Source organism: Brachybacterium massiliense, from assembly GCF_900184245.1.
Taxonomy (GTDB): Bacteria; Actinomycetota; Actinomycetes; order Actinomycetales; family Dermabacteraceae; genus Brachybacterium; species Brachybacterium massiliense.
The window spans coordinates 1590069-1703935 of sequence record NZ_FXXB01000008.1; the positions used below are offsets into that span (position 1 = coordinate 1590069).

The 113867-nt window shown below is 70.8% G+C and carries 98 protein-coding genes and 5 pseudogenes (2 of these 103 cut by a window edge); 63 read left to right on the forward strand and 40 right to left on the reverse strand.

Annotation, left to right across the window (positions count from 1 at the left end; genetic code table 11):
• Positions 1 to 417, forward strand: the 3' end of a protein-coding gene (locus BN4251_RS17170; RefSeq protein WP_087486203.1) for a transketolase family protein. The gene continues 576 nt to the left of window position 1, outside the view; only the last 417 of its 993 coding nucleotides appear in the window; the start codon falls outside the window, past its left edge; it ends in the stop codon at positions 415 to 417.
• Here BN4251_RS17170 and BN4251_RS17175 read toward each other — a convergent pair.
• Complete coding sequence (locus BN4251_RS17175; protein WP_087486204.1) at positions 405 to 1556, reverse strand: sialidase family protein; 1152 nt, start codon at positions 1554 to 1556, stop codon at positions 405 to 407. The two genes, BN4251_RS17170 and BN4251_RS17175, sit on opposite strands and share 13 nt — an antisense overlap.
• Positions 1557 to 1572: 16 nt before the next feature.
• Positions 1573 to 3093 carry an arabinosylfuranosidase ArfA gene (gene arfA, locus BN4251_RS17180; protein ID WP_087486205.1) on the reverse strand — a complete coding sequence of 507 codons (1521 nt, stop codon included), beginning with the start codon at positions 3091 to 3093 and terminating at the stop codon, positions 1573 to 1575.
• 188 nt (positions 3094 to 3281) lie between these two features.
• Between arfA and BN4251_RS17185 the strand changes: the two genes are divergently transcribed.
• The 8 genes from BN4251_RS17185 (at position 3282) to BN4251_RS17220 (ending at position 11292) form a co-directional block, all read left to right on the forward strand.
• A complete protein-coding gene (locus BN4251_RS17185) occupies positions 3282 to 4619 on the forward strand; it encodes an ABC transporter substrate-binding protein (protein ID WP_087486206.1) in 1338 nt (445 codons plus the stop codon).
• Positions 4619 to 5587: a carbohydrate ABC transporter permease gene (locus BN4251_RS17190; protein WP_087486207.1), complete on the forward strand. Its 969-nt coding sequence runs from the start codon at positions 4619 to 4621 to the stop codon at positions 5585 to 5587. Before BN4251_RS17185 ends, BN4251_RS17190 begins: the two co-directional genes overlap by 1 nt.
• 12 nt (positions 5588 to 5599) lie before the next feature.
• Complete coding sequence (locus BN4251_RS17195; protein ID WP_087486208.1) at positions 5600 to 6529, forward strand: carbohydrate ABC transporter permease; 930 nt, start codon at positions 5600 to 5602, stop codon at positions 6527 to 6529.
• Between the two features lie 3 nt (positions 6530 to 6532).
• Positions 6533 to 7243, forward strand: a complete 711-nt coding sequence (locus tag BN4251_RS17200) for a YesL family protein (protein ID WP_140398469.1) — start codon at positions 6533 to 6535, stop codon at positions 7241 to 7243.
• Positions 7244 to 7302: 59 nt separating this feature from the next.
• Positions 7303 to 8313, forward strand: coding sequence for a LacI family DNA-binding transcriptional regulator (locus BN4251_RS17205; RefSeq protein WP_087486210.1), 1011 nt, complete (start codon positions 7303 to 7305; stop codon positions 8311 to 8313).
• Between the two features lie 185 nt (positions 8314 to 8498).
• Positions 8499 to 9518 carry a Gfo/Idh/MocA family protein gene (locus tag BN4251_RS17210; protein WP_087486211.1) on the forward strand — a complete coding sequence of 340 codons (1020 nt, stop codon included), beginning with the start codon at positions 8499 to 8501 and terminating at the stop codon, positions 9516 to 9518.
• The gene (locus BN4251_RS17215; RefSeq protein ID WP_087486212.1) at positions 9512 to 10519 is read left to right on the forward strand and encodes a Gfo/Idh/MocA family protein; all 1008 of its coding nucleotides are present in this window, start codon (positions 9512 to 9514) and stop codon (positions 10517 to 10519) included. The genes BN4251_RS17210 and BN4251_RS17215 overlap by 7 nt, the downstream gene beginning before the upstream one ends.
• Positions 10520 to 10617: 98 nt before the next feature.
• Positions 10618 to 11292 carry a GntR family transcriptional regulator gene (locus BN4251_RS17220; protein ID WP_087486213.1) on the forward strand — a complete coding sequence of 225 codons (675 nt, stop codon included), beginning with the start codon at positions 10618 to 10620 and terminating at the stop codon, positions 11290 to 11292.
• 19 nt (positions 11293 to 11311) lie between these two features.
• On the opposite strand, the gene BN4251_RS17225 is transcribed toward BN4251_RS17220, so the two are convergent.
• The 4 genes from BN4251_RS17225 to BN4251_RS17240 all read right to left on the reverse strand — a co-directional run bounded on the left by BN4251_RS17225 (position 11312) and on the right by BN4251_RS17240 (position 15588).
• Positions 11312 to 12118, reverse strand: coding sequence for a hypothetical protein (locus BN4251_RS17225; RefSeq protein WP_245810405.1), 807 nt, complete (start codon positions 12116 to 12118; stop codon positions 11312 to 11314).
• 144 nt (positions 12119 to 12262) lie between these two features.
• Positions 12263 to 13024 (reverse strand): triose-phosphate isomerase, encoded by a 762-nt coding sequence (locus BN4251_RS17230; protein WP_087486214.1) that lies wholly within the window; start codon positions 13022 to 13024, stop codon positions 12263 to 12265.
• A 337-nt stretch (positions 13025 to 13361) separates the two neighbouring features.
• Positions 13362 to 13832 carry a ribose-5-phosphate isomerase gene (locus BN4251_RS17235; RefSeq protein ID WP_087486215.1) on the reverse strand — a complete coding sequence of 157 codons (471 nt, stop codon included), beginning with the start codon at positions 13830 to 13832 and terminating at the stop codon, positions 13362 to 13364.
• Positions 13833 to 13872: 40 nt separating this feature from the next.
• Positions 13873 to 15588, reverse strand: coding sequence for a dihydroxyacetone kinase family protein (locus tag BN4251_RS17240; protein ID WP_087486216.1), 1716 nt, complete (start codon positions 15586 to 15588; stop codon positions 13873 to 13875).
• Positions 15589 to 15869: 281 nt separating this feature from the next.
• Between BN4251_RS17240 and BN4251_RS17245 the strand changes: the two genes are divergently transcribed.
• The 3 genes from BN4251_RS17245 (at position 15870) to BN4251_RS17255 (ending at position 19067) form a co-directional block, all read left to right on the forward strand.
• Positions 15870 to 16802, forward strand: a complete 933-nt coding sequence (locus tag BN4251_RS17245; protein WP_087486217.1) for a sugar phosphate isomerase/epimerase family protein — start codon at positions 15870 to 15872, stop codon at positions 16800 to 16802.
• Positions 16803 to 16833: 31 nt separating this feature from the next.
• Positions 16834 to 17637 carry an SDR family NAD(P)-dependent oxidoreductase gene (locus tag BN4251_RS17250; RefSeq protein WP_087486218.1) on the forward strand — a complete coding sequence of 268 codons (804 nt, stop codon included), beginning with the start codon at positions 16834 to 16836 and terminating at the stop codon, positions 17635 to 17637.
• 137 nt (positions 17638 to 17774) lie between these two features.
• Positions 17775 to 19067, forward strand: a complete 1293-nt coding sequence (locus BN4251_RS17255; protein WP_087486219.1) for an alpha-hydroxy acid oxidase — start codon at positions 17775 to 17777, stop codon at positions 19065 to 19067.
• Here BN4251_RS17255 and BN4251_RS17260 read toward each other — a convergent pair.
• Entirely contained in the window at positions 19057 to 20292 is a 1236-nt protein-coding gene (locus tag BN4251_RS17260) for an MFS transporter (RefSeq protein ID WP_087486220.1), read from the reverse strand. The two genes, BN4251_RS17255 and BN4251_RS17260, sit on opposite strands and share 11 nt — an antisense overlap.
• Positions 20293 to 20713: 421 nt before the next feature.
• Here BN4251_RS17260 and BN4251_RS17265 point away from each other — a divergent pair.
• The 5 genes and pseudogenes from BN4251_RS17265 to BN4251_RS18510 all read left to right on the forward strand — a co-directional run.
• Positions 20714 to 21670 (forward strand): annotated as a pseudogene (locus tag BN4251_RS17265) (3-hydroxyacyl-CoA dehydrogenase family protein); the annotation flags it as partial.
• Between the two features lie 160 nt (positions 21671 to 21830).
• Positions 21831 to 23231 carry a GntP family permease gene (locus tag BN4251_RS17270; RefSeq protein WP_087486221.1) on the forward strand — a complete coding sequence of 467 codons (1401 nt, stop codon included), beginning with the start codon at positions 21831 to 21833 and terminating at the stop codon, positions 23229 to 23231.
• 91 nt (positions 23232 to 23322) lie between these two features.
• Positions 23323 to 24678, forward strand: a complete 1356-nt coding sequence (locus BN4251_RS17275; RefSeq protein ID WP_087486222.1) for a four-carbon acid sugar kinase family protein — start codon at positions 23323 to 23325, stop codon at positions 24676 to 24678.
• 37 nt (positions 24679 to 24715) lie between these two features.
• Positions 24716 to 25603 carry an NAD(P)-dependent oxidoreductase gene (locus BN4251_RS17280; protein WP_087486223.1) on the forward strand — a complete coding sequence of 296 codons (888 nt, stop codon included), beginning with the start codon at positions 24716 to 24718 and terminating at the stop codon, positions 25601 to 25603.
• A gap of 138 nt (positions 25604 to 25741) precedes the next feature.
• Positions 25742 to 26047 (forward strand): glycine zipper domain-containing protein, encoded by a 306-nt coding sequence (locus tag BN4251_RS18510; protein ID WP_087486224.1) that lies wholly within the window; start codon positions 25742 to 25744, stop codon positions 26045 to 26047.
• A gap of 3 nt (positions 26048 to 26050) precedes the next feature.
• On the opposite strand, the gene BN4251_RS17290 is transcribed toward BN4251_RS18510, so the two are convergent.
• The gene (locus BN4251_RS17290; RefSeq protein WP_087486225.1) at positions 26051 to 26845 is read right to left on the reverse strand and encodes an SDR family NAD(P)-dependent oxidoreductase; all 795 of its coding nucleotides are present in this window, start codon (positions 26843 to 26845) and stop codon (positions 26051 to 26053) included.
• A 217-nt stretch (positions 26846 to 27062) separates the two neighbouring features.
• Between BN4251_RS17290 and BN4251_RS17295 the strand changes: the two genes are divergently transcribed.
• Genes BN4251_RS17295 through BN4251_RS17315 form a run of 5 tightly spaced genes read left to right on the forward strand, consistent with a single transcriptional unit; the run spans position 27063 to position 31525 of the window.
• Positions 27063 to 27941 carry a fumarylacetoacetate hydrolase family protein gene (locus BN4251_RS17295; protein ID WP_170932016.1) on the forward strand — a complete coding sequence of 293 codons (879 nt, stop codon included), beginning with the start codon at positions 27063 to 27065 and terminating at the stop codon, positions 27939 to 27941.
• Positions 27938 to 29263, forward strand: a complete 1326-nt coding sequence (locus BN4251_RS17300) for an enolase C-terminal domain-like protein (RefSeq protein WP_087486227.1) — start codon at positions 27938 to 27940, stop codon at positions 29261 to 29263. The genes BN4251_RS17295 and BN4251_RS17300 overlap by 4 nt, the downstream gene beginning before the upstream one ends.
• 11 nt (positions 29264 to 29274) lie before the next feature.
• Positions 29275 to 29613: an L-rhamnose mutarotase gene (locus tag BN4251_RS17305; RefSeq protein ID WP_087486228.1), complete on the forward strand. Its 339-nt coding sequence runs from the start codon at positions 29275 to 29277 to the stop codon at positions 29611 to 29613.
• Entirely contained in the window at positions 29610 to 30566 is a 957-nt protein-coding gene (locus BN4251_RS17310) for an aldo/keto reductase (RefSeq protein ID WP_087486229.1), read from the forward strand. The genes BN4251_RS17305 and BN4251_RS17310 overlap by 4 nt, the downstream gene beginning before the upstream one ends.
• On the forward strand, positions 30563 to 31525 hold the full coding sequence (locus BN4251_RS17315; RefSeq protein ID WP_245810406.1) for an amidohydrolase family protein: 963 nt from the start codon (positions 30563 to 30565) through the stop codon (positions 31523 to 31525). The genes BN4251_RS17310 and BN4251_RS17315 overlap by 4 nt, the downstream gene beginning before the upstream one ends.
• Positions 31526 to 31591: 66 nt before the next feature.
• Here BN4251_RS17315 and BN4251_RS17320 read toward each other — a convergent pair whose 3' ends face one another.
• The 6 genes from BN4251_RS17320 to iolD form a co-directional block, all read right to left on the reverse strand.
• Positions 31592 to 32809 (reverse strand): toxic anion resistance protein, encoded by a 1218-nt coding sequence (locus BN4251_RS17320; protein WP_087486230.1) that lies wholly within the window; start codon positions 32807 to 32809, stop codon positions 31592 to 31594.
• Between the two features lie 61 nt (positions 32810 to 32870).
• The gene (locus tag BN4251_RS17325; protein ID WP_087486231.1) at positions 32871 to 33797 is read right to left on the reverse strand and encodes a hypothetical protein; all 927 of its coding nucleotides are present in this window, start codon (positions 33795 to 33797) and stop codon (positions 32871 to 32873) included.
• 161 nt (positions 33798 to 33958) lie between these two features.
• Positions 33959 to 35134, reverse strand: a complete 1176-nt coding sequence (locus BN4251_RS17330) for a Gfo/Idh/MocA family protein (RefSeq protein ID WP_087486232.1) — start codon at positions 35132 to 35134, stop codon at positions 33959 to 33961.
• A gap of 42 nt (positions 35135 to 35176) precedes the next feature.
• Positions 35177 to 36136, reverse strand: coding sequence for a TIM barrel protein (locus BN4251_RS17335; RefSeq protein WP_170932017.1), 960 nt, complete (start codon positions 36134 to 36136; stop codon positions 35177 to 35179).
• A gap of 140 nt (positions 36137 to 36276) precedes the next feature.
• Positions 36277 to 37776, reverse strand: coding sequence for a CoA-acylating methylmalonate-semialdehyde dehydrogenase (locus BN4251_RS17340; RefSeq protein ID WP_087486233.1), 1500 nt, complete (start codon positions 37774 to 37776; stop codon positions 36277 to 36279).
• Between the two features lie 84 nt (positions 37777 to 37860).
• The gene (gene iolD / locus BN4251_RS17345; protein ID WP_087486234.1) at positions 37861 to 39771 is read right to left on the reverse strand and encodes a 3D-(3,5/4)-trihydroxycyclohexane-1,2-dione acylhydrolase (decyclizing); all 1911 of its coding nucleotides are present in this window, start codon (positions 39769 to 39771) and stop codon (positions 37861 to 37863) included.
• A 396-nt stretch (positions 39772 to 40167) separates the two neighbouring features.
• Between iolD and iolC the strand changes: the two genes are divergently transcribed.
• The 5 genes from iolC to BN4251_RS17370 all read left to right on the forward strand — a co-directional run bounded on the left by iolC (position 40168) and on the right by BN4251_RS17370 (position 44966).
• A complete protein-coding gene (iolC, locus tag BN4251_RS17350) occupies positions 40168 to 41205 on the forward strand; it encodes a 5-dehydro-2-deoxygluconokinase (RefSeq protein WP_087486235.1) in 1038 nt (345 codons plus the stop codon).
• The gene (locus BN4251_RS17355) at positions 41202 to 42113 is read left to right on the forward strand and encodes a Cgl0159 family (beta/alpha)8-fold protein (RefSeq protein WP_087486236.1); all 912 of its coding nucleotides are present in this window, start codon (positions 41202 to 41204) and stop codon (positions 42111 to 42113) included. Before iolC ends, BN4251_RS17355 begins: the two co-directional genes overlap by 4 nt.
• Positions 42114 to 42138: 25 nt before the next feature.
• Complete coding sequence (gene iolB, locus BN4251_RS17360; protein ID WP_087486237.1) at positions 42139 to 43035, forward strand: 5-deoxy-glucuronate isomerase; 897 nt, start codon at positions 42139 to 42141, stop codon at positions 43033 to 43035.
• Positions 43032 to 44093 (forward strand): Gfo/Idh/MocA family protein, encoded by a 1062-nt coding sequence (locus BN4251_RS17365; protein WP_087486238.1) that lies wholly within the window; start codon positions 43032 to 43034, stop codon positions 44091 to 44093. Before iolB ends, BN4251_RS17365 begins: the two co-directional genes overlap by 4 nt.
• 105 nt (positions 44094 to 44198) lie before the next feature.
• Entirely contained in the window at positions 44199 to 44966 is a 768-nt protein-coding gene (locus BN4251_RS17370) for a GntR family transcriptional regulator (RefSeq protein ID WP_087486452.1), read from the forward strand.
• Positions 44967 to 45002: 36 nt separating this feature from the next.
• Here the strand turns inward: BN4251_RS17370 and BN4251_RS17375 are convergent, their stop codons facing one another.
• The 4 genes from BN4251_RS17375 to BN4251_RS17390 all read right to left on the reverse strand — a co-directional run bounded on the left by BN4251_RS17375 (position 45003) and on the right by BN4251_RS17390 (position 50035).
• Positions 45003 to 45695, reverse strand: coding sequence for a FadR/GntR family transcriptional regulator (locus BN4251_RS17375; RefSeq protein WP_087486239.1), 693 nt, complete (start codon positions 45693 to 45695; stop codon positions 45003 to 45005).
• Between the two features lie 161 nt (positions 45696 to 45856).
• A complete protein-coding gene (locus BN4251_RS17380) occupies positions 45857 to 47134 on the reverse strand; it encodes an alpha-L-fucosidase (RefSeq protein WP_170932018.1) in 1278 nt (425 codons plus the stop codon).
• Between the two features lie 118 nt (positions 47135 to 47252).
• Positions 47253 to 48839: a M81 family metallopeptidase gene (locus BN4251_RS17385; protein ID WP_087486241.1), complete on the reverse strand. Its 1587-nt coding sequence runs from the start codon at positions 48837 to 48839 to the stop codon at positions 47253 to 47255.
• Positions 48836 to 50035 (reverse strand): ROK family transcriptional regulator, encoded by a 1200-nt coding sequence (locus BN4251_RS17390; protein ID WP_087486242.1) that lies wholly within the window; start codon positions 50033 to 50035, stop codon positions 48836 to 48838. The genes BN4251_RS17385 and BN4251_RS17390 overlap by 4 nt, the downstream gene beginning before the upstream one ends.
• A gap of 493 nt (positions 50036 to 50528) precedes the next feature.
• Here BN4251_RS17390 and BN4251_RS17395 point away from each other — a divergent pair, with 493 nt between their 5' ends.
• The 7 genes from BN4251_RS17395 to BN4251_RS17425 all read left to right on the forward strand — a co-directional run bounded on the left by BN4251_RS17395 (position 50529) and on the right by BN4251_RS17425 (position 60111).
• Positions 50529 to 52181, forward strand: a complete 1653-nt coding sequence (locus BN4251_RS17395; protein WP_212647631.1) for a peptide ABC transporter substrate-binding protein — start codon at positions 50529 to 50531, stop codon at positions 52179 to 52181.
• A gap of 101 nt (positions 52182 to 52282) precedes the next feature.
• Positions 52283 to 53242 carry an ABC transporter permease gene (locus BN4251_RS17400; protein ID WP_087486244.1) on the forward strand — a complete coding sequence of 320 codons (960 nt, stop codon included), beginning with the start codon at positions 52283 to 52285 and terminating at the stop codon, positions 53240 to 53242.
• Positions 53239 to 54216 (forward strand): ABC transporter permease, encoded by a 978-nt coding sequence (locus tag BN4251_RS17405; protein WP_087486245.1) that lies wholly within the window; start codon positions 53239 to 53241, stop codon positions 54214 to 54216. The genes BN4251_RS17400 and BN4251_RS17405 overlap by 4 nt, the downstream gene beginning before the upstream one ends.
• A gap of 3 nt (positions 54217 to 54219) precedes the next feature.
• The gene (locus BN4251_RS17410; RefSeq protein ID WP_087486246.1) at positions 54220 to 56340 is read left to right on the forward strand and encodes an ABC transporter ATP-binding protein; all 2121 of its coding nucleotides are present in this window, start codon (positions 54220 to 54222) and stop codon (positions 56338 to 56340) included.
• Positions 56337 to 57335: an ROK family protein gene (locus BN4251_RS17415; RefSeq protein WP_087486247.1), complete on the forward strand. Its 999-nt coding sequence runs from the start codon at positions 56337 to 56339 to the stop codon at positions 57333 to 57335. Before BN4251_RS17410 ends, BN4251_RS17415 begins: the two co-directional genes overlap by 4 nt.
• Complete coding sequence (locus BN4251_RS17420) at positions 57332 to 58762, forward strand: sulfatase-like hydrolase/transferase (RefSeq protein ID WP_087486248.1); 1431 nt, start codon at positions 57332 to 57334, stop codon at positions 58760 to 58762. Before BN4251_RS17415 ends, BN4251_RS17420 begins: the two co-directional genes overlap by 4 nt.
• The gene (locus BN4251_RS17425) at positions 58759 to 60111 is read left to right on the forward strand and encodes an alpha-L-fucosidase (RefSeq protein WP_087486249.1); all 1353 of its coding nucleotides are present in this window, start codon (positions 58759 to 58761) and stop codon (positions 60109 to 60111) included. The genes BN4251_RS17420 and BN4251_RS17425 overlap by 4 nt, the downstream gene beginning before the upstream one ends.
• A gap of 27 nt (positions 60112 to 60138) precedes the next feature.
• Here BN4251_RS17425 and BN4251_RS17430 read toward each other — a convergent pair whose 3' ends face one another.
• Entirely contained in the window at positions 60139 to 60891 is a 753-nt protein-coding gene (locus BN4251_RS17430) for a TSUP family transporter (protein WP_087486250.1), read from the reverse strand.
• Positions 60892 to 61007: 116 nt separating this feature from the next.
• On the opposite strand from BN4251_RS17430, the gene BN4251_RS17435 reads away from it, so the two are divergent.
• Complete coding sequence (locus tag BN4251_RS17435) at positions 61008 to 61841, forward strand: aldo/keto reductase (protein WP_087486251.1); 834 nt, start codon at positions 61008 to 61010, stop codon at positions 61839 to 61841.
• 96 nt (positions 61842 to 61937) lie between these two features.
• Here BN4251_RS17435 and BN4251_RS17440 read toward each other — a convergent pair whose 3' ends face one another.
• On the reverse strand, positions 61938 to 63419 hold the full coding sequence (locus BN4251_RS17440; protein WP_087486252.1) for a family 4 glycosyl hydrolase: 1482 nt from the start codon (positions 63417 to 63419) through the stop codon (positions 61938 to 61940).
• A 102-nt stretch (positions 63420 to 63521) separates the two neighbouring features.
• Between BN4251_RS17440 and BN4251_RS17445 the strand changes: the two genes are divergently transcribed.
• Together BN4251_RS17445 and BN4251_RS18520 are read left to right on the forward strand one after the other, a co-directional pair.
• Complete coding sequence (locus BN4251_RS17445) at positions 63522 to 64673, forward strand: carbohydrate kinase family protein (protein ID WP_245810407.1); 1152 nt, start codon at positions 63522 to 63524, stop codon at positions 64671 to 64673.
• A gap of 73 nt (positions 64674 to 64746) precedes the next feature.
• Positions 64747 to 64923 (forward strand): annotated as a pseudogene (locus BN4251_RS18520) (metal ABC transporter permease); the annotation flags it as partial.
• A gap of 68 nt (positions 64924 to 64991) precedes the next feature.
• Here the strand turns inward: BN4251_RS18520 and BN4251_RS18390 are convergent.
• Positions 64992 to 65088 (reverse strand): annotated as a pseudogene (locus BN4251_RS18390) (iron dependent repressor, metal binding and dimerization domain protein); the annotation flags it as partial.
• Positions 65089 to 65202: 114 nt separating this feature from the next.
• On the opposite strand from BN4251_RS18390, the gene BN4251_RS17455 reads away from it, so the two are divergent.
• A complete protein-coding gene (locus tag BN4251_RS17455) occupies positions 65203 to 66411 on the forward strand; it encodes a cation:proton antiporter (RefSeq protein ID WP_087486253.1) in 1209 nt (402 codons plus the stop codon).
• A 658-nt stretch (positions 66412 to 67069) separates the two neighbouring features.
• Here the strand turns inward: BN4251_RS17455 and BN4251_RS17465 are convergent.
• Entirely contained in the window at positions 67070 to 67807 is a 738-nt protein-coding gene (locus tag BN4251_RS17465) for a sulfite exporter TauE/SafE family protein (RefSeq protein ID WP_087486254.1), read from the reverse strand.
• A 114-nt stretch (positions 67808 to 67921) separates the two neighbouring features.
• Between BN4251_RS17465 and BN4251_RS17470 the strand changes: the two genes are divergently transcribed.
• The 4 genes from BN4251_RS17470 to BN4251_RS17485 all read left to right on the forward strand — a co-directional run bounded on the left by BN4251_RS17470 (position 67922) and on the right by BN4251_RS17485 (position 71246).
• A complete protein-coding gene (locus BN4251_RS17470; protein ID WP_087486255.1) occupies positions 67922 to 68749 on the forward strand; it encodes an SDR family oxidoreductase in 828 nt (275 codons plus the stop codon).
• Positions 68750 to 69188: 439 nt separating this feature from the next.
• Entirely contained in the window at positions 69189 to 69371 is a 183-nt protein-coding gene (locus BN4251_RS17475) for a hypothetical protein (RefSeq protein ID WP_087486256.1), read from the forward strand.
• 151 nt (positions 69372 to 69522) lie between these two features.
• The gene (locus BN4251_RS17480; protein WP_087486257.1) at positions 69523 to 70230 is read left to right on the forward strand and encodes a GNAT family N-acetyltransferase; all 708 of its coding nucleotides are present in this window, start codon (positions 69523 to 69525) and stop codon (positions 70228 to 70230) included.
• A gap of 209 nt (positions 70231 to 70439) precedes the next feature.
• Entirely contained in the window at positions 70440 to 71246 is an 807-nt protein-coding gene (locus tag BN4251_RS17485) for a GmrSD restriction endonuclease domain-containing protein (protein ID WP_087486258.1), read from the forward strand.
• A gap of 143 nt (positions 71247 to 71389) precedes the next feature.
• Here the strand turns inward: BN4251_RS17485 and BN4251_RS17490 are convergent, their stop codons facing one another.
• On the reverse strand, positions 71390 to 72055 hold the full coding sequence (locus tag BN4251_RS17490) for a class I SAM-dependent methyltransferase (protein WP_087486259.1): 666 nt from the start codon (positions 72053 to 72055) through the stop codon (positions 71390 to 71392).
• Between the two features lie 169 nt (positions 72056 to 72224).
• Between BN4251_RS17490 and BN4251_RS17495 the strand changes: the two genes are divergently transcribed.
• Positions 72225 to 73562, forward strand: a complete 1338-nt coding sequence (locus BN4251_RS17495) for an acyltransferase family protein (RefSeq protein ID WP_245810408.1) — start codon at positions 72225 to 72227, stop codon at positions 73560 to 73562.
• Here BN4251_RS17495 and BN4251_RS17500 read toward each other — a convergent pair.
• Positions 73537 to 76677 (reverse strand): DEAD/DEAH box helicase, encoded by a 3141-nt coding sequence (locus BN4251_RS17500; protein WP_087486454.1) that lies wholly within the window; start codon positions 76675 to 76677, stop codon positions 73537 to 73539. The genes BN4251_RS17495 and BN4251_RS17500 overlap by 26 nt on opposite strands.
• Complete coding sequence (locus BN4251_RS17505; protein WP_087486260.1) at positions 76677 to 77105, reverse strand: (deoxy)nucleoside triphosphate pyrophosphohydrolase; 429 nt, start codon at positions 77103 to 77105, stop codon at positions 76677 to 76679. Before BN4251_RS17505 ends, BN4251_RS17500 begins: the two co-directional genes overlap by 1 nt.
• A gap of 183 nt (positions 77106 to 77288) precedes the next feature.
• On the opposite strand from BN4251_RS17505, the gene BN4251_RS17510 reads away from it, so the two are divergent.
• A complete protein-coding gene (locus BN4251_RS17510) occupies positions 77289 to 78152 on the forward strand; it encodes a protein NO VEIN domain-containing protein (RefSeq protein ID WP_087486261.1) in 864 nt (287 codons plus the stop codon).
• Positions 78153 to 78189: 37 nt separating this feature from the next.
• Here BN4251_RS17510 and codB read toward each other — a convergent pair whose 3' ends face one another.
• On the reverse strand, positions 78190 to 79473 hold the full coding sequence (gene codB, locus BN4251_RS17515; RefSeq protein ID WP_087486262.1) for a cytosine permease: 1284 nt from the start codon (positions 79471 to 79473) through the stop codon (positions 78190 to 78192).
• The gene (locus tag BN4251_RS17520; RefSeq protein ID WP_087486263.1) at positions 79470 to 80009 is read right to left on the reverse strand and encodes a nucleoside deaminase; all 540 of its coding nucleotides are present in this window, start codon (positions 80007 to 80009) and stop codon (positions 79470 to 79472) included. The genes codB and BN4251_RS17520 overlap by 4 nt, the downstream gene beginning before the upstream one ends.
• Before the next feature lie 372 nt (positions 80010 to 80381).
• Between BN4251_RS17520 and BN4251_RS17525 the strand changes: the two genes are divergently transcribed.
• Together BN4251_RS17525 and BN4251_RS17530 are read left to right on the forward strand one after the other, a co-directional pair.
• On the forward strand, positions 80382 to 81335 hold the full coding sequence (locus BN4251_RS17525) for a hypothetical protein (protein WP_342744543.1): 954 nt from the start codon (positions 80382 to 80384) through the stop codon (positions 81333 to 81335).
• A 199-nt stretch (positions 81336 to 81534) separates the two neighbouring features.
• A complete protein-coding gene (locus BN4251_RS17530; RefSeq protein ID WP_425426211.1) occupies positions 81535 to 82575 on the forward strand; it encodes a M14 family zinc carboxypeptidase in 1041 nt (346 codons plus the stop codon).
• Between the two features lie 34 nt (positions 82576 to 82609).
• Here the strand turns inward: BN4251_RS17530 and BN4251_RS17535 are convergent, their stop codons facing one another.
• Complete coding sequence (locus BN4251_RS17535) at positions 82610 to 83590, reverse strand: LLM class flavin-dependent oxidoreductase (protein ID WP_087486265.1); 981 nt, start codon at positions 83588 to 83590, stop codon at positions 82610 to 82612.
• A 214-nt stretch (positions 83591 to 83804) separates the two neighbouring features.
• On the opposite strand from BN4251_RS17535, the gene BN4251_RS17540 reads away from it, so the two are divergent.
• The 9 genes from BN4251_RS17540 (at position 83805) to BN4251_RS17580 (ending at position 94398) form a co-directional block, all read left to right on the forward strand.
• Positions 83805 to 84728 carry a formate/nitrite transporter family protein gene (locus BN4251_RS17540; protein WP_087486266.1) on the forward strand — a complete coding sequence of 308 codons (924 nt, stop codon included), beginning with the start codon at positions 83805 to 83807 and terminating at the stop codon, positions 84726 to 84728.
• Entirely contained in the window at positions 84725 to 87286 is a 2562-nt protein-coding gene (gene nirB, locus BN4251_RS17545; protein ID WP_087486267.1) for a nitrite reductase large subunit NirB, read from the forward strand. Before BN4251_RS17540 ends, nirB begins: the two co-directional genes overlap by 4 nt.
• Positions 87283 to 87693 carry a nitrite reductase small subunit NirD gene (gene nirD / locus BN4251_RS18525; protein ID WP_245810409.1) on the forward strand — a complete coding sequence of 137 codons (411 nt, stop codon included), beginning with the start codon at positions 87283 to 87285 and terminating at the stop codon, positions 87691 to 87693. The genes nirB and nirD overlap by 4 nt, the downstream gene beginning before the upstream one ends.
• A complete protein-coding gene (cobA, locus tag BN4251_RS17555) occupies positions 87690 to 88598 on the forward strand; it encodes a uroporphyrinogen-III C-methyltransferase (protein WP_245810410.1) in 909 nt (302 codons plus the stop codon). Before nirD ends, cobA begins: the two co-directional genes overlap by 4 nt.
• Positions 88595 to 89473 carry a uroporphyrinogen-III synthase gene (locus tag BN4251_RS17560; protein WP_087486268.1) on the forward strand — a complete coding sequence of 293 codons (879 nt, stop codon included), beginning with the start codon at positions 88595 to 88597 and terminating at the stop codon, positions 89471 to 89473. Before cobA ends, BN4251_RS17560 begins: the two co-directional genes overlap by 4 nt.
• Positions 89470 to 90198 (forward strand): sirohydrochlorin chelatase, encoded by a 729-nt coding sequence (locus tag BN4251_RS17565; protein WP_087486269.1) that lies wholly within the window; start codon positions 89470 to 89472, stop codon positions 90196 to 90198. The genes BN4251_RS17560 and BN4251_RS17565 overlap by 4 nt, the downstream gene beginning before the upstream one ends.
• Before the next feature lie 198 nt (positions 90199 to 90396).
• Positions 90397 to 91593 carry a dioxygenase family protein gene (locus BN4251_RS17570; protein ID WP_087486270.1) on the forward strand — a complete coding sequence of 399 codons (1197 nt, stop codon included), beginning with the start codon at positions 90397 to 90399 and terminating at the stop codon, positions 91591 to 91593.
• Between the two features lie 192 nt (positions 91594 to 91785).
• Positions 91786 to 92796 carry an aldo/keto reductase gene (locus BN4251_RS17575; protein ID WP_170932058.1) on the forward strand — a complete coding sequence of 337 codons (1011 nt, stop codon included), beginning with the start codon at positions 91786 to 91788 and terminating at the stop codon, positions 92794 to 92796.
• Between the two features lie 150 nt (positions 92797 to 92946).
• Positions 92947 to 94398 carry a sulfatase family protein gene (locus BN4251_RS17580; protein ID WP_087486272.1) on the forward strand — a complete coding sequence of 484 codons (1452 nt, stop codon included), beginning with the start codon at positions 92947 to 92949 and terminating at the stop codon, positions 94396 to 94398.
• A gap of 26 nt (positions 94399 to 94424) precedes the next feature.
• Here BN4251_RS17580 and BN4251_RS17585 read toward each other — a convergent pair whose 3' ends face one another.
• The 5 genes and pseudogenes from BN4251_RS17585 to BN4251_RS17600 all read right to left on the reverse strand — a co-directional run bounded on the left by BN4251_RS17585 (position 94425) and on the right by BN4251_RS17600 (position 97774).
• Positions 94425 to 94895 carry a DUF3592 domain-containing protein gene (locus BN4251_RS17585; RefSeq protein WP_087486273.1) on the reverse strand — a complete coding sequence of 157 codons (471 nt, stop codon included), beginning with the start codon at positions 94893 to 94895 and terminating at the stop codon, positions 94425 to 94427.
• Between the two features lie 139 nt (positions 94896 to 95034).
• On the reverse strand, positions 95035 to 95709 hold the full coding sequence (locus BN4251_RS17590; protein WP_087486274.1) for a histidine phosphatase family protein: 675 nt from the start codon (positions 95707 to 95709) through the stop codon (positions 95035 to 95037).
• A gap of 125 nt (positions 95710 to 95834) precedes the next feature.
• On the reverse strand, positions 95835 to 96449 hold the full coding sequence (locus BN4251_RS18395; RefSeq protein ID WP_170931928.1) for a hypothetical protein: 615 nt from the start codon (positions 96447 to 96449) through the stop codon (positions 95835 to 95837).
• Positions 96450 to 96482: 33 nt separating this feature from the next.
• A pseudogene (locus BN4251_RS17595) lies at positions 96483 to 96722 on the reverse strand (ISL3 family transposase); the annotation flags it as partial.
• A gap of 173 nt (positions 96723 to 96895) precedes the next feature.
• Complete coding sequence (locus BN4251_RS17600) at positions 96896 to 97774, reverse strand: alpha/beta hydrolase (RefSeq protein ID WP_087486275.1); 879 nt, start codon at positions 97772 to 97774, stop codon at positions 96896 to 96898.
• Positions 97775 to 97936: 162 nt separating this feature from the next.
• Here BN4251_RS17600 and BN4251_RS17605 point away from each other — a divergent pair, with 162 nt between their 5' ends.
• Positions 97937 to 99562, forward strand: a complete 1626-nt coding sequence (locus BN4251_RS17605; protein ID WP_087486276.1) for a hypothetical protein — start codon at positions 97937 to 97939, stop codon at positions 99560 to 99562.
• Between the two features lie 207 nt (positions 99563 to 99769).
• A complete protein-coding gene (locus tag BN4251_RS18400; RefSeq protein ID WP_170932019.1) occupies positions 99770 to 99931 on the forward strand; it encodes a hypothetical protein in 162 nt (53 codons plus the stop codon).
• A 45-nt stretch (positions 99932 to 99976) separates the two neighbouring features.
• On the opposite strand, the gene BN4251_RS17610 is transcribed toward BN4251_RS18400, so the two are convergent.
• From BN4251_RS17610 to BN4251_RS17640, 7 genes and pseudogenes are all read right to left on the reverse strand, one after another.
• A complete protein-coding gene (locus tag BN4251_RS17610) occupies positions 99977 to 100210 on the reverse strand; it encodes a hypothetical protein (protein WP_087486277.1) in 234 nt (77 codons plus the stop codon).
• Between the two features lie 227 nt (positions 100211 to 100437).
• Positions 100438 to 101739, reverse strand: a pseudogene (locus tag BN4251_RS17615) (ISL3 family transposase).
• 371 nt (positions 101740 to 102110) lie between these two features.
• Positions 102111 to 103124 (reverse strand): Gfo/Idh/MocA family protein, encoded by a 1014-nt coding sequence (locus BN4251_RS17620; protein WP_087486278.1) that lies wholly within the window; start codon positions 103122 to 103124, stop codon positions 102111 to 102113.
• Between the two features lie 66 nt (positions 103125 to 103190).
• Positions 103191 to 104150: a Gfo/Idh/MocA family protein gene (locus tag BN4251_RS17625; RefSeq protein ID WP_087486279.1), complete on the reverse strand. Its 960-nt coding sequence runs from the start codon at positions 104148 to 104150 to the stop codon at positions 103191 to 103193.
• A gap of 95 nt (positions 104151 to 104245) precedes the next feature.
• Positions 104246 to 105646, reverse strand: coding sequence for an extracellular solute-binding protein (locus BN4251_RS17630; RefSeq protein WP_087486280.1), 1401 nt, complete (start codon positions 105644 to 105646; stop codon positions 104246 to 104248).
• On the reverse strand, positions 105643 to 106566 hold the full coding sequence (locus BN4251_RS17635) for a carbohydrate ABC transporter permease (RefSeq protein ID WP_087486281.1): 924 nt from the start codon (positions 106564 to 106566) through the stop codon (positions 105643 to 105645). The genes BN4251_RS17630 and BN4251_RS17635 overlap by 4 nt, the downstream gene beginning before the upstream one ends.
• Before the next feature lie 16 nt (positions 106567 to 106582).
• Positions 106583 to 107581 carry a carbohydrate ABC transporter permease gene (locus BN4251_RS17640; protein WP_087486282.1) on the reverse strand — a complete coding sequence of 333 codons (999 nt, stop codon included), beginning with the start codon at positions 107579 to 107581 and terminating at the stop codon, positions 106583 to 106585.
• A 258-nt stretch (positions 107582 to 107839) separates the two neighbouring features.
• On the opposite strand from BN4251_RS17640, the gene BN4251_RS17645 reads away from it, so the two are divergent.
• The 6 genes from BN4251_RS17645 to BN4251_RS17670 form a co-directional block, all read left to right on the forward strand.
• Positions 107840 to 109120 (forward strand): ROK family transcriptional regulator, encoded by a 1281-nt coding sequence (locus BN4251_RS17645; protein ID WP_087486283.1) that lies wholly within the window; start codon positions 107840 to 107842, stop codon positions 109118 to 109120.
• On the forward strand, positions 109117 to 109806 hold the full coding sequence (locus BN4251_RS17650; RefSeq protein WP_087486284.1) for a DUF624 domain-containing protein: 690 nt from the start codon (positions 109117 to 109119) through the stop codon (positions 109804 to 109806). Before BN4251_RS17645 ends, BN4251_RS17650 begins: the two co-directional genes overlap by 4 nt.
• A gap of 89 nt (positions 109807 to 109895) precedes the next feature.
• Positions 109896 to 110750: a sugar phosphate isomerase/epimerase family protein gene (locus tag BN4251_RS17655; protein WP_087486285.1), complete on the forward strand. Its 855-nt coding sequence runs from the start codon at positions 109896 to 109898 to the stop codon at positions 110748 to 110750.
• Positions 110751 to 110823: 73 nt separating this feature from the next.
• On the forward strand, positions 110824 to 111648 hold the full coding sequence (locus BN4251_RS17660) for a sulfite exporter TauE/SafE family protein (protein ID WP_087486286.1): 825 nt from the start codon (positions 110824 to 110826) through the stop codon (positions 111646 to 111648).
• Positions 111649 to 111861: 213 nt separating this feature from the next.
• Positions 111862 to 113130 (forward strand): MFS transporter, encoded by a 1269-nt coding sequence (locus tag BN4251_RS17665; RefSeq protein ID WP_245810411.1) that lies wholly within the window; start codon positions 111862 to 111864, stop codon positions 113128 to 113130.
• A gap of 56 nt (positions 113131 to 113186) precedes the next feature.
• Positions 113187 to 113867 carry the 5' portion of a hypothetical protein gene (locus tag BN4251_RS17670; RefSeq protein ID WP_087486287.1) on the forward strand. 27 nt of this gene lie beyond the right edge of the window, so the window shows 681 of its 708 coding nt (coding positions 1-681); the start codon lies at positions 113187 to 113189; the stop codon falls past the right edge of the window.

Below are 113867 nucleotides of genomic sequence, written 5' to 3' on the forward strand. Positions count from 1 at the left end.
GAGTACGACTACACCTTCGAGCTCGGCAAGGCGAAGCTGCTGCGCGACGGCGCCGACGTCCTGTTCATCTCCTCCGGCCTGATGACCGAGCGAGTGCTCGAGGCCGCGAAGGAGCTCGAGAAGGACGGCTTCGGCGTGGCGGTGCTGCACACCCCCACCCTCAAGCCCTTCGACGAGGAGGCTGTGCTCGCCCAGCTCGGCAAGGGCCGCCTCGTGCTCACCGCGGAGAACCACTCGATCGTGGGCGGGCTGTTCGACATCGTCTCGCGCACCGTGGCCGGCCACGGCGTGGGCGAGAGGATCACTCCGATCGGCCTGCCCGACACGTTCCTCGACGCGGGGGCGCTGCCCACGCTGAACGACCGCTACGGCGTGAGCGTCGAGGCGATCGTGGAGCGGGTGCGTCAGTCGCTGTGAGCCCGGCCGGCGTCGCTCCCGAGCGAGCCGTACCAGGGGCGGCACGCGCCCTCGTCCGTGGGTGCCGAGGTGATCTCGAGCAGGTACCCGGTGTGCGTGCGGGTGAAGGTCGGTGAGTAGTTGGGGCAGTAGTGGTCCCAGGGATCCTCGACGGGCACCGGCACGGGCTCGGTGACCCAGCGAATGTCTCCTTCCAGCGAGGAGTCGTGCGCCCTCAGCGCCACCTGACCGTTGCCGGCGGAGAGCTCCCCCTGCGCGGTGTAGTGCATCTGCGCACCGAGCAGCACCGAGCCGTCGGCATCGACCAGGAGGGTCGGCGTGTGGCGCGGCTCGGTGCCGTCGGCCGCACGGATCACCGGATCGCGGGATGTCGGCGACCCCCAGCTGCGGGGATCGTCGCTGGTGCGCATATGGATGCGGCAGAGGTCGTGCGGACCGCAGATCTCGTAGCTCATCGCCCACCGGCCGGTGGGCAGGCGTCTCACGTTCGGCATGCCGGGGCGGGCCGAGGGGTCCTCGAGCTCGATGACGGGCTCCGGGGCGGTCCAGGTGATCCCGTCCCGTGAGGTCTGCTGCACGATCTTCTGCGAGTGGCGCTCGCCGTCGGTCTCATCGCAGAACCAGAGCACCAGGGTGCCGTCATCGGTCACCGCGAACTCGGGTTCCCACAGCCCGCCCTCGTTCTCGGCGACGGCGGGGATCGAGAGCCGCTGCCAGCTGCGGCCGAGGTCCGTGCTCGCCCAGATCCTGGTGGACATGCGTCGCTGCGGTGCGTCCGCTCCGACGGAGGCGCTCCAGAGCAGGGTGCCTGCCGTCAGCTCGCCCACGTCCCGCGGCAGCTCGAAGAGGGTGGCGCAGCAGATGCCCTCGCCGCCCGCGGTCGCCTCGTCCGAGACGGTCCCCACCCGGGAGAAGGTCTCACCGCCATCGGTCGATTCCCAGATCGCTCCGAATCCCGAAGGGCCGTCGAAGGAGACCACCGAGGCCAGCAGGCGATCATCGGCCTGTCCCTGATGGGCGAGGCGGATCACGCGCGGATAGATTCCCGTGCTCTCCATCAGCAGCTGGGGAGACCGATCCTCCGCCTCGGACGGGGTCAGAGCCGTGGTGAGGGCGGTGGAGAGAGTGCGACGACGCATGATCCCTGCTCCTCCTTCAGAGGGCGGTCGCCTGCAGCCGGAGCATCGTCCAGCTGACCGGCGGCAGGGTCGCCGTGACAGAGGAGTCGTCGAGGCGTGCGTCGGGAAGCGGGCGGGGCACGACTGCGTCCGGGGCCTCGGCGGTGTTCCTGGCATGGCGATCGCTCTCGTGCAGCATCGTCCCCTCGACCAGGGTGAGATCGCCGAAGCCCTCGAGCGGGACCTCGAGGGCGAGCGGTTCCTCGAGCGAACGGTTTACGGCGAAGACGGTCAGCTCGCCCGCCTCCTCGTCCCAGGTGCAGGCGGCGTCGAGCACAGCGCTGGTCCCGAAGCGGCGGTTCTCGAAGGTGGGGGAGTCGATCTGGGGACGCAGCACGTCGCCGGAGGCGTGCTTCGAGGTCAGGGCGAAGGGGTGGAAGATCGTCTGTCTCCAGGCGCTGCCGCCGGGCTCGGTGCGGATCGGTGCGAGCACGTTCACCAGCTGGGCGAGGGACGCTGAGGCGACGCGGTCGCTGTGGCGCAGCAGCGAGATCAGCAGACTCCCCAGCACCACCGCGTCCTGCGCGGTGTAGGTCGACTCGGCGAAGCGCGGTGCGACCGGCCAGTCCTTCCCGGAGGGCTCCTCCCCGGTATCGCCCTCGGTGTTGATCACGTTCCACTCGTCGAAGCTGATCATGATGCGCTTGTCCCGCTTGAGGGAGCCGCGCACGTGGTCGCAGGTGGCGACCACGGCGTCGATGTATCCGTCCATGTCGTCGGCCACGGCGAGGTAGGAGGCGGAGTCGCCGTCCCGCTCCTGGTGGTACACGTGAGCGGAGATCATGTCGATCTCGTCGTAGCTCGCCTCGAGGACTGCCCGCTCCCAGTCGCCGAAGGTGTCCATCGCCCAGTGCGAGGAGCCGCAGCCGATCAGCTCGAGGTCCTCCTCGGCGCGCCGCATCGCGCGGGCGGTGCCGGCGGCGAGCCGCGCGTAGTCTTCCGCGGGGACGTGGCCGAGCTGCCAGGGGCCGTCCATCTCGTTGCCCAGGCACCACATGCGGATCCCGTAGGGCTCGGTGCGACCGTTGCGGACCCGCTGATCGGCCAGGGCGGTTCCGGCCTCGCCGTTGCAGTATTCGAGCAGGTCCACGGCCTCCTCGATGCCCCGGGTGCCGAGGTTGACGGCCATCATCGGCTCGACGTCGGCCCCCTCCGTCCAGGACATGAACTCATCGACCCCGAAGGTGTTGGGCTCGGTGGAGTGCCAGGCGAGATCGCGGCGTGCGGGACGCTCCTCGACGGGGCCGACGCCGTCCTCCCAGCGATAGCCGGAGACGAAGTTCCCTCCGGGGTAGCGCACCGCGCTCACGCCGAGTTCGCGGGTGAGCTCGAGGACGTCGGTGCGCAGCCCGTCGGAGTCGGCCCGGGGGTGGCCGGGCTCGAAGATCCCGGTGTACACGCAGCGGCCCATGTGCTCGACGAAGGCGCCGAAGGTGCGGGGCCTGACGGGGGCGATGCGGAAGGCGGGGTGGAGGGTGAGGCGTCCGTGCAGTGACATCGAGGGCTCCTGGGGCCGAGGGGAGGGTGAAGCGCTGCGGATGCTTGCCGACCCTAGTTCAACGATGTACCTTGTGTCACGCCTCACAAGGAATTCGAGGCTCCGGTCCCCGACGGCGGGGGCGGGACGGTGCGGAGAAGCCTCTTCGCACCGCGGCAGTTCTCGACGACGAGACAGATCGGACCACGATGAGACGACGACGATTCATCGCCGGTGCAGCGGCGGCGGCCGCCGCGACCGCCGGCGCCGCAGGATGCGGCAACATGCAGTCCGCCGACCCCAACGTCCTGACCTTCATGTTCCGCGGCTCCACCGAGGAGCGCGACGTGTTCTCACGCGCCGTGGACCTGTTCCAGGAGCGTGAGGGGATCCAGGTCAACATCATCTCCACCTCGGCCGACCAGTACGCGACCAAGCTCCAGACCGCGATCCTCGGCAATCGCGCCCCCGACGTGTTCTACTTCGATGCCGCGCGGGCCACGGCCTATATGACCAACGGCGTCCTAGCGGACATCAGCCCCTACGTCGAGTCGACCTCGCTCCCGGTCGACGACATCTGGCCGGACGGGCTCGACCTGTACCGCTTCGACGGCGACAGGCGAGGCCAGGGACCGATCTACGGGATGCCCAAGGATCTGGGACCCTTCTCCTTCGGGTACAACAAGACCCTCTTCGAGGAGATGGGGGTCGAACCTCCCGATCCCGATGTCCCCCTGGACTGGGACCAGTTCCTCGAGCGCTGCGCCCAGCTCACCGGCGACCGTGCCGGCAGCGGGCAGACGGACACCTGGGGCACCTCCGTCAACGTCGGCGCTGAGATCCACGCCTACATGTGGTCCAACGGGGCCGACTGGCTCGACGAGGAGCTGCGCACCGTCACCGTCGACACCCCCGAGTTCGCCGAGGCGCTGCAGTACATCGTCGACCTGCGCGAGGTGCACGGCGTCACGCCCAGCATCAACGACACCGAGGGGCTGGACGGCTATCAGCGCTGGCTGCGAGGGCAGATCGGATTCTTCCCGGTCGCGCCCTGGGACCTGACGCTGTATCGCACTCTCGACTTCGAGTTCGATCTGTGCCCCTATCCGGTGGGGGCGACGGGGAAGCCCGCCACCACCATCGGATCCCTCGGGATCGGGGTCTCGGCGAACAGCTCCAAGCCCGATCTCGCCGCCGAGCTGGCGATGTTCCTGGCCTGCGACCCGGAGGCGCAGGCGATCATCGTCGGCGAGGGGCAGACCATCCCCAACACCCGCAGCCACGCCGCCGAATGGGTGAAGGACACCTCGGTCGAGCCGCAGAACAAGCAGGAATACATCGACATCGTCGAGGACTACGGGCGGTTCGTGCCGGACATGCTCACGTACACCCCGGAGTGGATCCACGCCTTCCACACCAACCTCCAGCCCGTTCTCGAGGGCAGGCGCGACGTGGTGGAGTACCTCGGCGAGACGCAGCGGACGATGCAGGGATTCCTCGACGGCGGGCACGAGCAGTTCCGCATCGACCAGGAGGCGAACTCGTGATGAGCACCAGCACCATGACCGCAGAGGGTGCAGCCACCGCGACCACGGCTCCCGTCGGAGCCAAGAGGGGCGGAGCGCAGGGACGGCGAGGGAACATCCATCGGCCGGAGCGGATCTGGGGGCGGATCTTCATCACCCCGCCCGTAGTGGGCTTCGCCCTGTTCGCCCTCGCCCCGCTGCTCTTCTCCTTCTACGCCTCCTTCACCCACTGGAACGGACTGTCCGCCCCGCTCTTCTCGGGGACGGACAACTTCCGCACCATGGCGGCGGACCCTCAGTTCTGGCAGTCGCTGGGGAACACCGTGTTCCTCATGTTGGGGATCCCCATCGGTCTGGCGATCTCCCTGGCCCTTGCCCTCGCGCTGAACCGGCGCATCCCCGGGCGCGGCGCCTTCCGCGTCATCTACTACCTGCCCGGAGTCTCCTCCGTGGCCGCGATCTCGATCCTGTGGCAGTGGGCGCTCAACGGAGACTTCGGCCTGCTCAACCAGCTGCTGGGGATGGTGGGCATCGAGGGTCCGAACTGGCTCGCGGAGAAGGCGTGGGTCAAGCCCGCGCTGATCATCATGGGCGTGTGGAAGGGCATTGGGTTCTCGACCCTGCTGTACCTGGCCGCGCTGCAGTCCGTTCCGCGGAACCTGCTGGAGGCGGCGATGCTCGACGGCGCCGGCGCATGGCGCAGATTCCTCCACGTCACCGCCCCCATGCTCAGCCCCGTCACCTTCTTCCTGGTGGTCACGGGCATCATCGGCGGTGCGCAGATGTTCGCCGAGATCAACATCATGACGCCGACGGGAGGCCCCGAGTTCGGGTCCGCCACGATCGTCTGGTACATCTGGCAGCAGGGCTTCCAGAACCTGAAACTGGGGTACGCGACCGCCATGAGCCTCGTGCTGGGTCTCATGATCTTCGTGGTCACGGCCATCCAGTTCTACCTGAACTCACGCAATGTCTTCACGGTGGAATGAGGAGGCCTGACCATGGCGACCACCAGTGCTGTCCCGACCACACCTCTGCAGACCTCCGGCATCGATCCGGGCACGGTTCGACGGAGCAAGCGCAAGAAGCGCAGCGAGCGCAGATTCCAGTCCAAGGCCGACGTGGCCGTGTTCGTGGCGCTGTGCCTCGGCGCGGTGACCATGCTGCTGCCTCTGGCCTGGATGCTCTCCACCTCCCTGAAGACGCAGGAGAACGTGTTTCTCCTGCCTCCCCAGTGGATCCCGGACCCGATCGAGTGGGGCAACTACCTGCGGATCTGGGAGGCCGGCCCGATCCTGACCGGCATCATCAACTCCTCGATCGTCTCGCTCAGCGTGATCACCGTGGGCACTCTGACCTCGTGCTTCGCGGCCTACGGCTTCGCGAAGATGCGCATCCCGGGCAAGAACGCCATCTTCCTGGGCCTGCTCGCGGGGATCATGATCCCGTTCCCGGCGCTGATGATCCCGACCTTCATGCTGTTCTCCCAGATCGGGTGGGTGGACACGCTGCTCCCGCTGATCGTGCCGGGTCTGTTCGGCAACCTGATGATGGTGTTCTTCCTGCGTCAGTACCTGATGAGCATCCCGGACTCCCTGATCGAGGCGGCGGTGATCGATGGGGCGACCCATCCGCAGATCTTCGCCCGCATCGTGCTGCCGCTGATCCGTCCGGCGATCGCCGCCCAGGTGATCCTGTGGTTCATGGGCACGTGGAACGACTACCTCGGACCGATCATCTACCTCAACAGCGAGAACGTGCACACCTTGCAGCTGGTGATCGCGAACTTCAATGCGACATATGCCGTGCAGACGGACTTCCCGCTGATCATGGCCGCATCGCTGGTCTCGCTCCTGCCGGTGCTCGCGGTGTTCATGATCTTCCAGCGTCAGATCATCGAGTCCATCGCTCTGACCGGCAACAAGGGCTGAGGGATGGCACCGGCCGTGACCGCACCGGGCAGCCGCGCGGAGACGCCGGGCAGCGACACCGTCGAGCCGGGGTCAAAGCCTGCGGTGCATGGGGTCATGGCCGCTCTGGCCTGGGTCCCGCGGCTGGTCCTGCTCCACCTCGGCTGGGTCGCACTGGTGCTCGTCGGCGGCGTGCTCCCGGGGCTCGCCCCGGCGACCGCGACCATGGTGGCCCTGCTGCGCCGTGAGGGCGGATTCGGCCAGGTGGACGGTGGGTCCCGTCTGGTGCGCGCGGTGCTCGCTCGGTACTGGGCGGAGCTGGGGCCGGCCAATCGCGCTGCGGGTCCGTTCCTGCTGATTGCTCTCGCGGCGGGGATGAACGTGGTGCTCGGGATCGCCGGGGCCCTGCCCACATGGTTCTTCCCGGTGGGTTTCGTGGCCTCGATGCTCCTCGGAGTGCTGGCTCTGACCTCGAGCGCCCATGCCGTGGTGCTGCACGTGCTGCGCCCGGGATCCCGGGCCTTCACGCTGTGGGCGGGGGCGCTCGCGGGGCCCTTCCTGCTTCCCGTCGCGACCGTCTCATGGATGGTCACGCTGTGCGCGACGGCGGTCATCGGTACCATCATCCAACCCATCGGATGGTTCATGAGCGGAGGAGCGGTGATCGCGGTGACCACTGTCGTGCTGGCCCGGACCTGGCAGTCCCGCCTCGATGCCGTGCAGGGGCGTCGGTGACGGGCACGTCGGACCCGCACCCGGTCGCCCCGGGGCAGGACCGACCTCGCAATGCGACGATGCGGGACATCGCCGAGCTGCTCGGCGTGTCCATCAAGACGGTCTCCAACGTGGTCAACGACCGGCCCAACGTGGGTCCCGGGACCAGGGAGAGGGTCCAGCAGGCCATCCGCGAGCTCAACTACCGCCCGCAGGTCGGCGCCCAGCAGATGCGCACCGGGACCAGCGGCCTGATCACCCTGGCGATCCCCTCGCTGGCGGGGACGTACTTCTCCGAGCTGGCGCAGTGCTTCGCCGATGAGGCGCAGCGTCGCCGGCACAGCATCATGTTGCACAGCACGGCCGCCGGTCGCGACGAGGAGCACAGCGTGCTGTCCGGGTTCACGCGCGTGCTCGGCGACGGCGTGGTGTTCAACCCGCTCCTGATCGGTGAGAGCGTCCTGGCGGACCTGGGGCACACCATCCAGCCGACGGTGTTCATCGGTGAGCACCTCGAGGAGGGCCAGCTGCCGTCCGGAGCGGACTACGTGCGCACGGACAACGCCCGCGCCGCGTACGACGCCACCCAGCACCTCCTGGCGAAGGGGCGGCGTCGCATCGCCTACCTCGGGGCGCTCTCCTTCGCCGAGGCGAGGCAGGAGCATTCCACCAGCCGTCTGCGTGTGGGCGGTTACCGGCAGGCCCTCTCCGAGGCCGGGGCGGGCGCTCCGGTCCTCCAGGAGGTGACCAGCTGGACCCCGGAGGGCGGGCTGGACGCGGTGCGCGCGCTGCTGCGGGAGCACCCCGGCACGGACGGGATCGTGTGCGGCAACGACGACCTCGCGCGCGGTGCACTGGTCGGTCTGCAGGGCCTCGGTGTCCGCGTTCCGCAGGACGTCGCCGTCATCGGGCACGACAACATCCTCGAAGCCCCCTTCACCACTCCGCCGCTGACCACGATCGACCCGGACAAGCCGCAGCTCGCCTCGACCGTGCTGGACCTGCTGCTGGAGCGGATCGAGGGCTATCGGGGGCCGCCGCGCGTGGTCACCACGGCGCATCGACTGATCGAGCGCAAGAGCACGGGCTGAGCGGCGCGGTCCTGCCCCCTTCAGGGGAGGTCACGCCCGCCCCACGCATTCCACAAAGGGGTTACATAATCCGACGGCGCTGGTAGCGTGCCCTTGTGCACGTCACAGCGACCGCCAGGCGGTCGCCTCGTCCGGTGCCTTCGATCCCGGTGCCGGCGCCCTCACCGAGGAAGGACCGTCCGCGCATGAACCCCTCAGCGATCCCCGATGCCGACGCGCAGCAGGAGGCCCCTCGCCCCCTGCGCGTCGGCATCGTCGGCACCGGCGGGATCTCCCGCGCCCACCTGCCAGGATGGACCGAGCTCGGAGCTCAGCTGCACTGCTTCAGCCTCTCCGGGGCCGAGGAGTTCGCCGCCGAGACCGGTGCCGTCCTGCACTCCACCCTCGAGGAGCTGCTCGCGGCGGTGGACGTGGTGGACGTCTGCACGCCCACCCCGGAGCACCCCGGCGTGGTGCGCGCCGCGCTCGACGCCGGCAAGGACGTGATCTGCGAGAAGCCGCTGGCCCTGACCGGTGAGGAGGCCCGCGAGCTCGCCGAGCACGCCGAGAGGGTGGGGCGCCGGCTCTTCCCCGCCCATGTGGTGCGGTACTTCCCGCAGTACGCGGCGGCCAAGCGCGCGGTGGACACCGGCGCCGTGGGCGAGCTCGCGGTGCTGCGCTTCGAGCGCACCGGCTCGTTGCCGGACCGCTCCTGGTACGCGGACGAGGAGCTCTCCGGCGGCATCGTGATGGATCAGATGATCCATGACATCGACCAGGCGCTGTGGCTGGCCGGACCGGTCTCGAGCGTCTACGCCCAGCAGTCGGTCGCGAGCTCCGACGCCGCGGTGAGCACCGCCCACGTGGTGCTCACCCACCGTTCGGGAGCGATCAGCCACTGCCGCGGCTTCTGGGGCCCTCAGGGCACGAGGTTCCGGTACACCTTCGAGCTCGCCGGCGATGGCGGCCTGCTGCAGTACGACAGCGCGGGCGATCCCGGGATCGTCTTCGACGAGGTCGCCTCCGCCCGCCGCGGCAGCGGCGACGGCTTCCTGCCCGACGTCTCGACGCTGCGCGATCCCTACGCCGCCGAGATCGTCGAGTTCGCCGCGGCGCTGAGCACCGGCGCCCCCACCCGCGTGGACGCGGCCGACGGCGTCGCCGCGGTCGAGATCTCCCGGGCCGCCCTCGAGTCCCTGCGCACCGGACGGAGCATCGCATGCTGACCGCACGACAGATCGACCCCACCGCCCCGCTCAAGATCGCGCTGATGAGCTGCGCGCACACCCACGCCGTGGGCTATGCCGGACTGCTCGAGGCCCGCGCCGACGTGGACCTCGTGGTCGCCGATCCCGACGGCTACGGCGACGTGCGCGGCGTGCGCGTGCTCCCCTCCTATGACGCCGCCTGGGATGCCTGGCCCGAGGGGCCCGACGCCATCGTGGTCACCAGCGCCAACGCCCACCACAAGGACCTCGTGCTCGAGGCCGCGCGCCGCGGCGTGCACGTGCTGTGCGAGAAGCCGCTCGCCACCACCCTCGCCGACGCCGGGGCGATGGTCGAGGCCTGCCGCGACGCCGGCGTGGTGCTGATGACCGCGTTCCCGGTGCACTTCGCGCCCGAGGTCACGGCCCTGCGCGCCGCGATCAGCGACGGCTCGCTCGGCGAGGTGGTGGGCCTGACCGGCACCAACAACGGCAAGCTCCCCGCAGGCCGGGACTGGTTCACCGACGTCGAGCTCGCCGGCGGCGGGGCGATGGTCGACCACACCGTCCACATCGCCGAGATCCTCGACTCCGTGTTCGGCCCGCCCGCGACGGTGCACGCCGTCACCAACCGGATCCTGTACGCCGAGCGGGCGGGGGAGGGCGCCGAGACCGGCGGCCTGGTCACCCTGACCTACGACTCGGGCCTGATCGCCACGATCGACTGCTCCTGGTCCCAGCCGGCCGACGCCCCCACCTGGGGCGGCCTGCGCCTGCAGGCTCTCGGCACCGGCGGGCAGCTGCAGATCGACGCCTTCGCCCAGCACGTGGGCGGGCACGACCAGTGGCTCCCCTACGGCACGAACACCGATGCCCTGCTGCTGGACGCCTTCCTCGACGCGGTCCGCGCGGGTGAGGCCGTGGATCCCACCGGCGAGGTGGGCTTGCGCACCGTCGCCGTGGTCGCCGCCGCCCAGGAGTCCGTGCGCACAGGCCAGCCGGTGGCTGTCGCGGAGGTGTGAAGCGGTGGTGGTGGGCGACGTCCCGCACACCGACTTCCTATAGGGTGCGGGTCGGGGGATGACGGGTTGCCCCGCCGACGGCGAGAAGGAGTGCAGACATGGTCGTGAGGCGACAAGTCCTGCGCGCCGAGGTCGAGGAGCTGATCCTCCAGCGTCTGCTCGAGGCGAGCTGGGCGCCGGGCTCGCGGCTGAGTATCGACGGTCTCGCCCGTGACCTGGAGGTCTCTCCGACCCCGGTCCGTGAGGCGATGGTGTCCCTCGAGCGCTCGGGACTGGTCGAGTACGTGGCGCTGCGCGGGTATGTGGTGGCACCGCCGCTCGATGCCGAGCACATGACGGAGCTGCTCGATGCGCGCAAGGTCGTCGAGACCGCCGCGCTCGGGCGCGCCTTCCGTGATCAGGACGCCCTGCTCGAGGATCTGGATGCGGCGCACACCGCCCATGCCGAGGTGCTCGCCCGCATCGGGGAGGACGGCTCGGAGGACTACACCCTGCTCAACGAGCACTTCCGTGCGGACTGGGCCTTCCACCAGGTGTTCTTCACCCACGCCGAGAACCGGTACCTGCGCTCGATGGTGGAGAACCTCGGCACCTACACCCACCGGATGCGTCAGACCTGGTCCGGCGGGCCGCAGATGTTCGACGGCCACGTCGCCCATCAGGAGCACGGCCTGATCCTGGAGAAGGTGCGCCAGCACAATCATGACGGCGCGCTCGCAGCGCTGACCGCTCATCTCGACGGGGTGCTCTCCCGCTCGCTCGGCCCGCGCTGACCGGGCTCGGGGCCGTTGTTCAGCTGCCCGTCAGCGGGTCCCCGCGATCGTCGGCGAAGCGGTTCCGCAGGAACTCGGAGTGCACCTCGAGCGAACGCGTGACGCCGGAGACGATGTCGTTCTCGATCCGGTCGATGCCCTCGGAGAGGACGTCCAGCTGCTGGTCGATGCTTTCGAGATTCGCGATCGCCTTGTCCCGCGCGGCCTCCGGGGTGGAGGGGGAGAGGAACCCGACGGTGCTCTCGAGGGCGTCCACCAGGTCCGGGATGTAGCGATCGGCCATCCCCTCGAGCGCCATCACGTCACCATCCGAGGAGCGGCGCGACTGCAGCGAGGCCGAGCCCAGCAGCGCATCGATCCGCATCAACAGGGTCTCGGTGCGATGCAGGATCTGCTTGACGGCCGGACTGGATGTCTGCCGGCGTACCTTGTGGAGCCGGCGACGCTGCGAACGGGAGTCCTTCACGATCTTCTCGAGCGTGGCGCGGGTCGCGGCGGGGATTTCCCCGGCGGTCCGGTTAAGCCGCACGGCCTGCGGTGCACGGTTGCGCAGCAGCAGGCCCGTGCCTCCGCCGATCACGGCCGCGACGCCCACGCCGGCGGCCAGGGGGATCAGCAGGCCTCCGCCGCCGATCAGGCTGCCGATGCCGAGCACCAGGAAGCTTCCCAGGCCCAGACTGCCGCCGAGCACCGACGGCACCCCCACGGTGAGCCAGCGCCCGCGCCGGCGCGGTGCGGAGACGGCTTTCGAGTACGGCGAATGGATCTTCCCCTCGAGCGGGCCGCGGGCCGTACCCTGGGGCGCGCCGCCGGACTTCCAGGGCATACCGGAGGCGTTCCGTGAGGGCGCACTCCCTCCGCGGAACGGGAGATCTCGGGACGAGCCGCGCTGAGGATTCATGACCTCTCCAGGCTAGCCCCCGCCCCCGAGAAGGGGCTGGGGGCTAGCCCCCGAGATGTGCGGCGGCGATCACGCGGCGAGGTGAGTCTGCGCGATCCGCAGCAGCTCGAGGTAGCCCTCGAGCTGCCAGGCGGTGCGGCCCACGAACAGGCCGGTGACGTGCCCGATCCCGAGCAGGTCCGCGGCGTTGTCGAGGTTCACCGAGCCGCCGTACAGCAGCCCTGCGACCTTGCCGGTGTACTGCTCGCCGAGGGCGGCGAAGGGCTCGATCAGTTCCTCGACCGTCGCCGGGCGGCCCTGCTCGCCGATCGCCCAGATCGGCTCGTAGGCGATGACCACGCGGGAGAGCTGCTGGTCATCGAGGCCCTCGAGGGCGCCGTGCGCCTGGTCGAGGATGAACTCGCTGGTCCCGCCGGAGTCCTTGACCTCGGCGCTCTCCCCGATGCACAGCAGAGGGATGAGGCCGTGGTGCAGCGTCGCGGAGACCTTCAAGCGGGTGGTCTCGATCGTCTCCCCGAAGTGCTCGCGCCGCTCCGAGTGGCCGATCTCGACGATCTGCGCACCCGCGTCCTTGGCCTGGGGGACGGAGACCTCTCCGGTCCACGCCCCGGCGTCCTCCCAGTGCGCGTTCTGCACACCGAGCAGCACCGGGGAGTCCTCGCCGAGCACCTCACGCACCGCAGCGGTCGCGGTGAAGGAGGGGATGACGAAGGGCTGCACCCCCTCGGGCGCCGCGCCCGCCAGATGGTCACGCAGGCCGCTGGCCCATTCGCGCCCCTCGGCGAGGGTCTTGTTCATCTTCCAGCTGGTGCCCACCCACAGGGTGCTCATCGCTCTCCTCCTCCGGGGCCTCCACGGCGCCGCTCATGGTTTTCGGGGTGCATGCCCCGCGATCTGGGACGCATGCCCTGTGATCGGGTCGTGTGCCCGGCGATCGGGGGCGCGTGCTCCGTGATCGGGTCGCGTGTCCGGTGATGTGCCTCGACCGTTGCACAGTCGGCGCTCCGAGTGCTCAGAGCGCCGACTGCGCAACGCTCGACGTGATGTGCGGGGTGATGCCCCCGAGGATCGCGCCATCTGAGCCTCTCCCCCTCCGCCACGGGACGGAAAGTACCGGTCCGCTGGTACTTCCCGTCAAGTGGTGGTGGGTGAGGCGACGCGCGCGAACTCAGGCCTGCTCGAGAGACCCGTCGTAGGCGCAGATCGCGTCGACCTTCTCGGCCGAGGCGGAGGTGGGGTCGAACTCGAGGTCCAGCCACACCTTGACCAGCTCCTTCGCGGACTCGAGGCCGATCACGCGCTGACCCATGCAGAGCACCTGCGCGTTGTTCGAGAGCACCGAGCGCTGCACGGAGTAGAGGTCGTGGGCGGTCACGGCGCGCACGCCGGAGACCTTGTTCGCCGCGATCGCGACACCCAGGCCCGTGCCGCAGATCAGCAGGGCGCGATCGGCCTCGCCTGCGGCGACCTTCTCCGCCGCGGCGACGGCGATATTGGGGTAGAAGGTGCCGTCGTCGGCGCTGCCCACGCCGACGTCGAACACGGACTCCACGCGGTCATCGCCCTCGAGCAGGGCCTTGAGCGCTTCCTTGTGGCCGTAGCCGGCGTTGTCGCCGCCGACGATGATCTTCAGTGCCATGGGATTCTCCTTCGAGAGGGTGTGCGAGTGGTGGTGCAGGTCAGGACAGGTGCTGCCCGAGCTCCTTCATGAGGATCGAGAAGGAGATCGCGCCGGGATCCGGGGTGCCGAGCGACTTCTCGCCGAGCACGCGGGAGCGACCCAGGGCCGCGGTGATGTCCGCGGTGGCGTCTGCGGCCTGGCGGGCCGTGCCTGCAGCGGTGAGGATCGCCTCGGCGGCGTTCTCGCCGGTGAAGGCCTCGGCCAGCGCGGTGCGGAAGGGCGCGGCGGCATCGACCATGGTCTTGTCGCCCACCTTCGCGCCGCCCAGGCGCTGGATCGCGCTGATGCCGGCGTCGAGCGCGTCGATGATCGTGCGCGGCTCGCTGCCGGCCTGATCGTCGAAGACGCCGCCCGCGGCGATCAGCGCCGCGCCCCACAGTGCACCGGAGGTGCCGCCGGCGGATTCGGACCATGCGTCCCCGGCGCGGACCAGCAGGGTGCGTGCCCCGGCACCGGCCTCGAGCGCTGCCTTCGCGGCGGCCGCGGCGCCCTTGGTGCCATAGGCCATGCCCTGGCCGTGATCGCCGTCGCCCGCGATCGCGTCGATCCGGCCCAGCTCGGCCTCCTCGCGCGCGGCCACGGCCTCGAACAGGTCCAGCACGCCCGCGATCTTCTGCGCGGCCTGCCGGGACTCTTCGCTCGCGGCGGGCGTCTCGTCGGCGCCGGCCTGCCAGAACTCGGTGCGTCGCGGCCGCTCGACCTGCGGCATCGCGCCGCGGTGGAAGGCGGGGGTGTCCACGGGTGCGAGCCAGTGCTGCTCGAGCTCCTCGTCCAGGAACACCAGGGTCAGGGACAGCCCGGCCATGTCGAGGCTGGTCACCAGCTCGCCCACCTCGGGGCGCACTGGGGTGATGCCCGCGTTCTCGAGCAGCTCGGCGACCCGCTTGTAGACCACGAACAGCTCTTCGTACTTCACGGTGCCCAGGCCGTTGACCAGCACCGCTGCACGCCCGTTGTAGCCGCCCTCGCGGCGGGCCGGCTCCTCCTCGAGGATGCCCTTGACCAGCAGCTCGGCGATCTCGGCGGCGGTGCCGATCGGTTCGTCGCGCACGCCGGGCTCGCCGTGGATGCCCAAGCCTACGCCCATCTGCTTCTCGGGCACGTGGAACAGCGCATCCTCCGCACCGGGCAGGGTGGGGCCGTCGAAGGCGACGCCGAAGGACCGGGTGGCGTCATTGGCCTTCAGCGCGATCCGCTCGGCCTCGTCGAGATCCGCGCCGGCCTCGATCGCGGCGCCCGCGATCTTGAACACCGGCAGGTCACCGGCGATGCCGCGACGGTCGGCGTGGTTCTCGGGAGTGTTGGAGACGATGTCATCGCTGACCTTGATGATCCGCACATCGATGCCCTCAGCGCGCAGCTTCTCCGCCGCGCCGCCGAAGTGGAGCACGTCCCCGGCGTAGTTGCCGAAGCCGAGGATCACGCCGCCGCCGTTCTCCGCATTGCGTGCCACCGAGTAGACCTGCGAGGTCGACGGCGAGGCGAAGACGTTGCCGCAGGGGGCGCCGTGACCCATACCCGGGCCCACCCAGCCGGCGAAGGCGGGGTAGTGGCCGGAGCCGCCGCCGATCACCAGGGCGGGCTGGCCCTTCGGGGTCTCGGTCGCGCGCACCACGCCGCCGTGCACCACGGCCACGTGATCGGGATGGGCGAGGGCCAGACCCGTCACGGCGTCGCTGGCGAACTCGGCGGGATCGTTGAAGAGGTACGTCATCGTGGTTTCCTCCGGAGGCTGCCGCGGGGGACCGACGGCGCATGGTCGTGGGTGGTCGCGAGAGGTCTGCGACCCACGCTCGATCCTATAGGAAAGGTCGTGCGATGTGCAGGGCCCCGCATCGACAGCGGAATCATGCCGCCGTCACCTCGGGCGATCGTCGTGCCGCATTCGCTCCGACGGGCGACTGATCTGTCGGAATGCGTGATGAGGGGTGGCATCGGAGCCCTCGATCCTATAGGATCAGGAGCGTCACTCCCTGACCCCACGAAAGGACAACGATGTTCACCGCAGAGAACTGGCCGATCGGTGCCAACATGCTCGGCTTCGGCAACAGGACCTCGGACGGCACCCCGCTGCTGGAGGCCTCCTCGACGGTCTGGGCCTCCCAGCTGCGTCAGGTCAAGGAGCTCGGCGTCGACCAGGTCGACCCCACCGATGCCTGGCTGCCGCTCGCGAAGCTGAGCGATGAGCGGGTCGAGGAGTTCCGCCGCGTGCTCGACGGCGAGGGCATGTCCCTCTCCTCGATCTCCATGACCCGCAACTCCGTGGTGGACGTCGAGAACGGGGAGCAGAACCTCCGCGATGCCCACCGCTTCATCGAGCTCGCCCCGAGCTTCGGCGTGACTGTCGTGAACACCGGCTTCATGCAGGCCATCACCGAGAAGCAGGCCAAGGCCATCTGGTTCTGGCTCGAGGACGGCCACGTGGACGATCCGGCGCTGCGCGATCTCGCGATCGAGCGCGTGCGCGAGCTCGGCGACGCCGCGAAGGCGCTGGGCGTCCAGCTGAGCCTCGAGATGTACGAGGACACCTACGTGGGCACCGCGGACGAGGCGGTCTCCTTCATCACGGACGTCGACCACGACGCGGTGGGCCTGAACCCGGACCTCGGCAACCTGGTGCGCCTGCACCGCGAGGTCGAGCCCTGGGAGGACATGTTCGAGAAGGTCCTGCCGCACTCGAACTTCTGGCACATCAAGAACTACACCCGCGACTACGACCCCGCGACCGGCGCCTACTCCTCCGCGCCGATGCCGCTGAAGTACGGTTACATCAACTACCGCAAGGTGATCCGTCGTGCTCTCGAGCTCGGCTACACCGGGCCCTTCTGCTGCGAGCACTATGGCTCCGACTCGCTCGGCGTCATCGCGGAGAACGTGCACTACATCCGCCAGGTGCTGACCTCCGCCCTCGCCGACGACGTCGCCTGAACCGGCCCATCCCGTTCGAAGGAGAACCACGATGACCCTTGAGACCAGGACCATCCAGCCCTTCCCCGCTCAGCGCACCGCGCTGGTCACCGGCGCCGGGGCGCCCCGCGGCATCGGGCGGCGCGTGGTGCGCAAGCTCGTCGCCGAGGGATGGAACGTCGCCGCGGCCGACATCGACGGCGCGGCCGTCGAGGAGTTCGCGGCCGAGCTGAACGCCGAGATCCCCGCCGAGTCCGGCCTGAAGGTGATCGGCGTGGGCGTGGACATCAGCGAACAGGCCTCGGTCGATGCCGCCTTCGCGCGCGTCGATGCGGAGCTGCCGCAGCTGGTGGCGCTGGTGAACCTCGCCGGCATCCCCAGCCCTCACTCGATCCTCGAGATCACCTCGGAGATCTGGGACCGGGTCATGAACGTCAACGGCAAGGGCACCCTGCTGATGATGCAGGCCGCGGCGCAGCGCATGATCGACGGCGGCGTGGGCGGACGCATCGTCAACACCTCCTCGATCACCGCTCTCGACGGCGGAGGCACCTTCTCCAAGACCGGCTACGCCGCGGCGAAGGCCGCCGTGCAGGGCCTCACTCGCGGTGCCGCCCGCGAGCTGGGCGTCCACGGGATCACCGCCAACGTGATCCTGCCCGGCCCGATCGACACCGACATCATGGGCGGCACGCTGACCGACGAGCGCAAGGCCGGGATGAGCGCGAACATCCCCCTGCAGCGCGTGGGCCAGCCCGAGGAGGTCGCCGGCCTGATCAGCTTCCTGGTCAGCGAGGACTCCTCGTTCGTCAGCGGCACCTCGATCAACGTCGACGGCGGCAAGCACATGCACTGATCCGGCGGCGCCGGGGCTCGGCGGGCCCCGGCCTCACCGGCCGCCCCGCCCCGTCCCCGCAGATCTGTGAGGATGGGCGGGGCATCGCCGTACCATCCGGGCATCGTCGCCCGAACCCAGCAAGGAGCAGCACATCCATGGCCGACTCCCCACTCTCCGCCGCCCTCGAGTTCGCGAGGATGCTCGCCGCGGGCGGCTTCCGCCTGGATCCGCTGGACTCCGCCCCCTCGATCGAGGACATCCGCCGCCTGGCCCGGCGCCGTCTGCCCACCATGGCCTTCGACATCCTCGACGGCGCCTCCAACCATGAGCTCACGGCCGGCGAGAACGTCGCCGACCTGCGCGAGGTGCGCTTTCGGCCCCGCTGGCTCACCGACATCTCCACTATCGACGTCTCCACCGCCGTCGACGGCCAGGAGCTCGAGCGGCCCTACGTTCTCGGCCCGCTGGGTCTGCAGCGCATGATCGGCGGCGAGGGCGAGCTGGGCGCGGTGCGGGCCGCCGGAAGGGCGAACATCCCCTTCACCCTCTCCACCGCCTCGAACTGGACGATGGAGGAGCTCGCCGAGCAGGCCACCGGTCCGCTCTGGTACCAGCTGTACATGTACAAGAGCGAGCGCATCGTCTCGAACCTGATCCAGCGTGCGAAGGGCATCGGCGCCGAGGTTCTCGTGGTCACGGTGGACGTCCCGCTGAACGGCAAGCGCTACCGCGATCACCGCAACGGAATGTCCATCCCGCCCAGGATCACCCCGGCCAACGCGGTCCAGGCCGTGCGCCACCTGAATTGGACCCGCGCGATCATGCGCCCGCCGACGATCGGCTTCCGCAACCTCAAGGACGAGGTCCAGGGCGACAACGCCGTCTCCCACCAGGAGTTCGTCGCCAAGTATCTCGCGAACCTCACTCTGACCTGGGAAAGCATCGAGGACGTGCGACGGCAGTGGGACGGCCCCCTCTACCTCAAGGGGATCCTCACTCCCGAGGACGCCCAGCGCGCCCGACGGGTCGGGGCGGACGGCATCTACGTCTCCAACCACGGCGGTCGCCAGCTCGACTCCTCGCCCAGCACCATCCGTGCGCTGCCGAGCATCGTGGATGCGGTGGGCGAGGATATGACGGTCGTCTTCGACGGGGGTGTGCGCACCGGCGACGACATCGCCAAGGCGATCGCCGTCGGCGCGGACCTCGTCTCGATCGGCCGGGCCTGGGGCTACGGCAACGCCGCCGCCGGGGAGAAGGGTGTGCTGCGCGTGCTCGACATCCTCGACGGCGAGCTGTCTCTGGCGATGGGCCAGCTCGGCGCCACCAGCGTCCCCGCGCTGGATCGCAGCTTCGTGGAGTACCCCGAGGCATGGCACGGCGCGGGCATGCACCGCGAGCCCGAGCCCGCTGAGGCGGTCGAGGCGCCGGGCGAGCTCACGCCGTGAGGCGCCGTCGTGTGGTGACCCACAGCCCGATCCCCGCGACCGCCATCAGCACCAGCTGCGAGGCCATCGCCGCGCGGTAGTCCGCGAGGGTGGCTGCGCCGCCGCCGGTGCGCAGGTCCAGCACGATCCCGATCAGCAGCACGGACATCAGCGCGCCGGAGAACCCGCCGATGTTCACCATCCCCGTCGCGGTGCCGATCGCCCGGTGCGGCACCCCCGTGCGGGCGAGATCGAAGCCGACGGCGCAGATCGCGGAGCCGATCGCCATCGCCGTGAACAGGGGCACCAGCTGCCATGCCGTGAGCTGCTGCGGCATCAGCAGGGTCACAGCCCAGGTCCCCGTGAGGATCACCCCCGCGATCCAGCCCAGCAGCGGCCTGCGGTGCGGGAAGCGCCCTGTGAGCACCCCGATGAAGGGGCCCAGCGCCACCATCACCACCACGTTGAACGTCATCAGCGTGCCCACCTGGGCGGCGCCGATGCCGAGCGCTGTCATGTACGGCACCGCCCACATCAGCAGCGCGGAGTTCACGGTGGCCAGGCACATCCAGTGCACGAAGAAACCTGACCAGGCCGCGCGCGAGGTGAACACGTCCCGCAGCAGCTGACCGGGACGGGCCAGGGGCACGGGGGAGGCACCCGGCTGCTCGGGCGGCGAGTCCTGCACGAACGCGATCACCAGCAGCATGCCGAGCAACAGCAGAACGGCGAGCGACGCCCAGGCCGCGGTCCAGCCGGCGCTCAGCAGCAGCCCCAGGAAGGGCACGGCCGCCACGGCCTGACCGAACTGCCCGATCATTGTCGCGAGCTGCGTGAACACCGGCACCTGCCGGAAGGGGAACCAGGTGGCGATCAGCCGCACCACGCTGACCAGCGTGGCGGCATCGCCCACCCCGGTCAGCATCCGCGCCGCGAGGGCGGTGGGGATGTCCGTGGAAAGGGCAAGCAGAGCCTGCCCCGCAGTCATGGTCAGCGCGCCCAGCACCAGCATCCGCCGCGGCCCCAGGCGGTCCAGGAGCAGCCCGGCGGGGATCTGCGCGGCGGCGTAGGTGCCCAGCTGCACCACTCCGAACATGCTCAGCAGCGTTCCGTCGGCCCCGAAGCGTGCCGAGGCCTCGACGCTGGCCACGCCGAAGGCGGCGCGTCCGGAGACGGCGCAGAGATAGGCGAAGACACCGACCGCCCAGACGAGATGTGCGCGGGTGAGGCGGCGAGCGGGTCTCATGCGGTCTGTGCTCAGTTCACTGGAGGGGAAGGCGCAGCGGCCCGGGCCCCGGGGGAGGAGAGGGTCCGGACCGCTGGTCGCCGGCTCGGCGCCGGGACTGGAGGCGTCCGAGGGGCCCGCCGAGCGCTGTCCGGAGCGCGTCGGCGGCCTGTCGCCTTATGCCTATAGGATCTACCGGCCGCCCGGCCGGGTCAAGCGCGCCCGGCGCCACCCGATGGACAGCGCCCCCAGGCGCGGCGGCGTCGGACGGGCCGCGACACCCCGTACGAAGGGGGTTCCCCTTCTCGCAAATATCCAATAGGATTGCGTGGCATGAGTCCGATGCGTCGGAACGCTGCGGTGCACGCAGCCGCGACCGGCGCGATGGCAGCGGTGTCGTCCTTCGCGGCGGTGCCCACCTACTGACGAAGGAGTCCCCCTGATGACCATCTCCACCGTGACCATCGTCGGCGCCGGCTACATGGGCGGAGGGATCGCCCAGGTCCTCGCCATCGCCGGATTCGATGTGACCATCGCCGATGTGAGCGTCGAGAACGCCAACGCCTCCCTCGAGCGTCTCCAGAAGGAGGCCCGCGAGTTCGAGGAGCAGGGCCTGTACGCCCCCGGCTCCGCCGATCTCGTCGCGAAGAACATCTCCGCCGGCAAGACCATCGAGGAAGCCGTCGCGGACGTCGACTTCATCGAGGAGGCCGTGTTCGAGCGCATCGACGTCAAGCGCGACGTCCTCGCGAAAATCTCCGAGCACGCCCGCCCGGACGCCATCATCGGTACCAACACCTCGACCATCCCGGTCAAGGAGCTCGAGAGCGCCGTGAAGCACCCCGAGCGGTTCCTCACCGTCCACTTCTCCAACCCCGCCCCCTTCATCCCGGGCGTCGAGCTGGTCGCCGGCAAGGACACCACCCCCGAGGCGATCGCCGCGGTCAAGGAGCTGCTGGAGAAGTCCGGCAACCAGGGCGCGCAGGTCGCCGACACCCCCGGCATGGTGCTCAACCGCCTCCAGTACGCGCTGCTGAAGGAGGCCACCTCGGTGGTCGAGGAGGGCGTCGCCACCGCGGAGGATGTGGACACCATCGTCCGCACCACCTTCGGCTTCCGCCTCGGCTTCTTCGGCCCCTTCGCGATCGCTGACCAGGCCGGCCTGGACGTCTACGCGAACTGCTTCGTGACCTTCGAGGATGCCTTCGGTGATCGCCTCTCGACCCCGACGATCCTCACCGACTCCGTCGCGGCGGATCGCAAGGGCGTCAAGAACGGCAAGGGCCTGCTCGGCGACTACGACGAGGAGACCGCTGCGGAGCTGATCGCCTACCGCAACAAGGCCTACGCCAAGATGTCGCAGCTCCTCGCGGAGCTCGGCCCGGCCCCGAAGCCCACCCCCAAGAACCATCCACCCCGCGGGCACTGCCCGTCGGCCGGGCACCGCCGCCCGGGAACCGCGCTGAACGCTCGGGACCCGCGCACGAGCCCGGGTCCCGAGCGTTGCTGCTCGAGGCTCCCGACGGCGTGCGCCCGCCCGTCCTCTGGAGAACCCTCTCGTGGAAGAACTCGTCCTCGCGGAGCGGCCGGTCTGGCTGCTCCTGACGATCGCAGTGGTCGCGATCGCCCTGCTGCTGGTCCTGATCATCAAGACCCGCCTGCATGCCTTCTTCTCCCTGCTGATCATCGCGGTGGCCACCGGCCTCGCCGCGGGGATCGGGGTCGGCGACGTCATCGACGTGGTGATCGCCGGCTTCAGCACGACCGTCGGAACGGTCGCACTGCTGGTCGGCTTCGGCGCCGTGCTGGGAAGACTCATCGAGATCACCGGCGGCGCGCAGGTGCTCGCCGACAAGATGCTCGACACCTTCGGTGAGAAGCGCGCACCGCTCGCCCTCTCCGTCGCCTCCCTGATCTATGCCTTCCCGATCTTCCTCGATGCCGGCTTCATCGTGATGCTGCCGGTCATCTACACCGTGGCCCGCCGCCTCGGCGGCTCGTTCATGCTGTACGTGCTGCCCTCGATCGCGTCGTTCATGATGATGCACGCGCTGCTGCCCCCGCACCCCGGCCCCACCGCCGCCGCCACCGTGATGGGCGCCGACGTGGGCATGGTGATCATCGTGGGCCTGCTCATCGGCCTGCCCACCTGGTACTTCGGTGGCTACCTGGTTGCCCGCGCCATCGCCAAGCGCTTCCCGGACACCCCGGTCCCGGCCCTGCTCGGCGAGCCCCGGGAGATCCCGAAGGAGGAGCGCCCCGCCTTCGGCGCGATCCTCCTCGTCCTGCTGCTGCCGCTGCTGCTGATCTTCTTCAACACCGGCTTCTCCACCATGGAGAAGTCGGGGACGGTCACCGATGACAACGTCCTCTTCCAGCTCTCCCGCCTGATCGGCGCGACCCCGGTGGCCCTGGCCCTGTCCGCCCTGGCCGCGATGCTGCTGCTGTACGTGATCCCGAAGCGTCGCCGCGGCGAGAAGATCGGCGGCCTCCTCGAGGAGCTCGTGGACGACGCCCTGGCTCCGGTCTGCTCGATCATCCTGATCACCGGTGCGGGCGGCGCCTTCGGCCGCGTCCTCACCGAGACCGGCATCGGCGGCGAGGTCGCGAACGGCCTGGACGCCATGGGCCTGCCGCTCATCGTGGCCGCCTACCTGGTCACCATGGCGATGCGCATCGCGCAGGGCTCGGCCACCGTGGCCGCCACCACCGGTGCCTCGATCATGGCCCCGGCGATCATGGCCGGCGACTTCGGGGCGATCGCGGTCTCCGCCGTGGTCATCGCCATCGGCGCCGCCTCGATCGGCTGGTCGCACGTGAACGACTCCGGTTTCTGGCTGATCGGCAAGTTCTGCGGTTTCGACACCGTGACCACCTTCAAGACCTGGTCGGTCGTGGGCACCACCATCTCGCTGGTCGGCTTCGCGCTGTCGGCGGTGGTGTTCGTCGTCTTCGCATGACCTGTATCTGAGACAGTGAGGGCCGGTGCGTGATCACGCACCGGCCCTCGCCCGTCCCGCTCCACCCACCGTCTCTCGGAAGCAGGCCCCCGTGACCGTCGCCCCCTCCCGTCGTCTGCTGATCCTCGACGATGACCCCACCGGCTCGCAGTGCGTGGCCGGGATCGACGTCGCCTTCGACGAGGATCCCGCGATCCCGCTCGAGGTGCTGAAGGAGCCGGGCGATGCCTGCTTCGTGCTCACCAACACCCGCGCCCTGGACGAGGACGAGGCGGTCGCGATGAACCGCCGGATCGTGCGCGGTGTGCTCGAGGGCGGGATCCCCGCCGACGGCCTGCATGTGGTCTCCCGCTCGGACTCCACCCTGCGCGGCCACGTGATCGCCGAGCCCCTCGCGATCGCTGATGAGCTCTCCGCCCACGGCCTCGAGGTCGACGCCTTCGTGCTGTGCCCGGCGATGATCGAGGCGGGCCGCTTCACCGAGGGCGACATCCACTTCGCGACCGTCGAGGGGAAGGCCGTCGAGGTCGCCGAGACTGACTTCGCGCGCGATGCCACCTTCGGCTACACCCACTCCGACCTGCGCGAGTTCCTCGCCGAGCGCTCCGGCGGAACGATCGAGGCGAGCAGCGTGCTCAGCCTCTCCCTCGAGGACATCCGCACCGGCGGCCCCGCCCGCGTGCGCGAGCTGCTCGCCGGCGCCCGCGAGCGCACCTGGGTGGTCGTCAACGCCACCGAGTACTCCGACATGGAGGTCGTCGCCGAGGCGATGGCCCAGCTCGAGGCCGAGGGCCGCACCTTCGTCACCCGCTGCGCCCCCTCCTTCGTGCGCCCGCTGACCCGCCAGTCCGGCGCCCGCGTGGTCGACGGCCAGGCCATCACCATTCCCGGCGGGCGGCTCGACCACGGCCTGGTCGTGGTGGGCTCCCACGTCGGCCTGACCACCACGCAGCTGCGCGCCGTCCAGGAGCGCGGAACCCTCACCGAGTTCGAGATCCACGTCCCCTCCGTGCTCGACGAGCGCCGCGAGCAGCACCTCGAGGACCTCGCCGCCGCCGTGCGCGAGTCCCTCTCCACCAGCGACTGCGTCCTCTACACCAGTCGCGACCTGGTGCGCACCGACGATCCCGCCGAGTCCCTCGCGATCGCTCGCAGCGTCTCCGACGCCGTGGTCGAGGTGGTCCAGAAGGTGCGCGCGGTGCGGCCCGCCTGGGTGGTCGCCAAGGGCGGCATCACCTCCCACGAGGTTGCCGCGAACGGACTGGGGATCCGCCGCGCCCGCGTCGAGGGCCAGTTCTGGGCCGGGCAGGTCTCCCTGTTCTCCGCCCAGGAGGCCCCCGAGGAGGTGCTCGGCGCGCCGTACGTCGTGTTCCCCGGCAATGTGGGCGGCGCGCAGGCGCTCGCCGACGTCGTGGACACCCTCACCGACGCCGTCGCCGCCCGCTGACCCCCGCTCGCCCATCCACCACGCCGAGGAGCACATCATGACCACCGCCCCCACCTCCGTCGCCTGGATCGGTCTGGGCGCCATCGGCACCCCGATGGCCCGCACCGCCGCCGAGGCCGGATTCCCCGTCGCCGCCTTCGACCTGAACCCCGCCGCCCGCGACGCCCTCGCGGACGTCGCCACCCCGGCGCCCTCCGCCCGCGAGGCCGCCCGCGGCGCCGACGTGGTGGCCGTGATGGTCGCGACCCCCGCGCAGCTCGACGCCGTCCTCTTCGGCGAGGGCGGCATCGCCGAGGTGCTCACCGCCGAGACCACGCTGCTGATCATGGCGACCGTCGGTCTCGCCGCGATCGAGCAGACTCTCGCCGGTCTCGAGGGCATCACCGCTCGCGTGGTCGATGCGCCCGTCTCGGGTGGGGCCGCCCGCGCCGCGCAGGGCGACCTGCTGGTGATGGTGGGCGGCGCGGAGGCCGACGTCGCCGTCGTACGCCCCCTGCTCGACGCCCTCGCCTCGAATGCCCCCGTGGTGGGGCAGAAGCCCGGCGACGGCCAGCGCTTCAAGATCGTCAACCAGCTGCTGTGCGGCGTGCACATCGCCGCCGCCGGGGAGGCGCTCGCCCTCGCCGACTCGATGGGCCTGGACCTCGCCCAGGTCCACGAGGTGCTCGGCACCGGCGCGGCCGCGTCCTTCATGTTCGGCGACCGCGGCCAGCGCATGGTCGACGGCGCCTTCGACGACGTCCGCTCCGCGCTGACCATCTTCGTCAAGGACATGGGTCTGGTCGCCGAGGCCGCGCAGGAGGTGGGCCAGGAGGTGCCGCTCGCGAGCTCCGCCCAGCAGGTCTACCAGCGCGGCAGCGAGCTCGGCTGGGATCGCCGAGACGACTCGATCGTCTACGAGGTGCTGCGCGGCCGGGGCGACTGAACCCGCCGCGCGCCCACGAAGGGCGGCGCCGTGTCACGCTGCGGGGCGGTGTCATCGCCGACGAAAGTCGGTACCCGCCCCCTGCAGATCCTGATGGGATGGAACTGTCGGAGCCGAAGAACAGCGAAGGAGCGCGGCATGACAACGCCGGACCATCCGCAGGATCGCGGCGAGGGAGAGGCGGAGCCCTCGACCGCGGAGACGCCGCAGGCGCGTCGCGGCAGGTACGTCGGTGTGGGGATCGCCCTGGGCACGGGCCTGGGGAGCGCTTTCGGGGCGCTGTTCGGTCTGCTCGTCCTCGACAACATCGGGTTCGGCCTGCCGTTCGGCATGTGCCTGGGCGTCGCGATCGGCGCGGCGATCGGCTCCCAGCGCGCCGCGGCCGCCGATCGGGCGGAGGCGGGCGAGGACCCGACCGGGCCGGAGGCCGGCGCCATGAGGTGACGCTCAGTCGCGGGTGCGCACCCCGGTCACGCCTCCGTCGACCGAGAGGAGCACGCCCACGGTCGAGCGGTTGCGGGGCGAGGAGAGATAGCAGTGCGCCTCGGCGACCTCCTCGGGGGAGACCAGGCGCTTGTGGGGCTGGCGTGCCTCGAGCGCGGCCCGCTCGGCGGCGGGGTCGTCCGCCTTGTCCAGCAGGCGTCCCACCCACGGGGTGTCCGCGGTGCCGGGGAGCACGGCGTTGACGCGGATCCCCTCACCGACCAGGTCCGCCGCCATGGCGAGGGTCATCGACTGCACCGCGCCCTTGGTCGCGGAGTAGAGCACGCGCTGGGGCAGGCCCACCGCGGAGGCGATCGAGGCGGTGTTGACGATCGCGGCGTTCTCGGAGCGGCGCAGGTGGGGCAGGGCCGCGCGCACCACGCGGGCCACCGAGGTGACGTTGACGTCCAGCACTCGCGCCCATTCGGCGTCGTCGTTGCCTGCGACATCGCCCTGCGCGCCGATGCCGGCGTTGTTGATCACGATGTCGAGCCCGCCGAGCTGTGCGGCCGCGGCGGCCACCGCCTCGTCGACGCTCGCGGCATCGGAGACGTCGCAGCGCAGCCCGATCGTGCCCGCGGGAGCGGCCTCCGGGTGCAGATCCAGCACCGCGACCTGGGCGCCGCGGCCCATGAGGGCGTTGGCTGTGGCGGCGCCGATCCCGGAGGCGCCGCCGGTGACCAGGGCGCGCAGCCCGGAGAACTCGCCGCCAGCGGCCTCGGGCGTGGTCCGGCGCGATGGGGCAGGGGTGTGGGACACGGGGGCTCCTCGGAGGGTCAACGGGATGAACCTGCCTAGTCATCCTAACTCTCGCCGTGGTGGTTCCGTCCTGCTTCCGAGCTTCCTGGTTGTTTCTCCCCGTTTCGCGCGAAGGACTTGCCAACCATCGCACTAGACGTAGGATGAACTTCGTCGCCGTCTGGTCTCGGGTTCCCGTCGGCGGTGACCGTGAGAGCCCGAAGGAAACGGAGTGTCCGTGGAACTGCGACGTCTCGGCCCGGTGGGTCAGGAGAAACCGGCCGTCCTCGCTGAGGGAGTGACCTATCGGCTCGACGCGCTGACCGGCGACATCGACGGCGGCTTCCTCGCCGCGGGCGGCATCGAGACGGTGCGCGCGGCGCTCGCCGCCGGTGAGCTGCCCGTCTGGGAGGGCGCGGAGGCAGAGCGCATCGGCGCCCCCATCGCCCGCCCCGCCGCGGTGCTGTGCATCGGCCAGAACTACGCCGCCCATGCGGCGGAGTCCGGCGCCGAGCCGCCCGCCGTGCCGATCCTGTTCCACAAGCACCCCAACACCGTCGTCGGCCCCTTCGACGAGGTCGAGATCCCCCCGGGCGCGCAGAAGGTGGACTGGGAGGTCGAGCTGGGCGTCGTGATCGGTGCGGAGGCGGCGTACCTGCCCGATGAGCAGGCCGCGCTCGAGGTCATCGCCGGCTACGTCACCAGCCACGACCTCTCCGAGCGCGACTACCAGCTGGCCGAGTCCGGCGGGCAGTGGTCCAAGGGCAAGAACAGCCGCGGCTTCAACCCCGTCGGCCCCGGCCTGATCCCGGCCGACGCCGTGGACCCGCAGGCGCTGCGGCTCTGGTCGCGCGTGAACGGAGAGCCCCGCCAGGACTCCACCACCGCGGACATGATCTTCTCCGTCGCGCAGATCATCCATCACCTCTCGCAGTACATGGTGCTCTCGCCCGGTGACCTCGTGAACACGGGCACCCCGCAGGGCGTCGCCCTCTCCGGCCGCTTCCCCTACCTGCAGTCCGGGGACGTGGCCGAGGTGGGCATCGAGCACCTGGGCGCTCAGCGCACCCGATTCATCCCGGCCCGCACGGCCGCCTCCGAAGGGACCGCCCGATGAGCGTCTTCACCGCCCTGGACGTGAAGGACGTCCGGTTCCCCACCAGCCGCAGCCTCGACGGCTCGGATGCGATGAACCCGGATCCGGACTACTCCGCCGCCTACCTCACCCTGCGCACCGATGCGCCCGATGAGGGCACCGCGCTGGTGTTCACGATCGGCCGCGGCAACGACGTCCAGAGCGCCGCGATCTCCGTGCTCGCCCCGCACCTGGTGGGTCGCGACGTCGAGGAGACCCTCGCCGACCTCGGCGGGATCTACCGCGAGCTCACCCACGACTCGCAGCTGCGCTGGCTGGGCCCCGAGAAGGGCGTGATGACCATGGCGATCGGCGCCGTGGTCAACGCCCTGTGGGACCTGCGCGCCCGCCGCGAGGGCCGGCCCCTGTGGCTCACCCTCGCCTCCCTCGAGCCCGAGGAGCTGCTGGACCTGGTGGACCTGCGCTACCTCGAGGACGCGCTCACCCGCGAGGAGGCGCTGCAGATCCTGCGCCGCGGCGCCGAGGGCAAGGAGCAGCGCATCGCCGCGCTGCGCGATAAGGGCGTGCCCGCCTACACCACCACCCCCGGCTGGCTCGGCTACAGCGACGAGAAGCTCACCCGCCTGCTGCACGAGGCGCGCGAGGACGGCTTCGAGATGGTCAAGCTCAAGGTCGGGGCCGACGCCGCCGATGATGTGCGCCGCATGCGCATCGCCCGCGAGGTGATGGGCGAGGGCTACCCGATCGCGATCGATGCCAACCAGCGATGGGGCACCTCCGAGGCCATCCACGCGGTCCAGCAGCTCGGTCCCTATGACCCGTACTGGGTCGAGGAGCCCACCAATCCCGATGACGTGCTCGCCCACGCCGCGATCCGCGAGGGGGTGACCCCGGTGAGGGTGGCCACCGGTGAGCAGGGCTCGAACCGGGTGCTGTTCAAGCAGCTGCTGCAGGCGCGCGGCATCGACGTGCTCCAGGCCGACGCGACGCGCGTGGCCGGCGTCAACGAGAACATCGCGATCCTGCTGCTCGCGGCCAAGTTCGACATCCCTGTCTGCCCGCATGCGGGCGGCGTGGGGCTGTGCGAGATGGTCCAGCACCTGGCGTTCCTGGACGCGGTCGCGATCGCCGGGGACGATGAGCGTCGGCGCATCGAGTTCGTGGACCACCTGCACGAGCACTTCGAGGTGCCGGTGCGGATCGAGCGCGGTGCCTACATGCCGCCCGAGGAGCCCGGCAACGGCGCCCGCATGCACGAGCAGTCCATCGCCGACCACCTCTTCCCGGACGGTCCCGTCTGGGCGGGGGAGGAGCCTGCTCCCACCCTGACCGCCGCCTCCTGAGAGGAACGCCGATGGAACGGATCGCCCTGCACACCCGCATCGCCGAGGGGCACGAGGCCGACTACGACCGTGAGCACGCCCGGATCCCGGACGAGCTCGATGCCTCGCTGCGCCGGGCCGGGGTGCACGCCTGGCGGATCTGGCGGGACGGCCGCGACATCTTCCACGTGGTGGAGGTCGAGGACTACTCCGCGATGCGGCGCATGCTCGCCGAGGACCCGGCGAACCTGCGCTGGCAGGAGCACATCAACCAGTTCCTCGAGGTGGTCGACGACTACGGCGGGGAGGACTCCGGGATCCGTCCCGTCTGGTCCCTGCCGTCCCAGGGCCCCGCGGCGGGCCAGGCATGAGCCGCGCCGGCGTGCTCGAGCTGCCGCGGCTGGGCTTCGGTGCCGCGCAGCTCGGGAACCTCTACCGGGAGACCAGCGACGAGGAGGCCGACGGGGCGGTCAGCGCCGCCTGGGAGGCCGGGATCCGCTACTTCGACACCGCTCCCCACTACGGGATCGGCACCAGCGAGCGGCGGCTCGGCGAGCGTCTGGCGGGGTATCCGCGTGAGGAGTACCTGGTCTCCAGCAAGGTGGGCCGGCTGCTGCTGCCCGGGCCCGGTACCGGCGATGACATGGACAACGCCTTCGCCGTGCCCGATCACCATGTGCGCGAATGGGACTACTCCGAGGCCGGGGTGCGCCGCTCGCACGCCGAGTCCCTCGAGCGTCTGGGCCTGGACCGGGTGGACATCCTGTTCGCGCACGACCCGGAGGAGGGTCCCACCGAGCAGGCCTTCGCCGAGGGCCTGCCGGCGCTCGCCCGGATGCGGGACGAGGGCCTGGTGCGCGCCGTCGGCGTCGGCTCCAAGGACGCCGGCGTGCTGCTGCGCGCGGTGCGCACGGGCCTGATCGATCTGATCATGCTCTCGGGCCGCTACACCCTGCTCGAGCAGAACGGGGCCGACGAGCTGCTCGAAGCGTGCCTCGAGCACGGCGTGGGCATCGTCGCGGTCTCCGTGTTCAACTCGGGGCTGCTCGCCCAGCACCAGGTGCCGGACACCGCGACCTACGAGTACACCCAGGCCCCGGCCGCGCTGCTGGAGCGGGCCCGCGAGCTCGCCGGCATCGCCGAGAAGCATGGCGCGACCCTGCCCGATCTCGCCGTCCAGTTCCCGCTGCGCCATCCCGCGGTGCGCTCGGTGGTGCTGGGCATGCGCACCGCCGCCCAGGTGCGCTCGAACGCCGAGCGGATGGGCGCGCCGATCCCCGAGGCGGCCTGGGAGGACGTGGCCCGCACGGCGGTGCCCGGATGAGCGCCGAAGGCCCGACGGGCGCCGACGGGCAGGCGGGCGCCGACGCCGCGATGAGCGCTGACGTCGCTGCCGACGCGCACCTCCCGGTCACCGACGCCCACCTGCACCTGTGGGATCTCGGCGCGAGCCCTTACGCCTGGCTCGCCGGGGCGCCGGCCCCGCTGCGCCGCACGGTGTCGATCGAGGATGTGCGCGATGAGCTGCGTGCTCGCGGCGTCACCCGCGTGATCCTGGTGCAGGCCGACGACACCGCCGAGGACACCGCCCACCTGCAGGCCACTGCCCGCGCGATCGAGGCCCACGCTGCGGAGACGGGCGCCGGGATCGACCGCGCCGACGTGGTGGGCTGGCTGCCGCTGATGGATACAGGCGCCGTGCGCGCCGCGCTCGCCGATCCGGCCCGCACCGCCCACCTGGTGGGGGTGCGGCACCTGGTCCACGACGATCCCGACCCCGGGTTCCTGGACCGCCCCGACGTGGCCCGCTCCCTCGACCTGCTCGCCGGCGCCGGCCTGCCGCTGGATGTCCCCGACGCCTTCGAGCGGCACATGGCGCAGGTGGTGCGCGTGGCCCAGCGTCATCCCGGGCTCACCGTGGTGCTCGACCACCTGGGCAAACCCCCGCTCGGCGACGCCGCGGCGATGGTGCGCTGGCGTGAGCAGATCGAGGCGATCGCGGCCTGCCCGAACGTGGTCGCGAAGGTCTCCGGGCTCGCCACCAGCGGGAATGGCGACTTCACCGAGGCGGTCGAGGTCGCCGTGGAGCTGTTCGGACCGCAGCGGCTGATGGTCGGCTCGGACTGGCCGATCGCGCCGACGCCCCTGGACCTCGGCAGCGGCTTCGCGCCGCTGCTCGCCCAGGTGCGCGAGCGCGAGGAGGGCGCCGCGCGCGCGATGCTGCACGGCACCGCGGCGCGGATCTACCGCCGGCTCGGCGAGCAGATCCCCTCGTCCGACTGAGCCGGTCGGCACCGTTGCATCCGGCCGGTGACCGGCCCCGTCGGGCCGATCAGACGCATCCCTGCCTCAGCGCCGGTCCTCGATCTCGAGCAGACTCGCGGCGCTCTCGATCTCCTCGACCTCGGGGCGCTCCTTCTCCATCCGCTCGATGTACGGCTGGGCCCGCTGGACCTGCTGCTCGAGGCTGTTGACCGTGGTCAGGAAGTTCTCGTTGGCCTTGGTGCGGAAGGCGTCGATCCCGTCCATCGTGGTGAACAGGTTGTCGAAGGCCTTCTGCAGCGTCTCGGGGGAGACGCCCGAGGTCGCGGCCTGCTCCTGGATCTTCAGCGAGTTGTCCGCGAGCATCTGCGAGGTGCGGCCGATCAGGTCGTCGGTGGTGCGGTTGACCGCGTCGATCTGGTCCAGCACGATCTTCTGGTTCTCGAGCGCCTGCGCGGTGATCACGGCGGTGCGCAGCGCGGTCACCGTGGTGGTGCGGGCCCGCTCCACACCCTGCTGGAGCTTGGTGTTGTTGTCCTCGATCAGGCCCATCGACAGGTAGGCCTGCACGGTCACGGCGATCTGGGTGGCCACGTCCTGGCGGCGCTGGCGCACCGCGAACAGCACGTCGCGCTCCATTGCGTCGGCCTCCTGCGCCTTGCCCTCGGCGCGCAGCTGCTCGGCCCGGCGCACCGTGCGGTCATCCAGCAGGTTCAGCAGGTACGCCGCCTTCTGCAGCGCACCGAGGTCCTCCCACAGCCCGCGCCGCTCGACAGCCAGCTCGGCGTTGTCCTTCTGCAGCATCTCCTGGCCGCGGCTGAGCGCACCGAGCACCTCGTCCAGCTGGTCCTGGTTCGACTCGAAGTTGCGGAAGTAGCGCTTGGCCAGGTTGCGGCCGGGCAGCCAGCCCAGCGCCTTCTCGGCGAAGGTCTCCTCCTTCGGGGCGAGGTCCTCCATGGTGGTGCGCAGCTCGGAGAGGGACTTCGCGACCGAGGCCTGCGCGTTCCCCTTCTCCTTCGACTCCCGCAGCGACTGCTGCATGAAGCGGGAGGAGGTCTGGCTGGTGCGCTCGAAGGTGCGGCGCGCGACCGCCCCCAGTGCGTTGACCTGGGCGGTGAACTCCTGGGAGTGAGGGTTCAGGCCCGAGACCTGATCCACCCAGGCGTCGGCCCGCTGCTCGAGCTCCTGTTGCTGCTCGGCGGGCAGGTCGGGCAGCACCGAGACGGCGTCGTCGTCGCTGATCTGCTCGACCGGCTCGGCGGGCGTGATCTCCTCGGCGGGGGTGGGCGGCTGCAGCTTGTCCATCGGGGCCTCCTGGGCAGTGCGGTTTGTGGAAGTCGGTGCGGGGACGGTGTGGTCCGGGACGTCAGACGTCGATGATCGGGTTCAGGTGCTGATCGGCGAAGCGGGTGCGCAGGAACTCCGAGTGCACCTCGAGGGAGCGGGAGACCCCGCCCACGATGTCGCGCTCGATCTGCTCGACCCCCTCGGCCAGCACGTTCAGCTGACGGTCGATGCTGCCGAGGTTATCCAGCGCCTCCTGGCGAGCGGATCCCTCGAAGGTCTGCAGAAAGCCGAGGGTGTCGCTCGCGGCGTCGACCAGCTCGGGCACATAGCGGCTGGCCATTCCCTCGAGCATCGTGACCTCGCCCGAGGAGGGGCGCAGCGACTGCAGCTGCTCGGAGCCCACCAGCGCATCGATCCGGGTGAGCAGGGACTGCACATCGTCGAGCACCTCGGTCGCGGCGGGCACCACGGCCTGCGGGCGCAGGCGGGTGAGGCGCTCGCGCGTGGTGGCGTCGGCCTCGAGGATCCGCTCGAGCACGGCGCGGGTGCCCTCGGGCACCGTCTCGCCCAGCAGCGCGGGATCCTTCTCGCGGCGCGGGGCGTTCAGCACCAGCGCGCTCCCGCCGAGGGTCAGTGCGCCGACGCCCGCCGCGGCGCCGAGCACCGGCAACGGCCCTGCGAGCGCTGTGCCGAGCCCCACCACGACCGTCGCGATCGCCGCGAGACCGCCCAGCAGCAGCGGCGCGCCGACGCGCACCAGCGGGGAGCGGCCCGGGCGACCGACGCTCTTCGAGCCGGGGGAGTGGACCTTCCCCTCGAGCGGTTTCTGGACCGGTCCCCACAGGTCCCGGCGCTCCGCGGTGGCCTTCCAGGGCAGATCCTGATCGCCGGGGGCGGGGGTGCGCGGCCCGGTGGAGGGAGAGGGGGAAGCGGGCGCGAAGGGGTCGGGGAACCTGCCGTTCCCGTCGTGCGGCCGCTCGGCCGACGGATCGTGTCCTGCGCTCACCGGTTCCCGCTGTCCTCCTCGAGGCGTGGACGATGCCCGGCACGGAGAAGGGGAGGAGCAGTGCTGACACTGCTCCGGGCACCGTGCGCGCCTCGTCCTGGGCGTGTCGAAAGGTTATCGCGAGCCGCTGGACGCCGCCCGGGGATTCGCCGGGCGCGAACTCAGACCTGCGCCACCTGCTGCCAGCTCCGCGATGCCGCCGAGCGCATGATCGCCTCGCAGACCTCCGCGGCGGCGAGCCCATCGGCCGTGCTCGGCGCCAGGTGCGTGCCGCGGGTGGCGTCCGAGAGGAAGGCCGCCGCCTCGATCGTCTTGAGGTCGTCGAAGCTCATCGGGATGCCGGGGCCCGGCTGGAATCGGGCGTAGTCGCCGTGGCCGGGGGCGGCGAGCACGGTGGTGTAGCCGTGCTCGGTGCCGCCTTCGCCGATCATCACCTCGAACTCGTTCATGCGGGTGAAGGACCAGCGCGCCGAGCCCTCGGTGCCGAACACCTCGAGCGCGTAGTCGCTGCGGTGCCCGCGCGCCACCCGCGAGGACTCGAGCGTGGCATGCGCGCCGTGGGACAGCGTGCCGAGCGCCGCCACCCAGTCCTCGTTCCGCACCGGGCCGCGCTCGTTCCCGATCTCGAAGCCGCCGTGGCCCACCCCGAGCTTGGTGGGGATCGGACGCTCCGGGATGAACACGTCCGAGGTGGCGGTGACCTCGGTGAGACGCTGCCCGGTCACGTGCTGGACCAGATCCGCGCCGTGCGAGAGCAGGTCGCCGATCACTCCGCTGCCGCCCTTGTCCCGGTCGTAGCGCCAGGTCAGCGGACTGTCGGGGGAGGAGGCGTAGTCGGCGATCAGCCAGCAGCGCACATTGGTGATCCGCCCCAGCCGTCCCTGCGCGATCATCTCGCGCAGATGTGCGATCGCGGGGGCGTGGCGGTAGTTGAAGCCGACGGCGGTGGCGATCCCGGCCCCGTCCCGCGCGGCTGCGGCGGCGTCGTGGATCTCCCGGGACTGCGCCGCGGAGACTCCCATCGGCTTCTCGATCCAGAACGGCTTGCCGGCCCGGGCTGCGGCGACGGCGAAGTCGCGATGCAGGAAGTTCGGCGAGCAGATCGAGACGACGTCCACCGCGGGATCGGCGAGCACCTCCTCGATGCCCGGGGCCGCCCGTTCGAAGCCGAACTGCTCCGTGGCGGCCTGCTGGTTCTCCTGGATCGGGTCCGCGGCCACCACCAGGCGGGGACGGATCCCGAGCTCGGGGAAGCGGGAGGGGAGGCGCTGGTAGGAGGAGGCGTGCAGCCGCCCCATCCACCCCAGGCTCACCAGGCCGATGCCGATCTCACGCATGGGTGTGCTCCTTCGTCAGGGGCTGCCCCGGACGGCTCCAGCTCACTTGATGCCCAGGCCGCACTCGGCCAGGAACTCACGGGTGGCGATCGCGTTGGGCAGCGGCAGCGCGGGGTCGCAGGGGTAGAGGTCCTGCTCGCAGATCACGTACAGCTCACGGTCCAGGGTGGTGAGCTTCTGGACCAGGTCGCGCATGTCCGGCAGCCCCGCCGGTGGCCGTACCGAGGCGCCCTTGGCCACGGCCTCGCCGAAGGGCCAGTCCTTCTCGTGCGCCTCACGGGTGATGTCCGGATCGAAGGCCTTGATGTGGACGTAGCCGATCCGCTCCGGGTACTCCTCGATCATCAGCACCGGGTCCCCGCCGCCGTAGACGATGTGGCCGGTGTCCAGGCAGAAGCTCACCAGCTCCGGATCGGTGGCCTCGAAGACCCGCGCGATCTCCTCCGGGGTCTCGATGTGGCTGTCCCCGTGGGGGTGCAGCACCATCGTCAGCCCGTAGTCCTCCTTGAGCAGCTTGCCCAGGCGGTTGGCGTTGGTGACGTAGAGCTTCCACGCCTCCCCGGTCAGCTCCCGGTCATCGGTGAACTCCCAGGTCTTGTCATCCCGGTACAGCGGCGGCAGATGCACCATGTACTCCGCGCCCACCGCGGCATGGGTCTCGGCGATCGCCCGGAAGGTGCGCTCGGTCTCCGCCCATGCCTCCTCCTTGTGCAGCACGCCCCAGCCGGTGCCGGCCACGACGCGGAAGCCGTGCTCGTCCATCACGGACTGCAGCTGCTTCGCATCCTGGGGGAAGTAGCCCCAGGGGCCGGTCTCCATCACGGAGAAGCCCGCCTGCGCCATCTCCGCGAGCGCCGTGCGCCAGGGGATCTGCTTCTCGTCCTCGGGGAACCACACGCCCCACTGGTCGGGGCACACCCCGATGGTGAGCTTGTCGAACGGCGGCTCGGGATTGCGGGACCTGTCAATGCGCGGGGAGGTGGTCGCGGCGGTGGAGGTCATGCGGGCTTCTCCTTCGAAGGGGTGGGCGATGCAGGTCGGGCGGCGGCGCAGCGAACAGTCTGCTGGCGAACCACTTTCGAGGCCGAAGTGGTTCGCCAGCGGGCTGTTGGTCCCGTGTCGCGGCGCCGCGCCCCGGCCGGTCAGTCGTGGGTGGGGAAGCTCATCGAGCTCTCGACGGTCTCGTTCTGGGAGGGCCAGCGAGTGGTGACGGCCTTCTGGCGGGTGTAGAAGCCGACGCCCTCGGGGCCGTGGGCGTGGTGCTCGCCGAACAGCGAGTCCTTCCAACCGCCGAAGGAGTAGTAACCCACGGGCGTGGGGATCGGGACGTTGATGCCGATCATGCCGACGGTGACCTCGTCCTCGAAGCGGCGCGCGTAGTGGCCCGAGTCGGTGAAGATCGCGGTGCCGTTGCCGAAGGGCGAGCCGTTGACCAGTGCGATCGCCTCGTCGAAGTTGTTCACGTGCATCACCACCAGCACCGGTCCGAAGACCTCCTCGGTGTAGGTGGGGTGGTCGGCGGCGAGATCGGTGATGACGGTGGGGCCCACGAAGTTGCCGTTCTCGTAGCCCTCGACCACCAGGCCGCGTCCGTCCACCACGATGGTGGCGCCGGCCTGCTCGGCCTCGTCGGTCATGCGGATCACGCGGTCGCGGGCCTCCGGGGTGATGACCGGGGGCATGTCCGTGCTCGGATCATCGCCCGGGCCCACTGTCAGCTTCTCCGCCTCGGCCTTGATCGCTGCGAGGAAGGCCTCGTGGGAATCGCCCACGGTCACGGCGACAGGGACGGCCATGCAGCGCTCGCCGGCGGAGCCGAAGGCGCCCGAGGCGACCTGCGAGGCGGCGAACTCGATGTTCGCATCCGGCATCACCACCGCGTGGTTGTTCGCCCCGCCGAGGGCCTGGACGCGCTTGCCGGCCGCGGAGGCAGTGGCGTGGACGTGCTTGGCGATCGGGGTGGAGCCCACGAAGGACACCGCGGAGACGCCGGCGTGGGTGGAGAGCGCATCGACCACGGTCTTGCCGCCGTGGACCACCTGGAACACGCCGTCGGGCAGCCCGGCCTCCTGGTAGAGGCGGGCCACGATGTTCGAGGCGGAGGGATCGCGCTCGGACGGCTTGAGGATGAAGGCGTTGCCGGTCGCGATCGCGATCGGGTGCATCCAGAACGGGACCATGGCCGGGAAGTTGAACGGCGTGATCCCGGCGACCACGCCGAGCGGCTGGCGCAGGGTGTGGGAGTCGACCCCGGTGGAGACGTTCTGGGAGAAGCCTCCCTTGAGGTCCTGGGTGATGGAGGTGGCGAACTCGAGGGTCTCCAGGCCGCGGGCGATCTCGCCCTTCGCATCGGCGAGGGTCTTGCCGTGCTCGCGGGAGATGACCACCGCGATCTCGTCGGTGTGATCGATCATCAGCTGACGCATGCGGTAGAGGATCTGGGTGCGCTTGGCCAGCGAGACCCTGCCCCAGTCGGCCTGCGCGGCGGCGGCGACCCGGACGGCCTGGTCGACGGTCGCGGCATCGCCCAGGTGAAGAGTGCCGACCTCGCCGCCGGTGGCGGGGTTCATGATCGGCTGGGTCTGCCCGGACTCGCCCGCGGTCTCGCGGCCATCTATCCAGTGCATGATCTCGTATCCCATGGGTATCTCCTTGCGGGTGGGGCTGTCAGGGGGTCTCGTCAGATGTGTAGAAGGGACAGCGGGACATCGGGCCGACGGGCCTGGTCAGAGGTAGTGGCGCTGCGGGGACTGCTTGTCCTCGTAGACGCCGCGGGCGGCCTGGGTGGATTCGAGGGTTGACACCTCGGAGACCGGCACGTCCCACCAGCTGTTGCCGGGCGGGTTGGGGCCGTACAGGTCGGTGTTGACCACGATCGCTGTGGCTTCGGTCGAGGCCTCGGCCCGGCGGTAGGCCTCGCGGAACGATGCCGTGTCCGAGACCTCCTGGACCTCGATGCCGTAGGAGCGGATGTTGGCAGGGATGTCGAGCGGGACCAGCCCGCCGTCGAGCAGCCCGCTCTTCTCGTCGCGCATGCGGTACTTCGTGCCGAAGCGCTGGCTGCCGTGCGACTCGGACAGCGAGCCGATCGAGGACCAACCGTGGTTCTGGAGGATCACCAGGATCACCTTGACACGCTCGGAGACGATCGTGGCGATCTCCTGCGGCGCCATCTGGAAGGTGCCGTCGCCGATGATCGCGACCACCTCGGAGTCGGGGGAGGCCATCTTGGCGCCGAGGGAGGCCGGCAGCTCGTAGCCCATGCAGGAGTAGCCGTACTCCAGGTGGTACTGGAGCGGGGAGCGGGCCTTCCACAGCGCCTGCAGATCGCCGGGCATCGAACCGGCGGCGTTGATGACGATGTCGCGCTCGCCCATCATCTCGTTCAGCGCGCCGAAGATCTCGGTCTGGGCGGGCAGCTCCTGGTCGTGCGGTGCGAAGCAGGGGGCCACCAGCTCCTCCCACTCGGCGCGCAGGGCGCGGGCGCGCTCGCCGTGGGTGGTGGGTGCCTGATGCCCGGCCAGCGCCTCTCGCAGGGCGTCCAGGCCCTCGCGGGCGTCGGCGACGACCATGGTGGCGGAATGCTTGGCGGCGTCGAAGGCCTTGACGTTGAGGTTCACGAACTTCACGTCGGGGTTGCGGAAGGCAGTGTGGGAGGCGGTGGTGAAGTCGGTGTAGCGGGTGCCCACGCCGATCACCACGTCGGCCTCGGCGGCCAGCTCGTTGGCGGCATTGTTGCCGGTGGAGCCGACGCCGCCGATGCACAGCGGATGGTCGGCGGTGAGCGCGCCCTTGCCGGCCTGGGTGTCGAGCACCGGGATGCCGGTGGCATCGGTGAACGCCGCGAGCGCCTCGCTCGCCTCGGAGTAGATGGCGCCGCCGCCCGCGATCAGCACCGGGCGCTCCGCCGAGCGGATCACCTCGGCCGCGCGCTGCAGCGCGGAGGGCTCGGGCACCGGGCGGGCCACGTACCAGGTGCGCTCGCGGAAGAACTCGAGCGGCCAGTCGAAGGCCTCGGCCTGCACATCCTGCGGGAGCGAGAGGGTCACCGCGCCGGTCTCGGCGGGATCGGTGAGCACCCGCATGGCCTGCAGGGCTGCGGGGATCAGCTGCTCGGGGCGGGAGATGCGATCGAAGTAGCGGGAGACGGGGCGGAAGGCGTCGTTGACGGAGACATCGCCGGCGGTCTCGTCCTCGAGCTGCTGGAGCACAGGGTCGACGGTGCGGGTGGTGAAGATGTCGCTGGGCAGCAGCAGCACCGGGATGTGGTCCACGGTCGCGAGCGCCGCGCCGGTGATCATGTTGGTGGAGCCCGGGCCGATCGAGGCGGTGCAGGCGAAGGTCTGCAGGCGGTTCCGCGTGCGTGCGTAGGCCACCGCCGTGTGCACCATGTTCTGCTCGTTGCGCGTCATGTGGAAGGGCATCGGCGCCTCGCCCTCGGCCGGGTCCACCGCGTTCTGGAGGAGGGCCTGGCCGAGGCCTGCGACGTTGCCGTGGCCGAAGATGCCGAAGGTGCCGGGGATGAGGCGCTGCCGTACGCCGTCGCGCTCGGAGTGCTGGGCGGCGAGGAACCGCACCAGGGCCTGGGCGACGGTCAGCCGGATCGTGCCGGGGCGGGCCGGATGGGTGTGGCTCATGCTGCCTCCGTGGTGCGGGCCAGCCGGGGCGGGCCGTGCGTGTCCCCGTCGTGCGCGGGCTGCTCGACGGTGAGTTCATCGAGCACCCAGCATGGCCCGAGCCTGCAATCATGTCAAGACATTCGGAGGGCCACAGTCCTCTTCGCCCCGCGCTGACCAGGCCGTCCTTCCGGGTGCGCGCAGGGGTCCGCCTGCCTTCCCGCACCAGAGGCCTGGACCCTTCCCTCGCGATGGAGCGGCAGAGGGGCAGAAGGTGTAGGGGGCGACTCGGCAATGTAGACGATTTGTCTGGACAAGTAGCGTGTGTGGTGGAACCATGGAGGCATCCGGGCCCCGCGGCGCAGAGCAGCACGCGACACCCGATCCAGGACCCGACGCAGGGAGGCAGGGAGACTCATGGCAGCAGACCTCGACATCATCACCTTCGGCCGCAGCGGGGTGGACATCTACCCGCTCGAGATCGACAAGGGGCTCGAGGACATCCACAGCTTCGGCAAGTTCCTCGGCGGCAGCCCGATGAACGTGGCCGTCGCCGCCGCACGTCTCGGCCGCACCCCCGCGGTCATCACCGGGGTGGGGGACGACCCCTTCGGCCGCTACGTGGTCAAGGAGATGGAGCGCCTGGGCGTGAGCAGCCGCTTCGTGGTGACGAACGATGAGCTGAACACGCCCGTCACTCTGTGCGAGATCTTCCCGCCGGATGACTTCCCGCTGTACTTCTACCGCCAGCCCAGCGCCCCGGACCTGCAGGTCGCCCCTGAGCACCTCGACCTCGAGGCGATCAGGAACGTGCCGCTCTTCTGGTTCTCCGGCACGGGCCTGTCCGAGGAGCCCAGCCGTTCCGCGCACTTCGCCGCCCTCGAGGCGCGGGGCCGTACCGCTCACACCGTCTTCGACCTCGACTACCGGCCGATGTTCTGGTCCAGTGTGGAGGAGGCCCGCGAGCAGTACCGTGAGGCGCTCAAGCACACCACCGTCGCGGTCGGCAACAAGGAGGAGTGCGAGGTCGCGGTCGGGGAGACCGAGCCCGAGCGCGCCGCCGACGCGCTGCTCGAGGCGGGCGTGCAGATCGCGATCGTCAAACAGGGCCCCAAGGGCGTGCTCGGCAAGACGGCGGATGAACACGTGGTGGTGGCCCCGAACCTGATCCAGGTGATCAACGGCCTCGGCGCGGGGGACAGCTTTGGCGGCTCGCTGTGCCACGGCCTGCTCGCCGGGCAGGATCTCGAGACCATCTTGACCCGCTGCAACGCGGCCGGCGCGATCGTCACCTCCCGCCTGGAGTGCTCCACCGCGATGCCCACCAGCGAGGAGATCGACCTGCTGATCGCGGGCGGCGACCCCAACCATGGCCAGACCGTCGAGCAGATGCTCTCGGCGCTGCGCAACCGCGGCGTGGTCGAGCCGGCGGGGGCGACGGGGGGCGGCGCATGAGCAGCAACGCCCTCTCGAACGAGTTCGTCTCCACCTACGAGGAGGTCACGCGGGTCCGCATCGAGGATCCGGGCCGCTTCGCCCGCCTGGCCGCGACCCGTCGGCGCCGCACGGTCGCCGACACCGACGGCACGATGATGATCATCGCCGCGGACCATCCCGCCCGCGGCGCGCTCGGCGTCGGCCCGCGCCACCAGGCGATGGCCTCGCGCACCGAGCTGCTGGACCGCCTGCGCGAGGCGCTCGCCGTGCCCGGCGTGGACGGGGTGCTCGGCACCGCGGACATCCTCGAGGACCTGCTGGTCATGGGGGCGCTCGAGGATAAGGTCGTGTTCGCCTCGATGAACCGCGGCGGGCTGCAGGGCGGCTCCTGGGAGGTCGAGGACCGCTTCACCGCCTACGACGCCGCCTCGATCAAGGCGGCCGGCTTCGACGGCGGGAAGATGCTCACCCGCATCGACCTCGAGGACGACCGCACCTCCTTCATCCTCGAGGCCAGCGCGCACGCGGTCACCGACCTCGCCCGCCACGAGCTGATCGCGATGGTCGAGCCGTTCCTCTCCCGCCGCCCCGGCGGGCCGGGCACGAAGATCGTCAACGACCTCTCCCCGGAGGCTGTCATCAAGTCCATCCACATCGCCCAGGGCCTGGGCGCCACCAGCGCCTACACCTGGCTGAAGCTCCCCGCGGTCGAGGACATGGAGCGCGTCATGGACGCCACCACCATGCCCGCCCTGATCCTCGGCGGCGACCCGGTGGACGACGACCCCGCCGTGCTGCGCGCCTCGTGGAAGCGTGCGCTGGACCGTCCCAACGTGCGCGGGCTGGTCGTCGGCCGCACCCTGCTCTACCCCGCCGGCGACGACGTCACCGCGGCCGTGCGCGCCTCGGTCGACATGATCCGCTGACCGCCCTCCCGACAGGAGAACCCCCATGATCACGAGCTCCGAGCTCCACCTGCCCGCCGGCTCCACCGGCCGCGGGACCTACGAGACGATCATCGATCCCGGCGCGCGCGAGGGCTGGGTCCACACCGGCCTGCGCGTGCTCGCCCTCGCCCCCGGGCAGAGCGAGGTCTTCGCCGCCAACGGGGTCGAGGCGATGATCGTGCCGCTGAACGGCGGCTGCGACATCTCCGTGGACGGGCAGGTCCACACCCTGCGCGGCCGCGAGGACGTCTTCTCCTCGGCCACCGACGTGCTCTACGTCCCCGTCGGCTCCCAGCTGACGCTCTCCTCACGGCAGGGCGGGCGCTTCGCGATCGCCACCGCGGTCGCCACGGGAGGCCACCCCGTGGCGCTGATCCGCGCCGAGGACGTCCCGGTCGAGATCCGCGGCGGCGGGAACATGACCCGCAAGGTGCGCAACTTCGGCGCCGTGGGCGCCTTCGACGGAATGGACTCGCTCATCGCCTGCGAGGTCATCACCCCGGGAGGGAACTGGTCCAGCTACCCCGCGCACAAGCACGACGAGACGCGGGAGGATCCCGAGCACCCTGAATCCGAGCTCGAGGAGATCTACTACTACGAGATCCAGGACGCCCCCGGCGGCGGCCCCGGCTTCGGCTTTCACCAGACCACCTCGAGCGGCGCGGACAAGCCGATCGACGTGCTCACCGAGGTGCGCAGCGGCGACACCGTGCTGGTCCCGCACGGCTGGCACGGCCCCTGCGCCGCCGCCCCCGGTCACGACATGTACTACCTCAACGTCATGGCCGGTCCCGAGGCCGAGCGGGCGTGGAACATCACCGACCATCCCGAGCAGGCCTGGGTGCGCGGCACCTGGGACGCTGCCGGGATCGACCCCCGACTTGAAGGAGAGGACCGATGACCGACACCACGACCCAGGCGGGCACCGCGCCCGCCGCGCCCCCGCAGGACATCCGCGTCGGCGTGATCGGCGTGGGCCGCATGGGCGCCGACCACGTCGAGCGCATCTCGCGCCGCACCAAGGGTGCCCGCGTGAGCGTGGTCAGCGACTACCTGCGCGAGACCGCCGAGAAGGTCTCTGCCTCCGCTCCCGGGTCCCGGGTGGTGGACACCCCCGAGGAGATCATCGCCGCCGACGACGTCGACGCCGTGCTGATCGCCAGCCCCGGCCAGTTCCACCGCGACCAGGTGCTCGCCTGCATCGCCGCCGGCAAGCCCGTGCTGTGCGAGAAGCCGCTCGCGATGAATCCGCAGGATGCCTACGATGTGGTCCGCGCCGAGCACGAGTCCGGCCGCAGCTGTGTCTCCCTCGGCTTCATGCGCCGCTTCGATACGGGCTACGGCGAGCTGAAGGACGCTCTCGACGCGGGAGAGCTCGGCACCCCGCTGATCCTCAACTGCAAGCACCGCAACGCCGACGTGCTGCCCGGTTTCACCAACGTGCACATGGTCTACGACTCCGCCGTGCACGAGATCGACGCGATCTCCTTCTTCCTCGAGGAGCCGGTGGTCTCGGTCCAGACCATCACCCCGCGCAGCACCGAGAACGCGCCCGAGGGGCTCAGCGACCCGATGCTGCTGCTGCTGCGCACCGCCTCCGGCACCGTGGTCACCGACGAGCTGTATGTCAGCACCGACTCCGGCTACGAGGTGCGCACCGAGCTGGTGGGCTCCAAGGGCGTGGCCACCGTGGGCCAGGAATCCGGGATGGTCACCACCCAGCAGGCGGGCGGCCGCTGGGGCGGCGCGGTGCCCGCCGACTTCCGACCCCGGTTCGTCGACGCCTACGACGCCGAGGTGCAGGCCTGGATCGCCGCGGTGGCCGACGGCTCCTTCGTCGCACCCCGCTCCGCGACCGCCTGGGACGGCTACGTCGCCGCGGCGGTGTGCGAGGCCGCCGAGCGCTCGCTCACGGCCGACGGGCCGGTCGAGGTGCAGCTGCTCGAGCGTCCGAGCTGACTCGCGTGCCCGTATCCTCGGGGCAGATCCGCGGCGATGCGGATCTGCCCCGCCGCACCTGCGCAGCACCCGCTCTGCTGGCGGGACGATCTGAAGGAGATCACCGTGGACCCTGACGCCACCTCGGCCGGCAACGGCCCGATCACCCTCGACCTCACGGTGGAGCGTGGCAGCCAGACCCCGCTGTACCTGCAGCTCGCCACCGGCATCGAGGAGGCGATCCGCAGCGGCGTGCTCACCCCCGGCAGCCGGCTCGAGAACGAGCTCGCGCTGTCGAAGCGTCTGCGCCTGTCCCGGCCGACGGTGCGGCAGGGCATCCAGGAGCTCGTGGACAAGGGCATGCTGGTGCGCAAGCGCGGCGTGGGCACCCAGGTGGTGCAGGCACCGGTCAACCGCCAGGTGGCCCTGACCTCGCTGTACGACGATCTGCAAGCCGCCGGCAAAGCTCCGCGCACCGAGATCGTCGAGTACCGCATCGGCCGCCCCTCGCCCGAGGCGGTGGACCGCCTCCAGCTCGCCCCGGGGGAGCAGGTGCTCGACCTGATCCGGGTGCGCTATGCGGATGACGAGCCGCTCGCGGTCATGCGCAACACGATCCCCGAGCGGATCGCCCCCACCCGCGAGGCCCTCGCCGCGAACGGGCTCTACGCCTGCCTGCGCGAAGCCGGGATCACCACGGTCCTGGCCCACGAGAGGATCGGCGCGACCGTCGCCGACGAGGAGCACGCGGAGCTGCTCGACGAACAGCTCGGCGCGGCGCTGCTGACCATGGAGCGCAAGTCCTTCGCGAATGACGGCACCGTGGTCGAGTTCGGGTACCACGTCTACCGCGCCTCGCGGTACTCCTTCGAGGTCACGCTCGTCGACTCCTGAGGCGCTGGCCCCTGACCGGCCTCGGGAGTCCCTGCCTCACTGCGCGGGCGGCTCTCCCTCGTGCAGCAGCCAGGACTCGACGCCGGCCACGTGCGCGGCGGAGTAGGTGCGGGCGAGGTCGGCGCGGCCGGTGCGGAGCGCGTCGAGGATGCGGCGGTGCTCGGCGAGGGTGCGCTCGACGGCGGAGTCGTCGGTCAGGCCGCGCCATACCCGGGCTCGTGCGGTGGAGCTCGCGAGGCTGTCCAGCAGCGAGCTGAGGTAGTCGTTGGGGCAGCGATGGTTGATCAGGCGGTGGAAGGCGATGTCCGCCTCGACCAGCTCCTCGATCCCTGAGCTCGCGTCGAGGTCCGCCATGGTGCGCTCGAGGGCGTCGAAGTCCTCGTCGCTCAGGTGCGGGCAGGCCTGCTCGACGGCGACCGGCTCGAGGAGCCGACGGATCTCGAGGATCTCGACGTAGCTGGAGTCCTGATGCAGGTCGAGCACGAAGGCGAGGGATTCGAGCAGCTGCTCCGGCTCGAGGGCGGTGACGTAGGTGCCGTCGCCCTGACGCACGTCCAGCACCCGGATCACCGAGAGCGCCTTGACCGCCTCGCGCAGCGAGTTGCGCGAGACCCCGATCCGCTCCGAGAGCTCGGCCTCGGTGGGCAGGCGGTCGCCGGGCTTGAGGGTCCCGTCCACCACCATCTGCTTGATCGCGCTGATCGCACGATCGGTCACCGCAGAAGCCATCTGGGGTCCTCTCCCTAGTCACGACAGGGTCATCCCGAGCCTACTCCATACATCCGATCATTCATCGGGCCCTCGGGGAGGGCCGCCAGCGAGCGGCGGCCCGGTCGGGACATCACCCGATGTGCCCCCGGGGCGCGCCCCTCATCGGGGAATGGAGCGGCTCAGCTCCCGGGCTCCTCGGTGGAGGCGCGGTAGGCATCTGTCAGATCCGGCACGGGAGCGCCGACGGCGTCGTGCACCGCCACCCGCTCGATCACCGCGCCCTCACCGACAGTCTCGATGCGCAGCGCCGAGACCGTGATCGCCTGATCCAGGCGGTGGATGCGGCGCACCCCGACCGTCCTGCCCTCGGCGAGGACGGTGCCCTCGCTGTCGAGGATCCGGTGCGAGGTGACGCGCTGGCCCTCCTCGAGCCGTTCGGACAGCTCGATGTGGTCCAGCTGCCGCGCACCGCCGAGGTCCACCTCGATGCCGTCCTCGATGACCGCGAGAGTGCTCTCGTGGGGGCTGCCGAAGCGATCGCGCAGCGCTTGCCCGAACTGGAGGGCGCGCGCCTTGTCCTCGGGGTCGATGCGACCGCGGCGGTCCGGAGGGATGTTCAGCAGCAGACTCGCGCCCAGGCCGATCGAGCGGTCATGGATGGCGAGCAGGTGCGGGAGGGACTTCGGTTCCTGCCCCGGCTGCCAGAACCATCCCCGACGCAGGGAGACGTCGCACTCGGGAGGGAGGTAGCGGGCCTCGGCGGTCTCGACGACGTCGTCGTCGTAGTTGTTGAGGTCCGCGGAGGCGGTCACGTACTCGACGGGGTCGGCGGCGAGGCCGTCCTCGTTACCCACCCAGCGGATCGTGGCCGGGCCCATGTTGAACACCATCGCCCCGGGCTGCAGCTCGTCGATCAGCGCGCCGATGCGGTCCCAGGCGTACTCGCGTCCCGCGGGCCCGGCGCCGTCGAACCACAGCTCGTACAGCGGCCCGTAGTTCGTGCACAGCTCACGCAGCTGCGCGAGATAGAACTCGTCGTAGGCGGCGGCGTCCGCGTACTGCGGGGCGTTGCGGTCCCACGGGGAGAGGTAGAGCCCGAGCTTCATGCCGTGCGTCTCGCAGGCGTCGGCCACCTCGCGCACCACATCGCCCTCGCCATCCTTCCAGGGGGAGGAGGCCACGGAGTAGTCGGTGGTCGCGGTGGGCCACAGGCAGAACCCGTCGTGGTGCTTGGCGGTGAGGATGACGTACTTCGCGCCCATGTCGCGGGCCAGGCGCACCCACTCGTCGGCGTCGAGCTCAGTGGGGTCGAAGATCTGCGGGGAGAGGGTGCCGTCGCTCCATTCCTTGCCGGCGAAGGTGTTCACGCCGAAGTGGAAGAAGACGCCGAAGCCGTCCCGCTGCCAGGTGAGCTGCTCGGGGGTCGGCACGAGGTGCGGGGGCGGAGAGGAGGTCACGGCTCCAGTCAACCAGACCTCGGGTGATTCGGGCTAGGAACTCTTCGTTCGGCGAGGGAGTTCCTGAAGATATTGTCGAGCCACCGCCTAAACATCGGCTCTCTGGGAGGCGACGCGACTACCGCCCACCCCCGGTCACCACATCGTCCGTCGTAGGCTTCGGGATCTCCGGATCGAACGGGATCATCGGCCGATCGATGCGGGAGTGACCGAGACGCAGCAGGTCCTGGTCCACGCCGCCCGGGGTGAGCGCGAGCAGCCAGTCGGCGGCCGCCTCGTACTGGTCCGGCTCGAGATAGCCCATCTTCACGGTGACCACGTCGAAGCCGGTCATGGACAGGCCCAGGCGCTCGAACATCCCGTGCGTGGCCCACTGCGAACGGCGGGCGGTGACCACGACGGTCAGTCCCGTCTCGCGCTCGCCGTCGAGCACCCGCAGCGCGGCCGAGCGGCCGGTGTTCGGGGCCTCGTCCAGCGCCGCCACCTCGGCGCGCAGCGCCACCGGGCCCGGCTCGCGGGCATCGATCCGCCCGCCCACCAGGAACTCCCCGCGACCGCCCTCACCGAGCGTATGGGCAATGCTCGTCGACTCCGGATCCACCAGCGAGACCATCAGCGCGCTCAGCTCGCCCGCGAGGACATCGGGACGCGCCAGGAGACGGGCCAGGGCGTAGGTGGTGTCGTCGGCGCCGCCCGCCCCGGGGTTGTCCCCGGAGTCGGAGATCCAGAACGGCCGCAGCGGCGAGGCGACGGCCTGCTCGAGGCAGTCGTCGAAGGTGCCGGTGGGTGCGACGAACTCGAAGTCGTGCCGCTTCTCCCACACAGCGCTCGCGAGCTCGAGCGCCGCGGCGTCCACCGCGTCGGCATCGTCCCCGAAGGCGACGATCGCAGCCTTGCAGCGCGGCTGATCGGCCCAGGCGAAGCCGATCCAGTAGGACACGTCGGTGACGCCCTCGCGCGCGGCGAGCTCGGGGATCCTCGCATACAGCGACTTCGCGGGCTCGATGCGGGTGGAGGTCTTCTCCCCGGGCAGCAGGATCGGCAGGTGCACGAGCGCCTTGTGCGGTCGCGCACCCCCGGCGGCGACCTTCACGGACGCCTCCACCAGATCGCGCAGGCCCCGCTCACGGGTCTCCCAGGCGTCGATGTGCGGGGCGTGGCGGTAGCAGGTGAGCAGATCGCACGCCTCGAACAGGGTCTCGGAGACGTTCCCGTGCAGGTCCATCGCGGTGCCCACCACGACGTCCGGGCCGATCGCGCCGCGGATCGCGGTGATCAGGTCACCTTCGGCATCGTCCAGGCCCACCACGCTCATCGCGCCGTGGATGTCGAAGAAGAAACCGTCCAGCGGTGCGTCCTCGCAGGCCGCGGCGAGGCCCGAGACGATCTCCGCTTTCCAGCCCTCGTAGGTGTCGCGATCCAGCTGGCCACCGGGCAGGGCGCGGGCATGGAGCACGCCGACGTAATCGGCGGCCTCTCGCAGCGCCCGTCCGGAGGCGGAGAGCTGGGTGTCCGGCCCGGTCGAGCTGGGCGGGCCGGGCGCGGATCCCGGATCATCCGCTCCGGAGAAGAAGGGGTAGCGACCGAGGATCTCCTCGGTGCCGCGGCGCACCTCGAAGTCCGCCTCGCCGGAGCGGTACGGGGTGAAGGTGGAGGACTCGATGGCGATCCCGGCGATGCCGATGCGGGGGAGCGTGGGGGTCATGCCGACCTTTCCTGGGGGAGCGCAGCGGTCTGCTGCGCGAGACGGGTGAGCCCGATCAGTGCTGCATCGGGTCCTGCGATGGCGGCCTCGATCCGAAGATCCTGGGTGTTCATAGCGAGGCTGGAGTCGTAGATCGCGCTGCGCACCGCCGCGACGAAGGCGTCGATGCCGGAGAGCGAGCCGCCGATGAGCACGGCCGAGGGGTTGAGGAAGTTGACCAGGGGGGAGAGCGCATCGCCCAGATGCCTGCCCGATCGACGCACGGCGGAGGTGGCCGCGGGCTCGAAGGTCACCGCAAGATCGACCACCGCGCCGACTGAGGAGGTCTCGATGCCCTTGGCCTGCAGCTCACGGCGGATCGCCGCACCGCTGGCGACGGTCTCGAGGCATCCGATGCGCCCGCAGGCGCACGCCTGGTCGCCGGCGTCGGGCACAGGCACGTGGGTGATGTCCCCGGCGACCCCTGATCCGCCGTGGACCAGCGCGCCGTCCTGGATGTAGGCCCCGCCGATCCCCGAGCCCGCCTTCACGTAGATCAGGGTCTGCACCTCGCTCGCGCGCGCCACGTACTCGCCGAGCGCTGCTGCGCGGGCGTCGTTCTCGGCGACGACCGGGACGCCGAGGGCCTCGGAGAGCACGTGACCGGGGCGGGTGCCGTGCCAGCCCGGCATGCGGGCGGGAGCGGTGAGCTCACCGGTCACGGCGGAGACGGGTCCGGGCAGTCCGATGGCGGCTGCGGCGACCGCGGTCCCGGGGTGCTCGGCGAGGAGGGACTCCCAGCCGGCGCGGATCGTCTCGAGCGTCGGGCCGGGCCCGTCGAGCACGTCGACGGCCAGCTCGGAGATGGTCATCTGGTCCCCGCCCACCCGCGTGAGGCCGAGTCGCACGTGCTCGCCGCCGAGCTCGGCGACGAGCCAGGCGGTGTCTCCGCGCAGGGCCTGCAGCCGCACGGGACGCCTGCCGCCGGTGGAGTCTCCGCTGCCGACCTCTTCGATGAGACCACGGTCGATCAGCCTGCGCACGACGGAGGAGACCGTCGAGGCGGACAGGCCGAGCTGCCTGCGCAGCTCGCCGCGCGAGCTCGCCGATCCGTCGAGGATCAGCCTCAGCGCGTGGGTGTCGGAGTCGTTGCGCACGACGGGCGCGGCGGCGTTGCCGGCCCGGTCGTCCTCGGCTCCGAGGGGTGGCGTGTCCATTGCCGCTCCTGACGATGTCGTCCGATGAGTGCGGCCACTCTAACGGGAGGGCCAGTTCATCCTTTGGTGCAGTCACTTTAGGCAGTACCGCACGAAGTTCGGACAGAAGTGCGGTAACAATTCGGTTACTGGTCCGATGTCTGGGGAAAATTCGGATGGATTCGGATAGGTTCGGACTCGGATCGGGCAATTCGTGCTGTAACGGCCCGATGATTCACCCAAACGGCAGGTTCCGGCGAACGGACGTCCAGACCTGTCATAAGTCCGGGCCAGGTACGCAGAAGTCCCTCCCGGCGGTCGGACGACAGACGTCGGCCGATGTGGATACGACAGCGGAAGGGGCGCTCCCATGAGGACGTCGACCACAGGTTTCTGGAGCAGAGCGGCTGCAGGCACGGCCGCCCTGGTCCTGCTGATGACAGGCTGCAGCTCGAGCTCGACCCCCGAGGGTGCCGCGGGCTCTGAGGGGTCCGGCGGCTCCGTCAGCGTCGCGATGACCACCCCCAACTGGATCCTCCCGATCTCCCAGCCCGGCAAGACCGGCGGCGAGAACGCGATCTTCGGTGACGCGCTCTACCCCTCGGTGTTCTCCTGGCAGCTCGCGGGCGATGCGGAGTTCAACATCGACACCGAGGCGTCCCTCGCGGAGATCCCCGAGGTCTCCGAGGATGGCCTGACCTACACCATCACCCTCAAGGACCTGCAGTGGTCCGACGGCGAGCCCATCACCGCGCGTGACGTGGAGTTCTGGTACAACCTCGTCGAGGCGAACAAGGAGGAGTGGGCCTCGTACCGCGAAGGCGGCTTCCCCGACAACGTGGACTCCTTCGAGGTCGTCGACGACAAGACCTTCACCCTGACCACCACGGAGGCCTACGCCCCCGGCTGGTACCTCGGCAACCAGCTCAACGCGCTGACCCCGATGCCCGCGCACGCCTGGAACAAGACCTCCGACGACGGCGAGGTCTCCGACCTCGACCGTGACCCGGAGACCGCCGCCGAGGTGTTCGACTACCTGGTCTCGGCCTCGGAGGACCCGGCCTCCTACGACTCCAACCCGCTGTGGGACACAGTCTCCGGCGCCTGGACGCTCGAGTCCTACACCCCCGGCGGCGAGGTCGTGCTGGCGGCGAACGAGAACTACCAGGGTGCGGACGCCGCGTCCCTCTCCGAGGTCGTCTTCAAGCCCTTCACCGATGACAACTCGCAGTTCAACGTGCTGCGATCGGGGGAGATCGACTACGGGTACATCCCCGCCAGCGCGATCGACCAGCAGTCCGTGATCGAGGCCAACGGGTACACCGTCGAGCCGTGGCACGGCTGGTCGATCACCTACATGCCGATGAACTTCAACAACCCCGAGACCGGGCACCTCTTCAAGCAGAAGTACCTGCGTCAGGCGATGCAGCAGCTGATCGACCAGGAGACCATCAGTGAGGTCGTCTGGCGCGGTGCGGCCGCACCGACCTGCGGTCCCGTGCCCCAGGAGCCCGGCGCCTCCGGCACCATGGACGGCTGCGCCTACGGCTTCGACCCCGAGGCAGCCATCAAGCTGCTCGAGGACAACGGCTGGACCGTCAACGACGGCGGCGTCAGCACCTGCGACAACCCGGGCACCGGCGAGGGCCAGTGCGGCGAGGGCGTCGAGGCCGGCGACGAGCTCCGCTTCACCCTCACCAGCCAGTCGGGCTTCACCGCCACCTCGCGGATGATGGCCGAGATCAAGAGTCAGTTCTCCCGCGCCGGCATCGAGCTGGAGATCCGCGAGGTCCCCGACTCGGTCGCCGTCACCCAGGCCTGCGAGCCCGGTGATGCCGAGTGCGACTGGGACCTGTCCTTCTTCGGCTCCCAGGGCTCCTGGTACTACCCGGTCTACGCCTCGGGCGAGCGCCTGTTCGCCACCGACGCCCCGGTCAACCTGGGTCGTTACTCCAACGAGACCGCTGACGAGCTGATCGATGCCACGCAGTTCTCGAGCGATCCCCAGGCCCTCCAGGACTACAACGACTTCCTGGCCGAGGACCTGCCGGTGCTGTGGATGCCGAACCCCGTCAACCGCATCAGCGCCTTCTCGTCGGACATCCAGGGCATCAGCCCGCAGGATCCGATGCTGACCATGCGTCCGCAGGACTGGTCGCGCGGCTGATCCCGACGGCCGCGGAGGTGCCTGCGGGCACCTCCGCGGCCTGATGGCCGGACCTCCGGCCCCACCCCCATCCCGACTCCGCAGCGAGGAGACAGCCGCCGATGTGGCAGTACGTGCTTCGCAGGTCAGGACAGGCGTTCGTGGTGATCCTGCTGGTCACCTTCATCACCTTCCTGCTCCTGCACAACCTTCCGGGCGGTGCCGCGCGCAGTGCACTCGGCCTCGACGCCACCCAGGCCCAGATCGATGCATACAACGTGCAGATGGGCTACGACCAGCCGTTCCTCGTCCAGTACGCGATGTACCTGGGCAGGCTCTTCTCCGGTGATCTGGGCTTCTCGTTCCAGCAGAACCAGCCGGTGGTGGACCTGATCGTCCAGCGCCTGCCCAAGACGATGGTGCTGTCCTTCCTCGCGGCCGTGGTGGCGCTGCTGATCGCGATCCCGCTGGGCGTCGTCCAGGCCACCCGTCGCGGCCAGTGGCCCGACTACCTGGTCACGAGCGTCGCGCTGCTCGCCTACGCCACGCCCCTGTTCTTCCTCGGCATGCTGCTGATCGTCCTGTTCTCCCAGACCATCCCGCTGCTGCCTCCGCAGGCTCCGCAGGGGTTCAGCGTGCTCGACATCCTCGCCGACTGGCCCGGGCTGATCCTGCCCGTCGTGACGCTGGCGATCGTGACCCTCGCGGCGTACACGCGGTACGTGCGCTCGACGATGATCGACAACCTCCAGGAGAACTACATCCGCACGGCGCGCGCCAAGGGGATGTCCGAGGGACGCGTGGTGATCCGCCATGCGCTGCGCAACAGCCTGTTCCCGGTGATCTCGCTGCTGGGCATGTACATCCCGGCGCTCTTCTCGGGAGCGCTCGTGGTCGAGCAGCTGTTCAACTACCCCGGGATGGGGCTGATGTTCTGGCAGGCCACCCAGACCCGTGACTTCCCGATCCTGCTGGCGACCACCACCATCGTCGCGATCGCCACGGTGGTCGGCTCCCTGCTCGCCGATATCGCCTATGCCGTCGCCGACCCGCGCGTGCGCCTGAGCGGAGGATCAGAATGACCACCACACCCCGGGGCGCCGACGAGACCCCCGCCGCCGAGAATCTCCCGGCAGGAGCACCCCTGCCCACCGGTCCCGGCTCTCCCGAGCCCGTCGAGAGCTCCCAGCGCCGTCCCCGGCGGCGCAGCAGCCTCGGCCGCCAGGGCATCGAGATGTTCCTGGAGAACCGTCTCGCCGTGCTCGGGCTCGTGCTCATCGTCGGCCTGGTGCTGTTCAGCTTCGTGGGCCCGCTCCTGCACCGCACGGACCAGGTCCACACCGATCTCGCCAACGCCTATGTCCCCCCGGGCGAGCGGGGCTACCTGCTGGGCACGGACGGCATCGGCTACGACCAGCTCGGCCGCCTCATGCTCGGTGGGCAGACGTCCCTGATCGTCGGCCTCGCCGCCGGTCTGCTGGCCACGGCCTTCGGCACGCTCTGGGGTGCGACCGCCGGCTTCCTCGGCGGCTGGGTGGACGCCGTGATGATGCGACTGGTCGACGCGCTGCTGTCGATCCCCGCGCTGTTCCTGTTCATGCTGATCGCCACGATCATCACGCCCACGGTCCCGATGCTCGTCCTGACCATCGCCGCCTTCGCCTGGCTGAACCCGGCCCGCATGATCCGCGGCGACTCGATCGCCCTGCGCTCGCGCGACTTCATCGTCGCGATGCGCGGGATGGGCGGGGGCTCCGCCCGGGCGGTGCGCTCCCACATCGTGCGCAACGCCATCGGCACGGTGATCGTCAACGCCACCTTCCAGATCGCCGACGCGATCCTGTACGTCGCCTATCTGTCCTACCTCGGGCTCGGCGTGCCGCCGCCGGCCGCGAACTGGGGAGGGATGCTCTCCTCCGGCATCGGGGAGATCTACTCGGCCAACTGGTGGCTGGTGTATCCGCCCGGGATCCTGATCATCCTGCTGGTGCTGGCCTTCAACTTCGTCGGAGACGGTCTGCGCGACGCCTTCGAAGTCCGACTCAGGAAGAGGTGACGCGTGAGCACCCCCGTTCATAACACCGCTGGTCCGCTGCTGTCGATCTCCGATCTCCACGTGACCATCCCCCAGCGCCGAGGAGAGGTCACGCCGCTGCGCGGCGTGAACCTGACCCTCCGGCAGGGCCGCACCCTCGGCATCGTCGGCGAGTCCGGCAGCGGCAAGACGATGACGGCCCTGGCGCTGATGGGGCTGCTGCCGGCCAACGGCCGGATCAGCCGTGGCTCGATCGAGTTCGACGGCGTCGACCTCGTGTCGGCCACCCCGAAGCAGGCGCGGCGACGGCGCGGCACCGACCTGGGAATGATCTTCCAGGATCCGATGACCTCCCTGAACCCGACGATGCAGATCGGCGACCAGATCGGGGAGGGGCTGATCGTCCATCAGCGGCTGGGCCGGAAGGAGGCCCGCCGTCGGGCGATCGAGATCCTCGAGCGCGTGGGGATGCCCCGGCCGGACCGCATCGCGGCGGACTACCCCCATCAGCTCTCGGGCGGCATGCGCCAGCGGGCCATGATCGCCATGGCCCTGGTCAACCACCCCAAGCTGCTGATCGCCGACGAGCCGACCACGGCGCTGGACGTGACCACCCAGCGCCAGATCCTCGACCTCATCGAGGACATCAAGGAGGAGTACGACTCCGCGGCGATCCTGGTCACCCACGATCTCGGCGTGGTCGCCGGCCGGGCCGACGAGGTCGCGGTGATGTACGCCGGGCGCGTCGTGGAGCACGCACCGGCCCGTGAGCTCTTCGAGAACCCGCAGCATCAGTACACGCGGGCCCTGCTCGCCGCCCTCCCCGAACGAGCCTCCGGCTCCGACCGGCTGTACGCCATCCCCGGCATGCCGCCGAGCCTCAAGGAGGAGATCGCCGGCTGCCCGTTCGCCCCCCGCTGCCACCGTGCACAGGACGACTGCCGCACCGGCACCATCGCCTTCGAGGATCATGGCGCCGGGCATCGTGTCGCCTGCCTGCATCCGGGCGGTGAGGAGCACCTGGGGCAGCTGTCCGTCCCGGCCGCGGCCGCGGAGAAGCAGGTGCTGGCCGCGCAGAGCGAGGCCCCGGCACCGGAGACCGGCGCCGCGGAGGACGTCCCCGCCTCGGCGGAGGTGGTCCTCGACGTCGACGGCATCTCGAAGAACTATCCGGCGCTCGGCGGGAGCGTGATCCGCCGCCGCATCGGAACGGTCAGCGCGGTGAACGACGTCACCTTCAGCGTGCGTGAGGGGGAGACCTTCGGGCTGGTGGGCGAGTCCGGCTGCGGGAAGTCCACGCTGGGACGCGTCATCGCGGCGCTCGAGCAGCCCTCCGAGGGCGTCATCCACCTCGACGGCACCGACATCGAGGGAGGCAAGGGCCGCAACTCCAAGGCTGTCCACCGCAGCGTGCAGCTGATGTTCCAGGACTCGGCCGCGGCGATGGACCCGCGCATGCGGGTGGACGAGATCCTCACCGAGCCGCTCGACATCCAGGGCGTGGGCACCGCCAAGGACCGCGCCCGCCGCGTGGAGGAGCTGATCGACGACGTGGGCCTGGCCCAGGACTCGCTCGAGCGGTACCCGCACGAGTTCTCGGGCGGGCAGCTGCAGCGCATCGGCCTGGCACGCTCCCTGGCCCTGGACCCGCGCGTGGTGGTGTGCGACGAGCCCGTCAGCGCCCTGGACGTGTCGGTGCAGGCGCAGGTGCTGAACCAGATGAAGGACATCCAGGCGGAGCACCGCCTGGCGTACGTGTTCATCAGCCACGACCTCTCCGTGGTGCGGTACATGTCCGATCGGATCGGGGTGATGTACCTGGGGACCATGGTCGAGCAGGGGCCGGCCGAGGAGGTCAGCGCCCGCCCGCGCCACCCGTACACCCGCGTGCTGATCGACGCGGTCCCCACCGTCGAACCGGACGACGAACGGGAGCGGCTCCTGGTCGAGGGCGAGCTCCCGAGCGCCATGGACCCGCCCAGCGGCTGCCGCTTCCGCACCCGATGCCCGTTCGCCCAGGAGATCTGCGCGACCGCCCCGCCCGTCGTGGAGATGGGGGCGGAGGAGGGCGAGCACCAGGTCGCCTGTCACTTCCCGCTCCCTGAGGACGGGACGCTCCCGACGCGCGTCGGGGCCGCCCGATGATCGGCGGAGACGCTGTCATCGGGATCGACGTGGGCGGGACCTCGATCACCGTCGACCTCGTGGAGCTCACAGGGCGCTCCCTGTTCACCGCGACCCGCCCCACCCTGCGAGGCGCCGACGCCCTGGACGGAGTGCTCTCCCAGCTCGCCGCCGCGAGGGAGGCCGCCCGCGATCTCGGCACCTCGGTGCTGGGAGTGGGAGTGCTCAGCCCGGGCCACGTCGACGAGGGCGGCGGGGTGGTGCGCTTCGCCTCCAATCTCGAGTGGCGCGAGCTGGACCTGCAGGCACGGATCCGCGCGGCCACCGGCGGCACGGTGCCCGTGCTGCTGGGGCACGACGTGCGCTGGGCGGGGATCGCCGAGGGCGCCCTCGGCGCTGCGGCAGGGCTCGAGGACTATGCGCTGGTCTCGGTCGGCACCGGGATCGCCGCCTGCCTGGTCAGCGGTGGGCACGTGCTCAGCGGCGCGGCCGGCAGCGCCGGCGAGTTCGGGCATGCCACGGTTTTCCCCGGAGGTGACCTGTGCGCCTGCGGCCGCACCGGCTGCGTGGACACCTACGCCTCCGGCGCGGCGCTGCTGCGCCGTTACCGGGCCCTGGGGGGTGCGCGGGAGCTGCACGACGTGATCGAGCTGCTGGCCACCCTGTCCGAGGACCCCGTGGCCGCACAGGTGTGGGACGAGGGCCTGGAGGCGCTCGCCCGTGGCCTGTGCACCCTCACCCTCACCATGGACCCGGGGACGATCGTGTTCGCCGGAGGGATCTCCGGCGCCGGGGAGGCGCTGACGGGTCCGCTCCGCTGCCTGCTCGAGGAGCAGCTGCTGTGGAAGGCGACCCCTGAGCTCGCGATCTCCCCTCTCGGGGCGAGCACCGGCCGTGCCGGGGCGGTCCTGCTGGCGCTGACCGCCGCGGAGCGCCGCCACCGCGCACAGGCCTGGGACGCCGGGACGGTCGAGGCCTGGACCCGCGCCGAGGGACGCACGGCGGTCCCGGCATGACCGGCGCGGACCAGCGGCCCGACGTCCTGGTGATCGTCGCCGACGATCTGGGCTTCGGCGACCTCTCCTGCTACGGCGCGACCGCCTTCGCCACCCCGCACCTGGACGCCCTGGCCCGGCGGGGGCGCCTGTTCCGCGACGCCCACGCCAGCAGCTCCGTCTGCACCCCCAGCAGGTACTCGCTGCTCACCGGCCGCTACCCCTGGCGCACACCCCTGCGCTCGCACGTGCTCGGCGGCACCGACGGAGCACTGATCGACGCCGACACCCCCACGCTCGCCCACGCCCTCGGCGAGGCCGGCTATCGCACGGCGGCGATCGGGAAATGGCACCTGGGGCTGGATTGGCAGCTGCGCGACGGCACCCGCCGCAGGATCGACCCGACAGCGCCCTTCCGCCCCGCGATGGAGGCCGACGGCTGGGACGTCGACTACACGGTCCCCTTCGAGAACGGCCCCCTGGACCGGGGATTCGAGGAGTTCTTCGGCATCTCCGGCTCCTTGGACATGCCTCCCTACTGCTTCCTGCGCGGCCGCGAGGTCGAGGCCGTCCCGACGCTCGAGAAGACGCCGCGGATCACCTCCCAGCGTCCCGGGCCCACGGCTCCGGGCTGGGACGACGCCACCGTGGACCTGCGCTTCGCCCAGGAGGCCGAGGCCTGGCTCGCCCGCACCAGGCCGCGCACCCGCCAGGATCCGCCGCGCCTGCTGTACTTCGCCGCTTCCGCGCCCCATCGCCCGTGCGTGCCGCCTCCCGAGTACGCCGGCCGCTCGGGGATCGGGACACGCGCGGACCTCATCCTCATGCTCGACGAGATCGTGGGCCGCCTCCTCGCCGAGCTCGACCGCTCCGACCGCCCCGCGCTGGTGGTCTTCACCTCCGACAACGGAGCACCGATCTGCTATCCCGAGGATGGGCTCCTCGAGGACCACCCGCCCAACGGCGCGCTGCGCGGGCAGAAGGCCGACGTGCACGACGGCGGGCACCGGGTGCCGCTGATCATCGCCGGTCCGGGCGTGCCCTGCGGGGAGGACCACCGCCTGGTGAGCCTGCTGGACCTGTTCCCGAGCCTCACCGCGCAGGTCGGGGCACCGGTGCCGACCTCCGGACTCGACGGCCAGGACCATCTGCTGCACGAGGACGAGCACCGCGCTGCCGGGGCCCCGCCCCGGGTGCTCGGCGCGACCGCCTTCGACGGCTCCCTGGTGCTGATGCGGGGCGCAGAGACCGCGATCTATTCGACCGGCTCAGGCGGCTTCAGCGAACCCGTCGGGCACCCGACCCCGGTGGGCGGCGAGGCGGGCCAGTTCTACGACCGCGCCGCGGACCCCGCCCAGGCCACGGACTTGTGGGCGCAGCGTGCTCGCGACCGCCACGACCTCACCGCCGACTTCGTACGACGCACCGGATATGGAGACACCGAATGATCAGCTTCGATGACCGTCACGGCCCGGCCGACGCCGCCCCCGCGCCCGCTTATCCCGATCTCTCCGTTCCCGACTGGTACCGCGACGCCAAGCTCGGGATCTTCGTGCACTGGGGCCTGTACTCGGTGCCGGCCTGGGCCGATGTGCTGGACCGCAGCGACGTGACCTCCGAGAACGCCTACGCCCGGCACCAGTACGCCGAGTGGTACGCCAACACCGTGCGGATCGAGGGCAGCCCCACCCGGGCCCGGCACGAGGAGCGCTACGGCCTGGGCCGCTCCTACGAGGACTTCGCCGACGACTGGCATCCGGCGGACGGCAGCGTCGAGCGGATCGTCGACCTCGCCCGCCGCGCCGGAGCCCGCTATCTCGTCCCCACCACCAAGCACCATGACGGCTTCTGCCTGTGGGACAGCGAGACCACCCCCTTCCACGCCGCCGGGCGCGGGCCCGGCCGTGACCTGCTCGAGGAGTTCAGCGCCGCCGTGCGCGAGGCGGGGATGAAGCTCGGGTTCTACTACTCCGGCGCGCACGACTGGCATGTCACGGACTTCCCGCCGCTGCACTCGAACGACGAGCTGTTCGCGCTGCGGCGCAACGACCCGGCCTTCGCCGCCTTCGCCGCCGCCCAGCTGCGCGAGCTCATCGAGCGCTTCTCCCCGGACATCCTGTGGAACGACATCGACTGGCCCGACGCCGGCAAGTACGACGGCCCCGACTCCCTGCAGCAGCTCTTCCGCGACTACCTCGCGGCGGTGCCCGGCGGGATGGTCAACGACCGCTGGGGCGTGCCCGTGCACGGGGTGCTCACCCGCGAATACCAGGACATCGACACTGTCCAGGACGAGGTCTTCGAGTCCACCCGCGGCCTGGGACTCTCTTTCGGGTACAACGCCGATGAATCCGCCGAGCACGCCCTCGACGGCACGGAGCTGATCCGCCTGCTCGTGGACGTGGTCTCCAAGAACGGGAACCTGCTGATCAATGTGGGGCCGCGCGCCGACGGCTCGATCCCCGAGCTGCAGGCCGCCGCGCTCGAGCAGCTGGGCACCTGGATGGACGCCCACGGTGCGGCGCTCTACGGTGCCCGCCCCTGGTTCCACGACGCGGTCACCACCCCGCCCGAGGGAGTGCGCTTCACCCTCGGCGCAGGGGCCGACGGCGGGGAGGCGCTGAACGTCCTGCTGCTGGATCCGGCCACCGGCCCGATCACGCTCAGTGCCGAGGTCTCCGCCGCGGTGCGCGGCATCGCGCAGGTGCCGGAGGCGATGACCAGCGGGGACCGCATCACGCTCACCCCGGCGAAGGGTGCGGCGGAGGTCGATGTGGTGACCCTGCCGCTGCGCTGAGATCTGCTGCGGTGACGGCCCGCCGGATCAGCCGGCCAGCAGCGAGATCCCGGTGCCGAGCGCGAGCAGGGCGCCCACGAACCCGAGCACCATCACGAAGCGCTGGATCGTCTGCTCCGTCAGCCGCTTCTGCACGGCCTCGCCGAGGAAGATCGAGGCGACCACGATCGCCACCATCGCGCACCACATCCACCACGGCAGATCGGGCAGCTGGCCGTCGTCCCAGGCGAACTTCGTGGTGAAGGACACCGAGGAGATCAGGATCCACAGCGGCTGGAGCGTGGCGACCATCGGCAGCACCGGCCAGCGCGAGAGCGCCGCGTAGACGGTCACCGCGGGCCCGCCCACACCGCCCAGCACGGTGCCGAGCCCGGATCCCACACCGGTGACCACCTGCGCGGTGCGGCCCTCGACGGTGGTGTTCACCCGCACCAGCACCACTGAGATCACCAGGCTCAGCAGCACCAGCGAGGCGGTGACGATGTACAGCGGCCCGGGCGGGGAGATCGAGGACAGCCAGGCCGCGCCCGGCATCACCGCCACCGCCGGCAGCCCGATCCAGGTGACGGTGCGCCACTGGATCCGGGCCCAGATCCGCGGTAGCAGCAGGATCGGCATCAGGGTGCCCAGGAAGTTCGCGAGCATGATCCCCTCATGCGCGCCGATCAGCACCACCGCGTACGGGGCGAACAGCATGCCCAGGCCCAGCCCGGCCACCCGCTGGATCACGGCCGCGAGCAGCACCAGGCCGAGCAGGGTCAGGGAGAGGGGAAGACTCACCCGCCCACGGTATCCGCTCGGTCGTCGGTGTTTCCCGACCGACCGGACGAGGCCTGTCCTCCGGCGGGCGCGGCGTCGTAGAGTGCACCGGCAACCGCATACCCAGGAGGCTCCCCATGACCACTGTCCAGTCCCTTCCCTTCCACGACGGCCGTTCCGTCCCCCAGCTCGGCTACGGCGTCTGGCAGGTCGAGGACGACGTCGCGGCGGACGTGGTCCGCCAGGCCATCGAGGCCGGCTACCGGCACATCGACACCGCGGCAGGGTACGAGAACGAGGGCGGCGTGGGCCGCGCGGTGAAGGCCTCCGGCGTCCCCCGCGAGGATCTGTTCATCACCACCAAGCTCGCCAACGGCGACCAGGGCTCCGACTCCGCGAAGCAGGCGCTGGAGACCTCGCTCGAGAAGCTCGGCATGGACTACGTGGATCTCTACCTGATCCACTGGGCGAGCCCGCAGCGGGGGAAGTACCTCGAATCCTGGAAGGCGCTGATCGAGCTGCAGCAGGAGGGCAAGGCCCGGTCGATCGGCGTCTCGAACTTCCCGATCGCCCAGCTCGAGGAGATCATCGCCGAGACCGGAGTGGTGCCGGTGATGCACCAGATCGAGCTGCACCCCGAGTTCCAGCAGCGGGAGCTGCGGGAGTACCACGCGGACAAGGGCATCCTCACGGAGGCCTGGTCGCCGCTGGGCCAGGGTGGGGACATCCTGCGCCACCCGGTGATCACCGAGATCGCGGAGGCGCGCGGGGTCGATGCCGGCCAGGTGATCATCGCCTGGCACCTGGCGATCGGGAACGTGGTGATCCCCAAGTCCGAGACCCCGGAGCGGATCGTCTCGAACTTCGCCTCCGCCGTCCTCGAGCTCACGGCCGAGGAGATCGCACGGATCGAGGGCCTGGACCGCGAGGACGGCCGGATCGGCGCGGATCCCGCGAATCCCGGCTTCTGAACGAGCCCGACGGGCCGCGTTGCAGCGAATCTGACGGACGCCGGTCCAGTGCGTCCGACGGGCCGCGGCGCGCCGGCGGGCTGGGGCCCGACGGGCTCAGCGCTCGGTGAGCAGCTCCGCGATCTGCGGGTGTCCGGCGAGGTAGCCCTCGAGCAGCTTCTGCCCGAGCTCCGGCGAGCTGACCAGGGGATGCGTGGCGAAGCCCTGCCAGGCCGCCTCGCGGGAGCCGGTGGTCGCGGCCTCGAGGATCTTCCGCTCGGAGGCGCGCAGGGCGCTCATCATGCCGAGCCTGCCCAGCTCCACCGGGGCGACGGGCTGGGGGTGGATGCCGTCGGCGTCCACCAGGCACAGCACCTCGATCACGGCATCGGCGGGCAGCTCGGGGATGATCCGCGCCTCCGGCGGGGCCGCGCTGCCGGCGGGGGCGTTGCCCACATCCAGGATCATCCGCTCGGTGCGGCCGGTGGCGAGCGCCGTCATCAGTCGCAGCGCGACCTCCTGGTAGCCGCCGCCGGCGACGTCCTCCTCGCGGCGCTCCTCGTCGCGGGACTCGGCCATGTAGGTCGCCTCGCGCTCGTGCAGGGTGGAGCGCCACAGGTCCAGCGGCGAGGTGCAGCAGGTCGCGGCCTGGTCGGCGCCGTCGACTGTGCCCCCGTCGGCGTCTGCATCCGGCGCGGCCGACGCGCCCCCGTCGGCCGCGAGATAGAAGTCCCCCTGCTGCTTGGCGAGGAACTCCCCGCGCGTGGTCGCGGCGCCGGTGACCCGGTCGATCGCCGCGGAGGTGTGCAGGTAGTAGAAGAGGTATTCGTTGGGCAGCGCGCCGTCGGCCCGCACCCAGTCCTCGCCGATCAGGCGGGCTTCCTCGATCTCCTCGAGGGTGGCATCGCTGGCCAGCAGCTCCGGCAGGCGGTCGCGGCCGTCCAGGGTGACCGAGCGCAGCCAGCCCAGATGGTTCATGCCCACGTAGTCGAAGGCCGCGGGGATCCCGTCGGCCCCCGGCCCCCCGGCCACCAGGTCCACGCCGAGCAGCCGGCCCACACGCCGGACCAGCCCGATCGGGGTGTCGCAGATGCCCACCACCCGGTCGCCGAGCACGGCGCGCATCGCCTCGGTGACGATCCCGGCAGGGTTGGTGAAGTTGATGACCCACGCCTGCGGCGCGACCTCCGCGACCGCGCGCGCGATCTCGAGCGCGACCGGGATCGTGCGCAGGGCGTAGGCGAGGCCGCCGGGGCCGATCGTCTCCTGGCCGAGCAGGCCCAGACCCAGCGCCACCCGCTCGTCGACGATACGGGCCTCGGCCCCGCCCACCCGCACGGCGGAGAACACGAAGTCGGTGCCCGCCAGCGCCTCGCGCAGATCGGTGGTGAGGGTCAGACGCGGCAGCGATGCGGCCCGGCCCTCGGCGCGAAGCTGCTCGCCGAGCGCTTCGATGACCGCGCCGATCGTGCGCAGGCGGGCGGGGTCGATGTCGTGCAGCGCGACCTCGTCCACGCGCAGGCCGGTCACGCCGGTGGCGACCGCTTCATAGACGAGGGGGACGCGGAACCCTCCGCCGCCCAGGATGGTGAGCTTCATAGCGCCGTCACCGTAGCACCGCCCCAGTGCGATCATGGGCCCCGATCCGTTCCTGTTCCTCCCACGCCACTTCATCCGCGGAATGCTCGAAGGAGCTGCCAAGTGACGACAGATCCTGCCCACCCTCCCGTCCAGGACCCCGCGCCGCCCGAGGCCGCCGAGTGCCAGGACTGGGACCCGCTGGCCGCCCAGCGCACCGAGGACGACCCGCCGCTGGACGTGCTGCTGTCCGGCACGGTGTTCTTCGACATCGTGTTCACCGGCATGGACCGCCTGCCCCGGCCCGGGGAGGAGCTGTGGTCCAAGGGCATGGGCTCGAGCCCCGGCGGCATCGCGAACCTCGCCACCGCCGCCGCGCGCCTGGGCCTGCGCACCGGACTGGTGGCCGGATTCGGCGATGACGCCTATGCCGACTGGATGTGGCACACCATGGCGCACGAGGAGGGCATCGACCTCTCCGCCTCGCGACGCTTCGCCGACTTCCACTCGGCGCTGACCGTCTCGATCGCCGCCGAGGGCGACCGTGCCATGGCCACCCACGGCCATGATCTGCCCGAGCCGCTCTCCTCGCTGATCGCCCGCGCCCCGCATGCCCGCGCCGCCGTGGTGGACCTCGCGGGGGAGACGTCCTGGTGGGCGCAGCTGGCCCAGCGCGGCTCGCTGGTCTTCGCCGACATCGGCTTCGACGAGACCGGCCGCTGGGATCCCTCCGACCTCGCACCGCTCACCCACTGCCACGCCTTCACGCCCAATGCGCTCGAGGCCATGGCCTACACCCGCACCGACAGCCCCGACCGGGCCGTGCGGGCGCTGGCCGAGATGGTGCCGCTCGCGGTGGTCACCGACGGCGCCTCCGGCTCCTACGCGATCGACTCCTCCACGAGCGAGGAGGCGTACTGCCCGGCCGTGCCGGTCACCGCGATCGACACCACCGGCGCCGGGGACGTGTTCGCCGCCGCGCTCGTGCTGGGCACCCTCGCGGACTGGCCGCTCGAGGAGCGGCTGCGCTTCGGCTCGCTGTGCTCGGCGCTCGCCGTCCAGCAGTTCGGCGGCTCGCTCGCCGCCCCGGGCTGGGGCGACATCACCGACTGGTGGCGCTCGCTCAGCGCTGCGGCCGACGGGGGCGACCTGCGCGCTGCCTACACCCGCACCGGCTACCGCTTCCTCGACGGCGTGGTCCCCGATCACCCCGTCCAGGGCCGCCGCCGCGCCCAGGGCACCTTCGCTCTGCGCTCGGACGCCGGGCTGCACTGACGGGGCGCGCCGCCGGCCCGACGGAGCGATCCCGTGCCCTGCGACGAGGCGCGCCGCTCCGTTCCCCCGGTGCCGTCTGGTGGGCTGGTCGCTGATGGGCGACACCGTCTCGCATGCGGTGCTGCCCGGCGTGGTGCTGGGCGTGGCGATGCTCATCATCCCCGGCGCCACCGCGCATCTGCTCACCGACCGCTTCGGGCGGATGCTGCTGATCGCACCGACGATCTCCGTGTTCGCCTCGGTGACGGGAGGACGGACGAGGCCATCGACGGTGATGCCGTGCTCGGCGCAGAAGGACATCAGCCGCGGGTCGGCGTCGGAGATGCTCGGAGACGGCATGCTCGAGGTGCCCGGCCTCGTCGTGGACCTCCTCCCAGCCGTAGCCGAGGGTCGCCACCAGGAACGTCTCGACTAGTTCTGGGCACTGGTGGAGAGCTCGGAGACGGACATGCCCTCACCGTATCCAACTCTCCGCTTCGCCTCCTCGAACTTCGTGGCAGCACTCCGCGGCGGCACGTAGTCTTCGCGCATGCACGAGTCGACGATCCTGCTCGAGAACCTGCAGTCGATGTGGTGGATCGCCGCTGCGGCGGTGCTGGCACCGGTGCTCGCGCTGACGACGCGCCGCATCATCCCGGACGTGGTGTGGCTGCTGGTGCTGGGCATCGTGATCGGCCCGAACATGCTGGGACTCGCCCACGCCACCGAGGCCGTCGACTTCCTGCGGGAGCTCGGGCTCGGGTTCCTGTTCCTGCTGGCCGGCTTCGAGGTGAACACCTCGGACATGCGCAGCCGCGCGGGGCGCAGCACCGCATTGACGTGGCTGCTGTGCATGGGTCTGGGCGTGGGTGCCGGGCTGGCGATCACCGGGGGCGACTGGCAGGTCGCCGCCGTGCTGGGCATCGCCGCGACCTCCACGGCCCTGGGCACCCTGCTGCCGATCCTCAAGGACTCCGGTGTCCTCGGCGCCCCGCTGGGCAGGGCGACCATGATCCACGGCGCCTACGGTGAACTGCTGCCCGTGATCGCGATGTCTCTGCTGCTGACCACGCGCGCCACCGTGCAGGCGGCGGCAGTGCTGGTGCTGTTCGCGGTGCTGGCAGTGGTGATCGTGGCCGTCCCCGCCCGGATCTTCCGCCGGGTGCCGCTGCTGGGCCGGGCCTTCGCCGCCGCCTCCGACTCGACGATGCAGACCATCGTGCGGATCACCGTGTGGGTGATGATCTCGCTGATGCTGCTGACGGCGGTGCTCGAGCTCGACGTGGCCCTCGGGGCGTTCGCCGCCGGTCTGCTGCTGCACGCCGCGCTGCGCGGCGGCGCGCCGGAGCACGTCGAGGAGATCATGCACAAGGTGGAGGTGCTGGGGTTCGGCATGCTGATCCCGGTCTTCTTCCTCACCAGCGGCATGAGCATCGACGTGGTCGCCGTGCTCGATGCCTGGCCGCTGCTGCTCGGGTTCGTCGCGATGATCGCGGTGGTGCGGGGGCTCCCGGTGATCGCGCGCGAGCTGTGGACCCCCACCGGCTCGGGCCTGGAGACGCGTCGGGAGAAGGTGGCGCTCGGCCTGTACGCCGCGACCGGGCTGCCGATCATCGTGGCGGTCACCCAGATCGCCTCGACCTCGGGCCTGATCTCGGTCACCACCGCCTCCGTGATGGTCACCGGCGGCGCGCTCACGGTGCTCGTGTTCCCGCTGCTGGCCTCGCGCCTCACACGCCGCGCCGAGCCGAGCGGCTGATGCCTCAGCCGTCGTGGCGGCGACGGTGCGGACGACGGAGATCTCCGCCCCCTGGCTCTGCTTCAGGCTGCGCGCCGCCTCGACGGGGTCGCCGCTGATCACGGTGGAGCGCTGCCAGCCCCGGTCGAACCAGTCGTCGAGCATCTCGCTCGAACCGTCGACGGTCATGTTCTGCGTGATCACGAGCGGACGCACAGGCTCCTCGGTGGTCGTGGAGCGGAGTGTCCTCGTCCCGGTGCGCGGCCTCCACGACCGGCGCGGCGGGGTGTGGTGTCTAGTTCCCGCGTCGGACGAGACCAAGGGGGCCGTGCCAGCCTCGCGAGTGCCGGAGCGCAATGGGGACTTCTCCCCGGGGACTTCTGCACAGGCAGTTCACCCCATCGCGCTCCCGCACGAGGCCTCGTAGATTCCTTGGTGGCGGGTGCGGGACTCTCCCGGGGGAGAGGCACCGGCACGAGGCTCACGCGCGGCGGGAGCCGCCGGAACGTCGGTGGGGGCCGACGGACGGGCGGCGGGAAGTACTGCGCTCCTGACCTCGTGGCCGGTGTCCTGGGAGGCCGACGGAACCACAGAGATCACCCGCGGCGAGGGGCCCGACGTGCGGCAGGACGGGTGCCGGCCCGCGGTGCGGTGACGCGGTCGCAAGCGCGGCAGGGACTCACAGCTGGATCAGCCCCTGGATCAGCGACAGAAGCGCACCGACCATCGCGATCACGATCACCCAGCGCATCGCCTGCGCTCCGTGCACCCAGCGGGCCAGCACGTTCCCGCCCACCAGGCCCACCACCAGCAGGGCCAGCAGCACCGCCCAGCCCACGAGCGGCAGCGTGGGCAGCGACCACTTCGCGATCAGCGCGGCCACGCCGAGCACGGCGAAGTGCAGCTGGGCGGTGGCCGCGAAGCGGCGATGCTCCCACTGTGTGGCCAGGGCGTAGACCACCAGCCCCGGGCCGCCCACCCCGGCGGTCACGTTCATCAGTCCTGAGGCGAAGCCTCCGCCCACGCCCACCCACGGTGAGTTCGGCACCTGGAGGCGGCGCGAGGCGAGGGTGAACAGCAGCGCGCCGATCACCAGCAGGCTGATCGAGATCGCGAGCACCGCCGGGGGCAGCCACAGCACCAGCAGCGCCCCGGGCACTGTGCCCACGATCCCGGCGGGGATCACGCTCGCGGCCCGCCGCCAGTCCAGATCGGCGTGCACGGCGGTGAGGTTCAGCAGCGCGGCGACGATCCCGCACACGTTCGTGACCAGGATTCCCTCGAAGGGGCCCAGCGCCATCACCAGGAACGGGGAGGACAGCAGCGCGAAGCCCATTCCGGTGGTGCGCACCGCGACCGCCCCGGCCAGGACGGCCAGCGCGGCCAGGCCCAGCTGCCACCACTGCGGATCGATCACGCCGGTCAGGGTATGCGGTGAACCGGTGACCTATGACCCTGGATCCGGTGTGTGCGTGGATAGCGTCGAGGTACGAGCACTGCTCGATGCGGTGCGCTCACCAGGAGGTCCGTCATGACCCGCACCTACATCATCACCGGAGCAGCCTCGGGCATCGGGGCGAAGACCGCCGAACTGCTGCGCGAGCAGGGCCATACGGTCGTCGGCGTCGATCTGCAGGGCGTGGAGGTCTCCGCGGACCTCTCCACCCCGGACGGCCGCGCCGAGGCCGCCCGGCTCGCCCTCGAGGCGACGGGCGGGATCGTCGATGCGGTGATCCCGTCGGCCGGGCTCGCCGCCCCGAAGGCCGTCACCGCTGCGGTGAACTACTTCGGGATGACCGAGTTCCTCGAGGCGCTGCAGCCGGCGCTGGCCCGCTCCGAAGCGCCGCGCGTCGCGCTGGTCTCCTCGATGTCCTCCCTGCAGCCGCTCGACCCCGCGCTGGTCGAGGCGCTGATGGCGGATGACGAGCCCGCGGCGCTCGCCCGGGCGGAGGAGCTCGCCGCCGATCCCGCCACCGGCAACCTCATCTACGCCTCCTCGAAGCGGGCGATCTCCCGCTGGGTGCGGCGCGAGTCCACCGGGCCGAAGTGGGCCGGGGCCGGGATCCCGCTGAACGCCGTCGCCCCCGGCATCGTGCGCACCCCGATGACGCAGGACATGCTCGCCGATCCTCAGTACGCGGCGTTCATGGACATGGTGGTGCCGATGCCGCTGAACGGTCATCAGGATGCCGAGAGCGTGGCGCGCCTGCTGATCTGGCTGACGTCGGTGGAGAACTCCCACTGCTGCGGCCAGACGTTCTACGCCGACGGCGGCGCCGATGCGGTGCTGCGGGGCGAGGACGTGTGGGGCTGGAACGACGAGGCGATCAACGCCAAGTTCGCCGCGTTCGGGGTCTGAGGCGCGCCGCCGCGCGTGCGGGCCGGCGTCGGCAGAGCGCCGACGTCGGCCCGCAGCGCCGACGGCGGCACGCACCGTCAGGCCCGACCCCGCAGCGCGAACGCCGCGCTCGCCGCGGCCTCGGTGCCGGCGCGCAGCGTCGCTGCTCCGAGCCCGGCGATCAGGTGGAGGTCGTGTCCGCAGGCGTGCATGGTGAACTCCCGCAGCTGCGCGGTGACGATCTCGCGCGGTGGCGGGCGAGCGGTACGACTCGAGAACGACCATGCACGGAGACTGCGGTGTGATTCGCCTGACCCATGGTCTCGGACCCTTTTCTGCGACCCCCCGCGGCCCTACTCTTGTCGCGAGCACAAAAGATGCCCGGAAACCGCATCTGATCAGCCGATACTCGGCCTCGAGAACGGTGCTCCCAACCACTGCGAGAAGGAGGGACCCACGTATGGAGTCGCGCCATGACGTCACTGTCGGCCAGGAGCTGCCGGCGACTACCGAGACCACGCAGATTCCGGCGGTCCCTGCCACTGCGGATTCGAGCGATCAGGCACCTACCTGGCGCAGCAGCCTGGCCGTCGCGGCCTCGCTCGTGGCCGCCTTCGTGGCCGTCACCCTGGTGAGCCTCTGAGCCTCTGAGCCTCTGAGTCACGGCGGAGGCGCGCCCGAGCGTGCCGCCCCGACGGTCCGGCAGCGGGCCGACGAAAAGAACTACCAGGTCGCTGCAGCTTCCGGTAGCTTCCGTGGAGATCCACGTTCCCGAGCCCTAAGAGGCCGCCGCTGTGTTCTCCGCACTCATCTCCAGCCAGCGGCTCCCGGCCGCCTTCGAGCCCTGCCCTGACGGCGAGCTGCTGGTGGTCATCGATCCGACTCGCTCGGAGAAGCTCCCGCTGTCGTTGCTGCGCCTGGACGGTGCGGCCGGGGTCCTCTCCCTCGCCCCGTACCTGGCCGCGCAGCTGGGCCTCGTCTCCGACGAGCGCCTGGACCGTGCAGAGCTCGAGGCGCGCCTCGAACGGGCAGGGCTCGAGCTCGCCAGCGCCGACCACCTGTTCCACCTCCCGCTCTCCGAGCAGGAGCGACTGCGCGCAGAGCCCTGGGGTGAGGGCACCCGCGAGCTCACCGCGGCGGACGCCGACGCCTTCGCCGCGTTCACCGCGCTCGCCCCGGGGGACGACCTCGACGAGGCCTTCGTGGAGCTGGACCACTGGCTCGTGGTGGGCACGTTCCGCCAGCAGCAGCTGGTCTCCGTCTCGAGCATGTACCCGTGGGGCGAGACCACGATCGCGGACCTCGGCGTGATCACCCTGCCGCAGTTCCGCGGTCAGGGCCTGGGCCGGGCGACCGTGCGAGCGATCAGCGCCGCTGCGTTGGCCCGTGGATATGAGCCGCAGTACCGCTGCGACCTCGACAACGCCCCCTCCGCCGCCCTCGCCCGCTCGGCGGGCTTCGCCCGGTTCGGGCTCTGGGAGGGGCTCGAGGACGGGGAGTGAGCAGGGATAACGCCTGACTCGTCTGTCAGGGGCACGCCGTAGGCTTCCCGACGGCGCGGCGGCCGAGCGGGTGATCTCGAGGTCATCCGGCCGCCCGGGCCCTTCCCCACGAGCACGAAGGACCTTCCCTGCACACGCGACTGACCCTTCCCCTCCGCCACGACCGCCGCACCCGCCCGGACCGGCACTGCGCCCGCGCGCTGTGGCCGATGGTCCTGGCCGCCCTGTTCCTCCTCGCGCCGCTCAGCGCCTGCGAACCCCTCACCGACACTGCGGAGCAGCCCGATGGCGCCCCGGCGGCCGACGGGACGGCGCTCGCGCTGCTCGAGGAGCTCGACGAGAAGGGCCGCGCCCCGAAGACGGGCTATGACCGCGACTCCTTCGGCTGGCGCGACGACATGGACCGCAACGGCTGCGACACCCGCAACGACATCCTGCGCCGCGACCTGGAGGACATCACGCTCAAGCCCGGCACCGACGGATGCGTGGTGCTCACCGGCACCCTCCTCTCGCCCTTCAGCGGCGAGAGCGTCGCCTTCGACCGCACTGCCTCCACGATCGACATCGACCACGTGGTGGCACTGTCGGACGCCTGGCAGACGGGCGCGGCCACCTGGGACGACAGCACCAAGCGCGAGTTCGCGAACGACCCGCTGAACCTCCTGGCGGTCGAGGCGAGCCTGAACCGCCAGAAGGGCGACGGTGACGCCGCCACCTGGCTGCCGCCGAAGCGGGAGAGCCGCTGCGAGTACGTGGCCCGGCAGATCGCGGTCAAGCACCGCTACGAGTTGTGGGTGAAGCCCGCCGAGGCAGACGCCATGCGGCGCGTGCTCGCGGACTGCGCGGACCAGCCGGCACCGGACACCGATGAGCCCCCGCCCGAGGCCGACGGGGAAGAGCTCCGCTTCGAGAGCTGCGAGGCGGCCCGCGCCGCCGGCGCCGCCCCCGTGCGCTCCGGCGATCCCGGCTACTCCCGGCACCTCGACCGTGACGGCGACGGCACCGCCTGCGAGTAGCGCGCCAAGAGGGCCAGCAAACGGGCGATGACGGGCCAGATCCTGCACCAGGCCCCGAGGGTGCTCCTCGTATCGGGGTGGCCCGTCCGCTCTGCGCTGACGCCGTCGCAGCGCGTGCCGGCGCACCGGCGCCCGCGCCCTCGTCAGCGTCGGCGCAGCACGAGCACCGCGTCGAGATGCTCGCCGGGCGCGCCGTCGGGGCCGACGGCGGGGCGCCGACGCTCCTCGGCGACCTCCACCGCCCAGTCGACGGCGGGCTGGGCGAGCTGCTCCGCCTCGGCGCGTACGTCGATCATGTGTGCGGGGTGGTGGTCGGCCCAGGAGGGTGGGGCCGCATGCGAGATGGTGACCAGGTGTCCGCCGGGGCGGATCGCGGAGGCGGCACGGCGCAGAATCTCCATCCGCTCCAGCGCCACCTCGGACTGGAAGAAGGAGGCGGTGACGAGATCGGCGGTGTCCGGCTCCGGCTGCCAGGCACCGAGGTCGGTCGCCGTGAAGGTGGCGCTCTCGATCCCGCGTGCGGCGGCCTCGGCGCGGGCGCGGCCGATGGCGGTCTCGGAGATGTCCAGGCCCCGCGCCTGCCAGCCCTGCTCGGCCAGCCACAGCACGTCCCCGCCCTCCCCGCAGCCGAGGTCGATCGAGGCGCCGGGCTCGAACTCGCCGACCACCTCCGCGAGGGTGGCGTTGACCCGCCCGGACCAGATTCGCTCGTCCCCGGCGTAGCGCTGCTCCCAGTGCTGGGCGGGGGAGAGGCTTGGATCGGGCGCGGCGTGATCGTGCGGGGCGGCGTGCTGGTGCTCGTGGGTCATGGAGCGAGCCTGGCAGACGCTCGGGAGGTGCGGAAGTGCTCGGGCGGAGAACGCCGCACCGGGAAGGGCGCTCTTGCGCCTCGCGCCGCTCGGGTAGATTGTCGCCACTTCCTGCAGATCCGCTCCCTGCCGGGCGCCGGAGCGGGGCCACTGACGAAGGGACTCCCCGATGACGAGCACGCGCATGAGCCGCGCCGAGCGGGTGGACGCGGCCACGCCGGAGTCCCGCAACCGCGTGGTGGATTTCCTGCGCGCCGCCGCGATCACCGTGGTGGTGCTGGGGCACTGGACGATCATCGCGGTGGACGCCGACGGCGGCATCCTGCCGCACGGCGTGCTCGACGGTGCCACCTGGACCCATCCGCTCACCTGGATCTTCCAGGTGATGCCGATCTTCTTCCTGGTGGGCGGATACTCCAACGCCCTCTCCTGGCGTTCCGCGCGGCGCAAGGACGTGGGCTACGGGCAGTGGCTGCGCACCAGACTGCGCAGGCTCGGGATCCCGCTGATCCCGCTGCTGCTGGCCTGGCTGGTGATCGGGGTGGTCGCCGTCGCCGCCGGCGCCCCGAATGCCACCGTCCAACTCGCCTCCCAGATGGCGCTGATTCCCACCTGGTTCCTCGCCGCGTACCTGATGGTGATCATCGTGGCGCCGCCCTGCCTGCTCCTGTGGGAACGCTTCGGCTGGTTCTCGATCCTCGGTGTGCTCGCGCTCGCCGCGATCGTGGATGCTCTCAGCCTCGCGGCGAACCAGCCGCTGCTGGGATACCCGAACTATCTGCTGGTGTGGGCGGCGTTCCACCAGTTCGGCTACGCCTGGCTGGACGGCAGGCTTTCCGGTGCGGGCAGGCGTCTGCTGCTCGCCGTGATCGGGCTGGTGGGCCTGCTGCTGCTCGTGACCGTGGGGCCGTACCCGGTCTCGATGATCACCTCCGCCGCTGATGACATCTCCAACTCGAGCCCCACCCGCATCACCATGGCGTTCCTGGGCATGCTGCAGGCCGGGCTCGTGCTGTCGCTCGAGAAGCCGCTCACCGCGCTGCTGGCCCGGCCCCGGCTGTGGTTCGTCACCGTGCTCGTGAACCAGCGGATCATGACGTGGTTCCTGTGGCACCTCACCGTCATGGTGGGGGTGGCGCATCTGCTGCTCGCACTCGACGCCCGGGCGCTGCTGCCCGAGCCGCTGACGGGGCTGTGGTGGGCGACCCGGCCGCTGTGGGCGCTCGTGCTGCTCGCCCTGACCGGCGTAGTCGTACTCGTGATGGGGCGCTTCGAGGATCCGCGCGGCGACGACCGTCCCGCACCGCCGGTGTGGAAGCCGATCGCCGCGGCGGTGTGCGTCATCGCGGGGCTCGCGGTGATGGCGTCAGTGGGCGTGATGGGGGAGAGCGGTGTGACGTGGTGGTGGCCGCTGCTGCCGGTGGCGGGGCTTTGGGGGCGCTCGTCGTCGCGGCCTTTAAAACCCGGCCGGTTGGACGTGCCTACGCCACCGCCCGCGCTTCCATGAAGAGGTCTGCGGGCATCGTCCTGTCTAGCCGCCACACGATCTGCATCGGCCGTGACCCCGTCGCCTGCTGGAACTGGGCCGTGCCGAGGCAGGTGTAGGGCTCGGTGCCGATGTCGCCGGTCTTCGTGCGCCGCACGAAGAGGACGACGCTGGAGCCGCGCGTTGCGTGGTTGATATATCGCTGCCCCGTGGGGCTCTCCACGTTCGTCGTGCTCTGGGATTCCCAGTGGAAGAGCTGCTGATTGATGGCGTAGTCGCGGTACATGGTGGTGGGGGAGTAGTCCGCTTCGGACTTCTTGAGCGTCACCAGTAGCGCGTCCACGTTCATGCCGGGGAGCCACTTCACGCCTTCGCGGATCGAACCTGGAGCGCCGGCATCCAGGGTGCCAAGCCCCAATCCGGCCAGGAGCTCCTCGCGGGAGTAGTTCGCATGCGATCGCAGCGGTGAGTGCGCGACTGAACCAGAGAGTGCTTCCGGGCGGACTCGAGAAGACTGCTCCTGGAACGCGAGCAGGTGGAGTAGCTCCTCGATTACCGACGCGTGTGACCGTAGCTCGTCGAGGCCGGTACGAATGCTCCGCTCCCCGTTGGGCCAGAAGGAGTTCACCAGCATCGAGGCGTGCAGATCCTTTTCAATCCCGGCGGGGAGAGCTGGCGCGGTGAGAAGCTGGCGGTACGCCTGGATCCGGTCAGGATCGTCGACGTGCGTCAACGTCCCCACGCGGCGCAGGAGGGCGTCGTCCGTGTCTGAGAGCGGCTTTCCCCGGTCGGCAGGGAAGGCCCAGTCCACGAGAGTGGACCAGCTCGCAGAACGCTTCTGGCTGTTCAAGCTGCGCGTCCCCGGGCCGTAGATGTCAGCGAGGGACCGCTCTGCCGCGTGCAGGTAGGAGCCTAAGCCGTAGTCCTCAGGGCTGGCGTCGGTCGGCTTGTGCTGGCGAACGTCCGCCACCAGGTCCCGCGTGGAGAGTTTGAGCTGCTTCTTCACGTTCGAGAGCACGATGTCCTGCGCAACGCGGTCGAAGACGATCTGCGTTCCGGGCGGGAGGAACGGGAACCCCTCGCGAATGCTGCGTTCGAGTCGGTTCCGCGAAAGACCAGTGAGCGCTCGGTACTTCAGGTCGAAGCGAAAGTTCGTGTGCTGGAGCCCCACGAAGTCGAGCACGGTGAGCACGGCCTTGTTGTCCGACCGCCGAAGCCCGCGGCCCAACTGCTGGAGGAAGATCGTCGCGGACTGCGTCGGGCGCAGCATCAGGACCGTGTCGATCATCGGGATATCGAGGCCCTCATTGAAGAGGTCGACAGCGAACAGACAGACGATCTCGCCGCGTCGCAGCTTTGCGAGCCCCTCCTGCCTCTCATCGGACCCCGAGGCGCCGCTGAGCGCTAGCGAGGGGAGACCGGCGCGACGGAACACCTCGGCCATGTAATGGGCGTGCTCGACACTGACGCAGAACCCGAGCGCTCTCATTCGGCTCGGATCCGTGACCTTGTCTCGCAGGGCCTGCAGGACCTTTGAGGCTCGAGCATCGTTGCCGGTGTACAAGCTGTTCAGCTGGTCAGTGTTGTACGCACCGCGGGTGAATCGCAGCCCGCTGAGGTCCACACCGTCGGCGATCCCGAAGTAGTGGAAAGGCACAAGCAGGTCGGCGCTGAGCGCGTCCCACAGCCGCAGCTCGCTCGCCACGCGACCGCCGAAGAACTCCTGAGCCACGTCCACCCCGTCGGCCCGCTCGGGAGTTGCAGTGAGCCCAAGCAGCTCCTTAGGGGTGAAGTAGTCGAGGACCTTTCGGTATGTCGCCGCCTCGGCATGATGGAACTCGTCGATGACGATGATGTCGAAGTGGTCGCGCGCCCATCGCTCGAGCTCGCCGGCCTGCTGCAACGACTGGATCGAGGCGAAGACATGCCGCCGCCGGATGGGCTTCCGCCCGTCGACGAACAGTTCCCCGAACGCGCCGTCCTTCAGAACGTCGCGGTAGGTCCTCAAGGACTGCTCAAGGATCTCCTTGCGGTGCGCGACAAAGAGGATGGTCGGTTGGTCGGCGTCCGACGTCCGCAAGCGCTTGTAGTCGAGCGCTGCAACCACGGTCTTGCCCGTGCCTGTTGCTGCGACAAGCAGGTTGCGGTGTCGATCGTGCACCTCCCGCTCGGCGGCGAGGTCATCCAGCATCACTGTTTGATGCGGGTATGGACGCACGTCGAGATGGCTGATCGACAGGTCTGTCGCGGAGGCGCGGCCGCTGTTCTTCGCGAGGAGTGCATCGAGGAATTCGGCGTCAGTGTCTGGGTTGTACGGCGCAAACGCCGCGTCGTCCCAGTAGGTCTCGAAGGTCGACTCAAACTTGTCGACCAGGGTCGGAGTCGCGAGGTGCGAGAGACGGACGTTCCATTCCAGTCCGTCGACGAGCGCTGCCCGGCTCATGTTCGAGCTGCCCACATACGCGGTGGTGTAACCACTGGACCGATGGAACATCCACGCCTTCGCGTGGAGATGGGTGGACTGCGCGTCGTAGTTCACCCGCACTTCGGCGTTCAGAGAGCGCACGAAGTAGTCCAGCGCCTTCCGGTCCGTGGCACCGATATACGTGGTAGTCAGAACCCGGATGGGCACTCCGCGCTCAGCCGCCTCGCGCAAAGCTGATTCCAGCACGCGGATCCCGCTCCACTGCACAAACGCGCACAGCAGGTCAATGCGATCCGCGCTCGCCATCTCGAGGCGCAGTTCCGAGCCGAGCTGCGGATCCATTCGTGAGTTCGTGAAGAGCGCGACGTCGCTGAGCGGTGTCGACGGACGGGGCAGGAGGGGTGTCTCCGGTGGCGTCACCGAGGTGAGAAGGCGCGGCCCAGGAGACACTTCGGGATCCGGGGCAGTGGAGGGCAACGCCGAGAGGAGACGGTTCGCGAGGGCGATGCGCTCCTCACGGTGTGCAGTCTTCAACGCCTGCTCGACGGTTCGTGCGACGTGCTGGGAGAGGACATGCACGACATCCGCGTCGTCCACGTCCTCCGTCGGAGTGAGGAAGCCCTGCTCTTCGGTCGACTGCACCGCATCAGTGAGGCCCGTGGTGAGGAGCAGTTCGTAGAGGCCGGGATCCAGGGCCGGCTGCGCCTCCATCACTTCGCCTTGGACTCGTCGCGGAGAGTTGCGAGCCGCTCTGGCAAGTCCTCGAGGAGTGGGACATCGCCAGGCGCCCACTGCAGCGAGGACAACTCCGTGAGAGGCACCCACTGCATCGCGTCGTGGTCGCTGCTGGTAGTCGGATCCTCGCCCGTGAACTGCGCGGCGTAGCAGGAGAGCTCGATGCGCGCGGTGCCAACATCGCTCAGGCTCCGGTCGACGAACGGGCCAACAGCGACGTCGACACCCAGCTCCTCCTGAAGCTCGCGGCGCAGTGCGGCCTCGGGCGTCTCGCCGGTTTCGATCTTGCCCCCGGGGAATTCCCACAGCCCGCCGGCGCTGCGCTCGGCGTTGCGTCGAGCGGCGAAGACCGCGCCGTTTCGTTCGACGATGGCGCCGACGACTCGGATGACTGGATTCTCCACCGCGCAATCTCCTCTGCCTGGGCCGACACCGTCGATCGTACGAAGCGGCGGTGACATGCGCAGCGAAAGCCGAGGGTCGAAAGGTGCCGCGGCGGGGGAAGCGAGGGTTCTCAAGTGTCTCGAGGCGCATGGCATGTGGATCTTCGACCGGCGGCCGTCGGCCCCCTCAGTCATGATCACGCCATGAACCAGGCGGACCTGCTGAAGCTGTCGAACTACGAGATCGAGTCCCGGGCCATCGATGCCGTGATCGCCTACGAGCGCGCTGCTGGACGGATGGCCGTCGACCTGCGCAGCAAGAAGGACGCCCTGGTCGATGTCGAGTCCTTCGACGACACCACCGGTGAGAAGCGCCTGATCGAGATCAAGGCCTTCGGCGGCGCCGGCCGCGGCGACTTCCTGTGGCTCGAGCCCAACCAGGTCGAGGCCTTCGAGACGGATCCCGCCGCGCACCTCTACCTCGTCACGAACGTCCGCTCGGCGGACCCGTCGGCGATAAGGATCCTCGACCTCGCGGGGGACCAGCTCCGCGAGAGGATCGAGCAGAAGCGGGAGAAGCACTACTTCGAGGTGCCGATGCCCGTCGCCCTCTACGACGACCTCGTCGCGAGCGCCGCATCACTGCCCGCCCTGGTCGGCACCGGCTTCCTCCTGCAGATCCTGGACGGCGTCATCGCCCTGCACGACCGCGGCTATCACCGGACCCGCTTCGCGGTGACATGGGCGCCCGACGGACTCCACGTCCGCCTGCACGTCGGCCGGGAGTCGGAGATGCCGGGCGACCCGCTCCAGGTGACGACCTCGGATCTGATCCTGTCCACCTCGCTCGACGACGTGCAGAGGACGGCCCGTGAGTTCGCGGGCGTCATGATCCCCGCCTGGTGGGACCGCGACCAGATCGCCGACCAGCTCCTCGCCGCGCTCCCGCCGATGGAGCCGGCCGGTGACGATCCGGAGTACCGGGATCACCTGCGCGAGCTGTACGAGCGCCACCGCGCCGCGGGCACGCTCCCGCTCACCGACGGCGAGGGCGGCGCCTGGGGCTGATCCCGCAGACGCCGCCCGTCGGCCGAGCGCGACGCCCTCAGCGTCGCCCCGCCCGCACCCCCAGCACCCACGCCCCCACCAGCGCCACCACGATCCCGTTCAGCGGCGCGATGCCGATCCCGTACTCATTGCTCACCCACGCCACCACGCAGCCGAGCACGTACGGCACGAGCGCCTGCCAGCGCACCTTCTCGGTTAAGGTCGCCAGCGCCGGCTGCCCGCCGCGCCAGCGGGCGATCCAGTCGCCGATCAGCACCCCGCCCACCGGCGGGATGAGGATGCCGATCAGGCTGAGGTAGCCCACGATGTGCCCCTCCACGCCGAGGAGCGCCAGCACGGTGCCGATCGCGACGCCGCCGATGATGAACGGGCCCTTGCGCCGGGCGTTGGCGAGCTCGGCCCCGGCGACGCCGAAGGCGTAGGCGGCATCGGCGTTGGACTTCCACAGGTTGCCGAACAGGAAGAACAGGCCCCAGCCGATCATGCCCATGCCCAGCAGCAGGGTCGTGAAGTCGCCCTCGCCGAACGCGAGCGCGGAGACGGCGCCGAAGAACACCATCAGGCCGTTGCCGATCACGAAGCCGAGCCCGCAGGCGATCACGGCGTCTCGGCCGCGCTTTGCGAAGCGGGTCCAGTTCGCGGCCTGCGTGCCGGCGGAGGCGAAGGTGCCCACCACGGTCGTCACGGCCGCGGCCCAGGTCATGGAGGTGGTGGGGGCGATGTCGAACAGGCCCCGCCAACCGCCCACCTCTCCGAGCGCGAGCGCGGTGATCCAGAAGGCGAGCACCAGGATCAGCGGGGTGGAGATCAGCGAGACCCAGTACATGCCCTCGTAGCCGTACAGCGCGGTGAGCATCATCAGGGCGGAGACGCCGATCATCACCAGCGCCGGGGCCCAGGCGCTCTCCCATCCGAAGGCGAGCGCGGTCATCTGCCCGATCGAGCCGACCGCCACCCCGTACCAGCCGATCTGCGTGCCGCCCAGCAGCACCGAGACCAGCTTCGACCCGGCGGTGCCGAAGGTGTAGCGGGACATGACCACGGTGGTCAGCCCCGTGCGGGCACCCAGGAAGCCGATCGCGGCGACGTACGCGCCGAGCACCAGCGAACCCACCAGCAGCACGGCCAGGAACTCGGAGAAGCGGAAGGCCGCGCCGATGGACGCTCCAGCCATCAGCGTCGGCGCGAAGACGGTGAACCCGATCAGCACCACCGAGATCGAGACGACGCCCCGACGGGCGGAGCGGGGGACCGGCGTGACCGGGTAGTCCGGGTCGACGGGCTCGGTGGCGGTGCCCTCCTCGAGCTCGGCCGCGGTCACCGGCCCTGACCCTCGCCGTCGGCCCCGCCCTCGTCGGCCCCGTCCGAGGCCGGCGCGCCGAGCTCGCCCGTCTCAACGCCGATGTCCTCGCTCCAGATCTCGGGCCGCTCGGCGATCATCCGCTCCATCAGCGCGATGCATTCGGGATCGTCGAGCACGTCCACGACTACGCCCCGCTCGCGCAGAAGGTCCTCGGCCATCTCGAAGGTGCGGTTCTCGCCCACCACGATCCGCGGGATCTCGTACAGCAGCGCGGTGCCGGAGCACATGATGCACGGCGACAGGGTCGTGTACAGCACCGACTCCCGGTACACGCTCGCGCGCAGCCGGCCCGCCTTCTCGATCGTGTCGGTCTCGCCGTGGAGGATCGCGGAGTCCTTCTGCACGCGCTGGTTGTGACCGGCGGCGAGCACCTCCCCGTCGTGCACGAGCACCGCGCCGATCGGCACCCCGCCCTCGTCCCAGCTCTTCTGCGCCTGCTCGATCGCGAGGGAGAGGAAGCGGCGGTCGTCCTCGGCGGTGGGGGTCCAGGTCATGGCGGAGTGCTCCTGCAGAACGGGGGAGGGGTCGCGGAAGATCGTAGAACCGATGTGCACTGCGCCGCGCTGCTGCCATGATGGTGAGACCGCACCGTGACCTGTGGAACCCCGCGTGCTTGTGGCGAGTCCGGCCAGGCAGCGAGCAATGCGCGGGTCGACCCCGTATCGGCAGGCTCTGCGATGTCCCGTCGACGCATACTGGGATGACGCCGCAGCCGATGCGAAGGAGTTCCGATGCCGGTGGAGATGGGGATCTGGAGGATCGACGGAGAGGTTCCTCGTCGGCTCACAGCCAGCCGACTGCCCAGCGAGGCGACTCTTGAGAACTTCCTCGAGCAGGATCCGGCGCTCCTGGGGACCAAGCTCCTTGTGATCGGGCGTCAAGTGCGAACACCGTACGGGAAGTTCCTCGATCTGCTGGCAATCGACGCCGACGGTAATCTGCACGTCCTCGAACTCAAGCGAGATCGCACACCACGCGAGGTCGTGGCCCAGGTCCTCGACTACGGATCGTGGGTGTCCACGCTGGGGCGGGATGAGATCATCGACCTCGCCAACACCCACCTCGACGAACCCTTCGCTTCCGTCTTCGACGAAACCTTCGGGGACACGCTGCCGGATGAGCTCAACAAGGACCTCGAGCTGACGATCGTCGCCACGGAACTCGATGCGAGCTTGGAACGCATCGTCACCTACCTCCGAGGCCTCGGAGTCCCGGTCAACGCAGTGTTCTTCTCCTATCTCGAAGACGGTGACCGCCGGTACCTGGCCCGGTCCTGGCTCGCACCGCAGCGCGAGGGGGCTGAGTCTCCGAAGCCGTCCGCACCACGGAGCAAGCGCGCGGAGTGGAACGGCCGCGACTGGTTCATCGCCTTCGGAGAGGAGTCCGGTTCGCGCAGCTGGCAGGACGCGCGGCGCTTCTCCTTCGTCTCGGCAGGCGGAGGCCATTGGTATTCGCGCACACTCCGCTCGGTGCCCGTCGGAGCGAGAGTCAACGTGCACGTGCCGAAGGCGGGTTACGTGGGTGTAGGGACGACCACCGGTGAGGCGATGCGATTCGACAAGGCCCTTGTCGGGCCTGATGACAAGTTGGGCCGCCTTGCCGACCAGGCGCTCGAGGGCCGCTATCACCACGGTCCGGAAGGTGCGCCACAGGATGATGACGTCGCGGAGTGGGTGCTCCCCGTGCAGTGGGACGTGACGGTCCCTGTGCAGGAGGCCTTCTGGGAGAAGGGTATGTTCGCGAATCAGAACAGTGCCTGCTCGCTCCGCGACGAGTTCACTCTCGAGCGCATCGCTCAGCACTTCGGCCTCGAGGACTAGGGCGCCTCGCCATCGTCGGTGGGACGCGGTCGTGGTCCACGGCACCGTCAACTGCCAGCAGGACACTCAGGGCTGACCGCCCGTCCCGGACCGCGCCCAGCGCTTCACCCCCTACCCGCCGGTCATCCCTGCGCCCGGATTCTGCAAACACTGCGCCAATCGCGTTGCGGCGTCGGACCGTCTCCGCTGGAGTCGGGGCGTGACCCAGTTCACACGACGTGCCGCACTCGGCGCCCTGACGGCGCTGCCCCTCCTCTCCGTGCCGGTGGCGGCCCACGCCGTGGGCAAGGGCCCCGGATGGGGCGGCAACGGAAACATCACCACCGCCCACCTCTCCACCTACGACGACGTCGCGGCGTTCCTCCACAAGCAGGCCGACAAGCAGCCGGTGATGCAGCTGGACGTCATCGGGCAGTCGGTGAAGGGCCGCGACCTCTACCTCGCCTCGTGGATCGGCGACCCCGCGAACCCCACGATCCTCTTCCTCACCCAGCAACACGGCAACGAGCAGCTCACCACCGAAGGGGCGCTCGAGTTCATCAAGCACCTCGGCACCGGCCGCAACCGCGATGTGCTCGACGGCGTCAACGTGCTCGTCGTCCCGATGCTCAACCCCGACGGCGCGATGGGCGACGTCGACTTCTCCCTCGACGGCTACATCGCCCACGGCGACCGCCACCTCACCCGCTACAACGCCCGCGAAGTCGATCTCAACCGCGATCACGTCGACCGGCTCCAGCCCGAGACCCAGGCGCTGCACGGGAACGTGCTGGGCGCCTACGACATCGACTACATGATCGACCTCCACCACCAGGGCGCCTACAGCGCGATCGGCGAGGACGGGGTCTCCGGCTCGATCCTGTACCCCACCGCCCCGAACGCCTCCGCCGAGCTCGTCGAGCGCTCGAAGCGGCTCGGCGCCGTCGTGTACGACGCGGTCGACTCGACCGGCTGGGGGCTGATCGGCAAGTACAACGGCGGCTCCGCCGAGACCATCAGTCGCAACGGCCTCGCCGTCGAGTACGACATTGCCACGCTCCTGTTCGAGATGCGCGGCATGGCCGACCACTCCGGCGAGAGCTACGTGCTCGGTGCCCGCAGCAGCGGCTACCTCATCCGGCCGACGGTCATCACCCTCGAGGAGACGACCCGCGCGATCGCCGACGGGTCCATCCAGGCCGCCGACACTTCCTTCTGGGACGCCCTCCCCACCCAGGGGCGGTACGACCCCGACGAGTGAGGGCGGCGGCGCAGGTCGCGGCCGAGGGGGACCCTCACCCCATGTACGCCTCCGCCAGCAGCTCCGCCGACCGCAGCCGCTGCTCCACCCGCGGGCCCTGGTGGGCGATGATCAGCTCGTCGGCGCCGGTGGCCTCGGCGAACTCGGCGACCTGGTCCCGCACCACGTCGGCGGTGCCGACGGCGCTGTAGGTCGCCATCTGGTGCAGGTGCTGGGCCTGGGGCGTGGCGAGCAGCTCGTCGGCCTGCTCGTCGGTGTACTCGGTGCCCGGGCGCAGCAGCAGCGCCACCCGGCCGCGCATCATCTCGTCCTGCTGACGCTGCGCATCGGCCTGATCGTCGGCGGCGATCACGTTGAAGCCCGCGATCACGTGCGGCTTCTCGAGCTGCTCCGAGGGCGTGAACTCGCTGCGGTACAGCGCGATCGCCTCATGCAGGGCGCCCGGGGCGAAGTGCGAGGCGAAGGCGTAGGGCAGTCCGAGGGTTGCGGCCAGGCCCGCGCCGAACAGCGAGGAGCCGAGGATGAACAGCGGCACGTCGGTGCCCTTGCCGGGGTAGGCGTCCACGCCCGGGATCCGGGACTCGCCCCGCAGGTAGCCCTGCAGCTCCAGGACGTCCTGGGGGAACGAGTCGGCGGCGGCGCCGGTGCGGCGCAGCGCGCGCATCGTGTTCTGATCGGTGCCCGGGGCCCGGCCCAGCCCCAGATTGATCCGGCCGGGATGGAGCGTTGCGAGGGTGCCGAACTGCTCCGCGATCACCAAGGGGGAGTGATTGGGCAGCATGACGCCGCCCGCGCCGAGCCGGATGGTGCTGGTGTGCGCCGCGACGTGCGCGATCAGCACCGACGTGGCCGAAGATGCGATCGACCGCATGTTGTGGTGCTCGGCGTACCAGACCCGCTCGTACCCGGTCTCCTCCGCCTTCCGGGCCAGCGCCACGGTGCCCTCCAGCGCCTGCGCCACGGTCTGGTCGCGGGCGGCGGTGGCGAGGTCGAGGATCGAGAGCGGGACAGGCATGAAGCACCTTTCGTCGAGTGGCGGCGCCGGGCGCGCAGCACCTGAGGGAGCAACGCTCGCCGCCCCCTTCTTCTTCCCGGCCACCCGGTGGACACCACATCACGAGAAGGTCACGGCGACCCCTCGGGCTTCGCCCCTGCTCCTCGAGCGCGAAGGATGGCCGCACCCCGTTGCAGGCGCACGGGACGTGCCACCCTTCCCGACAGGAGCTGCCATGTCCTACGTCCAGCCCGCCGATCTGGTGGACCGGCTCACCGCCGCCGGTGCCTCGAAGGTCTCCTACTCCACCGGTGTCACCGTGCTGCGCGCCGCGATGGCCGGGGCGATCCTCACTCTCGGCGCCGCCTTCGCCGTCACCGTCTCCACCCAGACGGGGGAGCCGCTGCTGGGTGCCCTGCTGTTCCCCGTCGGGTTCATCCTGCTGTACCTGCTGGGCTACGACCTGCTCACGGGCGTGTTCACGCTGATGCCGCTCGCGCTGATCGCCCGGAAGCCCGGCGTGACGGTGCGATCGATGCTGCGGGTCTGGGGGCTGGTGTTCCTCGGCAACTTCCTCGGCGCGTTCACCGTCGCGGTGCTGATGGCCATCTACTTCACCTACGGCTTCTCCACCGCGCCCAGCGCGGTGGGGGAGGCGATCTCCGAGATCGGTCACGGCCGCACCGTCGGCTACGCGGACCACGGTGCGGCCGGGATGCTCACGCTGTTCATCCGGGCCGTGCTGTGCAACTGGATGGTCTCCACCGGCGTGGTGGGCGCGTTCATGACCGACGACATCCTCGGGAAGATCGCCTGTATGTGGATGCCCGTGATGCTGTTCTTCTACATGGGCTTCGAGCACTCCATCGTGAACATGTTCCTGTTCCCCTCCGGCCTGCTGCTCGGCGCGGAGTTCACGATCATGGACTATCTGATCTGGAACGAGCTCCCCACCGTGCTCGGCAACCTGGTGGGCGGGCTCCTCTTCGTGGGCCTCCCGCTCTACTACGCCCACCGCCGCAGGACCCCCGCCACGGCCACTGCGACCAGCCCCGCCGATGCCATCTCCGCCCCGGCCGGCGACGCCGTCGGCACCCCGGCCGCCCCGGCCGCCGAGGGCCCGACCGAGACCTCCGACCTGGTGGGGGCGGCCCGATGAGCGCGCGCATCGTCGTGATCGGCGCCGGAATGGCGGCGCACCGCCTGGTCGACTCCCTCGTCACCCGCGCCGAGGACCGCCTCAGCATCACCGTTCTCGGGGACGAGGCCCGCCGCCCCTACGACCGGGTGGGCCTGACCCGCTTCTTCGACGGGGACACCGAGGAGGATCTCACCCTCCCGCACACGATCTTCGCCGACCCCCGCGTCACCCTCCTCGAGGGCGACCGGGCCGTCTCGATCGATCGCGGGACCCGCGCGGTCACCACCGCCTCCGGCACCGACCACCCCTACGACCACCTGGTCCTGGCCACGGGTTCCGTCGCCTCCCGACCCCCGGTCGACGGCGCCGAGCTGCCCGGCTGCTTCGTCTACCGCACCCTGGACGACGTCCGGTCCCTGCGCGAGCACGTCGCCTCCCGCGCCGCCCAGCTGGACCGGCCCGTTCGCGGGGTCGTCATCGGCGGCGGGCTGCTGGGGCTCGAGGCCGCCGGCGCCCTGCAGGGCATGGACGCCGAGGCCACCGTCATCCAGTCCAGCGACCGGCTGATGTCCGCCCAGCTCGACCTGCCCGCTGGAGCCGCGCTGCGCCGCCTCATCGAATCCCGCGGCATCGCCGTGCGCACCGAGGCCAGGGCCTCCGCCGTCCGGGCCGGGGTCGACGGGCAGGCCAGCGCCGTGGCGTTCCCCGACGGCAGCGAGCTGCCGGCGGACCTCGTGGTCTTCACCGTCGGCGTGCGGCCCCGCGACGAGCTCGCCCGCGCCGCGGGCCTCGCCTGCGACGAACGGGGCGGTGTGCGGATCGACGCCGGCTGCACCACCTCGGACCCGGCGATCCACGCGATCGGCGAGGTCGCCTCCTACGACGGGCAGTGCGTGGGGCTGGTGGCCCCCGGCTACGCGATGGCCGAGGTGGTCAGCGACCGGATCCTCGGCGGGCAGGCAACCTTCGCCGGCTACGACCTCTCCACCAAGCTCAAGCTCTCCGGGGTGGACGTCGCCAGCTTCGGAGATGCCTTCGCCACCACCCCCGGGGCACTGGACGTGGTCTACACCGACCCCGTGGGCGGGGTGCACAAGAAGCTCGTGCTCTCCGACGACGCGAAGACCCTGCTGGGCGGGATGCTCGTGGGGGATGCCTCCGCCTACGGGTCCCTGCGGCCCCTGGTGGGCGGGCCGCTCGGCGGGGACCCCGCCGCCTACCTCCTTCCCGCCGGCGCCGCCGGCGCACCGAAGGCCGAGCTGCCCGATGAGGCGGTGGTCTGCTCCTGCTCCTCGGTGAGCGCCGGCACCATCCGCCACGCCGTGCGCGAGCAGGGCTGCACCGACGCCGCCGAGGTCACCGCCTGCACCAAGGCGGGCGCCACCTGCGGCTCCTGCACCGTCATGGTGAAATCCCTGGTCACCGGCGAGCTCGCGAAGCTCGGGAAGGCCGTGTCCAGCGGGCTGTGCGAGCACTTCGACCTCTCCCGCCGCCAGCTGTTCGACGCCGTGCACGTCTCGGGCCTGACCACCTTCAGCGCCGTGATCGATCGGTTCGGCCGCGGTCGCGGCTGCGATGTGTGCAAGCCCGCGCTGGCCAGCATCCTCGCCCTGCTGGGCGGGGAGCACGTGCTGGACGGCGAGAACGCGACCCTGCAGGACACCAACGACCACGTGATGGCGAACCTGCAGAAGGACGGCACCTACTCGGTCGTCCCCCGCATGCCCGGCGGGGAGGTCACCCCCGAGGGCCTGATCACGGTGGGGGAGGTGGCCCGCGACTTCGGGCTCTACACCAAGATCACCGGCGGCCAGCGGGTGGACATGTTCGGTGCCCGCCTCGAGCAGCTGCCGCAGATCTGGCAGCGCCTGGTCGACGCCGGCTTCGAATCCGGCCACGCCTACGGCAAGTCCCTGCGTACCGTGAAGTCCTGCGTGGGCTCCACCTGGTGCCGCTACGGCGTGCTGGACTCCACCTCCATGGCGGTGCGGCTCGAGCTGCGCTACCGCGGGCTGCGCGCCCCGCACAAGTTCAAGCTCGGGGTCTCCGGCTGCGCCCGCGAGTGCGCTGAGGCCCGCGCCAAGGACGCTGGCATCATCGCCACCGCCCAGGGCTGGAACCTGTACGTGGGCGGCAACGGCGGCGCCACCCCGCGCCACGCCGAGCTGCTCGCCGAGGGCCTGGACGACGACACCCTGATCCGCACCCTGGACCGATACTTCATGTACTACATCCGCACCGCGGACAAGCTCCAGCGCACCGCGCCCTGGCTCGAGTCCCTCGATGGCGGGATCGACGGCCTGCGCGCGGTGATCATGGAGGACTCCCTGGGCCTGGCCGAGGATCTCGACGCCGCGATGGCCCGCCACGTCGAGGGCTACCGCGACGAATGGGCGGCTACCCTCGCCGACCCCGAGAAGCTCGCCCGCTTCCGCTCGTTCGTGAACGCCCCCGCCACCCCCGACCCCGGCCTCGCCTACGTGCCCGAGCGCGGGCAGGTGCGCCCTGCCCGGCCTGAGGAACGCGAGGCGCACGGAGTCCTGATCGCCGGCACGACCCTGGAGGTACGACGATGACCATCACTCTCACCAGCACGGGCCCCCTCGCCTCGCCCGGGCCCGCCCGCGCCCCGCAGCTCGCGGCGAACTGGGAGCGGCTGTGCCCGCTGGCGGACCTCGAGGTCGAGCGGGGCCGCGCCGCCCTGGTCGGCGGCGAGCAGGTGGCTCTGTTCCTGCTGCCCGACGGGGACGTCCGCGCGGTCGACAACCACGACCCCTACTCCGGGGCGAACGTCATCTCCCGCGGCATCGTCGGTTCCCGCGGCGCCCGTCCCACTGTCGCCTCCCCGATGTACAAGCAGATCTTCGACCTGCGCTCGGGCACCTGCGTGGACACCCGCGGCAAGGAGGTGCGCCGACTGCGGGTCTGGCCCGTGCGCACCCTCGGCGAGGACCTGTACCTGCTGCGCGGCGGTGCGCGGTGAGCGCCGCGGCCCGGCCCCACCGCGAGCTGGCGAGCGAGCCGGCCGGCGGGCCGACGCACGTGCCCGCGGCCGGGCCGACGCGCGGTCCCGCGACCGGCCCGGCGAGCGGGCACGTCGCGCTGGTCGGCGGCGGGCCGGGCCCGCTGGACCTGCTCACCGTACGCGCCCTGCGGCGCCTGCGCGCGGCCGATGTCGTGATCGCCGACCGCCTCGGCCCCGGCGCCGAGATCCGCACCGAGCTGCGACCCGGCGCGCTCGTGGTGGACGTCGGCAAGAGCCCCGGCCACCACCCTGTCCCCCAGCAGCGGATCAACCAGCTGCTCATCGAGCACGCCCGCGCTGGGCGACGCGTGGTGCGGCTGAAGGGCGGGGACCCCTTCGTGCTGGGCCGCGGCGGGGAGGAGCAGGTCGCGTGCCTGGCCGCCGGCATCGAGGTCGAGGTGGTCCCCGGGATCAGCAGCGCCCTTGCCGTACCCCAGGCCGCCGGGGTGCCCGTCACCCACCGCGGCCTCGCCGCGACCGTGCACGTGCTGAGCGGCCACGACGTGGACGGGCCTCGCGGCCCCTCCGCCGCGACCCTCGCCGCGCTCGCCGACGACCAGGTGACCACCGTCGTCCTGATGGGAGTGCGGGCCCTGCCGGGACTGGTCACCGCCGCCCTCGCCCACGGCGTCCCCGCGCGCAGACCCGTCGCGATCATCGAGAACGGCCACACCCCGTGCCAGCGCACCACCCGCACCACGCTGGGTGATGCCGTCCGCGCCGCGCGGGAGGCGAACGTCGCCAGCCCCGCGGTGATCGTGATCGGGGAGGTCGCCCGCCCGGGGCTGCTCGAGCCGGACCCGCCGGCCCTCCCGCAGCTCGCCGCTCCCGTCGCCCGGGTCATGCCGGAACCCGCCGCGTGAGCGCCCCCGCCCGGCTCTCCGCCGCGCTCGAGGGCAGGCGCCTGGTGCTGGCCCTGGACCGTCGCGCCGAGGAGCTCGCCGCAGCGCTGACCCGTCACGGAGCCGAGATCCTCCACGCCCCCGCGATGAGCATGATCCCGCACGTGGACGACCCGCTGCTGCTGGCCCGCACCGCCGAGCTCATCGCCCGCCCGCCCCAGCTGCTGATCGCCACCACCGGGGTGGGGATGCGGGGCTGGTTCGAAGCGGCTGACGCCGTCGGCAGCGGCGATGCGCTGCGCGCCGCGCTCGCCGATACCCGCGTGATCGCCCGCGGTCCCAAGGCACGCGGCGCCGCCCAGCAGGTGGGGCTCACCGTCGACTGGGTCGCGGAGGAGGGGACCTCCGCCGAGGTGATCGCCCACCTCACCCACCTCACGCGCGAGAACGACCGCAAAACCGGCCATGACCTGCGCGGGGTTCGCGCCGCGGTCCAGCACCATGGCTCGGGGGCCGACGGGATCGACGAGGCGCTGCAGGCCGCCGGGGCCGAGGTGACCACGCTGACCGTCTACCGATGGGGTCCGCCACGGGACCTCGGGGCCGTGCACCGCTCCGTGCTCGAAGCCGCCGCCGGGGGAGTGGACGCGGTGCTGTTCACCGCCGCACCGGGCACCGAGAACTGGCTGGCCGCCGCCGAACGTGCCGGCGCACTGCCCGGCATCGCCGCGCGGGTCCGGGAGGGGCGGCTGCTGATGGCGGCCGTCGGCCCGCTCACCGCCGCACCCCTGGAGGCGCGCGGCCTGCCCGCCCTGAGGCCCGCGCGCAGCCGGATGGGCGCCCTCGCCCGCGCCGTGATCACGCACTTCGACCCCGCCCAGGAGGCCGCCCCATGACCACCCTCGTCGCCTGCTCCCACGGCACCCGTTCCCCGGACGGCCGCGCCGAGATCGCCCGGATCCGCGCGGCCCTCGCCGCCACCCTGCCCGGGGTGCGCGTGCGCGAGGCCTACGTGGACGTCGAACAGCCCGAGGTCGCAAAAGTCGTCGAGGATGCCGTGGCCGAGGGGCCTGTCGTGGTGGTGCCGCTGCTGCTCTCGACCGGTTTCCACACCTCCGTCGACATTGCCTACGCCGTCCAGCACCATCCCGACACCGTGGCCGCGCCCGCGCTCGGCCCTCACGAGTTGCTGGTCAGGGTGCTGAGGGAGCGTCTGGCCGAGGTCACCGGCGGCGACGCCGGGCACCGGCCGGGCGACCACGTGGTGCTCGCCGCCGCCGGCTCCTCCGACCCCGATTCCGCTGCGGCGGTGCGGAGGATGCGGGATCTGCTCGCCGCGCGCCTGCCCTGCCCCGTCAGCACCGGTTACGGCGCCGGCTGCTCGCCCTCGATCCCGCAGGCCGTCGCCGCGGCCCGCAAGGCCGGCGCGCGCCGGGTGATCGCGGCGAGCTACGTGCTCGCGCCCGGCCACTTCGCGGACCTGGTCCGCGCCGCCGGGGCGGACCTCACCACCGCCCCGCTCGGCGCCCACCCGGGGGTTGCCCGCGTGGCCGCCGAGCGGTATCGCGAGGCGCTCGGCCGGCTCCTGCTGGCCCCCGGCCACGTGAGAGCGGCGTCGTGAGCGCGCACGCTCACCCGCCGGCTCCTGTGGGCCCGCTCATATCCCGCCGCGTCGATGTGACGGAGCATGCGCCTGGGCGGGTGCCCGGCCCAGGAAGCTCCCGGATTCCCTCCCAGATGGTCACGGAGAGGTAACAGAGAACCCACAGCCAGCACTTCTACCTTCTCCTCTCCAGCACAGACAGCGAGAGGAACCGCAATGGACCACACCCCGCACCACCGCGTCGGCTACCCCTTCCCCGCCGCCCGTGAGCATCGCGCTCACGAACCTGCCCGCCCCGAGCGCGGCGCCGGGGAGAACCCCGCCGGGGCGGTCCCGGTCGAGGACGCCCCCCGCAACCGCTTCGAAGGCCGCTCCCTCACCCGACCCGAGGAGGACCTCGAGGACCAGGGCCTCTCCTTCGATATCGCCACCGCCGTCACCCGCCGCAGAGCGCTCGGTGTGCTCGGCGGGGGTGCGGTCGCCGCAGTGCTCGCCGCCTGCACCGCCGGCGAGGCCACCTCGAGCGGAGCGAGCGACGGGGGAGGGGCGAGCAACGGCACCAGCGCTTCGTCGCTCACGGAGATGCCCGGCGAGACCGCCGGACCCTACCCGGGGGACGGCTCCAACGGCCCGGACGTGCTCGAGACCAGCGGCGTGGAGCGCAGCGACCTCACCACCAGCATCGACTCGGACACCACCGTCGACGGCGTGCCGCTCGAGATCACCATGAACATCATCGACATGGCCGGCGGCGACGTCCCGATGGAGGGCGCGACGGTGTACTTGTGGCAGTGCGATGCCGCAGGCCGCTACTCGATGTACTCCGAGGGCGTGGAGAACGAGACCTACCTGCGCGGGGTACAGATCGCGGACAGCGCCGGCCAGGTCACCTTCACCAGCATCTTCCCCGGCTGCTACGCGGGCCGCTGGCCCCACCTGCACTTCGAGGTGTTCCCCGATGCGGAGTCGATCGTGGAGGCGAGCAACGCGATCCTCACCTCCCAGATCGCACTGCCCGAGGACGCCTCGAACGAGGTGTTCTCCCTCGAGGAGTACGCCGGCTCCGCCGAGAACCTCGCCCAGCTCACCCTCGAGACCGACGGCATCTTCTCCGACAGCTTCGCGCAGCAGCTCGCCGTGCTCAGCGGCGACAGCGCCTCCGGCTACGCCTTCAGCATCGACATCCCGATCGACACCACCACCGAGCCCGAGACCGGCGGGATGGGCGGCGGCCCCGGCGGGGGACGCGCCCCCGGCGGCGAACCGCCCACGGGCGGTGAGGGCGATCCGGGCGAAGGCGGCCCGGACGGGGGCGGCACCCCGCCCGAGGGAGCACCGGAGGGCAGCGGCCCCGGGGGTGAGCGGCCGGCAGGCGGCGACGCACCGACGGCGCCCACCGACGGCGGGGAATGAGAGCGGGGCCCACCGCCTCCTCGTCAGCGCGGCCGGACGGGGCCGCCCGGCCGCGCTGCGGACGCGACCCCGCTACTCCCGCTGCCGTCCGATCAGCACCCGGCAGACCTCGGCGCTCCGTTCTGGAAGACTGTTGCGCAGGGCCGCCCACCGCGGGAAGGCCGCTGAACTGATGCGAGGACGACGATGCCCATGCAGTACCGCACCCCCGCCCGCCTGGGCCGCCCCCTGTCCGCGATCGGACAGGGCTGCTGGCAGATCGGCGCCGACTGGGGAGACGTCACCGACGACTCCGCCCGGGCCGTGCTCGACGCCGCCCTCGAGGCTGGGGTGACCTTCTTCGACACCGCCGACGTCTACGGCGACGGCCGCAGCGAGCAGCTCCTGGGTGCGATGCGCACCCGCCTCGCCGCACAGGGCGAGCAGCTGCCGTTCCTGGCCACCAAGGCGTCCCGCCGCGCGGACCCCTTCACGCCGGAGAGCTTCACCGAGGAGAACCTCCGCGCCTGGGTGGAGCGCTCGCGCAGCAACCTCGCCATGGACACCCTGAACCTGGTGCAGCTGCACTGCCCGCCGCCCGCGATCTACCGCGACGACCGCACCTTCGACGTGCTCGACGCGCTCGCCGCGGAGGGGAAGATCTCGGCCTGGGGCGTCAGCGTCGAGACCTGCGAGGAGGCGCTGATCAGCCTCGAGCGCGAGCACCTCGCCTCGATCCAGATCATCCTGAACCCCTTCCGCCTGAAGCCGCTGGATAAGGTGCTCCCCGCCGCGGAGGCCAAGGGCGTGGCGGTCATCGCCCGCGTGCCGCTCGCCTCCGGTCTGCTGACCGGAAAGTTCTCCCCGTCCAGCCGCTTCGCCGAGAACGACCACCGCAGCTTCAACCGTCACGGCGAGGCCTTCGACCAGGGCGAGACCTTCTCCGGCGTGGACTACGAGACCGGCCTTGCCGCCGTGGCCCGGCTCGAGCAGGCCCTCGACGGGGCGATGCCGCTGGCCGAGGCGAGCCTGCGCTGGATCCTCGCCCAGCCAGGGGTCACCGCTGCGATCCCGGGCGCGAGCAGCGGCGAGCAGGCCCGGCGCAACGCGGCCGCCGGCTCGGTGCCCACGCCAGAGCAGGCGGAGGTCCTCGAGCGCTTCGATGCCGCCGTGCACGCCACCTACGACGAGCTGCTGCGCGAGAGCATCCACCCCCGCTGGTGACAGCGCCGGCGGCGGTGCCCCCGTCGGCCCCGCCGCCGGCGCTGTCACCAGCGGGGGTGGATGCTCTCGGCGGTGCCCCCGTCGGCCCCGCCGCCCCGCCGCCACGCCGAGACCCGCCACCGACGCCGACCCTCCGCACCAGGAGCTGACATGACCCGCCCCAACATCGTGTTCGTGATGAGCGATGACCACGCCGCCCACTCGATCTCCGCCTACGGCAGCCGGGTCAACACGACCCCGCACATGGACCGCCTCGCGCGCGAGGGCGCCCGGATGGACGCGGTGTACTGCACCAACTCCATCTGCACCCCCTCGCGTGCCTCGATCCTGACCGGCACCTACTCCCACATCAACCGCGCCCCCTCGATCTACTCCGAGTTCGACTACCGGGTGCGCACCTTCCCCGAGGTGCTCCAGGAGCGCGGCTACCAGACCGCGCTCTACGGCAAATGGCATCTCGGGCACACCGAGGTCTCCCGCCCGCGCGGCTTCGACGACTGGCGCATCTACCCCGGCCAGGGCGACTACATCGATCCCGTGATGAGCGGGCCCGAGGGCGAGGAGACCTTCGAGGGCTACGCGACGGACATCGTCACCCGCCAGAGCCTCGACTTCCTCGAACGCCGTGACCCCGAGCGGCCGTTCTGCCTGCTGGTGCACCACAAGGCCCCGCACCGTCCCTGGATCCCGCACCCCCGCTACGAGGGGATGTACGAAGCCGGCACCATCCCCGAGCCCGAGACCATGTGGGACGAGCACACCATGCGCGCGCAGGTGGTGCGCGAGGTGGCGATGCAGCTGGACGATCTGCGCCCCACCGACTACAAGGACGAGCTGCCCGCCGAGCTCGAGGGCGATGCAGAGGAGGCTCGGCGTGCCCGGTCGGCGTGGAAGTACCAGCGCTATATGCGCGACTACCTGCGCTGCGTCCAGGCCGTCGACGACTCCGTGGGCGAGATCCTCGACCACCTCGACGAGACGGGCCTGGCCGAGAACACGATCGTCATCTACACCTCCGACCAGGGCTTCTTCCTCGGCGACCACGGCTGGTTCGACAAGCGCCTGATGCTGGACGAGTCGCTGACCATGCCGATGCTGGTGCGCTGGCCCGCACAGATCGCGGCCGGCACGCGCCTGAGCGACATCGTCTCCAACGTGGACTTCGCTGCGACCCTCCTCGAGGCCGCCGGCGAGGACCCGGGCAGTCTCCCGGACCAGCAGGGCCGCAGCTTCCTGCGCCAGCTGCGCGGGCAGCAGGTGCCGGACTGGCTGCAGGCCGTCTACTACCGGTACTGGGAGCACGATGATCCCGAGCACCACGCCCCCGCCCACTACGGCGTGCGCACACCCACCCACAAGTACATCCGCTACTACAACGACGGGCTGGGCACCCCCGGCTCCTCGGACCGCATCATGCCTGTCGAGGACGAGCTCTACGACCTCGTCGCCGATCCCCGCGAGATGACGAACGTCGCCGCGGATCCCGCGTACGCGGAGGTGCTGGAGGAGCTGAAGGCGCTCACCGCCGAGCTGCAGGAGCAGTACGGGGATGCGCCCTACGAGGGGCCGGACACCCCGCGCCTGGAGTGGCCCACCGCCTGAGCGGGCGGGGTCCGGGGCTGCGAGGCTCAGAAGGGGAAGAGGCTCAGCATCCCCTGGCTCATCACCACGAAGAAGGTCAGGAATCCAAGCATCACCAGGCTGAAGACGATCTTCGAGAGCGGCCCCCATGGGGACAGGCTGCGCCCGTTCTTCGGCGCGATCATCCGCTCGGGACGGTCACGGTCATACAGCACCGGGACCTCCTGGCCGGAGCGGTCCAGCATGCCGATGTCTCCGCGCAGCGGAGTGGTGCGCACCGTCTGCCCGCGATCGGTGGTGAACTCGATCGTCTCGATCATCGTGGAGGTGCGGTTGTCCTTGCCGCCGCTGATGTGCAGATTCGCGGAGATCACGCGGCCCGTGGTGCGCTGACCCCGCGAGGCGAGGTTCATGCCGCGGAGCAGATTCCGCACCGCCGTGAACAGCATGAACAGCGCCACCAGCCCGATCAGCGCAGGCACCAGCACGAACATCAGGCTGAAGCCCTGAAACCCCATCGGACACCCTTTCCCCCAGGTCGATACCGCACCCAGCCTAGAACGCGGAGGCCCCTCGCGCGCGGCCGCGCCGAGGACTGGTCCTCCCCGGCCCGTGCTGCAGGTGGCGCCGTGACGGGTGCGTCGGCCGACGCCGCGCTCAGCGCACGGATTCGGCGTTCGGATGGGCGGTGACGTCGTGCTCCGCATCGCCCAGCAGGTGCGCGCCGCCGATCGGCTCGCTGATCCAGCCCTCCAGCTCCCAGCCCTCGTCCGGATGGCCGATGAGGGTGACCATGCCGGTGTTGAACAGCGGGCGGTCATGGCGCGTGGCAGGGCCGAGCCGCGCCGCGAGCGAGGCGAACACTCGGATCGCCGCGCCGTGGCTGACCACCGCGACCGTCGCCTCCTGCGCGTACAGCGAGGCGATGTGCCGCAGGGCCCCGGTGTAGCGGGCCCAGAACTCGTGACCCGTCTCGCCCCCGGGCAGCCGGCCATCGAGCTCGCCGCCGCTCCACAGCGACTGGTTGTGCTGATAGGCGTCGACCGAGGCCTCGTCCCGCTGCAGCTCCACCTCCCCGGCGTCGATCTCCTCGAGGCCTTCGGTCAGGCGCGGGCTCATCCCCAGCGCGGCGGCGAGCGGCGCCGCGGTCTCATGGGTGCGCAGCAGGCGCGAGACGTGCAGCCCCGCGATGTCCTCCCGGGCGAGCGCGCCCGGCACCGCCTGCGCCTGCCGGTGGCCGAGGGCGGTCAGCCCCGGCCCCGGGTAGCCGGTGTCGAGGATGCCCTGCACGTTGCTGGGGGTCTGGCCGTGACGGATCAGGAGAAGTCGCATGACCTGCACCGTATGCGATCTGGCCGGGCGCCGCGCACAGCGCCCACGCGAGCCGCAGGCCAGGTCGCGGCCCCGTCGGCCGGACCACCGCCCCGTCGGCCGGACCGCCGCCGCGTCGGCCGGCCTCAGCCCCGTCGGCCTCGCGTGCTGATCACCACGAGCGCGATCGCGAGCCCGAGCAGCCGCACCAGCGTGGTCCCGGCGAGCAGCACCGCGCCGCCCACCGCGAGCACCACCACTGTGCTCTGCGAGGCCGCGGGCGGACCGCCCGGCTCGCCCGTCGCGGGAACCTGCTGATCGGTGAGATCGGCCGGCTCACCCAGCAGCTCGGTGAGGCGCTCCTCGTCATCGGCGCCGCCGTCCATCGGAAGCGCGCACCAGGTCGAGCTGTACCGGCCGTCGGCCCCCGAGGCCCAGACCCGCAGCGTCGTCCCCTCCGGGATCCGTCCCAGCCCGCACGCGGTGGTCTGCTCATGCGTGCGGAACTCGATGGTGCGGGACTCCTCGCCCTTCCACACCGTGTTCACCGCCGCGAAGTAGGTGACGTCGCCGTCGATGTCCGAGAGCTCCTGCTGCACGGTGATCTCCGCGATCAGATCCGCGTTCTCGATCGCCTCTTCGAAGTCGTAGCCCATGCAGCTGCATGCGTATGCGGAAGGTGCTCCTACGAGCACCAGCAGCACGGCGCCGACGAGCACCGTCAGCAGCCTCGAGCGCGGCGGGGAGGAGGTGGTCGCCATCACAGCAGGATAGTCTCGCGGCAGCGCTACCGGCACCCGCACCAGCAGCGCCGTCGGCCGGTGCCCGAACGGCTCATGCGCGAGCGGCCGCGTGACCGTGTCACGCGGCAAGCCCGGGCTGCCGCACTTCCGGCACTACGGGTCGTCGTCGACGACACGGCACTCAAGTACTGCCCGGTCGGGCTCGAGCAGCTGGCCGACGGCTTCGAGGCCGAGCTCGTCGAGGCGGCAGAACGTGGTCAGGTCAGGAGTTGCGAACGTAGGGTGGTGCAAGTCGAGGTCTTCCGGCGGATGGGCAGTGTGAGAACTTCCATCCTGGAAGACCTCGACGCCTATCCACGAACCCGCCGCCGACCCTCGACTACACCCTCAATTTCGAAGGGCCGGTTTCGACCGTCGCGCGGAGGGTGTCTCCCTGCAGATCGCACACCCCTCCCTGCACAACGTCACGTGACGGCGCGACGCACCTCAGCTGCAATCCGCTCGTAGACGCCCTCGACGACGCGACGCGGGGCATCGGCGAGGTTGAAGCCGTGCCCGACGTCCGCGACGTCGATGTGCGCGGCGAGGGCGCCGGCCTCGCGCAGCCGGCACGCGAAGCGCACACCCTCGTCGCGCAGGATGTCGCGTTCGACGGTCACGACGACGGCGGGAGGCAGGCCGTCGAGCGTGCCGGATCCGTCGAGCGCGGGCGAGATGAGCGGATCTGCGCGGCGCGCGGGATCGGGACAGTACGCGCGGTCGAAGACCGGGCCGAGCGGGACGAGCAGCCACTCGGTACCGCGTCGCTTCTTGCGGAGCGACGAGATCGTGAGGTCGAGCGGCGGGTACAGCAGCACCTGCAGCGCGATGTCGGGGCCGCCCTCGTCGCGCGCGATGCGGGCGACGGCCGCGGCGAGGGATCCGCCGGCCGACTGCCCTCCCACGACGAGGCGCGCGGGCCACGGCCGCGCCGGATCCGCCGCCCACGCGGCCGCGTCATAGGCCTGCTCGACCGGCACCGGGAACCGCGCCTGGGGCGCCGTGTCGTAGTCGACGTTGACGACCGCGAGGCCGGTGTGCGCCGCGAGCCAGCGACAGAGCGGGTCGTCCTGCTCGGGATGCCGCATCACGAACCCGCCGCCGTGGAAGTTGACGTAGACGCCGGTCGGGTCGCCCTCGGGCGCGTACACGGTCGCGGCGAGGTCGCCGTGGCGGGTGGGGATCGTCTCGCAGGCGACGCGCGCCGGCAGGTCGGCGAACGCGAGATCCGGCGGGGCGAGGCGCGCGGGCGCCTTCTGGATCCCCTTCGCGACCCAGTCGGCCAGCCAGAGCGGAATCTGCATCGGGAACACCTCTGTTCGACGGCTGACTGCGAGCGTATCGGCCCGCGGGCGTTCCGAGCGCAGGAGGATTCGCCGAGAGAAGGACGGATCCGGCCGAATCGCCAGAGTTTCGGCGAATCTTCCTTCCCTCGGCGCAACGTGGATCCATGGCACCCTGGCCGCATGGGGTGGTGGCCGTTCACGAAGAAGCCGACATACGCGCTGGGCGACGAGCCGGGGCCGACGGTGGCCGAGCAGGTCGCGTCGCTCGAAGCGCTGGGGCTGCACCTGACGCCGGGGCTGACGCCCGAGATCCTGCGCCGGTCCATCAGCCGCAACCCGCCCGGGATCTCGCCGAACGCCTACGGTCAGACGGGCGCCGCGGCGCGCACGCTGCCGCCCGAGCCCTACCGCCAGGGCGCCTACTGGCGCCTGCTCGCCGACCGGCACGGCCTCGGCAGCTACGGTTGCGGAGCACCGGCGATCTGGCACGAGGCGGTGCTGCTGCCGGAGGCGGGGCCCGTGCGGACCGAGGTGGGTCTGCAAGAGACCGTCGCGCGCATCGCCGAGCGCGCGACCGAACCGTTCGACGAGGATCCGCGGGAGGTCGAGATCCTCGCCTTCGCGCGCGACGATGACGGGTGGACCGCCGACGTGCGCGTCGGCGAGCGCACGCTCTCGTGGGGGCGCGGCACGACGCACTGGGACATCTGGGACGACGTGCTCGACGCCGTGCGCCCGCCCGGACTGACGCCGGTCGACCTGGTCGACGACGCTCCGTCGAAGGTTGACTGGGACGTCGTGCACAGCAAGCTCGTGTTCTGGATCCGCGACGAGCACGTCGATGCTCTGCGCGCGATCGCGCGCACGTACCTCCTGCCGCTGCGCGACGCCGAGGCGACGTGGTGGGACACCGTGCGAACGTCGCCCGGCGTGCCCGCGACCTTCCCCGGCGACAACGTCTTCACGCTGCCGCGCGGCTACCTCACGAGCGGGCTGTCGGATCCGGCCGACCTGGATCCGTACGCCCCTCCCCTCGCTCCGATCCCGACCGCCGAGGAGCGCGAGATCCTCGAGGACTTCGGGATCCGCGTGCTCGGCGACGTCGAGGCCTCCAACGAGAAGCGGATCACGACGCAGGGCGTGCGGCGACGCGGTGCGAACAAGCACTTCTTCGGGCCGCTCGATGGGCCGGTCATCGGCCTGCTGCGGGCCGGCACCCGCCCCGCGTTCAATCAGCAGGCGAAGAGCGTGTGGCCGCCGCCGCACCTCGATCGGCTTTCGCGCGTCTTCTCCGAGACCGCGTCGCACGCGACGGTGCGCACGCGACGCCTCGACCACGCCGACATCGTGCGTCAGATCGTCGGGAACATCGCGCTCGCGGCAGGCGCGGTCGAGCGGATCGGGGCGATCGACGTGGCGGACCTCGACGACGACGGCGTGATCGCCGCCGAGGTCGAGATCGACGGAGAGCTCCGCCGATTCGAGACCCCGCCCACGATCGACCCGACGGAGCACTGGCCGAAGACCCCGCTTCTCCCGCTCGTCGTCGACATCGCGAACGCGCTGCGCGGGCCGGATCAGGTGTGGGTGGATCCCTACGACAAGCTGCGCGAGCACGATCGCGACGGCGAGGGCGGCACCTTCCTGCTGCTCGCCCGCGCCGATGTCGACCGCTTCCGCGCAGACGTCTTCGAGCGCTTCATCGCCCCCGCGACCAGCCCCGCCGCGTGGGCAGCCTGGGAGTGGGAGCGAACCGATCGCAGCACCCTCGAGGACGTGGCCCGCCACCGCAAGCGCCACGCCTGAGGGGACGGGCCCGCGCGTGCTCCGAGCGCAGGAAGATTCACCGAGAGAAGGGCGGATCCGGCCGAATCGCCATCCCCACCGCACCTCGTCCCGTCGCTTCGCGCCGGCACGAGCCTCGCGTGCGGCGTGGGCCCATCCTCGGCGAATCTTCCTTCTCTCAGCGCAGCGGGGGTCCGCGTCCGCCCGATGCGCGACTACATTGCCCTCATGGATAGCACCGATGTCGGGCTCACCAGCGAAGCAGGCCTCGAGGCACTCGTGCGCGAGGGAATCGCCGTGCCCCCAGCCGCACCTCGAGCAATGCAGCTTCCGCACGCCGTTCACGCGAGCGGATCTGTCAGCGATCTCATTGCCGATCAGCGCCGCTGAGCGATACGTGTCGGCTTCGACACGGAAATCCGCCGCGCCGCCGCGTCAGCGCCCGAACCGCTGCTGCGCCGCCTGCCGGGTGACGCCGAGCGCGGCGCCGATCATCGTCCACGAGTCTCCCGCCGCGCGAGCCGCGAGCACCGCCGCCGCAAGCTCTTCCTCGGCCGCGTCGAGACCTTCGCGCGCTGCGATGATGCGCCGGAAGTGAACGGCATCACGCGCCGGCGTGACCGCAAGGTCGAGGCCGTCGAGACCCGTGTCGTCAGAGGTTGTCTTCATAGGTAGTCATAGAACTTCGGCCGGAGCCGATCGGCATGGATGATCCGCGCCGGCGCATCCGCAATGATGTCAACTCCCCCTTGACGCGTCAACCCCTGATTGACGCAATTCGGCGCCCCCGACAAGTCTTACGCCCGCCGCCACTCGCGCGGAGTTATCCACAACCCTCACCGCACCCGATACGCTCCCCGCATGGCCGACTTCCTCGCATATCCGGCTCTTCGGAATCAAGGGTGTAGGTGAGGTCTGAAGCCTCCGGCTTCGAGCAGCGATCTCGCGATGTAGTGGGTGAGGTTTCGGAACCCGAGTGCGGAGCCGCGGAGGTGCTCGAGGCGGCCGTTGATGGCCTCGGTGGGGCCGTTGCTGGTGCCGGGCCGGTCGAAGAACGCGAGCACGTCGGCGGCGCGTTGCTTCAACGTCCGCCCGAGTCGGCGGATCTCGGCGAGAGCGGCGGGGACGCCGCTGGTGACGGCGTCGATCACGGTCCGCATCATGGCCTTGGCCTTGTTCTTGTCGGGTTCGCGGTAGGCCGCGACGATGCGCTGGTAGATGCCCCAGGTCGCTTCGACCTCGACGTGCTCCTCGGCGGCGAACACCGCGTCGAGGCGGGCGGTCTGCTTCTCGGTGAGGAAGCTCGCGCCGGTGTGGAGGGTGCGGCGGACACCGTAGAGCGGGTCGCCGGCGTGACCCCGGTGGCCGAGGGTGTCCTGCTGGACGCGCTGCCGGGTGCGGTCCAGGGCGTCGCCGGCGAGGCGGACGACGTGGAACGGGTCCATCACCGGGACAGCGTCGGGGAGTTCCTCGGCCGCGGCAGTCTTGAACCCGGAGAACCCGTCCATCGCGACCACCTCGATCTGCTTCGACCAGTCCGCGGGCCGGGCGGCGAGCCACTGCTTGAACACCTGCTTCGAGCGGCCCTCGACCATGTCCAGCAGCCGTGCCGGGCCGGTCTTCTCGCGGGCCGGGGTGAGGTCGATGATCACGGTCACGTACTTGTCGCCGAGCCTGGTGTGTCGCCAGACATGCTCGTCGACACCGATCGTGGTCACCCCGTCGAACCTGGTCGGGTCGTCGATGAGCCGCCGCTTGCCCTCGGCGAGGATCGCGGTGTTCGCGGTATGCCACGACACCCCGAGGCCTGCTGCTGCGCGGGAGACGGTGAGGTGGTCGACCACGATCGCGGTCAGTGCCCACCCGATCCCGCCGCGGGAGATCTTCGCCCGCGGCGCCGCCGCCTTCGACGTGTCCTGCCGCCAGGTGCGCCGGCAGTGGCCACACCGGTAGCGGCGCACCCGCACCAGCAGCGCCGTCGGCCGGTGCCCGAACGGCTCATGCGCGAGCGGCCGCGTGACCGTGTCACGCGGCAAGCCCGGGCTGCCGCACTTCCGGCACTACGGGTCGTCGTCGACGACACGGCACTCAAGTACTGCCCGGTCGGGCTCGAGCAGCTGGCCGACGGCTTCGAGGCCGAGCTCGTCGAGGCGGCAGAACGTGGTCAGGTCAGGAGTTGCGAACGTAGGGTGGTGCAAGTCGAGGTCTTCCGGCGGATGGGCAGTGTGAGAACTTCCATCCTGGAAGACCTCGACGCCTATCCACGAACCCGCCGCCGACCCTCGACTACACCCTCAATTTCGAAGGGCCACTTCTCTGCCAGAGCGCCTCGTATTCCGCCAGTACTCGACCAGCTGAGCCGGTGCAGGGCCACATGCACCGGCGCTGGACCCGGTGTGTCGGGCCGTAACTCGGCGTGGCACGTAGAGGTGCGCTGGCCCGGGCCCGCCTCGCCGGCGCCGCAGAATTGCGGGCTGAGGACCGATGCGTCGATGCACACCGGTCCTCAGCCCGCGAAAGTGAGGAGCGTGCCTCGGAGGCCGAGCGTGCCTCGGAGGCTGAGCGCGCTTCAGAGGCTGATGACGTCCGCCATCTTGCCGGTGCGGGAGGACTCGTAGGCCGCGAGGATCACGCCGAGCACGCTCACGCCCTCCACCTCCGTGTTGATCGGACGCTCGCCGCTGATCAGGCAGTCCACGAAGTGCGCGATCTCGGCGGAGAAGGTCTCCACCTGCTCGTGCTCGAACACCTGCTCCTCCTCGCCGCGCACCTGCACGCGCAGGGTGGAGCCGTCGGAGCTGAGCGAGCCCTTCTCGCCCACCACGGAGAAGCGGTCGGTGCCCGGTGCGGCCTGGTACGCCCAGGAGGTCACCATCTGGCCCACTGCGCCGCTGTCGAAGCGCACCAGCACCTGCGCCGAGTCCTCGCCCTCCATGAACTTCAGGCGGTGCGTGGACAGCATCGCGAAGGCGCTGGTGGGGACCGCGCCCGCGAGGTGCAGCATCAGGTAGGTGGGGTGGTAGCCGGTGTCGATCAGCTCGCCGCCGCCGGAGGTCGCGGCGTTCGCGCGCCAGCCCATCGAATCGGGGTCGAAGTCGTTGTAGAACGAGTCGGTGGTGCGCACCTCGTAGACCTCGCCGAGGGTGCCCGCGTCCAGGATCTCCTTGGCCTTCGCGACGGCCGGCATGAACAGCTGATTGTGCGCGCACATCAGCGTCACGCCCGCCTTCTTCACGGCCTCGCTGACCTGCTTGGCCTCCTCGGGGGTGAGGCACAGCGGCTTCTCGCACAGGATGTGCTTGCCCGCCTCGGCGGCCGCGAGGATCGCGGGGGTGTGCAGGTGGTGGGGGAGGCAGATGTCGACCGCGTCGACGTTCTCGTCCTTCACCAGCTCCCTGAAGTCGGTGTAGCCCTTCGCGCCGGTCTCGGCCTCGCGGCGGGCGAGCGCCTCGGGGTCGACGTCGGCGATGGCGGTGACCTTCGCGCGGTCCGCGACGGTGGCGTAGGCGTTCAGGTGCGCGGTGGCGATGCCACCGCCGCCGAGGATGCCGATGCGGACGGGGGAGGGGACGGTGCTGGTCATGGAGGCTCCTGCTTCTGCGATGGTCATGAGGTTCGTGGGGTGGATCGGATCTGGGATGCTGCGGGCTCAGGCGGCCGCGGAGTTCGCCGAGGCCACCAGAGCGGTCAGGGCCTGGGCGCGCTCGAGGTTCTCGGTGGTGTCCTCACCGGTGCGGATCGCGTCGACCCACTGCGCGAAGGGGTTCTCCGCATCGGCCGGGACGTCGAGCGGGACCGGTCCCTCGCCGGTGTCGACGCTGGTGCCGCCGTCGGCCCCGAGCCCGTGCTGGAACGAGCCCTTGGTGCCCTGCACCTCGATCGAGAAGGGGCTCGTGGGGGTCACGAACCCGGTCTCGATCACGCCGATCGCGCCGTCGGTGCCGGTCACGGTGACCACGGCGTTGTCCTCCACGCCGCGGCCGGTCATGTCGGTGTAGGTCGCCGAGCGCACCTGCACGTCCGTGCCCAGGATCAGCTGGGTGAGGTAGACGGGGTGGGCGGCGAGGTCGCTGAACGCGCCGCCGATCGCGGCGACGGGATCGTAGAACCGGGCCGGCAACCAGTCGGCGGTGGAGCCGTTGTGCGCCAGGCGCACCCGCGAGTAGGTCAGGCGGCCGAGCCGCCCCTCCTCGAGCACGCGCCGCAGCGCGAGCGCGTAGCCGTGGGCCAGGCGAGGCAGGGAGACGGTCAGCCGCACCCCTGCCTCGCGCGCCGCGGCGATCAGCTCCTCGCCCTCGGCGACGGTGGGGGCCAGCAGCTTCTCGGTGAACACGTGCTTGCCCGCCGCGATCGCCTTCCCGATCACCTCGCGGTGCACGTTCGTGGCGGTGGTGACGGTGACGCCGTCGAGGTCCTGCCTGGCCAGCAGCACCTCGAGGTCCGGGGCGAACTCGACGCCGAGGGACTCGGCCAGGGCGCGGCCGCGCTCCGGCTCCTCGTCCCAGACGGCGACCAGCTCGGTGCCGGGATGCTGCTGGGCCTCCCGGGCGTACTCCTCGGCATGGACGTGCCAGGCCGAGAGCGCTGCGATGCGCAGTGGTGCGGTCATGCTTCCTCACGATCATTGGGATGGTTCACGGCTCGCCCGCAGGTCTTACCGCCGCACGTGGTTCCGGGGCCGGGGCCCCGCCGCGCCTGCCCGGCTCAGTCGGGCAGGCGAAGATTCGGATCCGGCTGGCCGAAGCCCTCCGGCAGCTGGAACGGACAGAACTGCTGCATGGTGGGGTCGACGTAGGCCTGGGCCTCCTTGACCAGGTTCTCCGGGGTGTCGGAGGCCTGGTTGAGGCTGCCCTGCATCGTCATCATCGCGTCCCAGAGCTTGGTGCCCACCGGCAGCGGCGGGCGCGACTGTGCCACATCCAGCAGCTCCACGAAGAACCGGATGTCCTCGTTCCAGCCCTCGGGATCAGCGACGGTCTCGAGGTTGGTGGGGATGCGGCTGATGCCGCGCATCATCGTCTTCTGCCCCTCGTAGCCGGCGTAGTAGGACATGAACCGCCACGCCGCCTCGGACATCGACGCCCCCTTGGGCATGGTCAGCGCGAAGCCGCCCGCCCAGGTGAAGGGCTCATCGCCCGCGTTCGGCACCGGCAGGTGGGTGACGGTGTAGTTCATGTCCGGCTTGTAGTCCGCCTGCCCCTGCACTCCCCACGGGCCGGTGATCTGGAACAGCTGCCGGTCCGAGAAGAAGGAGGTCTGGGTGGGCGGGGCGTTGGGCGGCTGGTACGTCGCCTTGAAGGCGTCCAGGCGCGGGAAGTTCAGGCGCTTGACCCAGTCCGCGTACATCGTCGCGACATCCAGCATCGGCTGCTCGTCCAGCAGCATGCGGCACTCGGCGTTGTCGTACAGCGGGACACCGTTCGCGATCGCCCACATCAGCAGCGAGGCCTGGTCATCCCACGGGATCCAGGTGACCCGCTCGTAGGAGCCCCGCGCATCCTGCACGCTGACCTCGTCGTGGATCTCCCACATCTGATCGTAGGAGAGGGGCCCGTTTTCCGGATCCAGCAGCGCCCGATCGATGCCCGCCTCGTCCGCGAGGTCGAGGTTGACGTACATGCCGCGGGTGTCGGTGTCCATCGGCAGGCCGTAGTAGTGGCCGTCGTAGAACAGCTCGTCGGTGGCGAACTTGACCCAGCCGGCCATGTACTCCTGCGGGCTCATCCCCTCGTGCTCCTCGATCAGCCCATCGATCGGCTCGAGCAGCCCCAGGGAGGCGAACTGCGAGGTGTTGAAGCGGTCCATGAAGTAGACATCCGGGCCGGTGCGCCCGCGCACGGCGGTGATGACGCTCGAGGCGTCGCCTTCACCGTTGGAGGGCACCTGGGAGACCTCGACCGTGATGTCGGGGTTCTCGGCGGTGAACGCCTCGATGATCTCGGCCTCGACGTCCGCGTCGGAGGCCCAGATGCCCCACAGCCGCACCACGTTCGGGTCGCGGTCCGCGCCGGTGGGGCGGTCGGTGCAGCCGGTGATCGCGCCGCCGGCGATGGAGACGGAGGCTCCGGCGCCCAGGGCCTTGAGGAGTGTCCTTCGATCGATCACTTGAAACCTCCCAGGGAGATGCCGCTGATGAAATAGCGCTGGAACAGGAAGAAGAGGATCACCAGCGGGAGCACCACCAGGAACGAGGCCGCCATCAGCAGGCTGAACGGGACGTCCTGGGCGTTGACGGAGCGGAACACCTCCATACCGATCGAGAGCGTCTGCAGCTCGCGGTCCTGCAGGTAGATCAGCGGGCCCATGAAGTCGTTCCAGGTGCCCACCGCGGCGAAGATCGCCACCACGGTCAGCGCCGGGCGCGTGGCGGGGAAGACGATCCGCCAGGCGATCGACCAGTCGCTCGCGCCGTCCACGCGGGCCGCATCGAGCATGTCCCGCGGGGTCTGCAGCATGAACTGCCGCAGCAGGAAGGTGAAGAACCCTCCCGCGAACAGCGCGGGCAGGATCAGGGGCGCCCAGGTGTTGACGAAGCCGAGCGCCGCCCACATGTCGAACATCGGGATCAGCGTGACCGGGAACGGCAGGAACAGGGTCGCCAGCACCACGAAGAACACCTTGTCGCGGCCGGGCCAGTCGATGCACGAGAAGCCGTAGGCGACGATGAAGTTCGAGATCACCGAGAACACCACCACGCTGATCGTGATGATGGCGCTGTTGCGGAAGAACAGCCAGAACGGCATCACCGTGGTGGCCTCACGGAAGTTGCTCCAGTGGAACTCCTGCGGGAACAGCGTGGGCGGGACCATCGCGAGCTCCTCGGGGCCCTTCACCGCCGAGATGAGCATCCAGTACAGGGGGAGCGAGAACAGGGCCAGCACCGCCAGGATCACCAGGCGTGAGATCCAGGCGCTGAGTCCGGTGGGGCGGGAGCCGTCGGGGTTGCGGCCGTAGTCGGAGCGCGACTTCAGCGGGCGGGCGGTGTCCGCCGCAGTCGCCGGAGCGCTCATCTGAGTGATTGCCATGATGTGTGCCTTCCTCTCAGCCTGCGGCCACGTCGTAGTTCACGAACCGGCGCGAGAGCCAGTAGATGAGGCCGGCCAGGAGCATGCCGAACAGGAACAGCAGCACCGCGAGCGCCGAGGCGAAGCCGAGCTGACCGTAGGAGAAGGCGTTGCGGTAGAGGTACAGCATGTAGAACAGGGTCGCGTTGTCCGGACCGCCGTCGGTCATGATGTACGCCTCGGTGAACACCATCATCGCGCCGGAGACGCCCGTGATCAGGTTGAACAGGATCGTGGGGGTCAGCAGCGGGAGCGTGATCGCGGTGAACTGCTTCATCCGCCCGGCGCCGTCGATGCGCGCCGCCTCGTACAGGGTGGAGGGGATGTTCCGCAGGCCCGCCAGGTAGATCAGCGCCGCGTTGCCGGCGGCGAGCTGCGCCATCAGGATGATCACGATCTTCGCGTAGCGCGGCTCGCCCAGCAGGTTCGTATCCGGCATCCCGAACAGCCCCAGCACCTGGTTGACGATGCCGAACTGGGGGTTGACGAACACGATGAAGATGAACGACATCGCGAACATCGGGATCAGCGAGGGCAGGTAGAGCAGGGTGCGGTAGATCGCCACCTCGCGCACGTTGCGGTTCATCGCCAGCGCCAGCAGCAGTGCGACCACCAGGCCCAGCGGCACGGAGATCAGCATGTAGTAGACGGTGTTGCCCACCGAGGTGCGCACCAGCGGGTCCAGGAACGCGGAGACGTAGTTCTGCAGGCCGATGAAGGTGGGGGTCTGCATGCCCGAGTACTGGGTGAGGCTGATGCCGAAGGAGTACACCAGCGGGTAGATGACGAACACCGCCACGCCGATGATCCACGGCGAGATGAACAGCAGCCCCACTCGCAGGTTCCGCTTCTCGCGCCGGCTCAGCGGGCGCCGACGGCGGCCGCCCGTGCCGGGCGGTCCTTCTGATGCTTCGCGTGTCGGGGTTCCCCGGGACTGTGCGGGGCCGACCGCGGCGATCGCATCGCTCGCGCTCATGTCTCTCCTTCCGATGCACCGCCTCGTCGCGGTGCGTTCACGGGGCGGGACGGAGTGCTCCCGCCATGGCTGTCCGAAGGGGATCCGATGATCCCTGCGCCATGGTGAGGTAGATTACTCACACTGATTGACTTAATCAACGGGTCACGGCCGACGAATTCCAGCGCGGCCCCGATCGCCCCCGCGTATCGTGCGCGGCAGCGGGGGAGATCTGCCCGTCTCCGCCCGGCGGGGGACCAGCTCACGGAAGGGGGCGGCATGCGCGGAACGTCGATGGCCGACATCGGCTCCTACAACGAGCGGCTCGTGCTGCAGATGATCCGCGCCGCGCCGATGGGGATCTCCCAGTCCCAGGTGGTGCGCGGCAGCGGCCTGTCCCGCCAGACCGTCTCCCTGATCGCCCGCCGCCTGCTGCGCGACGGACTGATCGAGACCGCCGGCCAGCGCATCTCCGGCCCCGGCAAGCCCACCACGATCCTGCGCATCGTCGCCGAGTCCCGCTGGACCATCGGCCTGCACGTGGACCCCGCGCACCTCACCGTCGTGCTGTGCGACCTGCAGGGCGAGGCCGTGGACTCGACCACCCTCGCCGCCCCCACCGAGGACGCCTCCGCGGATCTGGACCGCATCGTCACCGAGATCGAGCGGCTGCTCGCCCTGCACGACGCCACCCCGATCCACGCGCTGCCGGACCTCCTGCCCGGGCACTCCGCCGACGGCGAGGAGCAGGGGGTGCCGACGCCGCCCCGCAGGGTGGTGCTGGGCATCGGCGTGGCCGCCCCCGCCCCGCTCGACGTCGCCGCAGGCGTGATCCGCACACCGCCCTGGCTGCCCGGCTGGCACCAGATGCCGATCGTCGAACGGCTCGAGGCCGCCACCGGCCTGCCCGTGCTCCTGGACAAGGACACCAATGCGGCGCTGACCGGTGAGATCTGGGCCGGGCACCTCCCCTCCGAGCAGACGGTGCTCTACCTCTACCTCAGCCACGGCGCGGGCTCCGCGGTGAGCGCCGACGGCCGCGTCCATCGCGGCGGCAGCACCCAGGCGGGGGAGATCGGGCACCTGCCCACGGGCCTCACCGACGAGCGCTGCCGCTGCGGGCGATACGGCTGCCTGAACCTGTTCACCGATGCGCGGCGCATGGTCGAGCGGGCCACCACCGCCGGCGCGGAGATCAGCCCCGATGACCTCCCCGGCGCCGTGGACGCGCTCGCCGCCGCGGCGCAGCGCGGCGATGCCGCCGCCCTCCGTGCCGTCGAGGCGCATCTCCAGGCTGTGGTCGCCGCGCTCGACATCCTCGCGCGCGTCCACGATCCTCAGCGGATCATCGTGGGCGGTCCCGTGCTCGCGGCCCTCCAGCCCCTGGCCGCGCAGCAGATCCGTGCCCGCACCGCGGAGTGGCTCGAGGGCTCGGGATGCTCCTTGCACTTCTCCGAGCTCGGCAACGCCGCCGGTGCGATCGGCGCCGCCTGCCTCTTCCTCGAGGAGGAGCTCTCGCCCCGCCGCGGGTTGAGCGCCCGGGCCAGGGGGCGCGCATGAACCGCCCTGCCGCTGACACCCCAGCCGACACCTTCGTGCCGCGCGAGCGCCGACGCGGCACCTGGCTGGTGGAGACCCTCGAGCACGTCTACGCGGTGGTGCGCATCCAGCTCGCCTGGCTCGCGCTGACCCTGCTGGGCCTGGTAGTGCTCGGGATCGCCCCGGCCACCTGCGCCGCGGCCGACGCCCTGCGCGCCCAGCGCCGCGGCGAGCTGACCCGCGCGCTGCCGCTGATGTGGGCCAGCTGCCGGCGAGAGCTGCTCCCCGCCACCGCGCGGATGCTGCCCCTGCTGGTGGTGCAGCTGCTGGCGCTCGCGATGCTCTGGCAGGCCGCGGCGGGCCTGGGCAGCAACCCCGCGGTGATGGCCGTGCTCGGCACCCTCGCCGCGATCGCGGCCGGCTGGGCGGCGGTCTCTCTCGCCGCGATCGCTGTGGCCCCGCGCGTGCGGGACCAGCACCTGCTGGTCACCTGGCGTCTCGCCCTGCTGATGCCCGGCGCCGTCCCGTTCCGCAGCTTCGCGCTGGTGGCGCTGCTGGCCGCTTGGGCCGTGCTGTGCAGCCTGGCCTGGCCGCTCGCCCTGCTGCTCGGCGCGGGCCTCGCGATCGACATGGCCGTGGGCCTGCTCGGCCGGCGCATCACCGTGCTCCTCGAAGACCTCAGCGGCCAGGCCCCCGCCCGACTCTGACCCCTGCCTTCCCCAACCCCTGCCCGTCCCGACCTCGACCGTCCCGACCTCGACCGTCCCGCACCGCGACCCCTGACCAAGGAGCACCCATGTTCTCGACCCTCTCGCCCGGCGCCCTCGGACTCGACCTCGACCACGCCCGCGCCGTGGAGCTCGCCGCCGCCCACGGCTTCGGCGGCGTCGACCCCGACCTCGGCCACCTGCGCAGCCTTGGTGCCTCCGGCGCCGCCGAGCACGGCGCTGCGGTGAAGGAGAAGGGCCTGCAGTGGGGCATGGCCGGTCTGCCCATCGGCCTCGACGCCCCTGCCGAGGAGTTCCGTCGCGCCCTGGTGGATCTGCCCGCCGATCTCGAGCTGCTCGCCGCGGCGGGCGTGACGCGCCTGGGCACCTGGATCCGCCCGATGCACGACGAGCTCGACCACCGCCAGAACTGGCGCCTCCACCAGGGCCGCATCGCCCTGGTCGCGGCGCTGCTCGAGGACGCCGGCCTGCGCCTGGGCCTGGAGTACATCGGCCCGAAGACCTTCTGGTCCACCGAGCGCTTCCCCTTCATCCACTCCCTGCGCGAGGCGCGCGAGCTGATCGCCGAGACCGGCGCGCGCAACGTCGGCCTCATCCTGGACACCTACCACTGGTACACCGCCGGGGAGGACGCGGAGCAGCTCGCGGGCCTGACCGATGCCGACATCGTCTCCGTCGACCTCAACGACGCCCGCGCGGACCGTGAGCGGGACGAGCAGCAGGATCTCGACCGCCGCCTGCCCTTCGACACCGGGGTGATCGACCTCGACGGCTTCCTCCGCGCCGTCGGCGCCGCCGGCTACACCGGCCCGGTGAAGATCGAGCCGTTCATGGCCACCCTCGCCGAGCGGCCCGTGGACGAGGTGCTCTCGCAGATCTCCGGCCTGCTGGACCGCGCGATCGCGGTCGGCGAGCAGCGCTGAGCGCCCCGGTCCGGGCCGCCTCGGCGCGGACGCCACCGCCGCTGCGCGCCGAGCGCTGATAGGTTCACCCACCATGCCCGACCTCGCCGTACTCGTCCCCACCCTGAGTCCGGCCTCCTGGGCACTGGTCATCGCCGCCGCCTTGATCGTGGGCTTCGCCAAGACCGCCCTGCCCGGAGCGGGCACCATCGCCGTGGGCCTGTTCGCCCTGGCCATGCCCGCCAAGGAGTCCACCGCCGCGCTCCTGCTGCTGCTGATCGTGGGCGACATGATGGCGCTGTGGGTCTATCGGCGTGAGCCGGACTGGCGCACGCTCGTCAGGCTCCTGCCGAGCGCCATGATCGGCGTGGTCATCGGCGTGTTCTACTTCGCCCGCGTGGACGGCGACGGGGTGCGCCTGACAATCGGCGTGATCCTGCTGGTGCTCGTGGTCGTCACCGTCGGCCGGCGCCGGCTCGCCCAGCGCCGCGACGCCTCCGGCGCGGCAGGGGACCGGCTGCCGCCCACCCGTGCCGCGGCGGCCGGCTCCCGTCCCGGCGCCGCCGCGACCGCGCAGGGCATCGGCTACGGCCTTCTCGGCGGCTTCACCACCATGGTCGCCAACGCCGCCGGGCCCGTGATGTCGCTGTACTTCTACGCGATGCGCATGCCGGTACTGACGTTCCTGGGCACCTCCGCCTGGTACTTCGCGATCGTGAACCTGTTCAAGGTGCCGTTCTCCGCCGGGCTGGGCCTGATCACCCGCGACACCCTGGTGATGGACGTGATGCTGATCCCCGCGGTGTTCCTGGGTGCCTACGCGGGCGCGAAGGTGGCCCGGCGCATCCCGCAGAAGGTGTTCGAGAACCTCGTCCTGGTGCTCACCGTCGCCGCGGCGATCGGCCTGCTGGTGGTGTGAGCGGGCCTCCTCCGCCGGCCCCTGGCTCCGGGAGTTCGTGACGGAGCACGACCTCCCGCTGCTGGCCCTCAAGGGGGGACTACGGACCCAGCAGCGGCGCCGCTGCTGGAGGATCCGCCGCGCCGGCTGCGCCTCGCGCACGAGGTGCCTCGCCTGCTGCACCGCGGCACCCTCGCCCCCGGCCCGGAAGCGCTTCCCGCCTAGACTGGGCAGGTGACCACCCCCGAGGCGGCCGATCCCGCGTCCACCCCGAAGAGCCGGTGCACCGCCGGAGCCCGCATCACCCTGACCCTCGCGTCCCTGGGCATGCTCGGGCCCTTCACCATCAACACCGTCTTCCCCGCGTTCACCCAGATCGGGGACGAGTTCGGCGCCTCCGAGGTGGTGCTGCAGCAGCTGATCAGCGTCTACCTCGCCTCCTTCGCGGTGATGAGCGTGTTCCACGGACCGCTCTCCGATGCGCTGGGCCGCAAGAAGGTGATGCTCACCGGGCTCGCGATCTACATCCTGGCGATGTTCGGCGCGATCTTCGCCTCCGGGATGGGGATGCTGATCGCGCTGCGCGTGCTGCAGGGCATGAGCGCGGGCGCCGCCACGATCGTCTCCCGCGTGGTGATCCGGGACCTGTTCGCCGGGGCCGAGGCGCAGCGCCTGATGGCGCGGGTGATGATGATCTTCGCGCTGTCGCCGGTGATCGCCCCGATGCTCGGCGGCTGGCTGCTGCTGCTCGGCGACTGGCGCTGGGTGTTCGCGGGCGTGGGCCTGTACGGGGTGCTGGTGATGGTGCTGACTGCGCTGATGCCCGAGTCGCTGCCGCCGGAAGCTCGCACCCCGCTGCGGCTGGGCGCGGTGCTCGGCTCGCTGTGGCAGGTGGGGCGCTCGCTGACGATGGTGCGGATCGCAGCGGCGACCGCCTTCGGCTTCGCCGCCCACTTCGTGTACGTCGCCGCCGCCCCGATCATCGTGGCCCGCCTGCTGGGCCTGGGCGAGCAGGACTTCTGGGTGCTGTTCGGCCCGCTGATCGTCGGGATGATGGCCGGCTCCTACGTGGTGGGCCGTGCGGCCGATCTGATGGACCGCGCCCGCCTGATCACCCTCGGCTACCTCGGCACGCTGATCACCGGCACGCTCAACGTGGTGCTGGTGATCGTCTTCCCCGACCCCTCCGGGCAGCTGGACCTCTCACTGGTGCCGGTGCTGATCGGGCCGATGCTGATGTCCTTCACCGCCTCCCTGTTCTTCGCCCCCGTCCAGCTGGAGATCCTCGACCTGTTCCCGCACCAGAGCGGCGCCGCCGCCTCGCTGGGCACCTTCTTCACCCTGGTGATGAACGCCCTGCTCTCCGGCGTGATCGCCCCGCTGATCACCCCGAACCTCACCGTGGTCGCGATCGCGGCGCTGATCGGCGTGGTGATCGGTGCGCTGCTGTGGGCCTGGCACCTCGCCGACCGCCGCCGCCTGCTGCCCGCCGCTCCGGACTGAGATCCCGTTTCGGTCAACTCCTCGCATGGACCACCCTTCGCGGGAGACCATGGAGCATGTCGTTCGACCTGGACCCCCTCGAACTGCTCGCTGCGGTGCTGATGGCGGCGACGCTCGCCGTCCCGCTCGCGTTCCCGCTCGCCGCCGGGATCGTCACCGCCCCCGCCCGTGCCTGGAACCGCACGGGCCTGGCGATGGGCGTGAGCCTCCTGCTGGGCGTGCTCCTGGCCGTGGCGAGCGCCTTCGTGGGCCTCGGGCCGCTGCAGCTGCTGGCCGGGATCGGAATGCTGCTGGGGCTGACCTGCGCGATCGCCGCTGCGGTGATGATCGTGGTGCTGGAGGACGGGACCGTGCTGTCCACGGTGCTGGGGATCCTCGCCTGCGTGCTGGTCGGTCTGGGCGAGCCGATCCAGACCGTGCCGACGATCTTCGGACTGAGCTCCTCGCTGCTGGTGGTGATCGCCGCAGTGGTGGTCGAGGCGGTGGTGTTGGTCGCGCTGGTGGGCTTCCTGGTCGCCGCCGCCCGGCGGGTGCGGGCGCTGCAGATCGGCGTCGCCGCCGGCGGTGCGGTGGCCGCGCTGCTGCTCGGGGTCGCGGCGCTGCTGCACGTGATCGGCCTGGCCACCGACGCCTCGCCCCCGCACCTGCCGCTGCCTGCCACGCTCATCGCAGCGCTGGCTGCCTTCGTGATCGGCTCTGTGGTCGCGGGCGTGCTCGGCACGGTCACGGCGCGCCGG

Coding starts and splice junctions, on each gene's coding strand:
- BN4251_RS17175 (WP_087486204.1), bottom strand. CDS start 1,556: ATGCGTCGTCGCACTCTCTCCACCGCCCTCACCACGGCTCTGACCCCG.
- arfA (WP_087486205.1), bottom strand. CDS start 3,093: ATGTCACTGCACGGACGCCTCACCCTCCACCCCGCCTTCCGCATCGCC.
- BN4251_RS17185 (WP_087486206.1), top strand. CDS start 3,282: ATGAGACGACGACGATTCATCGCCGGTGCAGCGGCGGCGGCCGCCGCG.
- BN4251_RS17190 (WP_087486207.1), top strand. CDS start 4,619: ATGAGCACCAGCACCATGACCGCAGAGGGTGCAGCCACCGCGACCACG.
- BN4251_RS17195 (WP_087486208.1), top strand. CDS start 5,600: ATGGCGACCACCAGTGCTGTCCCGACCACACCTCTGCAGACCTCCGGC.
- BN4251_RS17200 (WP_140398469.1), top strand. CDS start 6,533: ATGGCACCGGCCGTGACCGCACCGGGCAGCCGCGCGGAGACGCCGGGC.
- BN4251_RS17205 (WP_087486210.1), top strand. CDS start 7,303: ATGCGGGACATCGCCGAGCTGCTCGGCGTGTCCATCAAGACGGTCTCC.
- BN4251_RS17210 (WP_087486211.1), top strand. CDS start 8,499: ATGAACCCCTCAGCGATCCCCGATGCCGACGCGCAGCAGGAGGCCCCT.
- BN4251_RS17215 (WP_087486212.1), top strand. CDS start 9,512: ATGCTGACCGCACGACAGATCGACCCCACCGCCCCGCTCAAGATCGCG.
- BN4251_RS17220 (WP_087486213.1), top strand. CDS start 10,618: ATGGTCGTGAGGCGACAAGTCCTGCGCGCCGAGGTCGAGGAGCTGATC.
- BN4251_RS17225 (WP_245810405.1), bottom strand. CDS start 12,118: ATGCCCTGGAAGTCCGGCGGCGCGCCCCAGGGTACGGCCCGCGGCCCG.
- BN4251_RS17230 (WP_087486214.1), bottom strand. CDS start 13,024: ATGAGCACCCTGTGGGTGGGCACCAGCTGGAAGATGAACAAGACCCTC.
- BN4251_RS17235 (WP_087486215.1), bottom strand. CDS start 13,832: ATGGCACTGAAGATCATCGTCGGCGGCGACAACGCCGGCTACGGCCAC.
- BN4251_RS17240 (WP_087486216.1), bottom strand. CDS start 15,588: ATGACGTACCTCTTCAACGATCCCGCCGAGTTCGCCAGCGACGCCGTG.
- BN4251_RS17245 (WP_087486217.1), top strand. CDS start 15,870: ATGTTCACCGCAGAGAACTGGCCGATCGGTGCCAACATGCTCGGCTTC.
- BN4251_RS17250 (WP_087486218.1), top strand. CDS start 16,834: ATGACCCTTGAGACCAGGACCATCCAGCCCTTCCCCGCTCAGCGCACC.
- BN4251_RS17255 (WP_087486219.1), top strand. CDS start 17,775: ATGGCCGACTCCCCACTCTCCGCCGCCCTCGAGTTCGCGAGGATGCTC.
- BN4251_RS17260 (WP_087486220.1), bottom strand. CDS start 20,292: ATGAGACCCGCTCGCCGCCTCACCCGCGCACATCTCGTCTGGGCGGTC.
- BN4251_RS17280 (WP_087486223.1), top strand. CDS start 24,716: ATGACCACCGCCCCCACCTCCGTCGCCTGGATCGGTCTGGGCGCCATC.
- BN4251_RS18510 (WP_087486224.1), top strand. CDS start 25,742: ATGACAACGCCGGACCATCCGCAGGATCGCGGCGAGGGAGAGGCGGAG.
- BN4251_RS17300 (WP_087486227.1), top strand. CDS start 27,938: ATGAGCGTCTTCACCGCCCTGGACGTGAAGGACGTCCGGTTCCCCACC.
- BN4251_RS17305 (WP_087486228.1), top strand. CDS start 29,275: ATGGAACGGATCGCCCTGCACACCCGCATCGCCGAGGGGCACGAGGCC.
- BN4251_RS17310 (WP_087486229.1), top strand. CDS start 29,610: ATGAGCCGCGCCGGCGTGCTCGAGCTGCCGCGGCTGGGCTTCGGTGCC.
- BN4251_RS17315 (WP_245810406.1), top strand. CDS start 30,563: ATGAGCGCCGAAGGCCCGACGGGCGCCGACGGGCAGGCGGGCGCCGAC.
- BN4251_RS17320 (WP_087486230.1), bottom strand. CDS start 32,809: ATGGACAAGCTGCAGCCGCCCACCCCCGCCGAGGAGATCACGCCCGCC.
- BN4251_RS17330 (WP_087486232.1), bottom strand. CDS start 35,134: ATGCGTGAGATCGGCATCGGCCTGGTGAGCCTGGGGTGGATGGGGCGG.
- BN4251_RS17335 (WP_170932017.1), bottom strand. CDS start 36,136: ATGACCTCCACCGCCGCGACCACCTCCCCGCGCATTGACAGGTCCCGC.
- BN4251_RS17340 (WP_087486233.1), bottom strand. CDS start 37,776: ATGGGATACGAGATCATGCACTGGATAGATGGCCGCGAGACCGCGGGC.
- iolD (WP_087486234.1), bottom strand. CDS start 39,771: ATGAGCCACACCCATCCGGCCCGCCCCGGCACGATCCGGCTGACCGTC.
- iolC (WP_087486235.1), top strand. CDS start 40,168: ATGGCAGCAGACCTCGACATCATCACCTTCGGCCGCAGCGGGGTGGAC.
- BN4251_RS17355 (WP_087486236.1), top strand. CDS start 41,202: ATGAGCAGCAACGCCCTCTCGAACGAGTTCGTCTCCACCTACGAGGAG.
- iolB (WP_087486237.1), top strand. CDS start 42,139: ATGATCACGAGCTCCGAGCTCCACCTGCCCGCCGGCTCCACCGGCCGC.
- BN4251_RS17365 (WP_087486238.1), top strand. CDS start 43,032: ATGACCGACACCACGACCCAGGCGGGCACCGCGCCCGCCGCGCCCCCG.
- BN4251_RS17375 (WP_087486239.1), bottom strand. CDS start 45,695: ATGGCTTCTGCGGTGACCGATCGTGCGATCAGCGCGATCAAGCAGATG.
- BN4251_RS17385 (WP_087486241.1), bottom strand. CDS start 48,839: ATGACCCCCACGCTCCCCCGCATCGGCATCGCCGGGATCGCCATCGAG.
- BN4251_RS17390 (WP_087486242.1), bottom strand. CDS start 50,035: ATGGACACGCCACCCCTCGGAGCCGAGGACGACCGGGCCGGCAACGCC.
- BN4251_RS17395 (WP_212647631.1), top strand. CDS start 50,529: ATGACCACCCCCAACTGGATCCTCCCGATCTCCCAGCCCGGCAAGACC.
- BN4251_RS17400 (WP_087486244.1), top strand. CDS start 52,283: ATGTGGCAGTACGTGCTTCGCAGGTCAGGACAGGCGTTCGTGGTGATC.
- BN4251_RS17405 (WP_087486245.1), top strand. CDS start 53,239: ATGACCACCACACCCCGGGGCGCCGACGAGACCCCCGCCGCCGAGAAT.
- BN4251_RS17415 (WP_087486247.1), top strand. CDS start 56,337: ATGATCGGCGGAGACGCTGTCATCGGGATCGACGTGGGCGGGACCTCG.
- BN4251_RS17420 (WP_087486248.1), top strand. CDS start 57,332: ATGACCGGCGCGGACCAGCGGCCCGACGTCCTGGTGATCGTCGCCGAC.
- BN4251_RS17425 (WP_087486249.1), top strand. CDS start 58,759: ATGATCAGCTTCGATGACCGTCACGGCCCGGCCGACGCCGCCCCCGCG.
- BN4251_RS17435 (WP_087486251.1), top strand. CDS start 61,008: ATGACCACTGTCCAGTCCCTTCCCTTCCACGACGGCCGTTCCGTCCCC.
- BN4251_RS17440 (WP_087486252.1), bottom strand. CDS start 63,419: ATGAAGCTCACCATCCTGGGCGGCGGAGGGTTCCGCGTCCCCCTCGTC.
- BN4251_RS17455 (WP_087486253.1), top strand. CDS start 65,203: ATGCACGAGTCGACGATCCTGCTCGAGAACCTGCAGTCGATGTGGTGG.
- BN4251_RS17470 (WP_087486255.1), top strand. CDS start 67,922: ATGACCCGCACCTACATCATCACCGGAGCAGCCTCGGGCATCGGGGCG.
- BN4251_RS17475 (WP_087486256.1), top strand. CDS start 69,189: ATGGAGTCGCGCCATGACGTCACTGTCGGCCAGGAGCTGCCGGCGACT.
- BN4251_RS17485 (WP_087486258.1), top strand. CDS start 70,440: ATGGTCCTGGCCGCCCTGTTCCTCCTCGCGCCGCTCAGCGCCTGCGAA.
- BN4251_RS17490 (WP_087486259.1), bottom strand. CDS start 72,055: ATGACCCACGAGCACCAGCACGCCGCCCCGCACGATCACGCCGCGCCC.
- BN4251_RS17495 (WP_245810408.1), top strand. CDS start 72,225: ATGACGAGCACGCGCATGAGCCGCGCCGAGCGGGTGGACGCGGCCACG.
- BN4251_RS17500 (WP_087486454.1), bottom strand. CDS start 76,677: ATGGAGGCGCAGCCGGCCCTGGATCCCGGCCTCTACGAACTGCTCCTC.
- BN4251_RS17510 (WP_087486261.1), top strand. CDS start 77,289: ATGAACCAGGCGGACCTGCTGAAGCTGTCGAACTACGAGATCGAGTCC.
- BN4251_RS17520 (WP_087486263.1), bottom strand. CDS start 80,009: ATGACCTGGACCCCCACCGCCGAGGACGACCGCCGCTTCCTCTCCCTC.
- BN4251_RS17535 (WP_087486265.1), bottom strand. CDS start 83,590: ATGCCTGTCCCGCTCTCGATCCTCGACCTCGCCACCGCCGCCCGCGAC.
- BN4251_RS17540 (WP_087486266.1), top strand. CDS start 83,805: ATGTCCTACGTCCAGCCCGCCGATCTGGTGGACCGGCTCACCGCCGCC.
- nirB (WP_087486267.1), top strand. CDS start 84,725: ATGAGCGCGCGCATCGTCGTGATCGGCGCCGGAATGGCGGCGCACCGC.
- nirD (WP_245810409.1), top strand. CDS start 87,283: ATGACCATCACTCTCACCAGCACGGGCCCCCTCGCCTCGCCCGGGCCC.
- BN4251_RS17565 (WP_087486269.1), top strand. CDS start 89,470: ATGACCACCCTCGTCGCCTGCTCCCACGGCACCCGTTCCCCGGACGGC.
- BN4251_RS17570 (WP_087486270.1), top strand. CDS start 90,397: ATGGACCACACCCCGCACCACCGCGTCGGCTACCCCTTCCCCGCCGCC.
- BN4251_RS17575 (WP_170932058.1), top strand. CDS start 91,786: ATGCAGTACCGCACCCCCGCCCGCCTGGGCCGCCCCCTGTCCGCGATC.
- BN4251_RS17580 (WP_087486272.1), top strand. CDS start 92,947: ATGACCCGCCCCAACATCGTGTTCGTGATGAGCGATGACCACGCCGCC.
- BN4251_RS17585 (WP_087486273.1), bottom strand. CDS start 94,895: ATGGGGTTTCAGGGCTTCAGCCTGATGTTCGTGCTGGTGCCTGCGCTG.
- BN4251_RS17590 (WP_087486274.1), bottom strand. CDS start 95,709: ATGCGACTTCTCCTGATCCGTCACGGCCAGACCCCCAGCAACGTGCAG.
- BN4251_RS18395 (WP_170931928.1), bottom strand. CDS start 96,449: ATGGCGACCACCTCCTCCCCGCCGCGCTCGAGGCTGCTGACGGTGCTC.
- BN4251_RS17600 (WP_087486275.1), bottom strand. CDS start 97,774: ATGCAGATTCCGCTCTGGCTGGCCGACTGGGTCGCGAAGGGGATCCAG.
- BN4251_RS17605 (WP_087486276.1), top strand. CDS start 97,937: ATGGGGTGGTGGCCGTTCACGAAGAAGCCGACATACGCGCTGGGCGAC.
- BN4251_RS18400 (WP_170932019.1), top strand. CDS start 99,770: ATGGATAGCACCGATGTCGGGCTCACCAGCGAAGCAGGCCTCGAGGCA.
- BN4251_RS17610 (WP_087486277.1), bottom strand. CDS start 100,210: ATGAAGACAACCTCTGACGACACGGGTCTCGACGGCCTCGACCTTGCG.
- BN4251_RS17620 (WP_087486278.1), bottom strand. CDS start 103,124: ATGACCAGCACCGTCCCCTCCCCCGTCCGCATCGGCATCCTCGGCGGC.
- BN4251_RS17625 (WP_087486279.1), bottom strand. CDS start 104,150: ATGACCGCACCACTGCGCATCGCAGCGCTCTCGGCCTGGCACGTCCAT.
- BN4251_RS17635 (WP_087486281.1), bottom strand. CDS start 106,566: ATGGCAATCACTCAGATGAGCGCTCCGGCGACTGCGGCGGACACCGCC.
- BN4251_RS17640 (WP_087486282.1), bottom strand. CDS start 107,581: ATGAGCGCGAGCGATGCGATCGCCGCGGTCGGCCCCGCACAGTCCCGG.
- BN4251_RS17645 (WP_087486283.1), top strand. CDS start 107,840: ATGCGCGGAACGTCGATGGCCGACATCGGCTCCTACAACGAGCGGCTC.
- BN4251_RS17650 (WP_087486284.1), top strand. CDS start 109,117: ATGAACCGCCCTGCCGCTGACACCCCAGCCGACACCTTCGTGCCGCGC.
- BN4251_RS17655 (WP_087486285.1), top strand. CDS start 109,896: ATGTTCTCGACCCTCTCGCCCGGCGCCCTCGGACTCGACCTCGACCAC.
- BN4251_RS17660 (WP_087486286.1), top strand. CDS start 110,824: ATGCCCGACCTCGCCGTACTCGTCCCCACCCTGAGTCCGGCCTCCTGG.